This window comes from Phyllobacterium sp. CCNWLW109, from assembly GCF_037203905.1.
Classification (GTDB): Bacteria; Pseudomonadota; Alphaproteobacteria; order Rhizobiales; family Rhizobiaceae; genus Phyllobacterium; species Phyllobacterium ifriqiyense.
In genome coordinates this window covers 1-115343 of the sequence record NZ_JBBCBK010000003.1, presented here as the reverse complement: position 1 = coordinate 115343, position 115343 = coordinate 1, and the positions used below count along the sequence as shown (strand labels likewise).

Here is a 115343-nt window from a genome sequence, read left to right as displayed (position 1 = left end):
CGTGTCGCTCTAGGCACGCAGACAGTGACAATCTGGAAAGACTCGCGTGAACTTGGCAAAGAAGCTGCAGACATCGCGGCGGCATTGGCTGATGGCAAAAAGATGGAAGAAATTCCAAACGTCCAGAAGTTTGCTGGCGGGGCCAACAAGGTTGAGGTCAATGCAGTGTTTCTGACACCAGTTCCGGTTACCAAGGACAATCTGGGTGTTGTCATTGACGCCGGCTGGGTCACGAAAGACGTCGTATGCCAAGGCGTAAAAGCCGATGCAGTGGCAGCTTGCAAATAGTTTGATCAAGATATCCTGAAATTTGACGCCGCTGATCCTCCGGATCGGCGGCGTTCAAACAAGATAACTGGGAGAAATTTCATGAGTGATCCGGCTATTAGCCTTGACCGCGCTCGCGCTTCTGAACTGAGTGTTGTTGCCCGCTTCTTCAAAGCGACGGAACTAGATACGCGGCTCCTCGGTATGATAGGGGCGCTGGTGATCATCTGGGTGGCTTTCCAGTTCCTGTCTGGTGGCCAGTTTCTGACCCCGCGAAATCTCTGGAACCTTTCCGTGCAAACTTCGTCGGTGGCTGTCATGGCAACTGGCATGGTTCTCATCATTGTTACGCGGAATATTGATCTGTCAGTCGGCTCGGTATTGGGGTTTGTCGGCATGATCATGGGCGTTACGCAAGCAGAATTTCTACCCAAACTGCTGGGCTTTGAACACTCAGCAACTTGGCTGATAGTCCTTGCCATTGGTATTTTAACGGGTGCCATTATCGGCGCCGCTCAAGGTTTTATTATTGCATTTATGGGCGTCCCTGCATTCATCGTAACGCTCGGCGGGCTTCTGGTCTGGCGTGGTGCTGCGTGGTGGGTAACCTCTGGCAGAACCGTAGCGCCAATGGACTCCACTTTCCGCCTTATGGGCGGTGGGCCCGAGGGATCAATTGGCGCGATGTGGAGCTGGATTGTCGGCTTGGTCGCCTGTGTCGCTTTGGTCGTCATGATCATTAATAGCCGTCGTCAGCGGAAACGTTTCAATTTCCCGCGTCGCCCTGTGTGGGCGGAGATATTCATGGGCGTTGTCGCTTGTGGTTTGGTGCTGGGCGTTGTCGCAGTCGCAAACGCCTATTACTGGCCCATAGGCATTGTTCGTAAATATGCGGAAGCAAACAGCATTGTGATCCCGGAAGGTGGGCTGTTTATTTCCCATGGCATTGCTGTGCCAGTCCTTATCGCGGTGGCGACAGGCATCATCATGACCTTCGTGACAACACGCACGCGTTTTGGCCGTTACGTTTTTGCAATGGGGGGTAACCCGGAAGCAGCCGACCTTGCGGGTATCAATACGCGTTGGGTCACGATGAAAATCTTTATCATTATGGGAGTTCTCTGCGCGATAGCCGGCGCCATCTCGACGGCACGCCTGAACGCCGCCACCAACGCGCAAGGTACATTGGATGAATTGCTGACGATTGCAGCCGCTGTTATCGGTGGCACCTCATTGGCTGGCGGTGTGGGCACGATTGCCGGGGCAATGATCGGAGCGCTTTTAATGCAATCGCTTAGTTCCGGGATGGTCTTGTTGGGCCTCGACACTCCATTGCAGAATATCGTTGTTGGCCTGGTGCTCGTCATAGCAGTTTGGCTTGATACAATTTATCGCCGTCGGACCGCTTGAGGGAGGAGAAAACTATGACAAACAAACAAACCGCTCTCATCGATATGGAAAATATCTCAATTGCCTTCGGAGGTATCCGTGCAGTTGATGGCGCATCAATCGATCTTTTCCCGGGGGAAGTTGTTGCTCTCCTTGGGCATAATGGTGCCGGAAAATCGACATTGATCAAAATTCTATCCGGCGCTTACAAACGGGATAGCGGTACGATCAAAGTTAGTGGCGAAGAGGCCACGATCAACAATCCGCGCGACGCGAAAGCCTACGGCATTGAGACGATTTACCAGACCCTTGCACTGGCCGACAATGTGGATACGGCGGCCAATCTATATCTCGGGCGAGAACTGATGACGCCATGGGGTACGCTGGATGATGTTGCGATGGAACACAGTGCAAGAGAAGTGATGGGGCGTCTCAACCCGCGCTTTCAACGCTTTAAGGATCCGGTCAAGGCCCTATCAGGTGGTCAGCGTCAGTCTGTAGCAATTGCGAGAGCTATTCTCTTTAACGCGCGCATACTTATCATGGATGAGCCAACAGCAGCACTTGGCCCGCAGGAAACAGCGCAGGTCGGCGAGCTAATCAAGCAGCTAAAGAGCGAAGGGATAGGCATTTTCCTTATCAGCCACGATATTCATGACGTCTTCCATCTCGCGGATCGTGTCGCGGTGATGAAGAATGGTCAGGTCGTCGGAACCGCAAAGGTCGGCGATGTAAATGAGGATGAGGTGCTCGGCATGATCATCCTAGGCAAATGTCCACCCGGAGCAATTCCTGGACCCGGCGCCGTTAACTGATATAAAGAAGAAGCCCGCTTGCGCGGGCTTCGAGCTTTACATCAGATAGCTTCGACCTGTTGAACTTCCGGAACGAAGTGCTTCAGCAGGTTCTGGATACCGTGCTTGAGCGTTGCGGTGGAAGAGGGGCAGCCTGAGCATGCGCCTTTCATGTGGAGAAACACCGTGCCATTTTCGAAGCCGCGAAATGTAATATCGCCACCATCTTGAGCGACAGCGGGGCGAACCCGTGTTTCCAATAATTCCTTGATCGTATCAACGATCTCGGTGTCGGCACTGTCGAAGAACTCGCCTTCAGTTTCACGCTGAGCATTGTCAGCAATATCGGTCACATTCGCCATAACTGGAGCGCCGGACATGAAATGCTCCATGATGGCGCCGAGAATCGCTGGCTTCAAATGCTGCCATTCGGGCGCATCCGTTTTAGTCACAGTTACAAAATCATATCCGAAGAATACACCGGAAACGCCCCGAACTGCAAAGATCTTGGCAGCGAGAGGTGACGCGTCACCTGCGGTAGCTGCATCGCGAAAATCAGCGGTGCCTTCCTCAAGCACCACCTTTCCCGGCAAGAATTTCAATGTTGCTGGATTAGGCGTGGCTTCGGTCTGGATAAACATGGCGTATCTCGCGTCCTTAGTTTAGAACTATTCAAAAGGCATATAGGCCTTTAAACCATTCTCTTCAAGTCAAGATTATATCACGTTTTAAGAATGCCGTCAGGTAATAGCGTCCAGATCTTCGTCAGAGAGGTTATAGGGCACGACGGTCACGGGAATAGAGAAGGTTTCCCGACCTGCTAATGACTGAACGAGTGGCCCCGGGCCGTCCTTGCCGGAACCGGCAGCCAAAACTAGGATGGCAATATCCTGATCTTCTTCGATGAGTTTTTGGATCTCTTCTGAGGTTATCCCCTCTCGTACGGCAAGTTCAGACTCTATGCCAATACTTTCCCGAACGCTGGCGGCAAATTTGCTAAGCGTGGAATTTGCGGTTTCCTCAGCCTCGGCCCGCATGATTTGCTCAACTCCGAGAAACGCTTGAAAGTCCGCTGAGTCGATGACAAACAGGAGCAGCAAAACACCCCCAGTGGTCTTGGCACGGCGGGCTGCATAAGCAACCGCCCGCTCACATTCAGGGGTTTCATCAATAATGGCCAGGAATTTACGGCGATGGCCAGCTTCGCGGCTGAGACGTTTTGATACCATTTGTGCAACCTGCCTTAAGCGTCGATTGTCTGCAAGCCTTGTCTAGTCTTGAAGGAAGCCAACGATATCACGAACCTTATGCATCGTCTTTTCCGCAAGGACACTAGCCCGCTCGCCACCATCCTTGAGAATCTTGTCGACATAACCGGGGTCAGCGGAAATGCGGCGCATTTCATCAGCGATAGGCGAGAGCTTTTCAACAGCTAGCTCAGCTAGCGCTGGCTTGAAAATGGAAAATTGCTGTCCGCCGAAGTTGCGAAGTACGTTTTCCTTGTCGGTATCCGTCAAAGCGGCATAAATGCCGACCAGATTGTCCGCCTCGGGTCGGTCTTTCAAGCCATCGACTTCGGAAGGCAAAGGATCGGAGTCTGTCTTTGCCTTTCGGATCTTCTTGGAAATCGTATCAGCGTCGTCGATAAGATTGATTCGGGAAAGATCCGATGGGTCGGACTTCGACATTTTCTTGGTGCCGTCGCGTAAGCTCATAAGCCGTGCGGCAGGGCCGCCAATGACTGGTTCAGTCAATGGAAAGAAGCTTGATATGGTTTCGTCGCCTGACTGGGTCTCTATTCCAAGGCCAAGTTCAGAGATCCGGTCGGAAAAATCAGTGTTGAATTTTTGCGCGATGTCACGGGTCAGTTCGAGATGTTGCTTTTGATCCTCGCCAACCGGCACATGCGTAGCGCGATAGACGAGAATGTCAGCAGCCATCAGATTGGGGTAGACATATAGGCCAACGGACGCGTTTTCACGATCCTTGCCAGCCTTATCCTTGAATTGTGTCATGCGGTTCAGCCAGCCCATCCGGGCGATGCAGTTAAATATCCAAGCGAGTTCAGAATGCTGGCGAACACGGCTTTGATTGAAGACTATATGTTTCTTCGGATCGACTCCGGCAGCCAAAAAGGCAGCTGTAACCTCACGCGTGTTGCGCAAAAGCTCCGAAGGCCCGCCCCAGACAGAAATCGCCTGCGTTATGGCGTGCTGATCGACCACGCAATAGATGCAATTATTGTTTTCCTGCAAAGCGACCCAACGGCGGATTGCGCCGAGATAGTTGCCAAGGTGCAGATTTCCAGTTGGTTGAACACCGGAAAAAACGAGCGGTTCAAACGTGCTCATAAATCGTCCTTAATTCTTCTTCGGCCAAGGTGGATAGCCATGACGTGCGGTTCTGGCAGAGCAAAGCATGGGATTCAAGCCCTACCATCATTTGAGCTGCAACAGGTCCCATTTATTGCCGTAGAGATCCTCGAAAACAGCTACGCTGCCATAGGCTTCATGTCTTGGTTCTTCGAGAAATTTCACACCTGCACGCAGCATTTTCGCGTGATCGTTTGAAAAGTCATCCGTATAGAGAAACAGGGCAACACGGCCACCTGTCTGATTGCCTATCGCTTGCTGTTGTTGCGGGCCTTGAGCCCGAGCAAGAAGCAGCTTTGCGCCACCTCTTTCCGGTGAGACAACCACCCAGCGCTTTGTTTCCGATTGTTTAGTGTCGCTCTCAACGGAAAAACCCAGCACATTTGTGTACCAGGCAATCGCCTCATCATAGTTATCAACGACGAGTGTGATCAGTCCAATTCCGCGGGCCATTATGATGGATTCTCCGCTGGTGGTTCAGGTGCTTTTGCACGGCGCTTTACGTTGCGGCGGATCATGCCAAGACTTGCGCCGCCACTGCCAAAGGCCAATGCGAAATATATGACCATCGACATGAAGATGAGACCGAAAACGCCAGCTGCCTGAACATGGACAGGTGCTTGCGCGACGAGATAGGGCTCCGCCCATTTGATTGCATAGGACAATGCAAGCGCCATAATGGCAGCGGCAATGATCAATCGGGGTATACGGGTCAAAAGCGGGATGTCACGTCCCCAATGCCCTCGCCAGATAAGAGTAGCAAACAGAAGGATGGCGTTGACCCATCCAGCTGTCACTTCGGCGGTGGCAATGCCTGTCTCTGCCAAAATGGGAAAGAGTGTCAGCGCCATGGCTATATTGATGACCACCGAAACGGCCGCAAAGATCATAGGCGTCTTGGTATCTTCACGTGCGAAAAAGCCGGGTATGAACGCCTTGATCAGTACGAAGGCGGGTAGGCCAAGACCATATATCGCAAGAATATTCGCAACACGGCTTGTTGACTCAGCGGTAAATTCGCCGCGTTCGAGCAAGAGCCGAATAATCGGCTCGGACATGACCAGAAGCGCTGCGGCGGCTGGCAATGTAAGAAACAAGATGAACTCGACCGAGCGATTTTGGAGGTTGCCCGCTTCTTTCAAATTTCCAGAGCGAAGGGCGCGGGCAAGTTCTGGCAAGAGCACAGTTGCGACAGCGATACCTACAACGCCGAGTGGGAGTTGATAGACGCGATCAGCGTTTGCCAGTGACGTAATTGCGCCTTCCTTACCGGAAGCGATATTGGTGTTTATCAGCAGATTTATCTGCGTTATGCCACCTGTAATTGCTGCGGGTAGAGCCAAAACCAAAAGTCGTTTGACGTTTGCAGTCATGCGGGGGCGGCGAAAGCCAATCGATATTCCAGCTTTACGCACGGCAAACCAGACGATAGTCAATTGCACCAGCCCCGCAGCCATTACACCCCAGGAAAGGCCATAGCCAATTGCAATCCCGTCATGGCCGGCATACCAGGCATAGGCGAGCACGCCAATCAGAATGATATTCAGGAAAACCGGCGCTACTGCAGCGGCAAAATAACGGTGAAGGGAGTTCAGCATTCCCCCCATCATGGCTGCCAGCGACATGCATGCCAGATATGGAAACATGATGATCGCCATCGAAACCGTATTGCTGAACTTTTGCGGATCATCGACAAATCCCGGAGCAATCACGGTTCGCACGATGAGAGGCATGGACAGTTCCATGATAATGGTCAGAGCCATCAGAACGCTGAACAGAACGCCAAAGACTTCTTCAGAAAACCGCTTGGCCCCATCCATACCGTTGGCTTCAATTTCCTTTGCAAAAAGAGGCACAAAGGCTGCGTTGAATGCACCCTCCGCAAACAATCGGCGGAAGGTATTGGGAAATCGGAAGGCAGCATTGAACGCATCCGCAACCGGACCCGTTCCAAGAGCTGCGGCCATAAGCATTTCGCGGGTAAGACCGAAGACACGGCTCATCAATGTGCCGGACGCGACGGTCGCAAATTTCTTGACGAGGCTCATACTATTCTGCCGTCATGAGGGCGTTTTGCCGTTGAGGCTGGGCTGTAATAATGTCGCCCTCGCCGAAAAGCGCGAGAAGTTTTTTACGGATGCGGCTTTGTCGGGTCGTATTGGTAATTTGATGGCCAACAAGGTCGGTCACATAGAAAACGTCGATAACCTTTTCGCCGAATGTCGTCACATGTGCCGAGGCAATGTCGAGCGATAAGTCGGAGATTACTCCTGTAATCTCTGACAGAACGCCCGGACGATCCAAACCTTCAACTTCGATTACCGTGAATTTGTTTGATAGAGTATTGTTGATCTCCACCCGGGGCGTAATCTTGAATGCCTTTGCAGCGCGCTTAGGCTTTGTTCTGGAGGCAAGCATCTCAGGCAGATAGGTTTTGCCCGACAATACGTCCTCAATTAAACGTCCAACGCGCGTGGCGCGCCGCCGCTCGTCATCGTCAGTTGCAAATTCACGGCTGATCAGGATTGTGTCGAGCGCCCGCCCATCACTAGTGGTAAAAATCTGTGCGTCGACGATATTCGCGCCTGCAGCCGCGCATGCACCCGCGATGACGGATAGAAGTCGCGGATGATCTGGAGAAAGGACAGTAATTTCCGTCACACCTTCGAAATCGTGAGTTTTCACCATGGTAGCAAGTGTCTTGCCACTGGCGTCAGATTCTCGAACAAAGGTCGCATGGCGCACCTGATCGGCAATGCTCACTGTCAGCAGGTAGTTCTGATAGTGAAGTGCGAGATAAGATTGACGTTCGACCTGCGGCCACGATGACAGAGCATGCTCAAGCTGCGCTCTGGCGTGGTCGGTTCGCTCTTTGCGCGGCACTTCCGAAAAACCGCCTGTAAGCATCAATTCCGTTTCGTAGAACAGATTTCGCAATAACTGCCCCTTCCAGCCGTTCCACACACCGGGGCCGACTGCTTTTATGTCGCAAATCGTCAGGATCAGCAGCAGTTTCATGCGGTCGAGCGTTTGTACAATCTCGGCAAAGTCTTCGATTGTTTTGCGATCATTCAAGTCGCGTGATTGCGCGACCATGCTCATTGTCAGATGCTGCTCGACCAACCAGGCCACGGTCTGGGTATCTGCCTTGGAAAGACCCAAGCGCGGGCATATGCGTTTAGCAATACGTGCACCTGCAATGGAATGATCTTCCGGGCGGCCTTTCGCAATGTCATGTAGCAGAAGCGCAATATATATGAGACTACGGTCCTTTTTCAGGCCGGGCATGATCTGATTGGCTAAGGGATGCTCCTGTTCGAGTTCCCCGCGCTCGATTTCGGACATTACTGCGATGCATCGCAGTAAATGCTCATCAACGGTGTAGTGATGGTACATATTGAACTGCATCATCGCGACGACTTTGCCAAAATCCGGAATGAACTTACCCAATACGCCGGATTCGTTCATGCGGCGTAGGATAAGTTCCGGATTGCGTTCTGAAGTCAGGATTTCCAGGAAGAGTTTGTTGGCCTCCTGATTGTCGCGCAGGTCTGCTTTGATCAGAGAAAGAGAGCGCGTAACCAGTTGCATCGCATCCGGGTGAAATTCCAACCCATGTTTGTCAGCAAGATGGAAAAGACGGATGAGGTTCACAGGGTCCTTGTGAAATACTCCGTCATTGGCAATCGTAATGCGGTGATTGTCGACAACAAAATCCGTGGTTCCCGCCAATTTACGTTTTCGGCGCGAAAAAGTGAGGAAAATCCGGTTGAAACCTGGAACATGCTTCGCCTGCTCCTCTTCCAGCGCAGCACAAATGATACGCGTTAGATCGCCAACTTCTTTCGCCACAAGAAAGTAATGTTTCATAAAGCGCTCGACATCCCGTTGTCCGGGATGCGCGGTATAGCCAAGGCGCCTTGCGATTTCGCTCTGTATATCGAAAGAAAGACGTTCTTCGGACTTTCCTGTAAGAAAGTGCATGTGGCAGCGAACTGCCCATAAAAGGTCTTCAGCCTTGCGGAAAATATTGTGTTCCGCGCGCGAAAGCACGCCCAGTTTGACCAATTCATCGCTTGTCTTGACGCGATAATAATATTTGGCGATCCAGAAGAGTGTATGCAGGTCGCGCTGACCGCCTTTGCCTTCCTTTACGTTCGGTTCGACGAGATAGCGGGTTGCGCCGGATTTCTTGTGGCGCGCATCCCGCTCTGCAAGCTTTGCTTCGATGAAGGCGGGACCGGTGCCCTCAACAACCTCTTTATCAAATCGCTCAATGAGCTTGTCGAACAGCTCCTGATTGCCGCAAATATAGCGTGCCTCCAGAATACTGGTGCGGATGGTCATATCCGAAAGCGATAAGCGGACTGATTCATCCAGATTGCGGGTAGCATGACCAATTTTCAGGCCAATATCCCAAAGCATATATAGAATGTATTCGACCACCTGCTCACCCCAGGGGGTTTGCTTATAGGGTAGGAGAAATAACAGATCGATATCAGAACCTGGAGCCAGACCGCCGCGGCCATAACCACCAACCGCTATGATCGTCATTTTCTCTGAAGTCGAAGGATTGACTGCGGGATAAACATGGCGGGTTGCAAAATTATAGAGCGCCGTAATGATCTGATCCATCAACCATGAGAGACGCACGGAGCATCGCGTGCCGCGGGCATCTTGCATCAGCATCGTTTCAGCGCTTTTGCGGCCAAGTTCCAGCGTTTGCTTGATGAGCTGCAAAACATCGCTGCGCTCGACAGACGGTTTGCCCTGCTTGGCTGCCGCTTTGACGAGATCTTCAAATTGTTGATGAAGCCTGTCCGGGCTGACGATCTGTTCCAGTTTCAGGTCTGTGGCGCTCATGAACACGACTTTACAAATGATGGCCGCACGCTATAGCGCGAATTTGCGCCAAACGAAATGATTACATTTTGAAGCAGGCAGTAATACGTCTTGGCGCTAATGTGCGCTTAGTCCTTTCAGGCGGTAAAGTTCTTCAAGTGCTTCGCGTGGGGTCAACTCGTCGGGGTTAATTGCCGATAGGGCGACAAGGAGCGCACTGTCTTTCCCTTGGACTGGCTTGGGTGCCTGTCGTTTTACCTCTACGGAAAACAGCGGCAAATCATCAATTAGCTTATCCGCTTTGCCGGAGGTTTCGCCAGCTTCCAGCTGATGCAAAACATCGCGGGCCCGATTTACGACAGCTTCAGGCAAACCCGCCAGACGTGCCACCTGCACACCATAGGAACGGTCGGCTGCACCCTTGGCAACCTCATGCAAAAATACAACGTCTCCGTCCCATTCCTTTACCCGCATTGTTACATTGCTTAGGCGCTCAAGCTTTTCGGAAAGCGAAGTCATTTCATGAAAATGCGTTGCAAAGATTGCGCGGCATTGATTTTTCTCATGCAAATATTCAACCGCTGCCCACGCGATGGAAAGACCATCGAAAGTCGCAGTGCCGCGTCCGATCTCATCAAGGATCACAAGGGAACGATCCGTTGCCTGGTTCAAAATCGCAGCCGTTTCGACCATTTCTACCATGAATGTAGAGCGGCCGCGTGCCAAGTCATCGGATGCACCAACGCGGGAGAACAGCCGATCGACCACGCCTATATGCGCTGAACCCGCAGGGACAAAAGAACCCATTTGGGCGAGGATGGCTATAAGCGCGTTCTGGCGCAGAAAAGTTGATTTACCGCCCATATTGGGGCCCGTCAGGAGCCAAATGGCTCCTTTACCGGTGGTGAGCGGCGAGAGATTGCAGTCGTTAGCAACAAAAGGATTTTCTGCCTGCCGTCTAAGGGATTGCTCGACCACAGGATGACGCCCGGCGACAATCTCGAAAGCTAAGCTGTCGTCGACAAGTGGGCGGCAATATCCTTGTTCGCCGGAGAGAGCAGCCAGAGCAACGGATACATCAAGGGTTGATAATGCGAGTGCGCCAGCACGTATGGCGTCAGCATTGAGAATCGTTTCATTTGTCAAAGCGTCGAAGATACCAAGTTCGATCGAAAGAGCCCGTTCTGCTGCATTTGCGATTTTGGTTTCAAGCTCAGCCAGCTCGGTGGTTGTAAACCGCATGGCATTGGCGATTGTTTGACGATGTATGAACTTGCTCTTTGCCTCAACGCTATCCGTCATGACGGAAGCATTGTTCGCAGTTACCTCGATGAAGTAGCCCAGTACATTATTATGCTTGATTTTCAGCGATCGGATGCCTGTGGTTTCCATATAGTCGGCTTGCAAGCCGGCGATGATCCGGCGCGAGTGATCCCGCAGAGCACGCATTTCATCGAGTTCGGCGTGATATTCCGCACGAACAAATCCCCCATCACGTTTTAGCAACGGCAATTCATCAGCCAAAGACCGGTCAAGGTGTGCGGTAAAATCCAGCGGCAATTGGGCGAGACATTCGCGAACGCGGGTAAGTTCCGACGGTAATTCTTCACCCGAAAACAAGTGAAAAATCTCGGAGGCGGCTTCCAGACCAAGCGCGAGAGCTCCAAGGTCACGCGGACCACCGCGGCCAACTGCAAGCCGCGACAACGCGCGAGGCATGTCAGGAACGCCTCTTAGGGCCGATTGCATCAGATCGGCCAGGGGTTGCCTTGCAAGGAAGAACGAAATGGAGTCAAGGCGTTCGGCGATAGCTGCCGGATCAGTTAAGGGCGATGTCAAGCGCTCGGCCAGAAGACGTGCACCACCGCCCGTTGTTGTTCGGTCAATCGCTCGCAGCAGGCTACCTTCACGTTTGCCGGAAAGCGTGCGTAGGAGCTCAAGGTTCCCCCGCGTCGCTGGATCTATGAAAAGCGAAGAACCTTCCGATTCCCGTTCCGGACGCATCAAGGGAGGGCGTTCCGCGAGCTGTGTTTTTTCTACATAGGCGATAGCGCCCGATATGGCGGAGAGTTCAGCGCGTGAAAACTGACCAAACCCATCTAGAGTGCTGACATCAAAATAGCGTTGTATGCGATTTTCTGCTGTGGCGCTGTCAAACAGGCTTGGCGGTTGGGGGCTCACAGCGCGCCCGACAATATCAAAAACTGCACGCAATTCCGGGTCGTGAAAAACTGTGTCCGCCACAATCAGTTCGCGAGGGTCGACGCGGAGTATATCTGCCAGTAAACGCGAAGCGTCCGATTCACTGACGCGGAAAGTTCCGGTTGAGATGTCGATCCAGGCAAGGGCAAATTGGGTCTTATCCGCGCCTTTGACGCGGCCCATAGTCATCAGATAGTTTGCTTCAGAAGGATCAAGGAGTTTCTCTTCAGTGATCGTTCCCGGTGTAACCAATCGAACAACATCGCGCTTTACAACGGATTTTGAACCACGCTTCCTTGCTTCGGCCGGATCTTCCACCTGTTCGCAAACTGCAACCCGAAAGCCTCGTGCTATCAGTTTCTGCAAATAGTCATCAGCGGCATGGACCGGGACGCCGCACATGGGAATATCTTCGCCAAGATGTTTTCCACGCTTTGTCAGGGTAATCCCGAGGGCCCTGGAAGCTTCGACGGCATCGTCGAAAAAAAGCTCGTAAAAATCGCCCATTCGATAAAACAGAAGACTGTCAGGATTAGTCGCTTTAATCTCGATATACTGCTCCATCATCGGCGTTGGACGCGCCGAGATATTCGCTTCATATGGGGATTGTTCAATTACAGAGGATGCCAATTCGGCCAAAACTTGTCTCCTGAGCTAAGCAGGAGCAATCTATTCGGTATCCGCGAATTTACACACCTCTGCAGAGTCAAACTGCGATATTCTCCACAGGTGATAAAACGATGTCTATCCGAAACGTTTCGATTCGGCCGCATAATGGCTGACGTAGCGTTCGGAGATGCGGCTAACGGGCAAAATGATGCAAACATCCGTTGTGCCAAAATCGTGATCGATAACGGCACCATCACCTATCATTGCACCAAGTCGCAAATAACCTTTGATCAAGGGTGGCATCGCAAAGAGTGCCACACGGGCATTGATAGCTTCGTTCGGAACAAGGTCCATGGCTTGATAAAGAGCAGGTAAAGCTTTGACATCCCAGTCGGCCGTTGCCCGGCAATTGTGATGAAGAAAGGAGAGCGGCAAAGCATGGGCGGCCGGAACAGTGCCTTGGAAGGATGCGCATCCAAACATCACGCCAATTGAATGGAACCGGCAATAGGTCCAGATGCCTTGCCAGAGCAATTCGACAGTACGTTTCGAGCGATATTCAGGCAGGACACAGGAACGGCCAAGTTCGAGAAAACGCAAATCCGGCTTGGCGGCGACGAGGCGTTCGATGGAAAATTCGCTTGCAGTATAAAAACCGCCTGTCTCGAACGCTTTTTCGGAACGCAGGAGTCGGTATGTTCCAACGATCTGTTTGTGCTTTGGTCCAGGTATTGCCGTGTCATAAACAAGGAGGTGATCGCAAAAGGGATCAAACCGATCAGCGTCGCGCTGCTCTAATGTTGCAGAACCTTTGGCGCCCAGTTCGTCAAAGAATACTTTGAACCGCAATTGCTGGGAGGAGGCAATTTCGTCCTCGGTTTGCGCAAGGCAAACCTCCATAGTCCCGATTCGGCCAAGCACCGAGACAATCTGTGGAGCCGTAAATGGCGAAGATGTTGAATCAACCTGCGACATGATGCTTTGATCTTTAGAGATTGAAGCGGATTCAAGCAAGGAGATGTCCATATCGATTTGACCCTCGTCGGAGGTTGACCGGTAGTCGTTCTCGCCCTCATTACTACGATTTAATGACGGCAACATGACGTAAAACGAAGGCCAAACCGGCGATGCTTGATCCGCTAGTTTGCCTTATCAGGCGGGTTCTTCCGCTCTTTAGCCCAAACAAAAAACTCTTCAATTACAACCAATGCTGCACCAACAGAAATATAGGCATCGGCGAGATTGAAAACGGCGAATGACCATGATGGCAGATGGAAAAGAATATAGTCGATTACATAGCCATGAACGCTGCGATCAATGAGGTTACCGAGAGCGCCGCCAATAATAAGCGCAAAGCCCGCACGAGAAATCCACCGATCCGGGTTTGTACTCCACCAAAGGTAACTTACGAAGCCTATGACGACGAGTGTAAGCCCTATGAGCGCAATGTCGTGCATTCCGCTCAACATTGAAAAGGCAATGCCTTCATTGTGAACACGAAATAATGCCAGAAAGGGTAAAAGATCGATTTGCTGCTGATAATCCATACCTGTTTCGACGAGATATTTGATTATCTGGTCGGTCAGGACAGCAACCATGATGATTGCAGAAAGGCTAAAAAAACGCGTGCGGCTCATAAATGGCATTTTCTCAAGTGGTCGCGTCAAGCTTCAGGGCGTCACGCCGGATTTCAAACAGCATTACTCCGGTTGCGATGGCAAGATTAAGGGAGTCAGCTCGGCCGGCTTGGGGTATTCGCGCCAGCCGATCACATGCCGAGGACAGCTGATCGGGTAGGCCCTGCTGCTCGTTGCCCATTAACAAGACGACCGGCTTATTGGCGTAAGGGATAGTCCGATAGTCCACTGAACCCTTGAGATGCGTTCCAACGATCAGACCCGTGAAACTCTTTCTCCAGGATAGAAATTCTGCTTCCGTTGCCCTGATGAGGGGAACTGCAAATACCGACCCCATTGTCGCGCGAACCGTTTCAAGCGAGAACGGGTCCGTGGTGTCGCCGATGAGGATAATACCTTTGGCGCCTGCTGCGTCGGCAGTTCGAATGATTGTACCGAGGTTTCCAGGGTCCCGAACCCGATCCAGAGCCACGAAAACGTCGTTGGCTTGTGGACGGATGTTGGAAAGCATTTGGAGGTTTTGCTGGAACACCCCGACTACCATTTGCGGGTTGTCACGCCGGGTTATTGCCGAGATGATCTTTTCATTGACCTCCAGCACATCGCCGCCCTTGGCCACCGTTCTGGCGGCAACTTGCTCGACAAGCGAGTTTCCCTTACCGGCTTTGGAGTAAACCAAGGTCTTGATTGTCCAACCAAGGTCGAGTGCGTCGATGACGAGCTTTAGTCCTTCGGCAAGAAACACACCCTGCTGATCGCGGAATTTTTTCAATGCCAGCGAACGCAGATCCTTGACGATCGGGTTTGTAAGGCTGGTGACTTCCTTGACTTTGCCCGGGCGGACAATGCCGCTGCCGCGATGGTGGTCGTCCTGCTTGCTCATGATGCACCCCAGCGGCTGAAGAGAGATGTGGAAAGGGCGCGCTTTGAGGAGCGCTCGCGAAGAATAAGTTCGCCGGACTGCACTTCGCCGCCAAGGCCCGTAAACGTATCCCGCATCAATTCGTGAATGGCAAAAAATGATGCGCGGATCGAATAGGCAGTTAAGACGACCGCCAAGGGATTTGGGGTAAGAATTGATCGGCATAAATCAATCATGTCTGGCAAATTGTCGAAAAGTTGCCAGACCTCGCCGTTGGGGCCGCGCCCATAGGCAGGTGGATCAAGGAGGATGATGTCGTAACCATTTCCGCGGCGTTCTTCCCGCGCCACGAATTTCATTGCATCTTCGCATATCCAGCGAATAGGCTTGCTCGATAGTCCAGCCATTTCCTGATTTTCGCGTGCCCAGAGAATGGCTTTCTTCGACGCGTCTACATGCGTGACCTCGGCGCCTGCCCGGGCTGCTACGAGTGAAGCAACCCCCGTATAACCAAAGAGGTTTAGCACTTTGACGGGGCGTTTTGCACCGCGGATCAGATCATGCATATACGCCCAATGCGTCCCCTGTTCAGGAAATACGCCAACATGCCGGAATGAGGTGAAACGACCCAAAAACGAAATGCCATCATAAGCGAGCGGCCAGGTTTCACCCAACGGCACATTAGGAAACTGCCAGCGCCCAACGCCCTCTTCATCTGTATTGCCGGTGAAAATTGCATCGGCCTTGTCCCACTCGCTCTTACTCCACGCCGGAAGCCAGATCGCTTGACCTTCCGGGCGGACAATCCGGTAAGGGCCATACTGTTCCAGTTTCAAACCATTGCCGCTATCAAGAAGCGCATAATTTTCAGACGGAAGCGTTTCCAGAATAAGCCCAGTCTTTTCCTGCGGACGTGCACCGGTACGGCGGGTAACCACGCGCTTTGGAGTTTGTTCTGTTCGCGGCGATGCACGCTCCGTTTCTTCATCGGAGGAACGGTGCGCTTTGGCGAATTGCGGGCGGGGCTTCGTTACGCTTTGCCGCTGCACAGCATTTTTTGAAACGTCACCTTGTCGGCCACTGCCGTTTTTCGTTTTTCTAATTTTACCGCCGGGCGATTTCAAACCGTATTTTCCTTGCAACCTTTTCCAAGGTTACTACGCCATTGCCTTTTCATAGACAAGGATACCCGCAGCAAGGTCTTCAAGAGCTGCGCCAACAGATTTGAACAATGTAATCTCGCCCGTCGATTGACGACCTCTCATTGTTCCTCGTGTGAGGTCGAACAAATCGCCAATTATGTGGCCGGAATCGATTACCCCGGCCTTGATCGGCTGGACGATATCACCGCCCTCTTTTAGCGCTCCGTCTCTCGTATCAACAAAAACACGCGCTCGTTTGATGCACTCATCGTCACTTTCTCGCATCTTCGGCGTAAAAGCACCGATAAGATCGACGTGTGCGCCGGCTTTCAGATGTTTTCCAAGGATCAACGGCTCGGTGGATAGCGTACCGGCGGTGATGATATCGGCCTCCGCGATCGCTGCATCCTTGTCTTCAACAGCTCTGGCGTTAAAACCGTCCCGGATCAACTCTACCGCTACTTTCTCGGCTCCGGCAAAATTTCTGTTCCAGATCGAGATGTCGTTAATTGGACGTATGGCGCTATGAGCTCGGGCCAAAAAGCCCGAAAGTGCGCCCGCACCGAGAACCACAAGCTTTGATGCATCTTCCCGGGCGAGATAGCGTGCTGCAAGAGCGGACGCCCCTGCTGTCCGCCATAAGGTCAGGCGTTGACCATCTATAAGAGCTTTTGGTTCACCGGTCTTACCGTCGAGCAACAGATATACACCCATCACGGCAGGTTTCGAGACGGCACCATTATCTGGCGAGACAGTTACAATCTTGACGCCCATATAACCCTTGGACGAGTCGCCCAGCGCATCAAAATCGGACCATGCGGGCATTAGAAGCAGTGTGGAGGCCGCTCCATCCGGGCGCTCAACAGTATGATGGTGGCGCACGGGCTGGATCACGCCTTGGCGGAATGCCAGCTCGATTGCGTTAATCATGTCGGGCCAGTTCAACAGTGCATCGACCTCAACGGGGGAGACGAGTTTCATTAAAGGTCCTTGATAGAAATTAATGCAAGGAGGGAAGATTGGGTGTCGAGGCCGTTTCAGTGGCTGCCTTGCGCGCTTCCTTGCGTAACATTTCTGCTTCGAGCTTGCGTTGACGCGCCAGCTTGCGATGCTTGCCCTGATTGGACCAAGTGACAAGACTGCCGAGAACAAGACCGATGATCAAAGCGGCAAACAACCAGACAAACAAAGGAGCCGAGTAGGAAAGCGCAGGGTTGCCCGGATTGAAGGGATCAATCGTAAACAGGGCATTACCGCGATTGGCAACCGATAAAGCGATCAGAATAATCGCGATCGGTACGAGAATCAGTACGGCGACCACGCGATTAATCATATTGAAGCCTCTTTTTGCTTATTCACTAAGTATGGATTCAGCTGTTTGCATTCAGCCTGTCGCGGAGTTCCTTGCCGGTCTTGAAGAACGGTACCCACTTCTCTTCGACGTCAACGCTTTCACCTGTTCGCGGGTTGCGGCCGCTGCGGGCCGGCCGGTTCTTTACGGAAAATGCACCGAAGCCTCGTAGCTCGACGCGATTGCCCTCAGCCAAAGCATCTGTAATTTCGTCAAAGATGGCGCCGACAATATTCTCCACATCGCGCTGGAATAGATGCGGATTGCGGTTGGCAATTATTTGCACAAGCTCTGATTTGATCACAGCAAAATTCCCTTCTGGTTTTGAGATCAGGATACACAGTCGAACTGGACTATGCCACTGATCTTATATGTAAATAGCTTATTGCGCTCCCACGGGCTTGCCGTCAACGTGCCAAACCGAAACGAGTCCGTCAAGAAACATCCTGTCGCCAGTAATTTCGTGGAGCACTCCAGTGCTTGTCTCGGGCAGACCCAGCAGTTTGGCAGCCATTTTCATCGCCGATTGCGAGAAAAGAGAACCAAAGGTGGATTTTTCAACCGGGTTCCACTCAACGACCTTAAGCTTCGGGTCTACGCCCTTACCTTCAAGCCATTCAAGCGCCTTTTCTTCGCCGCCAAGCGCGTCGATAAGTTTGTTCGATAGAGCCTGACGACCAGTAAATACGGAGCCATCTGCCAGCGCCAACGCCTGTTCGTGGTTAAATTTGCGACGATCCTCAACGAGGCCCACAAACCAATTGTAGGAATCGATTATCATGCGATGGATCATTGCCTTGGCTTCGTCGCTTGCAGGATTGAAAAAATTGGGTTCAGCTTTCAGCGGGCTGGATTTAATAGTTTCGACTTTTACACCGACCTTTGTCAAAAGCTCCGATATATCCGGATACTGAAACAAGACGCCAATGGACCCGACAATGGACGACTGCCTTGCAACAATATGATCCGTAGCGACTGCGATCATATATCCGGCTGATGCAGCCAAAGTCCCAACCTGCGCAACGACGGGTTTTTTCTCTGCAATTTTGCGGACAGATTCGTAAATTGCTTCACCGCCAGCAGTGGTGCCACCGGGTGAATCAATGGACACGATAACACCTTTGACGGCGTCGGACTCCCCAATATCTTTCAAGCGTTTGAGAAGCTCTTCATCTTCAAGAATTGTTCCCTCAACACGCACTTTTGCAATGTGAGGAACGGATTTGCTTGTATAGCCTTCCGAACCGCTGGTGATGAGATAGATCGCAATCAAAGCAAAAGCAGCCACCAGCAAAGCAACAATACGCCAGAAAGTTACCTTTCGCCGTAGCTTGCGCCTATCGATAATTGCATCCGCTGTGTTGGCCATCATTTTTGTCCGTTTCGCCAATGTTTGTGATACTCTTTTGCGATATCGCCCAGTGGAAGTCCAGACAGTGCGCCAATCGATGAGTACAAATATGGGTGCGCGAATGACCTTGTAACTGGCCATCTCACCACATACTTGTTCCTACACGCATCGCATATGCTCTAAATCACGTCTATTTCATCGAAAAATAACCATATTGGCGTTGAACTAGCTAGAAATATTATAAACGGTAACAGCAGCCAAACCCATGTCTATTGAAAAAACCGATATCACTGGTGTGCGAAATGCCGCCGCAGACGCCGAGCATCATGCGACGGTTGCACGGCAATTTGCGGCATCCGACAAGGGATCGACTGTTTTCGAAGCTGCGGAACGTCATTCGCGCCGCGTTCGGTTGTTGAAGTTTTCTTTGCCTGTAATTGCCCTTGTGGGCGCTGCGGTATTTTCGTGGTTTACATTCTTTTCCGCCTCGGGCGTTCCAAACAACATTGCTCTGGATGGTGCTGGAATCGAGGATGGCAAGCTTGTGATGACGAATCCCAAGCTCGACGGCTTTACCAAGGATAAGCTTCCCTACAAAATGAGTGCTGTAAGAGCCTTGCAGCAGGTTGGAAACAGTTCAGTCATATCGCTTGAAGGTATTGACGCGGAAATTCCAATCGGCAAAGACATGCGCGCTGAGGTTAAAGCGAAGTCAGGGGTTTTCGACAATGCCAACAGGCAGTTGAAGCTCGACAGCGAGATAAGTTTGGTGACATCGGATGGCATAACTGCTCAGTTGCAATCTGCCGATATTGATATTGCCGGAAATACCATGTCCACCAATGATCCAGTCAGCGTAAAAAATCGTAATGGCAGTATTGTTGCCGATAGTATGCAGATCACTGAGGGTGGTAAGGTAGTGACGTTTGAAAAGCGTGTAAGGCTTGTCATTCAACCTACAAAGCTGCAAGAAGGTGACAATGAGGTAAAATCGTCCAACTGATCTACAGTCGGGATTGTTACTTTGAAGAAATTTCTCGGATTAGGAGAGAGAGCAATGTCTTTCGGGGCGAAACTGATCAGGATATCATCGGTTGCAGTGAGTTTGTTGGCCTCCGCGTTGGTTGTCCCTGCCATGGCGCAGCAGACTCCAGGTGCAGCGCCCGGCGGTATAAAGCTTTCAGGCGATCAGCCAATTCAGATCGATTCCGACAAGGTCGTGCTGCATAATGATGCAGGTACCGCAACATTCACTGGAAATGTTACGGTTGTTCAGGGCGCAACCTTGCTAAAAGCAGGCTCAATGATCGTCTACTACGTTAAAGGTGGCAATAAAGATGCCGCAAACGCAGATGCTTCGAAAGTTTCGAGCGGCGTGGCTGGTGCCGGAGCCCAGGACATTGATCATCTCGAAGTCAGCGATAAAGTCTATGTGAAGTCTGAAGACCAAGTAGCCACCGGGGATCACGGTACATTTGACATGAAGACCGAAGTGCTCGTCCTGACGGGAAGCAAGGTCGTCCTTTCCCAAGGGGACAATGTTGCTGTTGGATGTAAGCTTACAGCTCAGCTGAAAACCGGTGAAGCTCAGCTGGAAAGCTGCAAGAGTGGCCAGACCGGACGCGTTTCAATCGTCGTTGCGCCTAAAAACGCCCAAAAGAACTAAGCCGCCGGAAGAATTGTAAGTGTCCCTATTTTCACGCCGCTCACCCAGCACAAATGCCGCACGGCCAAACTCCAGTGTTTCACAGGAGATGCGCCCGGCGGATCCCTTGGCCGTGGATCGCATGAAGGGCACACTCGTCGCGCGTGGGATCACGAAAAGCTATAATGGGCGCCAAGTCGTAAATGGCGTTTCATTCGGCGTGCGTTCCGGTGAGGCTGTTGGCATTCTTGGGCCGAATGGCGCTGGCAAGACAACATGTTTTTATATGGTGACCGGGCTCGTGCCAGTCGACAAGGGCACGATAGAAATTGACGGGTTCGATGTCACAACAATGCCCATGTATCGGCGATCGCGCCTTGGCATCGGGTATTTACCGCAAGAGGCCTCAATTTTTCGCGGATTATCAGTAGAAAATAATATCAAGGCCGTGCTCGAGGTTGTCGAAAAGGACAGGCACGCCCGCGCGCAGGAGTTGGATTCACTTCTTGAAGAGTTCCACATTGCCCATTTGCGAAAAGCTCCAGCGATTTCCCTTTCCGGTGGTGAGCGCAGGCGCCTAGAGATCGCGCGTGCTTTGGCCTCGCGTCCAAACTTCATGTTGCTCGACGAGCCGTTTGCTGGTGTTGATCCGATTGCTGTTGCGGATATTCAGCAATTGGTAAGGCATCTGACTGGCCGTGGCATTGGCGTATTGATTACAGACCACAATGTTCGCGAAACGCTCAAGCTCATCGACAGGGCCTATATTATCCATGCCGGTCAGGTTTTGACCCATGGTCGCCCGGACGAAATAATTGCTAATCCGGATGTCCGCCGACTTTATCTTGGTGATGAGTTCAAGCTCTGATTTTGCCGATCAGGCCCTCCGGTGACATAAAAATCTCAACTTTCAAACCCGTACTGGTTGAAAATGACACCAGCACGCGAGTTTTTGGAGCTTTTCAATTGACAAGCAAGGATTGGGCCACTTCTGTACTGCAGTAACTAATACTGTATGGAGTAGCTGCGTATATTATGGCTCTGTCGCCAAAACTCGATCTGAGGCAAACCCAATCTCTGGTGATGACTCCATTGCTGATGCAGTCGATACGGCTGCTGCAGCTGAATCATATCGAGCTTGAGCAGTTCATAGAGCAGGAAATCGAAAAAAACCCATTATTGGAAAGACTGGATGCTTCAGACGACACTATTTTGTTTGGCGGCGTTCATTCCGAACATCGTTCAGACAGCGATCAGGATCTACGAAGCGACGGTAGTGCCGATCGGGTTTTATCTGATGATGCCGATAGTCTTTGGTTGAATAGCGGCGAGACCACCAGCTCAAGTGCAATGTCCGATACGTTTGATAGCTCGCTCGAGAATATTTTTCCTGACGATCCCGGTAGCCGCGATTTTATTGCAAGTGATCTTGCTTCTCAGTGGAAGTCATCTGCAGGCGATGGCTATGTCTCGTCGGGTGGAGAGAACTATAATCTTGAACAGGTGACCGCAGCGCCTCTCAATATGCAGGAGCATATCAGGGAACAGATCATTTTCGCTTTCGAAAAAGCAGAAGATCGAATGATCGCAGCCGAACTCGCTGATCAGGTCGACGAAATTGGTTATTTTCGTGGTGATATTGCCGAACTCGCCATCCGGATTGGTTCTTCCGTTGAACATCTGGAGAAGCTGCTCTTTGTCCTGCAGGGATTTGAGCCCGCAGGCTTGTTTGCACGCGATCTTGCTGAATGCCTGCGGCTTCAATTGCGTGCCAGAAAACGCCTCTCACCAGCGATGGATATCCTGCTTCAAAATCTTGAGCTGCTCGCCAAACGCGATTTTCATAGTTTGAAAAAACTGTGCCGGCTTGGAGACACCGAAATTATCGATATGCTTCGGGAAATACAGTTGCTTGACCCAAAACCAGGCACTGCGTTTTCGTCTGGCATAGCCGATAGTATCATCCCCGATGTTCAGGTTGACCAGGCTCCCGATGGCAGTTGGCGTATCGAGCTTAACTCGGAGACATTGCCCAGGGTGCTGATCAACAACAACTACTATGCAACTATAATGAGGGCGAAAACATCTCCGGACGAAAAGACATTTCTGGGGGAATGCATGCACAATGCGAACTGGTTGATTCGAAGTCTTGACCAGCGCGCTCAGACGATTCTTAAGGTCGCCACGGAGATTGTTCGCCAGCAGGAGCAGTTTCTTTTGCAGGGCGTCGCATATTTGAAACCTCTCAATCTGCGCAATGTTGCCGATGCCATTGGGATGCACGAATCCACGGTTAGCCGGGTCACGACAAATAAGTACATGCTCACCAAGCGCGGCGTTTTCGAACTGCGATACTTTTTCAATGCAGCCATTGCTGCCAGTGAGGGCGCCGAGCAACATTCTTCGCAATCTGTAAGGCATCAAATCAAAATTCTCATTGATGCTGAGTCGCCGGATTCAATCCTTTCGGATGATACAATCGTGGAAATGTTGAAGGAACAAAATATTGATATTGCGCGGCGAACTGTAGCCAAATACCGCGAAGCGATGAACATCGCTTCCTCGGTGCAACGGCGCCGCGAGAAAAAAGCTGAGGCTTCCGCTACCAAGAGCAATGTAAGGTCTGGATTCATTGCTCCGCCACGTGTAGGATTACTGGCAGTGGGCAAATGAACTGGGCCAAAGAAGTCCAGTCAGGGAGAACGAAGCGCTGATAGTTTACGACGATGGAGTTGAAGCGCGCCTAAGGATGGAACATCAGGAAAGTGAAATGTGATTGATCATCCCCGCGATTTTGCGGGATGTCTTTGCTCGATTCGAAACAACAGTGTAGATTGGATCGGGCAATGAAATCACAATGAAGGTGAGGTATCATGAGTCTGCGTGTATCTGGAAAACATATGGACATCGGCGATGCTTTCCGCGTCAAAATCGAAGAGCGGATGGCTGAAATGGTCACCAAATATTTCGGTGGCGGGTATTCTGGCCACGTTACTGTGGAAAAGCAGGGCTCCCGATTTATCGCAGATTGTCTCGTGCGTCTCGATACCGGAACGGTATTGCAGGCCGCTGGTGAAGCTCAAGATCCACAACTGGCATTTGATGCCGCTGGTGAGCGTGTTGACAAGCGGTTGCGCCGCTATAAGCGTCGGCTGAAATCGCATCAGGCTCCTGGCTCAAACGGTGTTTTCGATGATGTTTCTTATCGCGTGATGGCACCCGTACCGGATGAAGATGAGGATATTCCGGAGGATTATGCTCCCACAATCGTCGCTGAAACCTCGATGGCTTTGAGAAGCATGAGCGTTGCATCTGCGGTCGTAGAGCTCGACTTGAAAGATAGTCCTGTGGTTGTGTTCCGCAACGCTGGTAGTACGCAGGTTAATATCGTATATCGCCGCGCAGATGGGAATATTGGTTGGATCGATCCCTCGACGGTGGCCGATCAAGTCGTATCCCGGTAACAAAAAACAAGTTCATGGCGAGTTGAACTACCGTTCGCACTCTTAACAAGGTGCGGACGGTAACTGGAAGGAAGAGAATAATGGATCTGGGTGATCTCATTCAGCCCGACGCTGTCCTGCCCGCATTGAAAGTCAATTCCAAGAAGCAACTCTTGCAGATCATGTCGGAAAAGGCAGCCGCCTTGACCGGTTTGAGCGAGCGCGAGGTTTTCGATACGGTTTTGCAACGCGAGCGTCTAGGATCAACCGGTGTCGGCAATGGCATTGCCATTCCACACGGCAAGATCAACAGCGTAAAGCGTATTGCCGGGGTTTTTGCCCAGTTGGATACGCCTGTCGATTTTGAGGCGTTGGACGATCAGCCCGTCGACATCGTGTTTCTCTTGCTAGCTCCGGAAAATGCTGGCGCTGACCACTTGAAGGCATTGTCCAGGATTGCTCGCATGTTGCGCGATCCAGAGCGGATCGCCAAATTGCGTACCGCCCATGATGCCAGCCTGCTTTATGAGTTGCTGACGTCGCAGCCAGCCTCCAATGCGGCCTGACGGCTTATTGCGTAGTTTTAAAAAAGGCCGCCTTTGGGCGGCTTTTTATTTTTCGGTTTTTCGCGCATAGAGTTCAAGTCGGTGGTGTACAATATCGTACCCGAGCGATTTGGCGATTTCCTCCTGCAGTTTTTCAATTTTGTCCGATTTGAATTCGATGACTGCGCCGGTATCAATATCAATCAGATGGTCATGATGGTCGCCATGCGCCTGTTCAAAACGCGATGGTCCGCCATTGAACGCATGGCGATGTATGGCACCCATATCTTCAAGCAAATTCATCGTTCGATAGACTGTGGAAAGCGAAATGCTGTCGTCAATCTCAATGGCACGATGAAATATTTTCATCGCGTCAGGATGGTCTTCCGTTGAGCTCAAAATATCCAGGATAATGCGCCGGGGCCGCGTAATACGTACGCCCGCTTTGCGCAATTCCTTTTCATATTCAGGTTTCTGATTCAAAGCATGTTTCATAGCTGGAATATGCGTCAGATCGCTCTCAGTTGCAAATTTTCTCAACTGAGGACGCCTTTAAATTTGGTTATAAAGAAATCGCCGCCAATGAATTTCATCGGCGGCGATTACGGCGGTTTCTCTGTAAAAGGTGAACTAGCTCACTCTTGGCACTTCCACGGTGACCTTGTGTTCGCCGGATGTCTCCATGGGAATACCGCCTTCTGGCTTTGTCAGCTTCTTTCCATTGACTGTAATCTTCTTGGTTCCGCTGGCAAGTGGTTTGACCTCAACTGAATATTTGGCATCACCATTGCGCAAGACAAAGCTGAAGCCATCCCATGTGGAGGGCAGGGCCGGATCAACGAACAATCGGTCGGCTTGTCGGGTAATGCCAAGAATTCCTTCCGTCGCAACGCGATATAACCAGCCAGCGGAGCCCGTATACCAAGTCCAGCCACCGCGACCGCGCATGGGATCGACTGAATAAACATCCGCAGCGACGACATAGGGTTCAACACGATACGACTCAGCCTTGTCAGCATTAAGGGAGTGATTGACCGGGTTAAGCATGCTGAACCAGCGATAGGCTTCATCGGCATTGCCGAGTTTGGCCATTGCCAGAACCGCCCAAGTTGCCGCGTGCGTATATTGTCCGCCATTCTCGCGCACACCAACCGGATAGCTCTTGATATAACCCGGATCGTGGCGCGATTTGTTGAACGGAGGCGTAAACAGTTTGACGACCTGTGCTTCTTCGTCAATCAGATGGGTGGCGACCGATCCCATTGCCTGCTTGGCCCGGTCCGGATCGCCATAACCGGAAAGGACGCTCCAAGATTGAGCGATAGAATCGATCTTGCATTCCTCGCTCATCTTTGAGCCCAATGGAGAGCCATCATCGAAATAGCCGCGGCGATACCATTCTCCGTCCCAGGCATTCTTTTCCAATGAAGCCTTCACGCTTTCTATATGTGCTTGCCAGCGCTTTACACGCTCAGCATCATTATAGCGTTCAGCTATAGGCAACATATCGCGCAAGGTGCTGATCAGGAACCAGCCAAGCCACACGCTCTCGCCTTTGCCCTCTTCGCCGACACGGTTCATGCCGTCGTTCCAGTCGCCGGTCAGCATAAGTGGCAATCCATTGCTGCCTGTACGGGCAACAGCAAGATCAAGGGCTCTGGCAGCATGCTCGTAGACGCTGACAATCTCGGTGGAAATTGTCGGCTGATAAAAGGCATCGTGTTCGGCTTCTTCCAGAGCACGTCCTTCGATAAGGGCAACTTGCTCATCAAGAATGCTCATATCGCCTGTCACGGACGTGTAATGCGCGATTGCATAGCCAAGCCAGACCACGTCGTCGGAAATCTTTGTCCGCACACCGGCTCCGGTTGTCGGAAGCCACCAATGCTGGACATCACCTTCCTTGAATTGTCGTGCTGAGACATTCAGGATTTGCTTGCGGGCAAGCGCTGGATCAAGGATCAGCATCGACAATGTGTCTTGCAACTGATCGCGGAACCCGAAAGCGCCACTGGCTTGATAGAATGCCGAGCGCGCCCATATACGGCAAGCCAGACTTTGATAGGGCAGCCACCGGTTGACCATGATGTCGAAAGCGTCGTCAGGCGTGTCAACCTGAAGACCGTCAAGGAAGTCGGCCCAAATCGCCTTGGAAGCCAACAATGTGTCTTCAAACGTACGGGTTGCGTGCTCGGCAAGTATCTTGTGAGCATCTTCAGTGTTTCCCGTGTCGCCCATATAGAACAGCACTTCCTTAGTTTCACCGGGGCCTACCTCAATATCCACCGCAAGCGCGGCACAAGGGTCACCGCCAGCTTCCACCAGATTGGACAGTGGCTTTGCCTCTAGAACAGCCGCGGGACGCTCTACCGAGCCAAGATTGCCTAAAAATTCTGTTCGATCCGCGGTAACGGATTGTGGCTTCACGCTGCTTGCAAAGAAAGCCATCTGATTGCGTCGTTCGACCCCGTAAGGATTTCGGGCAAACAGAACTCCTTTCTCGCTATCGTAAGACGGCACGATGAAGGGGGCGGTCTTTGCGCGAACATTGCCGAGCATCCACTCAACGAAGCCGTAAACGCGAAGCTGTTTGGATGATCGACCGTGATTGGTGATTTTCAGGCTGGAAACCCTGACCGGTAGCACAGGGTCGATCGTATGCGTCAGTTCAAGTCCGATATTGCCATGTTTGGAAATGAAGGTTGAGTAACCTTGTCCGTGGCGTGTTTCATATTGAACCGATGGGTCACGCAAAATCGATGCAGTTGGAGCGAATGCCGTATTTGCATCAAGGTCCACGACATAGATAGCTTCACCGGAGCGATTGATTACCGGATCATTCGACCACTGCGTCAATTGATAGTCACGGCTATTGCCCGACCATGTAAAGCCAGCACCTTCCGCAGAAACATGGAAGCCAAAACTGGAATTGGAAATCACATTGATCCATGGCTGCGGCGTGCAAGCCAGTCCGCTCAAACGCACGACATATTCGCCGGTCCCCAGATCAAATCCGCCAAAACCATTCCAGAACTGAAGATCATCGCCTGATGTTTTAGCTGGGACTTTGCCTATAAGCTGGCTCGGCGCTGGTGCAACGCCACGCAGATCATCTGTTTCGGTCTCGATCAGTGCTTTGCTTTTGATGTCGGATGCCGGGAACGCTTCGGCATTCAGTTCAGTAACACGGTTCAACTGTTCGGAAAGCGAGCCATTTTGAGCGTGCAATACGATACGGGCCGAGGCCAGAAGCGTATTGTAGCTGGCATCACTCATCTGATCCTTGCGAACAGTGAAGATGTGAACCCGGGGCCCATACTGACCGCCGCGTGCGCGGCTATTCTCACAGATCGCCTCCAGTCCACGCTGGAAATCCTGAGCATATGAGAAGGAGCGTTCGTTGATTACAACAACGTCGACCACCAGTCCTTTTGCCCGCCAATATTCGTGCGCTTTGAGAATGTTTCTCAGCGTTTCCATATCAGCTTCGTCGTCGATACGCAGCGCGAGGATCGGAAAATCGCCTGAAATCGACATTGGCCAGAGTTCAGATTGACTGCCCAGACCGCTTGCAATGCTGCTCGAAGGCAACCGCAACGATTTTTCCGGGTAAATCAGATTGGTCGCCACACGCTGGAAGACAGCCGCTTCATCGGGGTTAATGCCGATATGATGTAGACGGACCTGCGAACTTGTCCAGGACAACGAGAATTCGCGAGCGAAGCAATCCGGATGACGGAAGCGGGCGACCACTTCTTTAAGCTCCTGGCGGTTGGGTCTCACAAGCGTCCAGAATACCAAAGAAACTTTCTTGTGCGCCGGAACGCGAACGCGGCATCGCAGGGAGGCAATAGGGTCGAGAACGAACCCATGATTGCCGCTCAAAGTGACGCCTTCGTCGAATACCACTGGATTGCGAAGAGTACGCCCCCGACCTATAAATGCCCGGCGGTCGGTTTCGACCTGCACTTCACGCATAGCGCCCGAGCCATCGCTAACGACGTGGGCAACGTGAATATCGGGGTCATCCGCACCTCGTTTGCGGCGCGTTGCATAAATGGCATCGCCGCGTTCATCGATCTCCGTTTCCACGAACATTTTCGCAAAAGCCGGATGAGCGGTATCTGTGTCGTCATTGGTCAAAACCAATTCGGCATAGGACGTAACTTCGATGATACGATCCTTGGTACCAGTGTTGGTAATAACGATGCGGCGGCCTTCACCATCGGAATCGGAGGCAACGATAGTTTCCACAGTAGAGTGGATCGTACCCGTCTCCTTGATAAATTCAGCCTTGTAATCGGTAAAGATCGTGGTGCTTTTCTCTCCTGCCAAGCGAACTGGGTCGCTGGTGGCGGACCACCATTCTCCGTTTTCCATGTCGCGCAGGAAGAGAAATGTACCATAGCCACTCTCTATAGGATCAGGCTGGAACCGCGTGATGGCCAGACCATTCCAGCGGCTATATCCGCCACCATTTGCCGTGACCATCACAGAATAATGTCCGTTGGACATGATCTGGGTCGCACAAGGTGCGGTCATTGGGTTCGGAATATAACGGATTGAAGCCGGTTCTTCCGAACTTTCGACAGCTTTACGCATGGGATTGTCGGCTTTGGCCTGTAATACCGGTATTTCGCGTGGAGCTTTTTCCTGCAACAAAAGCTCGGCGGCTTCGATAACCGGATCAGCGTGGAAGCGTTCCCGCATACGGCCTTCGAAGACAACATTGTTGACTGCTACAATCGACATGCCGTGATGATGCGCCATGTAGTTGCGTACGATTGCGTATTCCTCGTCTTCGCGAACACGCGATTTGGTGAAATCAACGGCATCATAAAAGCCGTATTTTCCAAGTGCTGCCATCTCACGCAGGCGGTTTAGGTTCTTGACGGCTGCCGCTGGCTGATACTGGCTTGCCATGATGCTTGCATAAGGGGCGACCACATAATTCTTGGACAGGCCGCGTTTCAAGCCGAGGGTCGGCACACCAAAATTGGTGTACTGGTAATTCATTTCCGGATCGCGCGCATTGTAAGCCGCTTCCGAAATGCCCCATGGCAATCCCTTGGAGTCGCCATATTCGATCTGACGTTGCACGATCAGCTTGTTGGTCTGGTCAAGCATCGATCCGAGGGGTTCGATCATGACGAGGGGTGGCATCAGATACTCGAACATCGAGCCGGACCAGGAGATCAGCGCTCCGCGCCAGCCCACTGGGACGAGCAACCGGCCAAGCTTGAACCAATGGTCGACAGGTATATCACCCTTGGCGATAGCAAAAAGGCTGGCCAATCGCGCCTCGGACGCGAGAAGATCATAGCAACTTGCGTCGAGTTCATTGGTTTCAACCCGGAAGCCGATGGAAAGCAAGCGGCGTTCCTTCCGCTCAAGGAAGGTGAAGTCGGTATCGAAGGCCAATTGACGAGCACGTGTTGCGAGAGAAACAAGCCTTTCGCGCAAAACATCGGTGCTTTCATGGCCGCCCATGGCATCGTCAGTATGACCCTGGCAGGTTTTGACCAAAAGCAGCGCCCATTCATTCGCCGTGAGACTTATCGGTGTCTCTAGCTCACCATGCAGCTCTTCGGTCAGGCGTTGAATATCGCCCGCGAACAGAGCAAGATTGATTGTCCGGAGCGATGCGGTCTCAGGCTCTTCCTTGATCGTTGTAATTGCCCGGCGGAAATTGGCCACACGCTCTTCAAGACGGCGGCGGAGAGGCCGCAGAACACGGCGGTCATCCGGAATTTCGGCAACTGTTTCTTCAAGGATATCGCTAACATCAAGAATCCCGTCGAGCTCACTTTGAAGATAGACAGACGGCGCTTCCGCCCATTTTTCCAGAGCGGAAGACAGAGCAACAAGATGACCGGCGAGATTACCGCTATCTACCGCTGATACGTATAGCGGGAGCAGCGGGCGAAGTGTCGTTGTTTCGTACCAGTTATAAAGATGGCCGCGATACTTCTCCATTTTTTCGAGCGTGTCGATTGTATCGCCAATACGCGTCAATGTTTCGTTGAAGCTAATCCAGCCGAAGTCACGGGCGGCAACAGTGGAGAGCAAATACATGCCGATATTGGTTGGCGAGGTACGCGTTGCGATAACGGGAAAGGGATCTTCCTGGAAGTTATCTGGAGGAATGAAGTTTTGTTCCTTGGTTACGAATGTATCGTAATAATGCCAGGTCCGGCGGGCAAAACGGCGCAATTCGCCCTTGTCGGATGATCGCACGATCAGATCGTCCAGAGGCTTGGCAGACCGACTGACCAGCCAGGCAATAACCGGCGAGAAAAACCAGATTGCGGCAAACGGGACCGCAAGCATCCAGGCGCGGCTATGGCCAGCGAGCGGCAGGATAATTGCAACCAGTGCAACGATGACCGCTGGCCACATCAGACGCGTATAATATTGCAACGTGTCAGGCGAGCTTGTCTTGGCTTGGGCGGCAGCGCGCCACTCCAGAAGATTTTTGCGCGAGACAAACAGGCGGTACAAAGTACGCGCAATTGCATCTGCCATGAGACAAGCCATGTTGGCAATGAAGGTAATGCGCAGGGCAATATCCGCAGCACCAGCAAAGATGTCCGTTAAAATGGCTTGGAAATGCCCCTTTAGTGAAAGGTTCATGTCCGTAGGCACAAGATTGGTGAACAGGATCATCGTTGGTACGATGAACATGCTGAAAATCATGAAGAACTGCCACAAGGCAGCGATGCCGGGCGGCAGCAATGTCCAAGCTGCAATGGATGCCAGAATCCAGAAAATCGGCGTCAGCGAACGGCGCAGATTATCCACCATTTTCCATCGGGTAACAGCGGTAATTCCAGGCTTGGTGCTGAACAGGTACGGTAATAATTGCCAGTCACCACGGGTCCAGCGGTGGTGACGCGAAATATCGACATTATAGCCGGTAGGATAGTCTTCGACGACTTCCACATCGCTGACCAATGCCGCACGGGCATAACCACCTTCGAGCAAATCGTGGCTCAGGATTGTGTTTTCACCAATTTTGCCATCAAGGGCGAGCTCGAAGAAATCGATGTCATAAAGGCCTTTGCCGGTGAACGTGCCTTCGCCAACGACATCCTGATAAACGTCAGAAACCGCAAAGACATAAGGGTCAATGCCGCGATTGACGGAGAATACCCGTTGCAGGAAAGAGGCATCGTCACCAGTCGTCAGCGACGGCGTGACGCGTGGTTGCAAAATTGCATAACCACTTACAATGCGACCGGCTTTCTCGCTGTAAATCGGACGGTTGAGGGGATGGATGAGCTTGCCCGCAAGGCGGTTGACTGAATCAGGTGTAAGACGTGTGTCCGAATCCAGTGTCATCACGAACTTGATGTCGGTCGGGATAACTTCATTGGAGGGGAAATAGGTCGTATCTTTATCACCGCGTAGCAGCAGGTTCAGCTCATGCAGTTTACCGCGCTTGCGCTCCCAACCCATCCAGCGATTTTCTTGGGCATTGAAAAGGCGCTTGCGATGAAGGAGGAAAAACCGGGGATTGCTCTGTGTATAATGGTTGTTGAGCGCGGTGATTTTTTCGCGGGCATAATCCAATATGTCCAGATCATCGTCGCTTTGTTCAACTTTGCTGTCCGCCCAATCCGTCAGCAGTGCGAAATAGACTTCGCCTCGCGGATTGGTCAGATAGTGAACTTCGAGATTACGGATGTGTTCATCGACTGAATCCCGCGAGGTGATTAATGTGGGCACGGCTACAAGTGTTTTCGCCTCTGGAGGCAGGCCGTTCTTATACTCAAAACCAATCAACCGCGTGGGCGGCATGAACATTGGAATGATCCAGTTAACAAAGCCGTTTGCAGTTTCCATGGTCGGAAAAACCGCCAGGATTGTAAACAGCAGAACCAGATCGCGGGGCAAGCCAGCACGCGTCAGCCAGTAATGGACCACAAGCAATATGGCGATCGAAAAAATGGAGGCTGGCACCCATAATCCTGCAAGACCAAGATTGCGGTAGAAACGCACCCAACGCAAAATCAGCGTCGGTGTATAATCGCAAACTGCCTCAAGCTCGGGTCGCCCATCGCCGGCAAGGTAATAGCCTACGTCACGTTTGCGCTGTTCGGGAACCCCGCCTTCACCGCCGGTCTGTTCCGCGCTCTTATGCGCAAGCTCAAGTGCGGCCTGCGTAATGTCATTTTCGCTTTTGCCGGAACGACGCGCAATCTTTTCGATGGCAACGCGGTAGGCATTACGCGAATGAAAGTCGAGCGCGTCGAAATTGGAATTTTCGCGCAGAACAGCATCTACACCACTGACTGTTTCAAACCATGTAATCCAGTCAACATCGTCGATAGCCTTCAGGCTGCGGATAAGGTTTCCCATCGTCACGCCGCCAGTGGATTGGCGGGTATGTTCCTGAATAATCGCGTCCTCGGCATCGCTGCCGTTCTTTTCCAGCACCTCTTCCAGCCACGCCACTGCCGCTCCGGAGTGCATGGCGCCACCACGCAGGCGATAAAGCAGGTGCGTCGCAAAGGTGCTGTCCCGCGCCGCCGTCGTATACTGTTCCAGCATCTGGGGCAGTGTGTCTTTTTCCGCGTTCAGCGTAATCTCATCAGCAACGCTATTGGCAAAGGCGCGCATGCGCCGCGCACGCTCAACACGCAAGGAAAGACGTCTTGCATTTTCGATCAGGATGAAGCGGACGGCAGAGGGCAGAGCCCACAATTCGCCGATATGCAGCGGCTCGACAGTTTGAAAACCTTCAACAATTGCGCTGAGGCTGTTCAGCGAGAATTGGCTGTCTGTGTGGGCCACATAGAGCCACGCCAGAGCCATAACGCGCGGTATATCGCTCTGACTTACAAGCGAAGGCAATTGCCGAATGAATTTCTTGGGCAGATCGCGTTCGACCTGCTGGATGTTTTGGTCAACAAGATAGTAGTTGTCGAGCAGCCATTGAGCCGCTGGGGTAATGGTTTCGCCTTTACGGGCCGCGGCATCCGAAGATCGGTAAGAGTGTAAGATCAACCGTGCATTTTCAACGGTTCTTTGCTCAAAAACCATGGGCTCGTAATCAGGCAGGCGAACATCTTCGCCCTTGGCAACCCGTGCGCCAAGATCACGCAAATCGTCAATCGACTTATAATGTGCCCGGATCGGGTTTGGCTGGACAGAAAAAATCTGGCCGACGGTTTTCTTCTGAGATGCGAACGCTGGAAAAAAGCTTAATGAGGGCATTTGCTTCGTTTCTGTTGGAAGAAAAAAATCTTCGAGATTGCAATATAAGGCGGCATTTTACGATCTAATCGGTTCAGGGCAATGACGCTATCACCACTTTGTTGTTATCGATCAGTTTTGATGAAAATGAGTCAGATTGCCATAACGAATTATGTGTGGTCGCCGAGATAGTCGGCAACAATAAATAAAATGACTCTGAAATCGCTAAGACGAAAAATTTATTTGCTGAAATAAAAGCCGGGATTTGAAGATTCCGGCTTTTACCAATCAATTACTAGGCGCTTTTCCCAAATACGCGCCAGTGCTTTGGCAAGAATGCCAGCGGCGAGCCGACTTTTGCGGGATGATCAGCTGGAATTTCGATCTCGACGCGGCTTTCAGTGCCATCGATTTCAAGTTCGACACGGCGTGTTGCGCCTACGCGTCGGCTGGCTATTACGACGCCACTGATACGAGCTTCAGAGCCGCCGAGAAGCTCCACATCATGGGGGCGAAAATAAAGCACGCCTTTTCCGTCGGCTTGTTCACTTTTCAGATCAAGCGCCTTATCGCCGAGATGGATAGTCCCTGATTGGATGCTCACGTCCAGGGAACTCGACTCGCCGATGAAACTATAGACGAAGGGCGAGTTGGGGCGGTCATAGACCTCATCAGGCGTGCCAACCTGTTCGATTTTTCCCTGGCTCATCACGACCACACGGTCGGCAAGTTCAAGTGCTTCATCTTGATCATGCGTAACAAACACAGTGGTGTGCTGGGTCTTGTCATGAATTTCACGCAGCCAGCGACGCAGTTCCTTCCGAACTTTGGCATCAAGCGCGCCAAATGGCTCATCAAGCAGCAGCACGCGCGGTTCGATAGCCATGGCACGGGCCAAGGCGACACGTTGCCGCTGCCCGCCGGAAAGTTGCGCGGGATAACGTTTCTCGAGGCCCGAAAGCTGGACGAAATCAAGAAGTTCGCTCGAACGTCTGCGGATTTCCTCTTTGCTTGGCCGATTGGCGCCGGGCCGCACTTTCAAACCGAAGCCGACATTATCGATGACAGTCATATGGCGGAACAAGGCATAATGCTGGAAAACAAATCCGACATTGCGTTCCTGCACTGATTTTAAGGAAGCATCCTCATCACCAAAGAAAACCTTCCCATCGGTCGGGGTTTCCAACCCTGCGATCAGGCGCAAGAGCGTTGTCTTTCCCGATCCCGAAGGGCCGAGCAATGCAATAAGCTCACCCGAATTTATATCCAATGATACGTCGTGCAGCGCCGGAAACCGGTCAAACTCCTTGCGCACACCACTTACTCGAACTTCCATAAATATTCCCCTTAGTGTCCACCAGCAGCGCGAAGTTCTGCCCCATATCGCAACTCCAGCAGAGTTTTGAGAACGAGCGTCACCAGCGCCAGCAGCGCAAGTAGCGAAGCCACTGCAAAAGCAGCGACAAAATTATATTCATTATAGAGAATTTCGACATGCAGCGGCATCGTATTTGTCAGGCCGCGAATATGCCCGGATACGACCGAAACTGCACCAAACTCTCCCATTGCCCGGGCGTTGCATAAAAGAATGCCGTAGAGCAAGCCCCATTTAATGTTGGGCAAGGTGACATGCCAGAAAGTCTGCCAGCCATTTGCTCCCAGGGACAATGCTGCCTCCTCATCCGTTGTTCCCTGATCCTGCATGAGAGGGATCAATTCGCGAGCCACGAATGGAAAGGTGACGAATACGGTGGCAAGCACGATGCCCGGCACGGCAAAGAGAACTTCTATGCCATGTGATTTCAGCCAGGGACCAAGGAAGCTTTGCGATGAAAAGAGCAGAACGTAAACCAGACCAGAAATGACCGGAGATACCGAAAATGGCAGGTCAATCAGTGTTGTTAAAAAAGCTTTGCCCTTGAATTCGAATTTGGCGATAGCCCAAGCGGCAACGACACCAAAGACAATGTTTAACGGGACTGCAATTGCCGCAACCAGTAAGGTTAACCGTATTGCGGCAAGTGCATCGGGTTCTGCAAAAGCAGCAAGATAGGCTTCTGGACCTTTGCGGAAAGCCTCAACAAAAACAGCAATGAGCGGCAGCAACAGGAAGAGCCCGAGAAATGCCAGTGCAGTGGCTATGAGAACAAAGCGTGCCGTGCGGCTTTCCGTGGTGGCAGGATGCCATGCCTTGGCAGATTCATTCGATATCGGCAGATCATGTGCCATAGCCATACCTCCTGCGGCTCCATGCCTGAATGAGATTGATCACGAGCAGCATCAGGAAGGAGATGGACAGCATGATTGTCGCAATGGCCGTGGCACCCGCATAGTCAAATTCCTCGAGCCGGATGACGATCAGCAAGGGCGCAATTTCCGAAACATAAGGCAAGTTGCCTGCAATGAAGATAACGGACCCATATTCTCCAACTGCCCGGGCGAAGGCCAGTGCAAAGCCTGTCAGAATGGCAGGTTGAAGGCCCGGCAGCAGCACGCGCGTTATGGTTTGGAAACGGGTTGCTCCAAGCGTCGCAGCTGCCTCTTCCACTTCCTTGCGGATTTCTTCCATGACGGGCTGGACTGTGCGAACAACGAAGGGAAGACCAATGAAAATCAAAGCGATGACGATACCCAGCGGTGTGAATGCCACTTTGATACCCAAGGGTTCGAGCCATTTTCCAATCCAGCCATTCTTGGCATAAAGGGCTGTGAGCGCGATGCCAGCAACTGCTGTTGGCAAGGCGAAAGGCAGGTCGACAATAGCATCAATAATGCGGCGGCCGGGAAAGCGGTAACGCACGAGAACCCAAGCAACAATAACGCCAAAGACGACGTTCACCAAGGCGGCGATAAATGATGTACCAAAGCTAATCTTCATCGCGTTGACGGTCCGAGGATCAATCGCAACATTGAAAAAGCCCTCCCAGCCGAGAGCGGCAGAGCGCCACACCAGACCGGCAAGTGGAATAAGGACAATAAGTGCTAGGTAGGCAAGCGTGAAGCCAAGTGTCATTCCAAATCCTGGAATGATACTTGGCCTCTTGAAGCGGAATGGAGTCATTGGGTAACTCCATCGCGGTTTGGCTGCCAACCTGTTTTCACAAGGTTGGGTTTCATGTTTTTACTGTTTCGGCTTGTAAATCTGGTCAAATGTTCCGCCATCTCCAAAGTGATAGGGCTGTGCTTTGGCCCATCCACCGAAGATTGGATCATCGATTGTCACCAGTTTCAACTCGGGTAGTTTCTTGAGGAGATCGGCCGACACGAGTTTTGGCTCGCTGGGACGGTAGAAATGCTTGGCAGCGAGCGTCTGACCCTCTTCAGAATAGAGGTATTGCAGATAGGCTTCCGCCGCTTTTCTTGTCCCTTTGGCATCAACATTCGCGTCTACGATAGCAACGGGCGGCTCAGCCAAAATTGATTGGGGCGGCACAACGATATCGAACTTGTCGGCACCAAACTCCTCTAGCGAAAGATAGGCTTCATTTTCCCAGGCTAGGAGAACGTCACCCAGTTCACGCTGCGCAAAGGTCGTGGTGGAGCCACGAGCGCCGGTATCGAGCACAGGAACGTGCTGGAACAGTGTTGCGATATATTCTTTGATCTTGGCTTCGTCGCCGCCAAACTGGCCATTTGCCCATGCCCAGGCAGCAAGATAATTCCAGCGTGCGCCGCCCGATGTCTTGGGGTTTGGTGTAATAACCTCAACGCCGTCCTTGATAAGGTCACCCCAATCCTTGATGCCCTTTGGATTGCCCTTCCGAACCAGAAAGACAATGGTCGATGTGTAAGGTGCAGAGTTATGGGGATATTTTGTTCGCCAATCAGGATTAATTTTCTTTGTGGCCGAGACAATCGCCGAAATATCGCTTTCAAGCGCGAGTGTTACGACGTCGGCATCCAAGCCGTCTATTACCGCGCGTGCCTGTTTACCTGATCCGCCATGGGACGTCTGTATGGTAACAGTTTCCCCTGTGTCAGCTTTCCACTTGGCTGCGAATGCCGCGTTGAAATCTTTATAGAGCTCGCGCGTTGGGTCGTAAGAAACGTTCAAGAGCGTGGTGTCCGCCAAGGCAGCAGACATTGGTTGTGACGCGACCGTTGCCATAAGCAGAACGGTCGCGAAGGCTATCGATAATCGGGAATTTTTCATGCCTGCCTCCGTGTGATTGCAACTGAAGGGTAGCAGAGCCTCTGAAAATGAGGCGTTAGAAAGAATTCCTTTTATATCACAAAATTAGAAAACTCTACCGGATAGCCATAGTCTATAGGAATAGTCGTCTATATTTTGGCCGTGTTGGTTCTGTCGCAAAAAGAATTGCTGGGTCTTGTCGTGATCCAGCGTCAAAAATAGTGCGGGATTTATTTGCGAACTGTCAGTTTCACGGGCGTCGCATCAGCAATTTTGACGTACCCGGCAAGCTCGGCGCGTGTTGTATCTTCTTTGGGTATTTTGATGGGCATGACAAAGATAGCTGCAGTCAATAGCACTGTCGCTGCTACCGATAATTGTCGTTCCCGGCGCGAACTGATAATCATGATTTCTCCCCTTCCTTAGTGATATTTCGCGCGCATAGGGCGGGAAATAATGTCGTCGATCGCAGATTTTGGAATGGGCAGGAGCACCTGATCCAGTTCTACGAGTGTTTCGGCAAATGCGATTGCAGCGTTTTCGACTTCCTCGTGACGGGAGGGACATGCCATTGCATTGAGGCATGTTCGTGCTGCAACCATGTCGCAATTTTGAAGACCGGCAACGAGTCCCAATATCATGCATTCTTCTCGGCAGACGTGATGGGAGCCAAAGGGAAATGTTTTCAACGGGCACAGGGCGCAATGGCGCAATGTACGCACGAAGTAAGACAGTTCTGACAAGGCATGATTGCCGTTGCGATCACCAAGAATCTCGCTGTAGAGACCATAGGCCATTTCCCAGGCAACAACAGAGCCGGTTTCAAATCCGGCAGTCCAGCGGCGATATCCTTCGAGCACCAGCTTTTCAGGAGCACGATCGAAATAACAGCCGGTATGGTTCCGCGATTCAGATAAGCCAGGAAACATCGCGACCTCCATCCTGCGGAAGATTGCGGGTAGGAGCAAGCAGGCTATTGCGTAATCGCTGCAGAAGCTCATCAGAGCCCAAAGCAAACGACGGACGCTGACGCCTCAGCAAAGAGACCACGCGTTGGCATGGCAAAAAAAGACCAATCATAAGGTCCTCCAATCGAACGGGTTCAAGGCCCAAACATCAAAGGGTGTACTCATTGTACAAATGCATAAAGGCTGCTGAAAAAACGGTTGTCAAATACTAAATGTTTAAAACGTTCAAAAATATCAATAGCTTAGAATAATTCTAGGAAATTATGAGTTTTTTAGTATACAAATGTTCTGATAGCTTCGGTTTCTGCCGGCATCCCCTCCCGATTTTCGGGAGGAGAACGGTTTGATGGAATCAGCCTGCGATGAGCAGCTTTAACTTTTTCAAGGCGACGTCGGCATCTTCTTTATAATCAATCGTGCTTTTCAGGCGTGCATCGCGATCGAGCAACATGATAGATGCTGTGTGATCCATTGTGTAATCACCATCTTCAGTTGGAACCTTCTTGGCGTAGATACGCCAGCTTTTGACCAGCTTTTCGATCTCTTCCGGCTTGCCTGTAATGCCGGTTATCCGGTCGGTAAAGGCCGCAGTATACCCTTTCATCACTTCCGGCGTATCGCGCTCAGGGTCGACGGATATAAAGAAAACGCGCAAATCCTTGCCTTCGTCCCCAAGCGTGTTCAGCAGCCCAGCCATTTCGAACAATGTAGTTGGGCAGACCTCAGGGCAGTGTGTGAAGCCAAAAAACAGAGCTGTCGGATGGCCCTTGAATGCGGCCTCGGTAATAGGAGCGCCGTTTTGATCAATCAGATTAAAAGGCGTGCCCAGTTCAACTGATTTTTGTGTACTGGCCTGCCGACCGCTGACGTAAGTAAGAACCAGAAAGATGGTAAGGGCAGCGATTGCCGCCCATAGACCATAGCGAACCCAGCGCATATTCATCAGTTGTGCTCCATGCTTGCAGCGTTTGCTGCGCCCACCATAAATTGAATTTCGACCTTGCCTGCCTTGGCAAATTCAAGCGTCACGGGGATCATGTCGCCTTCCTTCAACGGCTGGGCTATATTCATAAACATCAGATGAAGTCCCCCCGGAGCAAGCTCTACAGTTCCGCCAGCGGGTATTTCGAGTCCTTCCTTGAGCTGGCGCATTTGCATGACATCGCCTGCCATTTTCATTTCATGCACCTCAACGCGCTCGGCGGCAGGTGTCGTGCCGCCCATTAGCCGGTCGGGCGCGTTGGCCGAATTGGCGATCTTGAGATACCCGCCACCTACTTTTGCACCGGGCAAAGTAGCACGGGTGAAGGCGCTACTAAGCGTCAAATCTCCAGCTTTTACCGGTTCCATTGCATCCTCGGAATGGCTCGCTGGGGCGTCATGCCCCATCTTGGAGTGGTCGTGAGCCTGCGCTGCAAAGGAAAGGGACGTGGCGACAAATGCAAGTGCGGCAATTCGGAATAGTGTCTTCATGGAACGTCTCCAATTCGAATGTTTACGAGAATACGCGTTTCAGGGGAGAGGGGATACGAGTGACCAGCTGATCGATGACCAACATGGCCAGGATGGCAAAGCCGGTAAGCGGAAAAGCTACGCCGAAGCCCAGGATTACCACGGTCAGCATGACAAAGACGCTGGTTTGAGATGGCATGGGCGGCACGCCCAATCGGCCTGATGGGCGGCGTTTCCACCACATGACAATGGCAGTTACCGACATTAGCGTAATGGCGAGGCAGGTCAGGAGCATGAGGATCTGGTTCGCCAGCCCAAAGTACTGACCCATATGAACCCCAACGCCAAATTCTATCGCTTTGCCGCCAATGCCGTAGTCGGAAAACTTGATGTCAATCAATGGCTTACCCGTATACTGGTCATAATGGATCGTTTGTTGCCTTGCTATGTCGTCAGGAAAAATCGCGGCGGTATAAACACCTCCCTTGCCCCTGGGCAGCGAAACCTCATAGCCGGGAAACATACCCGCTTCATTGGTAGCGGTGACGATCTGATCAAGACTGACGTTCTCTCCTTTGGAAGCTGCATTGGATGCCGGTACGGGGGCGTTTTCTACAGTCCAGCCAGCATGATCGACCACATCCTTAGTGGGCACTGTCGAAAGGGGAACATCATCCCAGAGCTTGGTTGGATAACCCATTCCTGCACTGGAAAGCGCTGCATTAACCTGCTCGCCCCAATAGCCCGACCAAGGCATTCCAGAGATCGCCAGAAAAAAGATCAGCGCTCCGGCAGATGCGCCGGTAACGGCATGGAGGTCACGCCAGAACACACGTTTTGAAGGGGTTCCACGGACGCTGACAACGCCGCCGGTTTGTGAGCGCGGCCACCATAAATAAAAACCGGTGACGACCAAAATAAGCGCCATTCCTCCGACAGCTTCGATTATCCTATTGGGAACAAAGCCAAAATATTTCAGGCTGTGAATATTCCGGACCACCTTATTGAATTCATTTTCCGCCGCAACAGTGCCAAGAACGGCCCCGCTATAGGGATTAACGAAGACGAGAACGTTCTCAGTAGATGTGCCGACAGTGACACGAACCGAATGAGATGGATCGGCGGGAACGCGGTATCGGACAATTTTTGAACCAGGTACTGCTGCCCTCGCATTTTCCGAAAGCACTGAGGGAGCCAGGGTTTGGCCTTGCGGTTCCACAATATTGCGATAGGCGAAAACCGTATCGTCAATCTCGTCCTTGAACAGATAGAGCCCGCCCGTGACGGCAAGATTGATCATGAACGGAATGACGAAAAGTCCCGCTAAAAAATGCCAGCGCCACACGGCGCGATAAAGAGATATACTGATATTGTTAGGCTTTTTGCCAGCCTCGGCAAGAACGGCCATAATTATTCCAATCGTCTGACGGCCAAAGGAGATGGACCTGCGCGGGCAGGGCCATATTCAAGCGCCAAAGGGCGCAATGGGTGTCAGACTGATGGCGGTGCTTGCGGCGGAGCGGATGGCGGATAGGCGTGCCGCGCAATGAGAGCAGCTTCCCGCTTGATCGCAAGTGATTGTAACGGTTCAATTTTTGCGCTGGCGACTGTAGCCGGAACGGGCAATACGACCGAAGAAACAAGACGGCATGCCTCGCAACCAGTGCCATGCCAGGCTGTCTTGTGATGATCCTTTTCATTGCCGGTATCGGTCAGGCAAAGCACGGGCAAAGAGCCGTCGGGAAGGGTATAGGCTGAAAGATCATCCAGAGCAGGCGCAGCGGAAACCGGCTGATGGGCAAAGGCAACAAATACGAGCGCCAATGCGCAAAGCATGCGCACCGCCATTCGCCAATTGTTCCAAACTTCGCGCATTATCGCCTCGTTAGCAGTCCAACATTTTCATAGCTGCACTTTTGATGAAAAGCCATGCGGCAAAGAGTAATGCAACCGACGACAACCAAATTGCACGCTAGGATTACTTTTTTTGAGCAAGAATCGACGATTCTTCGGCAAATTTCTCCAATTGTTCTGAAAAATCGTGCCACATGTCGAGCAAACCCGGTCGAAATTGGAAAGCACTGTTCAAGTGTCCGTTTTGCTGCCCCTAATCGCGCGCCAGAGCATCAATCGGATTGAGTCGTGCGGCTTTTCGGGCAGGCAGGAATCCGAATGTCAGTCCGACAATGACGGCGGTGATGCAGGCAACCATGATGGCATTGACCGAGACAATCATCGGGAAGGAGCTGCCAATGGGAGCGAAGACTGCACCTATCGCCAAAGCGAGTCCAACGCCGATAATTGCACCGGTCACAGTTACCGCGGAAGCCTCAATCAGAAATTGCAACATGATATCGATCTGACGTGCGCCGACCGCCATGCGCAGACCGATCTCTTTTGTACGCTCGGTCACCGAAACCAGCATGATGTTCATGACGCCGATACCGCCGACGACGAGGGCGATGGCGGCGATGGATGACATGAGCAGTGAGAGAATCTTCGTCGTGTTTTCGATGGTCTTGCGCATCTGGTCACTGTTGAAGATGAAAAAGTCCTTGGTGCCGTGACGGCGCTCAAGCAGCGCGACGATGGCTTTTTCAGCAGCTTGGGTGTCCACATTGTCCGACACGCGCAAAGTGATTTCGCTCAGGCTTCCTGCACCGCTTATCCGGGTAAAGAGGCTTGTGTAAGGCATGTAGATTTGCAGCCGTTTGTCCTCGCCCATGCCGCCGGTGGTCTTGGCTGCGACGCCGATGACGACGACCGGAACCTGCGCAACCACGATCACCTGTCCGACAGGATTCGCCACATTCTTGAACAATGCCTGTTTGGTATTGTCGTCAATGACGACTTGCTGCAAGCCCATGGCTTGGCTTCGCGCATCGAAGAAACTGCCTTGCACGATTTTACGCTGGACAACGCGGAAATAATTATCTCCTACGCCGTTGATTGTCGCGTCAACCGAAACATTACCAAACTGGGCTTTGCCGGTCGCCGAGACGGAGGGCGTTACGCTGTCTACATAGGGCTGCGAGCCCAAGGCTTCGGCATCGGCAATCACGAGGCTTTTAATCTTGGCGGCGTTTTCATCGCCCCAATCCTTGCCGGGGAAAATGCTGATCGTACTGGCGCCAAGACCATTGATTTCGTTCAGCACCATTCGCTGGCCGCCTTCACCAAGGCCGACAACCGCAACAACGGCTGCAATACCAACGATAATCCCGAGCATGGTCAGCGCTGTGCGAGTGCGATGCGCAATCATGGAACGCAGAGCCATGGGCAGTGCTTCCATAAGTCGGCGCATAAAACCGCTGAGCCATCCGGCAGATGCAGGCTGTTGCGTCAGTTTGGCTGTCGTGGACACGAGTCTGTCCGGTTTGCGCTGGTCGGCAATGATAGCGCCATCCTTGATTTCGATGATCCTGTCCGCATGACCGGCCACATCCATATCATGCGTCACGATAATGATCGTGTGACCGGCAGCATGAAGCTCTTTGAGAATGTCGAGGACATTTTCGCCGCTCTTGCTATCCAGCGCGCCGGTCGGTTCATCGGCAAGAATGATTTCGCCGCCATTCATCAAGGCCCGCGCGATGGAAACGCGCTGTTGCTGCCCGCCAGAAAGCTGGTTCGGCCGATGGTCCATGCGATCACCAAGCCCGAGACGCTGAAGAATGGCGATGGCGCGCGACCGGCGCTGGCCCTTTGGTGCGCCGGAATAGACCGCAGGTATTTCGACATTACCGATGGCGCCAAGATCGGGCATGAGATGATAACGCTGGAAGATGAAGCCGAAATGTTCGCGCCGCAATTCGGCAAGCTCGTCTTTCGTCAGGCCGGAAGTCTCGCGACCGGCCATGATATAGCTGCCCTTGCTCGGCTGATCCAGGCAGCCAAGAATATTCATGAGGGTCGACTTGCCGGAACCGCTGGCCCCGACAATGGCGACGAATTCGCCGGCTTCTATGGTCAGGTCGATATTATCGAGGGCAATGACTTCCTCGCTGCCCGCCGCGAAAATACGCGATAGCTGTTTGACTTCGAGCAGGGCTGAACTCATGACGAAGGTGTCTCGCTGCTTGCAGCCTTGCTGGCGTCAGCCGCGGGAGTGCCCCCCTCAATGACAACCTCGTCGCCAACACGCAAACCTTCGACGACTTCAGCCTTGATCATGTCGGTCAAGCCGATCCTGACAAATCTCTGTTCGGTTTTTCCCTCAGCCAGTTTGACCTTTACCTTGTAACGGCCATCCGGCTCTCTGTTGGAAAGGGCAGACCACGGAATGATTGGCTTGTCCTTGATCGAGCCGATGATGATATGGACTTGCGCGGTCATTTTCGTCCGCAGACGAGAGTCCGGATTCGGTACAGTGAGCAACCCGTCATAATAGATTGCGGTGCCTTTGCTGCTGTCGGTTTCGACGCTGGATTTGGCATCGGTGGTGATTGATGGCGGGGCAAAATCGATGCGCTGAAGTTCGGCTTCATAGCGGGTTTGAGCATCGCCCATAATGGTGAACCACACCTTCTGGCCGGGCTTGGTGCGCCAGACATCGGCTTCAGAAATTTTGACCTTCACATTCATCGTATCGAGCTTGGCGACGATCACCACGGTTGGCGTGGTTTGTGTGGAATTCAGCGTCTGGCCCTGCTTGGTGACAACTGCAATGACAGTGCCATCAATGGGCGAGACGATTCGCGTATAACCAAGATTGGCCGTGGCCGTTTCAACATTGACTTCCGCCTGTTCGATCTGCGCGCCAAGAGAAGCAATCTCCGCCTGCAAGGCAAAATAGTCAGACTCAGCCGTATCGAAGGCCATTTGCGAGGCCGCCCTTTGCTCAAGCAAAGCGGTCTGCCGCTCATAGGCAGCCTGTGCCTTTTTGAGCTGAACCTGTTTGACCCGCTGCAATGCCTGGCTGTTTGCCAGTTCCGCCTTGGCAACTCGCAATGCATTTTCCTGCGGGACAGAGTCAATCTCGGCAATAGGATCACCGGCCTTTACCGGCTGACCGGATTCAACATAAAGCGTTTTCACCTGCCCGGAAACCTGCGCACCGACATTGACCATCTGCACCGGCTCCAAAGTACCCGTTGCAAGCACGGTCTCCTCAATGAAACCAAGTGCGACAGGAGCAGTGAACACGCTCTGCTCTGGTGCTTTGCCGGAGGAAAAAACCTTTGTCATCAACAGCCAGACGACAAGAATTGCGATAATGGCGAAGACGATCAGTTTCAGAGCGCGGCTGCGGAAGCGGGAACGGACTTGAGGCATGATTCTGACCTGACCGAAATGCGGGTGCTTATGGGCGATAGAGGGATTTGGCTAGAACGCCACATTATGGCTTTTTCACATCGAACATATCCCGCGAGCAGAGTTTTCACTTATCGCCGGATAGGGTTGCTCCATGAATATTGCGTGAAAATGACGAACGGATCCACCAACCGGGAACTGAACTGCGATTGTAAAGCGGGATTATTGCCCGCAAAGACAGGCCGCGTACAAATGTCCATTGGCGTTTCTGCTCAACTGCATTATCTGAAGTGTCAGGGTCTGACCCCAAAAATGACAGGGATGGAATTGCAATGGCAGATGTGACGAAGACCGAGGTCCTGGAACAATTGAGGACGGTGACCGGTCCGGATTTCAACAGCAATATTGTCGAGCTTGGTCTGGTGTCAGACATCTTCATCGCCGACAATAAAGTATTCTTTTCGATCACCGTCCCTGCCGAACGTGCTCAAGAGCTGGAGCCGCTTCGCTCTGCCGCCGAACGTGTGGTCAAGGCAATGCCCGATGTAAAAGGCGCAGTGGTTGCATTGACCGCCGAAAAACGCGGCGGCCCGACAAGCGATGACGCGCCGCGTGCTGCGCCTGCACCAAGACCTGCGCAAAGACCGGCACCGGCAGGCGCGGTGCCGCCGCAACGTGTACCGGCTAAAGCTCCGCCAGCCGCTGCCGGCCATGCCGGTCACAGCCATGCGGCAGCGCCGGTCAAATCCGGAGTGCCCGGCGTTGGCGCCATTATCGCAGTCGCATCCGGCAAAGGCGGGGTTGGCAAATCGACGACCGCTGTCAATCTGGCTTTGGCTTTGCAGGCCAATGGTCAGCGCGTCGGTATTTTGGATGCAGATATTTACGGACCTTCCATGCCGCGTCTGCTGCACATTTCCGGCAAGCCGGAAGTGGTTTCCGGCCGGGTGCTGAAGCCGATGGAAGGCTATGGGCTGAAGGTCATGTCGATCGGTTTCCTTGTGGACGAGGAAACGCCGATGATCTGGCGCGGCCCCATGGTCATGTCGGCGCTGACACAAATGCTGCGCGAAGTGCAATGGGGCGATCTCGATGTGCTGGTGGTGGACATGCCGCCCGGTACCGGCGACGCGCAATTGACCATGGCGCAGCAGGTGCCGCTTGCCGGTGCGGTGATCGTTTCGACACCCCAGGATCTGGCGCTGATCGACGCGCGCAAAGGGCTCAACATGTTCAAAAAGGTCGATGTGCCGCTGCTCGGCATTGTTGAGAATATGAGCTATTTCATCGCGCCGGATACGGGGGCGCGCTACGATATTTTCGGCCATGGTGGTGCACGCAAGGAAGCAGAACGTCTTGGCGTTCCATTCCTTGGTGAAGTGCCGCTGGTCATGGAAATCCGCGAAATGTCGGATGCAGGAACACCGGTCGTCATCAGCAATCCGGATGGACCGCAAACCAGGGTCTATCGTGAGATCGCTGCGAAGGTTTGGGAACAGCTGAAACTGGCCAAGGGTGGGCGCACCGCTCCTGCAATCGTTTTTGATTAGAGGATGGCGGCACTTAGGCCGCCATCCAAACCCCCTTTAAAAGATATGGTCCACAGGCTGGCCCAAAGCCATCGCTCCGGCATAATGGGCCTGCGGGCCCTGCTGTAGCGGGTGGTAGCGGGCGCCCTGTATGTCGCGGAAACGCTGTTCAAGACGGTTATCCCGGTAAAATCCGCTGCCGCCCGCCAATTCCATTGCCAATTCTACGGCTTTAATCGCGTGTTCGGCGACAAGAGACCGACCGATCATAGTTTCATTGACGGTTGTCGCAGAGGGCGCGTTGCGGGCAGCTATGTTCACCATCCACTGATGCGCCAGTTGCGCGGCGCGCAAGTTTGTATCCATTCGGCCAGCAAGATTGAAGCTGTGAGCGCTCAAGGGTTTCTTACCGGCGAGGCCAACGGCAATATCACGCGCGCTTTCAGCAACGCCAAGATAAACCGCATAGATCAGCGGAAAGGCGATTGTGGAAATGATCTGGAACAAAGGATGCCATTCGCCAGCCTTGCGTGAGAGGGCGACGCCGCTATCAGGAATAAACAGATTATCGAAAATGACGTCGTTGGAACCAGTGCCGCGCATGCCCATTGCCTTCCAGGTTTCAACGACGCTCACTCCCTCGGCCTTCATGGGAGCAGCAAAATGGATGACGTTATGTGATCCGTCGTCATTTTCAACCATGGCGCCCGTCATCAAAAGATTGCCCGCATTAGCCCCCGAGGTGAATATTTTTCGCGCCGAGATGCGATAACCGCCATCAACTTTAACGGCCTTGCCGGAGCCGCCAATCCAGTCGGAACCGCCGCTGGAAAGCAGGATCAGCTTTTCGGCCGCAACACGTTTCAACAGAGGTTCTACGGCGGCCAGTTTCTGATGCTGCCAACGCCAAGCGGGAATTGCCACCTGATGGGTGTGCATGGAAAAAGCCAGCGCGGTCGAGGGGCATGCATGTGCGATAATCCGCAACATTTCCGCCAGTTCCGTAACATTCGCGCCTCCACCTCCAAGTTCAAGCGGTACGCCGATTTCGATAAGGCCGGCTTCTTGGAGCAACCTGTAATTATCGGCGACAAATGTATCCGTCGCATCGATATGTCCGGCATTATCGGCGAAAGCGGATGACAATGTGCGAGCAATCTCAGCGGCAGGGCTCGCATGAGAATGTGTCTCGGCATTATCAACCGATGATGAATGTGCCATGGTGTTCTCCTCGCTTTTGTTTTTAGTGAAAGTAAAAATCCTCTCATTGACGGGCTTCGTCTAGTTCACGAAATGAACTAGCCCGTTCCCTTGCCCGATCTTTTGGAGTACCTTCAAACAAAATAAAGTCCTGAGGGGGACTCATGGAAACGCATGGCGGATACGGTCAGTTCTGTCCGGTGTCGATGGCCTCTGAAATATTATGCTCTCGATGGACAACGCTGATTTTGCGGGAGCTTTTATGCGGCACGACGCGCTTCAATGATTTGCGCCGGGGCGTGCCGCGCATGTCACCCGCACTCCTTTCAAAACGCCTGAAAGAACTTGAGCGTGCCGGCGTCATCAAAACCATTCCCAATGCCGGAGGGGTTCTCGAATATCATCTTTCGGCGGCCGGTGAGGATTTGCGCCCCGTAATCGTGGGGATCGGATTTTGGGGGCAGCGCTGGGTGGAATCCAAGGTTTCGCTGAAGAATCTCGATCCATCGTTGCTGATGTGGGATATGCGCCGTCATCTCAATCCCAAACCATTGCCGCAGCGCCGGTGTACGATTCAATTTCTGTACCCTGAACTGCCTCAAGCGCGGCAAAATTTCTGGCTGGTCGTTGAGGACGGTTCTGTTGACCTTTGCGGGTTTGATCCGGGATATGACATTGATCTCCTCATCACGAGTTCATTGAAGAGCATGACCGCAATCTGGATGGGCCTCTCAATGGTCCGGCGGGAGGTGGATGCTGGCAACCTTGAATTTGACGGCGATCCTGCAATCGCCGCCTCCATGCAACAGTGGTTGGGCCTCAGCCCATTCGCGCAGGAACCGCGCCGCGTCTCATGACAGGATGTAAGGTGATGAAATCTAGAGTCCGGCAAATTGGTCGGTGGCCCGAATTAACCGATCGAGTATGCCCGGTTCCGTATAGGCGTGACCTGCCCCTTCGATAAGATGAAATTCGGCATCAGGCCAGACCTTGTGAAGCGCATAGGCATATTTTACCGGGCAGGGCATGTCATAGCGCCCCTGAACAATTACACCCGGAATGCCATGGAGCTTATGAGCGTCACGAAGCAACTGCCCCTCCTCCAGCCACGAGCCATTTATAAAATAGTGGTTTTCCAATCTGGCGAAGGCGAGAGCGTAGTGACCATCCCTGAAGCGTGCGGAATATTCGGGATCGGGAAGAAGCGTCACCGTCTCGCCTTCCCAGATCGTCCATGCTTTAGCCGCTTCAAGCTGGGCAATTTTGTCGTCTCCGGTCAAACGTTTATGGTATGCCGCCACCATATTACCGCGCTCTTCCAAGGGAATGGGTGCCTGAAAAAGCTCCCATTTATCTGGAAACATCTCGGAAACGCCGAACTGATAATACCAGTCGATTTCTGCCTTTGTGACAGTATAGATGCCGCGCAGGATCAATTCACTGACATGTTCCGGATGTTTTTGCGAGTAGGCGAGGCCAAGCGAAGATCCCCATGAACCTCCAAAGACCATCCATTTGTCAACGCCGATCAGCTTTCGCAACCGCTCGATATCCTCCACGAGATGCCATGTTGTATTCGCATGAAGATCAGCATGTGGAACAGACTTTCCGCAACCACGCTGATCAAATAACAGGACATCGTAGACATCAGGATTGAATAGGCGCCGGTGGTTCGAAGAAACACCGCTTCCTGGACCGCCATGCAAAAAGACGGCAGGTTTCCCACCCCGTTTACCGGAGCGTTCATAATAGATGGAGTGCCCATCTCCTACGTCGAGCATACCTGTTTCATAAGGTTCTATCGTTGGGTAAAGCGTGCGAAGTTGGGTCATCAATGCCCCTTGATGTTTTGAAAGTTCGATGAGGGTGGAGTTTATGGCAGCATAAATCCAGCGAGTGTGGTCTGACACACATTGCTGGATTATGTCCGTTGGGCTGGTTCAGCAGCCTCTGCCTTCCGACTGCCCTTTACGTGATTACGCTCGGTTCTTTGCGGCCCGTCTGGGCTTTGATGGCGGAAAGCTCTTCGGCAGCAAGGATAAGATCTGCAAGCGCCCCTTGCGTTTCCAGATCATGTCGTGACGGGTCCGGCTCATAGCGTTCAATGTAAACGCGGATCGTAGCGCCGGATGTTCCTGTGCCGGACAGGCGGAAGACAACGCGGGAGCCGCCTTCAAACAGGATGCGAATGCCCTGATGCTCGCTGACGGATTTGTCGACCGGATCATGATAGGCGAAATCATCGGCTGCCGCGATTTTAAGGCCCTGAACAGACGTGCCCGGCAAGCTGGCGAGCTTGGCCCGCAACGCGTCGATAACCTTGTTTGCACTGGCCGTGTCGACGCCTTCATAATCGTGGCGCGAATAATAGTTGCGGCCATACTGGGCCCAATGCTCAAGCGCGATTTCCTGCACGCTCACGCGCCGCACTGCAAGAATATTGAGCCAGAGCAGAACAGCCCAAAGCCCATCCTTCTCGCGCACATGGTTTGAACCTGTGCCGGAGCTTTCCTCGCCGCAGATGGTCGCCATATCCGCATCGAGCAGATTGCCGAAGAATTTCCAGCCCGTCGGGGTTTCATACATGCCGATTTTCAGCTTCTCCGCCACGCGGTCGGCGGCGCCACTTGTCGGCATTGAACGAGCAATGCCCTTAAGCCCGGCCTTATAGCCTGGCGCAAGGTGGGCATTGGCTGCCAGCATGGCAAGCGAGTCTGAAGGGGTGATGAAGATACCCTTGCCAATGATGAGGTTGCGGTCGCCATCGCCATCGGAAGCAGCACCAAAATCAGGACCATCCGCAGACATGAGAAGGTCGTAGAGTTCCTTGGCGTAAACCAGATTAGGATCAGGGTGGTGGCCGCCAAAATCCGTCAGCGGCACGAAGTTGAGGCAGGTGCCTTCCGGTGCGCCGAGGCGCTTTTCGAGAATTTCCTTGCCATAGGGGCCTGTAACCGCATGCATGGAATCGAAACGCAGGGTGAAGCCCGATTTGATCAGGGAGCGGATCGCGTCAAAGTCGAATAGAGTTTCCATCAAGGCCGCATAATCGGCAACCGAATCAACAATCTCCACATCCATATCGCCAAGTTTCTGGGTGCCGATCATGTCGATATCAACATCGGCGCTCTCAGCGATCCTGTATTCCTTGATGGTCTTGGAAATGGCGAAAATAGCTTCGGTAATTTTTTCCGGCGCGGGGCCACCATTGCCGATATTATACTTGATACCGAAATCTTCGGTGGGGCCGCCGGGATTGTGGCTGGCAGACAGAATCAGCCCGCCAAAGGCTCCATATTTGCGAATGAGATGGGACGCCGCCGGAGTGGATAATATGCCGCCTTGCCCTACGAGCACCCGGCCGAAACCATTGGCGGCTGCCATTTTCAAGGCGATCTGGATGACTTCGCGATTGTAGAAGCGGCCATCTCCGCCGATCACCAGTGTTTTGCCTTCATATCCTTCAAGCGCGTCGAATACGGACTGAATGAAGTTCTCCGCATAATTGGGCTGTTGGAAAACAGGAACCTTCTTGCGAAGCCCTGATGTGCCGGGCTTTTGGTCATCGAATGGTGTGGTGGCAACGGTTTTAAACATATTCACTTTCCAGTTTTAGCCTCTATCCGGGTTGGTCCAAGATCGACAGGTGCAATCTATGAGGCGGCAGATGATCAGGTCAACACGGCAAAATCAGGGGAGGGAAATAAAGACGGGTTGAAGCCTTCGCCGTATTCTAGGGTCCGGACCCTACTCATCCAACAAAAAGGCCACTCGAAAGTGGCCTTTTGCTGCAATGTTTTGTGGTTCCGCCTGAGCGGAATTCTTCTAGCGGACGACAACCTTGGCACCAACCTCGGCGCGATTGTAAAGGTCGATAATATCCTGATTCATCAGGCGGATGCATCCTGAAGACATGGCTTTGCCGATGGACCACCACTCCGGCGTGCCATGCAGGCGATAGCCGGTATCGCCGCTCTTGTTGAAGAGATAGAGGGCGCGGGCGCCAAGCGGGTTTTGAAGGCCGGGTCCCATGCCATTGCGGAATTCAGCCAGTTCCGGCTTGCGCTTGATCATTTCTTTTGGCGGGGTCCATGTCGGCCATTCACGCTTGAGCGCAATGCGTGCCGCACCGTTCCACTCAAAGCCTTCCTTGCCGACGCCTATGCCGTAACGCATGGCCTTGCCGCCGCCCAGAACGAAGTAGAGAAATTTTGTCTGTGTATCGACGATGATCGTTCCTGGTGTTTCACCGCCATCATAGCGAACTTCCTGTCGCAGGAATTGCGGCGGGATTTTTGCACGGGGAATGGCGGGGAGAACGTAACCTGCATCCGAAACTGAACTATAGGAGGCTGTTGAGTAATTAAACCCGATCGTGGAACAGCCGGCTAGAGCAGTTGCGCCCATAAGGCCAGCCGCAAGAACGATAGTTTTAAATCGCATGATCACCCCGTTGGTTGTGCGAATCTATATGTTACTTATTGTTGCCTCTTTAGCGCCATTATTGTTAAAGCTTCATTAACCGTAAAGCTTAGTTTTCCATTAACCATGGTTTTCACCTACCTGTGGGTGTATTTTCCACCACATGGTTGCAAAATTGCCGATAGATTCGCCGTCATGCCTATAGTCAGTCTGAGCCAGACCAATCCGCTTATTGATGGCCGCCAATCCGAAAATGCCATGCTGGTGCGGCGCGGCGTGCAGCGGCTTTTCCTCGAAATGGGCTTGGCAGTCATGCCGGAATTGTCGCTTGCTTCCGGCCGTCGCGCCGATCTTGTGGCCTTGTCCCGCAATGGTGAAATCTGGATTGTCGAAATAAAATCATCGATCGAGGACTGGAAGGTTGATCGAAAATGGCCGACCTATCGCGATTATTGCGACCGGCTGTTTTTTGCTACTCATCCGGGTGTTCCAGCCGATATATTCCCCGACGATTGCGGCTTCATTCTATCTGATGGATATGGTGCCGAGATCATCCGTGATGCGCCCGAGCACAAGCTGGCAGGCGCAACACGCAAGGCAATGACATTACGCTTTGCGCGCGTCAGCGCCGCCCGTATGACTCTTGCCGAATTATCCGGCATCGACCTGCCGCAGACGGACATGGAATAGGGTGCGTTAAAAAAAGATATTTGTAATCAGTAAGTTAAATCTAGCCTACGGTTGGAAAACTCCCTCCTGTTATCGCCCATATTGCGATCTTCCAACTAATATTTTCTGCGGAGCAAATGCAAATTTCCATAGGCCTAAAGCCTAATTGACGGCCTCCATATGCAATCTATGGTTATGCAACATTCATTAAATGCAACTGTAAAGCGTATCTGATTTTTGTATTGTGTATCGGAGTTTCTTTATGGCTTATTCTTTGAGCTGGGCCAATTTTGGCGCAAAAACCTATTCCATTGCAGATTTTCGTAATCGTTTGAAATATAGAGTCGTTTCGACGCTCATCCTTTTGGCAACAAGCTATCCAAGCTATGCCGAGAGTGCGGTCAAGGCAGACGCCGGTCCTGATAAAAGCGCGCAGACTGGAGGCGATCCTTTCGCCTTTGATATCGAGGGTCATGAAATCATATCCTTTCCCAGCGACAACAAATCGTTGGAGAGGTTGCGGAAATATCATCCCTATCTCGGCGAACGGGAGCTTCTCGACATTTTGAAAGTAGCCGCTGCTAAAAGCCGGGCCACAGATCGCTCTGCCATGATCGATGTCAACGAGGAAAAGCGCGGCCCCATTCAATTTTTACGGCGTTTCACCGCGAATGTGAGCGGAGACGAGACTGAAATTACCTGGAAAAATAATATATCAAATGCCTTGCTTGAGCAGCGCAAAGCACAAATTGCAGCGGAGCTTGCTGCTTTGAAAACCAAGCAAGCCGAAACCAGTTTTGATCATCCTGATAAAATTATTGCGGAGAAAATCGCTGCGCTCGAGGCCATATATGCCGAGCTTTTAAACCTTGATGCCGGATTGACAAAAACTGGCTCGGGGATGCTGGTACTTGAAGGCGTGAATACCTATTCAGGTGAAACACGCATTATAGAAGGCACGCTGATGGTCTCGGACAACAAGTCCGATCTAGCTGGACAGGAGCTGCTCGGCGATGATGGGGTGGTAATCGTTCCTTCGCTGCAATCTCCCGTTCTGGTCAATAAGGGGGCATCTCTGGCGGTAGACGGAGCTATACAAGAAAAGGGTAGTAATAGATCGCCCGTAAAGCGTCTGGCAATCTAGCGCGGGGCGCGCTTGGCCAAAATACGCTGCAAGGTGCGTCTGTGCATGTTAAGCCGGCGTGCTGTTTCAGAAACATTCCGGTCGCACATTTCATAAACGCGCTGAATATGTTCCCAGCGCACGCGATCGGCCGACATCGGATTTTCAGGCGGCGCCACCTTTTCACCGGAACGGCGGGTCAGGGCTGCGAACACCTCGTCCGCATCAGCCGGTTTTGAAAGATAATCGATTGCGCCGAGCTTTACGGCGTTAACCGCTGTCGCAATATTGCCGTAGCCGGTGAGAATCACCGCGCGCGTATCTTCGCGGCGAGCACGAATGGCTTCGATAATATCGAGACCATTGCCATCGCCAAGGCGCATATCGACAACCGCATAGGCCGGGGCATGGCTTTTGACGCTGGCAAGCCCCGCCTCCACCGAATCGGCAATCGCCACGGTGAAGCCGCGTGTTTCCATGGCGCGCGCCAGACGCTGCAAGAACGGCTTGTCGTCATCAACAAGAAGAAGTGTCGGATCGTTGCCAATGGCGGCAATATCGTCCTGATCCGTATTATCCATCAGGGTTTCCTGCTCATTTTGTAATAGTTAGTGATGTAATGGTTCGCAATGAAGAAAAAGTCAAAGGCTAGAGCAAGTTTTGTTTAACAGGCGAACTAGCCGCTGGTCGTCAATTCGCTGATTGGCCAGATCACGACGACCTCCGCGCCCTGTCCCGGATCATTGCGGTTGCGGAATGTTATTGTGGCACCGGAACGCTCCAGAAGCGTTTTTGCAATAAACAGACCAAGGCCAAGACCGCCACCATGTTCATTCACTTCGCGGTCGCGGCCCGTCGTGTAGGGCTCACCGATACGGTCCAGAATTTCGGGAGCAAAACCCTTGCCATCATCGCTGACGATGATCTCGACGGTTTTGTCGTTCCAGCCCCAACTGACCCTAATCGTATGCTTGGCGAAATCGACGGCATTCTCGACCAGATTACCCAGGCCGTAAATGATGCCGGGGTTGCGGCGGATAAATGGTTCGATGCCTTCGCCGCGCAATTTGGTGACTTCAATGCCGATCCCAAAGTTCCTGTTCGGTTCAATGACTTCCTCGATAAGCGAGGAAATCTTCAACCGGGACATATGCTCTTCGCTGGTGGATGAAAGGCTGGTGAGACGTTTCAGAATCTCGCGGCAACGTTGGGTCTGCGAACGCAAAAGCTCGATATCTTCAGCAAAACGGTCATCCTGCTTCAGGCTGCGCTCCATCTCCTTGGCAACAAGGGCGATGGTGGCAAGCGGTGTACCAAGTTCATGGGCGGCTGCGGCGGCAAGGCCATCCAGCGCGGACAGATGCTGTTCGCGCTGGAGGATCAGTTCTGTTGCTGTCAGCGCATCGGCCAGCAGGCGTGCTTCCTCAGCCACGCGATAGGCATAGACCGCAGTGAAGGCCAGAGCGGAAACGACCGAGCACCACACGCCTGCAATGAGTATGAAAGGCAGGTGCATGCTTTCGCCCGGATACCAGGGAAGCGGCAGGTAAATATAGGCAAGGACAGTGGCGCAGATGGTGACGAGAAGTCCAAGCAGAATGGTCGACCATGAGGGCAAAGACGTTGCCGATATGATGACAGGAACAATCATCAGAACAGCAAAGGGATTTTGCAAGCCGCCGGTCATGTAGAGCAGGCCCGCAACCTGCAAAATATCAAAAGCAAGCACGGGAATGGCCGCGCGTGGCTGTAACCGGTGGTTGATCGGATAGCGGAATGACATGAGCAGATTGAGCCATGCCGAACAGGCGATCAGCGCAAAACATACACTGACCGGGAAGGGGAATTTCAGGTAGAGCGCGACAAACAACACCGCGATGCTTTGACCTGCCACTGCGAGCCAGCGCAGGCGAATGAGCGTAGTCAACCGTAACCGGCGCGACAAATATGAAGAGCGTATGCCAAAATCCTGAACCATGAAGGTGCTTTAGATCAAATGTGGCAAAAATGGAATTGGAGAGTTCGGCGAGGGTAACGGAGGCTGCGTGTTGCGAGAATATAGTGCGTGGTTCGACGGGGCTTGTCTGTCGAGATGCAATTAGCTGGAAACCACCTCACGTTCCCCGTGGTTTGGCGCGGGCCGTCGGTGCTGCATTGGCAGGATCTTCCGGCCAGACATGGCGGGGATAGCGACCTCGCATATCGCTGCGAACATCAGCCCAGGAGCCTTTCCAGAATCCGGGCAAATCGCGGGTTATCTGGATCGGACGGTGCGCCGGCGAAAGAAGTTCCAGCAAGAGCGGTATGGTGCCATTGGCGATGGCCGGGTGGGTTGCCAGTCCGAAGAGTTCCTGCACTCGCACGGCAAGAACCGGCTCGCCCTCATCATAACGGATCGGGATATGCGATCCGGTCGGTACCTCGAAATGGGTTGGCGCGAGAGTTTCAATCTTGCGTTGCAGATCGTAGGGAACGGTAGAACGCAATCCCTCGATCAGTACATGCGCGGGAATTTGGTTAAGCTGCGCGCCACCCTTGAGGAAGGGTTTCAACCAATCGTCAAGCGTGGCAAGCAAGGTGTCATCATCCATGGCGGGCCAAGGCGCCCCCAGACCCTGATGCAGCCAGGCAAGGCGGCGGCGCAATGTCAGCGCCTCCTTTGACCATGGGAGAATATCAAGCCCATGGGTTTTGACAGCAGCAATCACCCCAAGATCAGCTTCCTCACCGGTTGGGGCGGGCATGGTCTTTTCTGACAGGGCTATGGCACCGATCCGCGTTGCATCGCGGGCCTGAAGCGCATTGCGGGAGGCATCATAGGTGACTTGCCGACCGCTGACGATCCGATCCGCCATAGCCTCGCGTATTTCCGCCTCACTTACCTCGGCAGCAGCAAGAATACGCGCGCGTCCGGCTCGTCCGGACAGATCAGCGACGACGAGCCAAGGAGATTTGGCAAGTGCAGAGCTAGGATCAACTTCGCCGCCGCGCCCATTGGCCAGAGTGAACTGGCCATTGCCACGCGATTTGGCAATGCGATCAGGATAGGCGCCGATCAGCAGCCGCCCAACGCTGTCGGCTTCCGCCGCAACGGGACCAGACCCTGCCAGACGCTTTGCTAATCCACGGGCACGGGTGGCGCGATCACCGCGCTCACGCTGGAAGCGGGAAAGCCTTACATCGAGATCTATGTCATTGCCGCCAAGTCCACGCTCGGTAAGGAGGATTGCAAGTTCGGCAGCCCGTAATGCCTGCCCCCGTTCGCGCGCGGTCAGCACCATATGGGCAAGGCGGGCAGGCAGAGCCAGCGCACGCATTTCATTGCCCATTGGCGTGACACGATGGTCCTTGCCGAGTGCGCCGAGATTTTCCAAAAGGCTCTTTGCTTCTTTGATCGCCGGGGCAGGTGGAGCATCGAGAAAGCCAAGGCTGGATGGATCAGAAACGCCCCATGCAGCGCAATCCAGCACAAGACCCGTCAGGTCTGCTTCCAGAATTTCAGGCGGAGCAAAGGCTTCAAGCGCGGCGGTCTGTTCGGCACGCCAAAGGCGTATTGCAATACCCGGCTCCGTGCGTCCTGCACGACCCGCGCGCTGATCCACGGCAGCCCGTGCCGCGCGCACAGTTTCCAGCCGCGTCAAGCCGGTTGCGGGTTCAAATTTTGGCAAGCGGGCAAGGCCGCTATCAATGACGACCCGAACGCCGTCAATAGTGATTGATGTTTCTGCAATAGAGGTGGCGAGAACGACTTTGCGCTTGCCAAATGGTGCCGGCTTGATTGCCGCATCCTGATCGCGTCCTTCAAGCGCGCCATAGAGCGGCACGATCATCGTATCGGCAGGGACACGGCCTTGCAGCGCTTCGGCAGTCCGTTCGATTTCGCGCTGACCGGGAAGAAAAGCAAGAATGCTGCCGGTCTCATCGGCAAGCGTATCACGGATTGCCCGCGACATGGCATCTTCGATACGCTCGTCCGGCCTGCGTTCGCGATAGCGTATGTCGATGGGGAAAGAACGCCCCTTGCTTTCAAGCACCGGCACGTTGCCAAGCAGCTTGGCAACGCGCGCACCATCCAATGTTGCCGACATGACCAGCAGTTTGAGATCGGGACGGAGGGCGGCCTGCACATCAAGGGCCAGCGCAAGGCCGAAATCCGCATCCAGACTGCGTTCGTGAAACTCGTCAAAAAGCACTGCGGCAATGTTTGTCAGATCGGGATCATCGAGGATCATCCGGGCGAAGACGCCTTCGGTCACAACGAGGATGCGGGTTCTGGCAGAAACCTTGTTTTCCAGTCGCATACGATAACCGACAGTTGCGCCGACCTCTTCGCCCAGCAGGCTTGCCATGCGGCTGGCTGCGGCGCGGGCTGCAAGACGGCGGGGTTCAAGCAGGATGATCGTGCGTTCGCCGCGCCATGGCGCATCAAGCAGGTGCAGGGGAATGAGCGTGGTTTTACCAGCACCTGGCGGGGCGACAAGCACCGCAGAATTGCCTGCATCCAGCGCTCTATCAAGAGCGGGAAAGATTTCGGTGACGGGCAGGGTTGGAAGAACTGTCACGGCATATCCGCAAATTGTTATCGTCGCCTTTGACAATTTTTCCCGAGCCAAGTCCATTGATTTCTAATGTTGAAGCGGAAAACAATCATCTGCGACAAAGCGGTTTCATGACGAGAAATGTCGCCGATTTGATTGACGATCCGGGCTGCGATCCTGATAGTGAGCAAATCACTGAAGACGCATTGGGAGACACATTCATGAAATCGCGCGCTGCCGTCGCTTGGGAAGCCAACAAGCCACTGACCATCGAAACAATCGAGATTGGCGGACCCAAGCCCGGCGAAGTTCTCGTCGAGATCATGGCGACCGGTGTCTGCCATACGGATGCCTATACTTTGTCGGGGTTGGACTCCGAGGGCAAGTTCCCGGCAATTCTCGGCCATGAGGGTGCAGGGATCGTGCGCGAAATTGGCGCCGGTGTCACATCACTGAAGGTCGGCGACCACGTGATTCCGCTCTACACGCCGGAATGCCGCCAGTGTAAAACCTGCCTGTCGCAACGGTCAAACCTGTGTACTTCCATCCGCGCCACGCAAGGGCAGGGTGTCATGCCCGACGGCACAAGCCGCTTTTCCTGCGATGGCGGTGAAGTGTTCCACTATATGGGCTGTTCGACCTTCTCGAACTTTACTGTTTTGCCAGAGATTGCCTTGGCAAAAGTGCGCGAGGACGCGCCTTTTGACAAAATCTGCTACATTGGCTGTGGCGTCACTACCGGCATTGGTGCCGTGATCTATACGGGCAAAGTCTGGCCCGGCGCGAATGTCGTTGTATTCGGTCTGGGTGGTATCGGCCTCAATGTCATTCAGGGCGCTCGCATGGTGGGCGCGGACAAGATCATCGGTGTCGATCTCAACCCCGGCAAAGTGGCAATGGCAAAGCAATTCGGCATGACCCATTTCATCAATCCGACAGAGATTGGCAATGATAAGGTGGTTTCCGCCATTCAGGATCTGACCGACGGCGGCGCGGACTTTTCATTCGACGCAACCGGAAATACCAATGTGATGCGGCAGGCACTGGAATGTTGTCATCGCGGCTGGGGCACCAGTATCGTGATCGGCGTTGCAGAAGCAGGTAAGGAAATCTCAACGCGGCCTTTCCAGCTGGTTACGGGTCGTAACTGGCGCGGCACTGCTTTTGGCGGCGCACGCGGACGTACTGATGTTCCGAAAATCGTCGATTGGTATATGGAGGGAAAGATCGATATTGACAGCCTGATTACCCACACCATGCCTTTGCCGGAAATCAATACGGCTTTCGACCTGATGCACGAAGGCAAGTCCATTCGCAGCGTCGTGACCTTCTGATGGAAGCAAATGCCTATAAGGTCGTCCTTTGCGGGCTGGACGAGCTGTCGCCGCGCGATCTTTATGCCATGCTGAAACTGCGCGTCGATGTCTTTGTCGTCGAGCAGAAATGCGCCTATCCGGAACTGGACGGCAAGGACGCCGATGCCTTGCATCTGCGAATATTGAGCGGCAAGAATCTGGTGGCAAGCGCGCGTATCCGCAAACCGGCCAAAACCGATCCGGCGGCCCGGATCGGGCGCGTTGTGGTTTCGCCGGAACATCGCGGACAACGCCTGGGCGACAGGATCATGGTTGAGGCGATTGCGCAATGCGAACGGCTCTATCCGGAAAGTCCGATCAAGCTTTCGGCGCAAAGCCATTTGTCACGCTTTTACGCCTCGTTCGGTTTCGTGTCCGTGTCGGAGGAATATCTGGAGGATAATATCCCCCATATTGATATGCAGCGTCCAGCCGTTGTGACATCCGAGTAGTGGCCATGAACAAGCGGCATAAGCCTTTTTACATTGCCGCCCTCATCGGGCTTGCAGCTTTGGGATTGGGCTTGGCCTTTGTGCCACGCATTGCCTATGTTATCTCTGCCAATGCGTTCTTTCTCGTCTATTTGGGCTTTACAACGATCAGAATCCCAAAATTGACGGCAGATTATCTGCGCCGCAATGCGGCCAAATCCGACGAGCCCGTATGGATCATTTTCACGGTCACATTTGGCGCGGTGGTCGTGGCCGTGGGCTCGCTTTTTGTCCTGATCAATTCAGGCCAGAACCCGCAGCCCCTTGATCTCACATTGGCATTGGCCGCGGTGCCTCTCGGCTGGCTGACTATCCACATGATGACGGCAATTCATTATGCGCATCTTTACTGGCAGCCCGATGAGAGTGCAGAAGGCGCAAAGACAAAGACACGAAAACATGTTGGCGGGCTGGATTTTCCCGGTGGCAAGGAACCTGGCGGGATTGAGTTCCTGTATTTTTCCTATGTCATCGGCATGACGGCGCAAACCTCCGATACGGGTATCACCAGTACCCAAATGCGCAAGATTAACCTGCTACATGCGATTGTATCGTTCTTTTTCAACACGGTGCTTGTTGCCGCTGCGGTCAATGTTGCCGTCTCGCTTGGCCAATAAGAATAGTCATAAGGACAATCATGGAAACCCTTTCAGTCGCAAAAAGCTTTGATGGAACGCAGGGTGTTTATCGCCATCGCAGCGATGCGTGCCTGTGCGATATGACATTTGCAGTGTTCTTGCCGCCGCAGGCAAAAGAAGGGCCTGTGCCCGTCTTGTGGTATCTTTCCGGCCTGACCTGCACGCATCAAAATGTCATGGACAAGGGAGAATATCGCCGCACTGCCGCAGAGCTTGGCGTTGCGATCATCTGTCCCGATACCAGCCCACGCGGGGAGAATGTCCCGGACGAAAAGGACAATTGGCAGTTTGGGAGCGGCGCCGGTTTCTATCTCGACGCAACGCAGTCGCCCTATGCCGAAAACTATCGCATGGCGACTTATATTGCCGAAGAATTGCCTACACTGATCGCCGCAAACTTTCCAATCGATATGCAGCGCCAGAGTATATTCGGCCATTCCATGGGTGGCCATGGCGCGATCACTTTGGCGCTGAAAAACCCCGGCCGCTTCAAATCCGTTTCCGCTTTCGCCCCAATAGCCAGGCCGATGGTTGCTGGCTGGTCGCGCCCGGCATTCGAGAAATATCTCGGCAGTGATGAAACGGCTTGGCGTGCCTACGACACTGTTGCCTTGATCGAAGACGGATATCGCCTACCGGAATTGCTGGTCGATCAGGGCAAAGCCGATGGTTTTCTGGACGATGGTCTGCGGCCCTGGCTGCTTGAGGAAGCTTGTGAGAAGGCAGGTATTCCGCTGACGCTGAACATGCGTGACGGCTACGACCATTCATACTTCTTCATTTCGACCTTCATGGCCGACCACATTGCCTGGCATGCGGAAAGGCTGGGTTAATTGGCGCGTCCGGCCGCGGCCATCCTCGGATCGGCAGCGAATGTTTCCCGGTCAAAGCCTAGACGCAAATCTGGCTGGTCGCAGATTGCCTTGACGCCATAGCTTGAAAAATGCAGCCGCCAAGTTGTCATTTTGGTTGGTCGCGGCAGCGCGAAGCAGGCACATGAAAGCAGTGCTAGATTGGCACCGCCTTCAGGGTCGCGAACCGATTGATAGCGGATCAACTCAATATCTGCCTGTTGCGCCTTATCAGAAAGGTCGAGACAGGCGGAATAGTCGCTGAGGTGAGTCCACTGCGCGGCCTGCTTCAGAAAAGGCGGCGCCATTAGATCGAGCGCTTTGGTGGTGGCATAGCGCGCCTCGAAGGCAGTGAACTCCAGTGCATTGTGCGGCCATGGAGTACCGGGGCTTTCGGCAAAAAACAGCAGTCGATAAAAGGCGGTTTCAGCAACGGCTGTTTCAACAGCCTCGCTGGCATAAAACACGCCGGGCGAATACCCTTCGCGCCGGAACCTTGAATTGCCGGGATATCGACCATAGCGAAAAGGTGTGGCCAGCAGGTAGTCAAGATGCGCACAATTGGCTGGCAGTGGCGGCTTGGTGGCCTCCAGCTCATCCTCAAGCAAAGCCTGCTCATCAAGCGTGTCGACAAGCTTCATTGTAGAAACACGGTGCTGCGCTTCGACCAGACGCCAGCAGGCGCCATGCAGACCGTGGGCTTCAGATCGGAGCGCGTCGGGCGTCCAGATAGGCGAGGACATGGGTGAGACCGTCAATGGTTTTGATACGGTTGAGCGGTTTGCCGCCAAGCATGGTGTTATCGGTTCTTATCCACTGACGCGCCACAGCATCATCGCCGCCGACAATGGCATCCAGTGACCGGTAGAGACGAATGAAGAGCAGGGCAAGCTCGTAACTCTTGCCGGTGAGCGGCGAGCCATCAAGGCTGCGCTTCAAGCGCGAAAGACTGGGTTCCGACAGGCCGACAATATTGGAAAGCTCCTTCGCGGTCAGTCCGAGCAATTCGGCAGAGCGCAGCAATGCCTTGGAAACAACGGTGGTCTTGCTGGGTGTTTCAGTTTTGTGTTGTGCGTTGGTTCGCATTGCATGTCCTTTCACTAGAAATATAAGTACATTAAATTTCTTGTGAAATCAAGCGAATGCATGCATCAAAGTATTGCGTGGTTCGACAGGCTCACCATGAGGAGGGTGGGTGGGCTGAACGCTAATCATCAATATTGCAGATACATCGCAAATACTGGCTCCCTGCAATCATTCACCTTCCTCATGGTGAGCCTGTCGAACCACGCAATACATCAACGCCTTGCAATAACACTCATTGGCAGACCTCCATTTGGCTGCGTTGTCAGCTTTTGCACCGGCCAGGGTTTTACCGAGCTTGCCATATCAAAGCGATAACGATGCAGCAGCACGGCCAATGCAATGATGGCTTCCTGCAGGGCAAAACTGGCACCAATACACACACGCGGACCGGCACCGAAGGGCAGATATTGGAAGCGATCAATCTTACCGCGGTTTTCCGGGTGAAAACGCGACGGTATGAACGCGTCAGGTTGATCCCAATAAAGACGGTGCCGATGCACGGTCCATGGCATGACCAGAACGGCTGACCCTTCAGGCAGTTTCAAGTCCTGGTACTGATCATCTTCAATCGGCTCCCGGTTGATTGATGGTGCGGGTGGGTAGAGCCGCATGGCCTCCTCGAACGCGGCGCGCGTAAAGGGCAATGCATCCAGCCATTCATGCGGCGGCGGCATATCGCGCTGATCCATGAAGGCGTCGATTTCCTGTTCGATCAGTTCGCGCTCCCATGGCGCTCTTGCCAGCAGATAAAGCGTCCAGCCAAGCGCGCGTGCGGTCGTTTCATGGCCAGCACCGATGAAAGTAATGATGTTGTCCTCGATCTCGGCGCGTGACAGGCCATCGGGCCCTTCTGCACGCAGGAGGAGAGTGAGGAAATCATTGGGAACGCTGTCGCCCTCCTTGTCCATGCGTGCTTTGCGCATCTCAATCGTGTTGGCCACGATCTGCCGGAAGAAAGCGAGAGCACGGCGTCCGCGAATTTGGGTAAAGCGCGGCAACCATTCCGGCGCACCCAGAAGATCAAATGGATCAACCCGCCCCATGGTCTCGAAAAGCCGATCGACTTCATGCGAAAACTGGTCAGGATCGCCTGCAATTTCACCTGAAAACAGGGTTTCGGCCAGAATATCATAGGTCAGCATGGTCATGTCCCGCGACACATCCGTAATGCCGCTTTGCCCATTGTAACGGTCGGCGAAGTTCTCCGTTGCCCGCTGCATGCTTGTCGCAAAACCATTAATATGGCGCGGCGTAAACACGGGTGCCATGGCTTTGCGCGAGCGCTTCCACGTATCGCCCTCGGCCGTCAGCAACCCGTCGCGCAGGATCGGACGCAGGATACGCTGGCGTACAGCCGCCATCTTGTAGTTCTTGGCATTGTCGACAAGGACATGACGAATGAGGCCGGGATCATTGGCAATGATCGTATGGGCGAAAGACCAATCAATGGATACCCAAGGTTCGTTATAGGAGGGCTCACCCCACAGCTCCAGCGGATTGCGATAGATGGTCCGTATCAATTGCAGCGTACCGACAGGTCCGGTACGGGGAACGGGTGCCGGGGGTGTGAATGCGGTTTTCAAAATATCCATTGCGCCTCCATAATTGCGATGTGGGTATGATTGCGTCTCATGTCCACAAGTTTCGCCCAGCCAGGACGAAGAGAGGGGAAAATGGAAAGGCCGAAACAGCAGTAATTTTCTTGACCTTAAGCCTCCTTTGAGCTCTAGTGAGATCGGTTTCGGGCAATATTTTATTTTAATTTCGGCATTATACGACCAAAGTATTACGTAATAATATCAATAACTTATTGCATAAATATTTATACTGTGAGGTTTTTAATCATGCATTATCGCTTGTGCGGGCTGACGCTTGCAGTTTTTCTCTCAGCCTGTAGTGGTGGCTCAGATTCAGAGCCTGAAAAAGCGCCATCATCATTTACACCGCAGGTAACCGTTGTTCCCAAGATTGATGCGCCGACACCTGGCTCTGCTGTCTTTTCTTACGGACCTGAGGATGGCATTTCACGCTCGTCCGTTAGCGAGGAGCCGGCAAGCAAGTCGCAAAAAATTACCGTGAAGGGGATACCGGTACAATTTACCGCAAGCGCTGGTCATCTGATTTCGACAGGCTCGATACCTATTGGAACGGGTCTGAACTATAGAGATGCAGATGCCGCTATTTTCTACACGGCCTATACGCGTGATGATCTGCCAAAAGAAAACCGGCCGGTTACATTTGTATTCAATGGCGGCCCGGGTGGCGCATCAGCGGCTCTTGATCTGGGCTTCCTTGGCCCCAAGAGTTACGATGACGATGCCTCGGACAAAGCGAAAACTCTGCTCTGGAAGGATAATCCCAATACGATACTGGACAAAACGGACCTCGTTTTTGTCGATCCGGTAGGCACGGGTTATTCTGAAGCTATCTGGCCAAATAAAAACGAGGATTTTTGGGGTGTCGACAGCGATGCAAAAGTTTTGCGCAGCTTCATCACACGCTACATCAACGCCAATAATCGCCAGAGCTCGCCAAAATATATTTACGGCGTTTCCTATGGCGGATTTCGCGTGCCGATCATCGCGCAGTTGCTGATAGAAAAGGGTGAAAGTGGTTATCTGCCTGATCCCAGCAAAAAACCAGCGAAGGTCTTAAGTGGTCTGATCCTGAATTCGCCAATTCTTGATATCAATAGCGATTGTTCTTCTCGCTACGTTTCCTGTCATGGCGTTCTGCCAACATATGCAATGGTAAAGGCATTTCATGACAAGTCGGTCGAAAAGCCAGACTTTGATCTGCCAGCCTTTCTGGGTGACGCAAGGCTTTTCGCGGTCACGTTCAACAATCTCTACAAAAGTGTGTTTAAAAGCGTTGACCAGAAAATATCCGATCGGTCGCAATGGAACATCTATCTTCAAAAACCAGAATCTGAAGTTTTCCTCAATAGATTGTATAAAATCACAGGGATAGGGAAACTGTACAAGCTGGGCGAAGGCGCGGACAGCAATCCATGGATTGCAAATCCGAATATGGATAGCAGGGAGTTTGTAAAGAGGTTCAGCCCTCAAGAGACATTACAGATGAATGATGGGCGATATTTTCTGGAGAAAGACACGGTCGATCCAGTCGTTGATCGCACTGACGTTAATTACGATCACATCAAATCCTATCTGGCAGGATTTGCCGACTATAAAGCGAAATCAAGATATCTCGGCAGCAATGGCAAAATTATCCTTCATTGGAACTATATGCCGGATCAGCATTTGTCAGTTACAGGCGACAGATTTGCAAGTGCCATTCCCGATCTGACTTTCGACGTAACACTAAATCCAAATCTGAAGGTTCTTATTCAGCACGGCTATTATGATCTCAATACGCCCTTCCATAAGACGGAGGTGGATATAGAGAATGCAAATCTGTCCTCCAGAATCCCGATAAAAACCTACCTTGGCGGGCATGGGATTGGTCCGGGCAGGACGGATGGCTATGAAAAGGTGCTCGCTGAACTCGATGCCTTTTATGACCAGCCAGCAGTGGTGAAGCTTGCCGCGTTCAATGCCGCTCTTCCGGAAGCGAGGAACCCATGAAGCGTGGAATGGTCTTTACCGTGGCGATTATATCTTCGGTTGTTTTGCAGGTTGCCGGATCGGCTGCTGACGATGTTATCACGCTGACAAAGCCCCCGGAATTTGGCGCAACAATGTCGGGGAGAATATACCCTCCAGCCAAGAGCGCGGTCGAAAGAACCGCTATGCCAATCACGCCTGAAACGGTGCTCAATGCGGTCGACGCGCGCATTCGTGCGCTTTTTGACCGCGCGGCGGATCCTTCGACGCATCTGGTGACTATCGAATCTGCCAATAGGGCAGGAGTGGGGTACTTTGTCGATAATTTCGCACTGATTGACCATGATCAGGATGGCAGCCTCCGATATAGCGAGGTCAAAGGTTTCCTTGATGCGCAGTCGCCCATAAAAAGGCCGGCCTCAAAGGAAATACAGATTATCGAATAGTTGGGCGGCCCGGAATGGTTGCGGCCAGACGATGATGCCAAGAGCCGGGGCCAGTTCCCGGCAAGGTTCCAAATGCACAGCGAGCGGTTATTCAAGGCTGCTCGCCAGTGCGCTTGAAACCTTTTTCAAAGCGCTGGTGGTCGTGTTTCCACGACCCGTCCGTTCGGTCCCGCCAGTAGCCAAGCTCAAAATCAACAAAACCAAAGGTAAGTATATATTTCTAGTGGAGTTTACGCATTTGACATTTGCATAGGAGCCTGCGGGCGGATGGAGCATGAATGTCAAAATTACCCCGCTAGGACACAGATTATCCATAGTGCTGGCGCAGATTAACGATCATCCGTGGACAGCCATGCGGCATGAATTGGAAAAACCAACAGAAATCACTATATCTAAGCATAGGTTGGGCATGATTCGCCCAAGATATGCTATAAGGACAGATGCACTGTTCCTGCCTTTAGAAAAGATTGAATTTACATGAGTGAAACACCCGAGATGACAACCGAAACCTCGCCGGAATATGGCGCGGAGTCCATCAAGGTTCTCAAGGGGTTGGATGCAGTTCGCAAGCGCCCCGGAATGTATATCGGTGACACGGACGACGGTTCCGGCCTTCACCACATGGTTTACGAAGTCGTGGACAACGCTATTGACGAGGCGCTTGCCGGTCATGCGACCCGCGTTACAGTGACGCTCAATCCCGATGGTTCCTGCACTGTCACCGACAATGGCCGCGGTATCCCCACCGACATGCACTCGGAAGGCGTTTCCGCTGCCGAAGTCATTATGACCCAGTTGCATGCGGGCGGTAAGTTTGACCAAAACTCCTACAAGGTCTCCGGCGGTTTGCACGGCGTTGGTGTTTCGGTTGTCAATGCGCTGTCTGTCTGGCTGAAGTTGAAGATTCGCCGTCAGGGCAAGATTCATGAGATGAGCTTCACGCATGGTGTGGCGGATAGTCCGCTGGTTGTGACCGGCGATTCTGAAGGCCTCACAGGAACGGAAGTATCGTTCCTGCCTTCGACCGAAACCTTCACCATGGTTGAATTCGATTTCAAGACATTGGAACATCGCCTGCGCGAGTTGGCCTTCCTGAATTCCGGTGTGCGTATTCTTCTATCTGACCGCCGCCATGCCGATCCGGTCGACCTGGAGCTGTTTTACGAGGGCGGACTGACTGCCTATGTGAAATATCTCGACCGCTCCAAGAAGGAGCTGGTCGGCGAGCCGATTTATATTCGCGGCGAGCGGGATGATACGACTGTTGAAGTCGCCATGTGGTGGAATGACAGCTATCACGAGAATGTCCTGTGCTTTACCAACAATATTCCGCAGCGCGATGGCGGAACGCATCTTGCCGGTTTCCGTGGCGCGCTGACGCGTCAGATGACCGGCTATGCGGAAAGCACCGGTCAGGCCAAGAAAGCCAAGGTAACGCTGACGGGCGATGATTGCCGCGAGGGCCTTACAGCCGTGCTTTCGGTAAAAGTGCCGGACCCGAAATTCTCGTCGCAGACCAAGGACAAGCTCGTTTCTTCGGAAGTGCGTGCTGTCGTGGAAAGTCTGGTCAATGAGGCATTGTCGACCTGGCTTGAAGAGCACCCGACTGAAGGCAAGGTGCTGGTCGACAAGGTTATTCAGGCAGCCTCGGCCCGCGAAGCCGCGCGCAAGGCGCGCGACATCACCCGCAAGAACTCGCTCAGCATCAGCTCACTGCCGGGCAAACTTGCCGATTGTCAGGAAAAAGATCCGGCCAAGTCGGAAATCTTCATCGTCGAGGGGGATAGCGCCGGTGGTTCTGCCAAGGGCGGACGCTCGCGTCAAAACCAGGCCATTTTGCCACTTCGTGGTAAAATTTTGAATGTGGAGCGCGTGAAGCTCGACCGGATGCTTTCATCCGACCAGATCGGCACGCTGATCCTGGCGCTGGGCACGAGCATTGGCAAGGATGAGTTTAACCCGGACAAGCTGCGTTACCACAAGATCATCATCATGACCGACGCTGACGTCGATGGTGCTCATATTCGTACATTGCTGTTGACCTTCTTCTTCCGCCAGATGCCGGAATTGATCGAGCGTGGCCATATCTATATTGCACAGCCGCCGCTCTATAAGGTCTCGCGCGGCAAATCCTCGCAATATCTCAAGAACGAAGTCGCCTACGAAGAATTCCTGATTGAATCCGGTTTGGAAGAAGCTTCGATGGAGCTGGACAGCGGCGAAGTTCGCGCTGGTTCCGATCTGCGTGCGGTGATTAATGATGCGATGGCTGTTCGCCATCTGCTGCAGGGCCTGAATACACGCTATGACCGGGCGGTTGTCGAGCAGGCAACAATTGCCGGTGCTCTGAACCCCGAAGCCATTTCCGATACGGCACGCGCTCAAGCGCTGGTGACAGAAGTTGCAGGGCGTCTCGACCTTATTGCCGAAGAAACGGAAAAGGGCTGGAGCGGCCGTCTTGCAGCGCCTGATGATGGTATTGACGGCTATATTTTTGAGCGCTCATTGCGCGGCGTCAAAGAGACCGTAACGTTGGATATGGCGCTGATTGGCTCGGCTGACGCGCGCCAGCTGGATCGTTATTCCGCCCGTCTGCATGAGATTTATTCCAAGCCGCCTGTTCTGCGCCGCAAGGAAAAAACCGATATGATTGCCGGCCCGATCTCATTGCTCGAAGCGGTATTCGCCGCTGGCCGCAAGGGACTTTCGCTGCAACGCTATAAGGGTCTGGGCGAAATGAATGCTGATCAGCTTTGGGAAACCACGCTTGATCCAAACGCACGTTCGCTGCTGCAGGTGAAGGTGAACGATGCGACCGACGCTGACAGCCTGTTCTCACGTCTGATGGGCGATGATGTCGAGCCGCGCCGTGAGTTCATTCAGGACAATGCGCTCAGCGTAGCAAATCTGGACGTTTAACAAACACAGCATCGCTTATCACCCCAAACATTGCGATCAATATCAAGGCGGTAATCAAAAGATTATCGCCTTGTTGCGTCTTGGCTGCGCTCCTAGCCATGTCGGGCAAGTGCACAATGTGTGGGCAAATTGTCCGGCAGCCTTCTATTTATACTTTTGTCTAACAACTCCCTTGAATGTTCATTGCGGGCGTGATCTTTTGGCAGAATTGGTGCTGGGATATTCGACGAAATGATTATCCGCCGGTGCAAGGCTTTTGATAAATCTGAACGGAAATTGAAATGCAGCCAGTCTTCGATGGTCACAACGACGTGCTCTACCGGTTGTGGAAACATTCGAAAAGCGGAACGGATCCGGTTCAGGAATTCATCGAAGGTACAAGTTTAGGCCATATAGACAAGAAGCGTGCACTGAAAGGCGGTCTGGTTGGCGGGCTTTGCGCCATCTACGTTCCGTCCGGTGATTTGGCATTCAAGGCTCCGGATGCCAATGGCCATTATTCGACACCGCTTGCAGCGCCGCTTGAACGCGCTCCATCGCTCGATATTGCGTTGGAAATGGCTTCTATAGCCCTCCGGTTGCAGCAGGCAGGCGGATGGAAACTCTGCCGGAGTACAGCGGAAATCAACGAATGCATCGATCAGGATCAATTTGCGGCAGTTCTTCACATGGAAGGCTGCGAGGCGATTGGTGCTGATCTGACGGCACTTGATGTGTTTTATGCAGCTGGCTTACGTTCGCTGGGTCCGGTCTGGAGCCGGAACAACATATTCGCGCATGGCGTCCCGTTTGCCTATCCGATGGACCCCGATACGGGTCCCGGTCTGACAGGGGCAGGCGAAGAATTGGTCAAGGCATGCAACCGCCTCGGCATTCTGATTGATCTCGCGCATATAACTGAAAAGGGTTTTTGGGACGTGGCACGTCTCAGCGACCAACCCCTGGTTGCCAGCCATTCCAATGTGCACGCACTGACGCCTGTCGCGCGCAATGTTACCGACAAGCAGTTTGATGCAATCCGCGAAAGCAAGGGGCTTGTCGGCTTGAATTACGCCGTGGCCATGTTGCGTCCCGACGCCCGCGAAAATGCCGACACACCGCTGACGGATATGGTTCGTCATATTGACTATATGGTCAATCGCATGGGTATTGATTGTGTGGCACTTGGTTCTGATTTCGATGGTGCTAAAATCCCCGGCGAAATTGCTGATGCAAGCGGCAATCAGAAACTGGTCGAAGCATTGCGCGAGGCTGGCTATGGTGAGGATGATCTTGCAAAAATCTGTCGTAAAAACTGGCTGCGCGTGCTTGGCTCAGCCTGGCATGAACAATAAAAATAAACAAAGGTTCGGAACAAGCTCAAGAGATTCCGGCCAATAGCTCTAAACAGGGAACCAGAACAATGTTGATGACCAAGATGAACCCAAAGTTCCGCATGATGCTCGGTAGCGCGGCCATCTCCGCCGTAATGTTGTCGGGCATGCCGGCCTTCGCCGAAACGCCCGCCGATACGCTGGTCGAGGCATGGGCGATTGATGACGTCATCACGCTTGATCCGGGTGAAGCTTTTGAGCTGACCATGGGCGAGATCAACGGTAACACCTATGACAAGCTGGTACGGCTCGACATCAATGATCCATCCAAGATCGTTGCGGATGTCGCCGAAAGCTGGACGGTTTCCGATGATGGCCTGACCTATACATTCAAACTCAAGCCCAATCTGCAATTTGCTTCCGGCAACCCGCTTACCGCTGAAGATGTTGCCTATTCCTTTGAGCGTGCCGTCAAGCTCGATCTGAGCCCGGCATTCATTCTGACGCAGTTTGGCCTGAACAAGGACAATGTGACCGAAAAGGCAAAAGCGGCTGATCCGTCCACTTTTGTTTTCACTGTCGATCAGCCTTATGCACCAAGCTTCGTCTTGAATTGCCTGACATCGACCGTTGCTTCGGTTGTAGACAAGAAATTGATCTCCGAGCACATCGTCAATGATGATTTCGGCAATGCCTGGATGAAGACGAATTATGCGGGTTCCGGGCCGATGAAAATTCGCGATTGGCGCGCTAACGAGATTATCGTTCTGGAGCGTAATGACAATTACTATGGCACCAAGGCTCCGCTCGCCCGTGTTATTTATCGCCACGTCAAGGAAAGCGCGGCGCAGCGCCTTCTGCTTGAAAAAGGTGATGTTGATGTCGCCCGTAATCTTGAACCAAATGATATGGAGCAGGTTACCAAGAACAAGGACATCACCACGGTCAGTGCGCCGAAGGGAACGATTTATTATATCAGCCTCAACCAGAAAAATGAAAACCTGGCCAAGCCGGAAGTCCGGCAGGCGTTCAAATATCTGGTCGATTATGATGCCATCGGCGAACAGCTGATCAAGGGTGCCGGTGATATCCACCAGACCTTCCTGCCAAAGAACATTCTGGGCGAGCTGGATGAAAAGCCGTTCAAGCTGGATGTGGCTAAGGCCAAGGAACTGCTCGAGAAAGCCGGGCTGAAGGATGGCTTCTCCTTCACCATGGATGTGCGTAACAACCAGCCGGTGACGGGTATTGCTGAATCAGTTCAGCAAACCCTCGCACAGGCAGGTGTAAAAATGGAGATCATCCCGGGCGACGGTAAGCAGACCCTGACCAAATATCGTGCCCGTACGCATGATTCCTATATTGGTCAGTGGGGCGTGGATTATTGGGATCCGAATTCCAACGCCGAGACCTTCACCAGCAATACGGACAATGCCGATACCGGCACCAACAAGACACTCGCATGGCGCAATGCCTGGGATGTGCCGGAGCTGACCAAGGAAACCAAGGCAGCCCTGCTGGAGCGTGATAATGCCAAGCGCGCGGCAATGTATCAGGACCTGCAGAAGAAAGTGCTTGAAACCAGCCCCTTCATCATCATCTTCCAGCAGACGGAAGTGGCAGGACTGCGTGCGAACATCAAGAACTTCAAGCTTGGTCCGTCATTTGATACCAACTACGTTTTCAATGTAACGAAGTAATCCGGAATCCGTACCGGTGAGCACATCTGACATGCAATTGGAGGCCAGGCGCTCAGGCGCCTGGGCTTCAAACTTCGCTTGGGCCGTGGGCAGGTTTCTGCTCATTGGCGCCATCACATTTCTTGGTCTTCTGGCCGTCACGTTTTTCATTGGCCGTGTCATCCCGATCGATCCCGCGCTGGCCATTGTAGGCGATCGCGCGCCTGCCCACGTCGTGGCGCGTGTGCGTGAAGAGCTCGGACTGAATCTGCCGCTCTACCAGCAGTTTTTCCTTTATCTTAAGGGTGTTCTGCAAGGTGAGTTCGGCAATTCCGTTCTGACCAGCAATCCGGTTATGACCGATATTATCCGCGTCTTTCCCGCTACCTTCGAACTGGCAACATTGGGCACGCTTATTGGCGCGTTTATTGGTGTTCCGCTTGGAGTGCTTGCTGCCGTCAAGCGGGGCACGATCCTCGACCAGATTGTCAGAGTTATCGGACTTATCGGCTATTCAGTGCCGGTGTTCTGGCTGGGGCTGCTCGGTCTCGTGCTGTTTTACGCCAAGCTTGGCTGGGTATCGGGACCAGGACGTATTGACGTTGTCTACGAGTACACGTTTACGCCGATTACCGGCCTTTACCTGCTTGACGCGATTTTGCAGAATAATTGGGAAGTCTTCCGCAATATTTTCAGCTTCATCATCCTGCCCGCATCAGTGTTGGGCTACTTTTCGCTGGCCTATATCAGCCGGATGACGCGTTCTTTCATGCTGAACGAGCTTGAGCAGGAATATATTGTTGCGGCGCGCGCCAAGGGCCTCTCAGAAACGCGTATCATCTGGGCCCATGCCCTGCGCAATGCGGCAGTGCCATTGCTGACTGTGATTGTGCTCTCCTTTGCCAATCTGCTTGAGGGGTCAGTGTTGACCGAAACGATCTTTTCCTGGCCAGGCCTTGGCAGCTACATCACCAATTCGCTGCAAAATGCCGACATGAATGCGGTGCTCGGCGGCACGATTATCATTGGTGCCGTGTTCATCGCCATCAACCTTCTTTCCGATCTTCTGTATCGGCTACTTGACCCACGGACACGCGCACGATGAGCGAGATCGCAAAACCAATTTCCCGCCGTGAATGGCTGATGAGCGACCGGCCGCAATCGCGTATGCAGGCCCGGCTTGGCCGCGCCTATCTGATCTGGAGCCGTTTTGCCAGCAACAGGCTCGCCGTGATCGGACTTGGTATCATTTTTGCGCTGGTGCTGGTGGCGCTATTCGCTCCTCTGCTTGCGCCGCATTCACCGGTTGCAGGCGATCTGCGCAATGCACGGCTTTTGCCACCCGGTGGCGATTATTGGCTCGGCACAGACGATCAGGGCCGCGATATTCTTTCGCGCCTTATCTATGGTTCGCGTCTGACGCTCTATGTAGTTGTCCTCGTGGCTATCATCGCCGCGCCGATTGGGCTGCTTGTCGGCACCATCGCCGGTTATGCCGGAGGCTGGGTAGACGCAATTCTTATGCGGCTCACCGATATCTTCCTGGCATTTCCAAAGCTCATTCTGGCTCTCGCTTTGGTGGCGGCGCTGGGACCTGGCATTGAGAATGCCGTCATTGCCATAGCGGTCACCTCGTGGCCACCCTATGCACGCATTGCCAGAGCTGAAACGCTGACCGTGCGCAATTCCGACTATATTGCCGCCGTGCAGCTCATGGGTGCATCACCCATGCGTATCGTCCTGCGCCACATCATGCCGCTTTGCCTTTCATCTCTGATCGTCCGTGTGACACTCGACATGGCCGGAATTATCCTGGTCGCCGCAGGCCTTGGTTTCCTTGGTCTGGGCGCACAGCCGCCATTGCCTGAATGGGGTGCGATGATCGCATCCGGCCGCCGGTTCATCATGGATCAATGGTGGGTGGCAGCCGCACCGGGTTTTGCAATTCTCATCGTCAGTCTGGGCTTTAATCTTCTTGGCGATGGCTTGCGCGATGCGCTCGATCCAAGGGGGAACAACCAATGAGCGCCTTGCTGACAGTCAAGGATCTTCGCGTGCAATTTCCGACCCGCACGGGCGTCGTGGATGCTGTGCGCGGCGTTTCGTTCACGCTTGGTCGCGAAAGGCTCGGCATTGTTGGCGAGTCCGGTTCAGGAAAATCCCAGACCGGGCGCGCAATCATGGGACTGACGCCACATCACGCAAAGATCACCGCCGATACGTTGAATTTTGACGGAATGGATCTTCTGGATATTTCGGCAAAGGAGCGGCGAAGCCTGCGTGGAAACCGCATCGCCATGATCCTCCAGGACCCGAAATATTCGCTCAATCCTGTGATGAGCATCGGCAGGCAGATTGTTGAAACGCTGCGCACCCATGAAAAGGTGAGCAAAGCCGAGGCACGCAAGCGCGCGCTCGACATGCTTGCTGCTGTGCAAATACGTGATCCGGAACGGGTCTTTAATCTGCATCCGCATGAAGTTTCCGGCGGCATGGGACAACGCGCCATGATCGCGATGATGCTGGTGACCGGACCGGAGCTGCTGATCGCGGATGAACCGACTTCCGCGCTTGATGTGACAGTGCAGCTGGATGTGCTGCGAATCCTCGACAATCTGGTGCGGGATCGCGGCATGGGTTTGATTTTCATCTCCCATGATTTGCGGCTGGTCTCCTCCTTTTGCGACCGCGTTATCGTCATGTATGCAGGACGGATCGTCGAAGAAATCGCCGCTGCAGACCTTAAGAACGCAAAACATCCATATACACGCGGGTTGATGAATTGCATGCCGCAGATCGGCACCGACCGGCATCCGCTGCCGGTCCTTGACCGCAAGCCGGAGTGGGCCGCATGAACAATCTGCAAGTGGCGGCTCTCAGCGTCGAAAATCTTGAAGTGAAGTATGATCGTTTTCGCGCATTGCGCGGCGTCAGTCTTGATGTCCAGCAGGGCGAGTCTTTTGGTCTGGTGGGCGAGAGCGGCTCGGGAAAGTCAACCTTGCTGCGAGCCGTCGCGGGACTTGCACCTGTTACCGGCGGCGCGATCACAGTCAATGGCAAGACGCTTGGTTCGTCGCGTACAAAAGCATTTTACCGTGAAGTGCAAATGGTGTTTCAGGACCCCTATGGCTCGCTGCATCCGCGCCAGACCGTGGATCGCCTGTTGCTGGAACCATTGGTCGTGCATGGCTTTGCCGATATCGAAAAACGTATCCTGCGCGCGCTTGATGAAGTGGGCCTTGGTTCAAGCTTTCGCTTTCGCTATTCGCATCAGCTTTCCGGCGGTCAACGCCAGCGTGTCGCCATTGCCCGTGCATTGATCCTGGAGCCTTCAATCCTGCTTCTTGATGAACCGACATCAGCCCTTGATGCTTCGGTACAAGCGGAAGTTCTTAACCTGCTGGAGCAGATAAGGCGGGATAGAAAGCTGACCTTCCTGATGGTCAGCCATGATCTGGCGGTGGTCACCCATATGTGCGACCGGCTGATGGTGATGCAGAATGGCGCAGAGGTGGAGCGCCTGTCGGCGACAGACCTTGCCCGCCACGCAGTCAAGGAAGATTACACGCGCAATCTTCTTTTGGCGAGCGAGGGTTTTGTCCGGCCGGAAGCATCCATATAGAGCTGTAAGGTTCACCGGATTTTTACCATTGCTGAACATTCAGGCGCTCTTTACTGCCTGAATGCAGAATGGTGAAAATCTGAATGAATTTCATAAGCCGTCATTCACATGGCTGAATCAATGGTCTGCCCAGCGACTGGAGTGGGCCATGAAAAAAATAAGAAACTTTCTGAAAGACCGTAGTGGCGCGACAGCCGTCACATTAGCATTGTTGCTCGTACCTATGGTGGGAATGACCGGGCTTGCCGTGGATTATACCCGCGCAAGCGGCGATCGCTCACGATTGCAGGGCATTGCAGATTCCGCGGCATTGGCCGGAGCCTCCGTTTTTACGGGTGAAAACAAGGCTGCTGCCGAAGCAAGTGCACGCGCCTATCTGCGTGCTCATCTTGGCGCCGAGATGGATAAAATGCAGGTCGGCTTTGATACCAGCAACCAACGCGTGATTGTATCGCTCGCGGGCGAAACAAATACGCTTTTCATGAAGGTACTAGCCAAGGAAAAAGTAGCTATAGGTGTGCTTGCGGAAGCATTGGCACCATTGAAACCGTCAAGCGCTACTATAACGATTAATACGGTCACCGGGTGGTATTACAAACGGGTCTCCATCTATGTCACGCGGGGGGGCAAAGATGTCAGAGTGGGCACAATTACCTATACCGCAACAGACCATAGCGGAGCAGGGGGTAAAGGATCGGGCATCACTGACCCGGATACAGGAAAGCCGGTAACATTCGAGCTTGGCGAATATGATGAAGGCAGCCTTCGCATGGTTATGCAGGTCAAGACCGATGGCTGCGATATCGGTTACCGGAACACATCCACGAACAACAAAGTTGTTTGCAAAGCAGATACCGGTTCGAAATATAAAACCTATAATGCGACCTACAGCACCTTGGACTCCAGCACCTATACGAACCTGTTTGTCGACGGTGTTCGATTAACCGCCACCGCGACCAATCCTCTGGCTCTTTTGGATTGCGACCAGAAGGAGCATGATCACTGGTGGGAAGACGGGGGAAGTCCCGCGAGCGTGATCGAGCCGGACTTTCTTTACAAGATCAAGGCCGCATGCAAGGCCGTTGACGGGGAATATGTCCGACTGACTCGTTAAGCCGAACCACCCCGGCGCATTGACTTCCATGATGCGCCGTCTCATCATGATTTCATTCCGAGGGGGGCATCGTACGATGCTGAGATGGCGCTGAGCCAAGACCCTTGAACCTGATCCGGATCATGCCGGCGTAGGAACGGGAATTGAGCAATTATCGCGCTGGTTCGTCTTTCTTCGCACATATCCGGGTCTCCAGTTTTGAAAGTGGAGTCCGTGACGTGACAAAAGTAGATTACCGCCTCAATGCCATTGTCGATTTTGATGCTATTGGCCCTGACAAGGATTTGGGGGCGCTGGCTCTCGCTGCGGCGCGTGGCGGTGCGACGATCATCCAGTATCGTGACAAAAACTCCGCAACGCGTGACATGATTGATCGTGCACGGCAGATACACGCCGCGATCAAGGCGACAGGCGTTCCTTTGCTCGTCAATGACCGGATTGATGTTGCGCTTGCCGCTGGCGTTGAGGGTGTCCATGTGGGGCGCGAAGACATGGCGGTTGCCGATGTCCGACATCTGCTCGGGCCAAATGCGATTATCGGACTGACCGTCAAGAATGAGCCGGACGCGCAAGCAGCAATTGCTGGCGATATTGACTATGCCTGTATTGGCGGCCTGTTTGAAACACCCACCAAGGAAAATCTGCAACCGATCGGCTTTGACGGGTTCAAGCGCCTGGCTGCCATCATACGCAAGGCAAAACCGCATTTGCCCATAGGCGCTATCGCCGGTATTGGGCTGGAGCGCACGCCGCTTGCCATTGAAGCGGGTGCCGATGGAGTAGCGGTCATTTCTGCGATCTTCCGTCAGGACGATCCGCAAGGAGCGGCGCAAGCTTTGCGGTCGGCGGTGGATGAGGCATTGCAGGTAAGAGAGCCAGCATGACCGCAATAGCGCTGACTATTGCCGGGTCTGACAGCGGCGGCGGGGCAGGAATCCAGGCCGATTTGAAAACCTTCTCGGCGCTCGGTGTTTATGGAGCGAGCGTGCTCACCGCGATCACTGCGCAGAACACCCATGGTGTTACGGCCATTGAGAATCTTTCGCCCGATATCATCCGGGCTCAGATGGACGCGGTTCTTTCCGACCTTGAGGTGAATGCAATCAAGATTGGCATGGTCTCGACAGTATCAACCATAGAGACAATTGCGCAGGGGCTTGATCGCTGGCAGCGCAAAGCGGTGTTCGACCCTGTCATGGTTGCAACTGCGGGTGACCCTTTGCTGGAGCCGGCCGCAATCGACGCTCTGCGCCAGCTTCTCTTGCCGCGCGCGCTGCTGCTGACTCCCAATTTGCCGGAGGCGTCCTTGCTAACAAATATGCCGATTGCTGAAGATGAAGCCCAGATGGTGCGGCAGGCGGAAAAGCTGCTCGAACTTGGTCCCTCAGCCGTACTCATAAAGGGCGGACATGCCAAGGGGGATATGAGCACCGATATCCTGCTTGATGGGTCCGGAATGGAGCGATTTTCGACGCCGCGTATCAAGACAGTCAATGATCATGGTACTGGATGCACACTGGCGTCTGCCATTGCCGCTGGCCTGGCAAAAGGAATGGCTCTGCATGGTGCCGTTAGTGAAGCCAAGGACTATCTGACGGCTGCCATGGCGGCTGGCGAAATGCTCAAAGTCGGCAGCGGGCGTGGGCCGGTCCACCACTTCCATCGCTGGTGGGCGGCCTAGCAGCACCGGTGCAGTTTTGATTTCAGAGTGGAGCGGCGGTGCTGGCTGGTGTCGCGTTGCTCAAGCCTGTGGTTGCTCCACTGGTGGCTGCCGAAGCAATGTCAGGCCGTTGCATCGGCAACGGGATCGCTGCCGGAAACGCCACAGCGGGTTCTTCTGAATAAGCGAGTTGCGCCGGCATGGCAGGCGGTGTTTCAGCGGGAGCCATCGCCGTCATCGTCGCGGGTGCAACAGGCGTGCTTGACGGTTTCAGGCCGGTCTCTTCCAGAAGGCCCTTTTTCTTGGCCTGATAATAATAGCCGCGAGCGTAAAGCCGCACGGCCTGATCAGGATTGTTATCGGCAACCTTGTAGGCGCCAGCAAGATACTTCACGCCAAATTTGAGATTTGTTTCTGCATCCAGCAAATCTTGCGCGGAGCCGGTGTGACCCATGCCGCGTGCTGTCGCGGGCAACATCTGCATCAGACCCCAATAGGGACCGTTGCGAGCCTGTGGATTACCGCGGCTTTCCCGATGCACAATGCGGCGAACCAGCGATTCAGGCACTTCGTAGGCAACCGAATATTTTGAAATCAAACTGTCGAGCGGCGTACCGTTATCTTTGAATTCAGGAGCGCTTTTCGTGCTTGTGGCGACCGTGACGGTGCTCTTGCTGTCCGTGGCCGCATCGGAATTAGCGGGCGCTTCGGCCGCAGCAACACGCGGAGATTGTTCAGGAATTGGCAGTGATGCAGCCTCGGGCAGCTTGGGATCAGTCGTGGTGCAAGCGCCCAAAACCAAGGCGAAACTCAAGCAGGCAAATGTCCGAAGTGATCGTGTATCAGGCAGCATTTATCACCGGTTCGACGAAGCATCTCTTTTAACGATTGGTTTCTCATAGCGCGTTCGTTCGCTTTAGAGGCAATCACTTTCTGATACAAAATGTAACAATGCTCATGAGCGCCCCGCCAAGGCGAGACAAGTTGCGAAAACCTGCCCTGTTAAAACCGATCCGAACCAGCGGTTGACTCGCTCATATATATCAATGTATCAGTTATATATTGGTAAGGCCAGTTTACCAGTTGCCGGAAATGGGAAGCCGGGTGGGGAGGTTTAAATGTTCGCAGCCATTCAGTCACGCCGGCTTTACCGGCAGGTGGCAGACCAGATACGAAGCCAGATCGAACATGGTCAGCTTGGTGTCGGAGAGCGTTTGCCCGGTGAGCGTGAACTGGCGGAGGAACTTGGCGTTTCCCGTCCCACCATTCGTGAGGCTTTGATTGCCCTCGAGGTCGAGGGGCTCATCCATATTCGCATGGGATCAGGTGTTTACGTGGCGCGGTCGCCACGGGAGAAACACCTGCGGATTCAGCCTGACGAGCTTGAAGGGCCGTTCGAGCTATTGCGGGCACGCGCGCTGATCGAGTGTGCTATTGCCGAAGAAGCCGCCCGCACAGTGACAACGAAACATATAGAAGCGATGGACGATGTGCTGACGCAAATGGCGCGCACATTCAACAACCCGCAAGTGTCGATTGCGCTCGATCGCACCTTCCACACGACCATTGCCGGCATCATGGAAAATTCCGCGCTCGACCGCGTTGTCGGAGAGTTATTCGACCAGCGCATGACGCCTTATTTCACCAGGCTGGCCAGTTATTTCGAGAGTGCGGCTTCATGGCGGGAGGCTTTTGAGGAGCACCGTGCAGTACGCGATGCCATAGCAGGTGGTGATCCCGCTCGTGCAAAATCTGCGATGCAATATCATCTGCATCAATCGCAGCTGAGATTTTCCAGAAGTTTCGACGAGGAGCTGGAAACGGAAAGAGACCAATCTGCAAAGATGTCTCGACAGAAATAACGCGAACTAAATTCAATAAGGGAGGAAATAACAATGAAATTCAAACTGGCTACACTTCTTGGCGCCGCTGCGGCGCTTGCCATTTCGGCAGTGGTTGCACAGGCGCAGACCACGCTGAAATGGGCTCATGTGTATGAGACGTCCGAACCATTCCATACGGAGTCTGTATGGGCGGCGGAAGAAATCGCCAAGCGCACCAATGGCCGTTACAAGATCGACGTGTTCCCTGCATCTCAGCTTGGTAAGGAAGCTGACATCAACCAGGGATTGAAGCTCGGTACAGTCGATATCATCATTTCGGGTTCAAGCTTTGCTGCCCGTGATTCCAAGCCGATCGGCGTTACCTATTTCCCCTATATCTTCCGCGATTCCGACCATCTGATCGCCTATACCAAAAGCGATGTCTTCAAGCGGCTTGCTGCTGGCTATGAGGAAAAGACCGGCAATCATATTGCATCGGTCAGCTATTATGGCACGCGTCACACTACCGCCAACAGGCCCATCGCCAAGTGTTCCGATATGGCCGGGTTGAAAATCCGTGTCCCGGACGTTCCAGCCTATCTGGCAATGCCGCGTGCCTGCGGCGCCAACACAACGCCAATCGCTTTTGCCGAAGTCTATCTGGCATTGCAGAACGGCACTGTCGAAGCGCAGGAAAATCCGCTGACGACGATTGAGGCCAAGAAGTTCTTCGAAGTTCAGAAGAACATCATTTTGACCGGCCATATTGTCGATCACCTGAATACCGTCATTTCCAAGCAGCTTTGGGCCAGCCTTAGTGACGAAGACAAGAAAATCTTCGGCGATGTGATGCAGGAAGCCGCCGAAAAGACCACCAAGACGATTGCCGCCAGGGAAAAGGAACTTGTTGCGAGTTTCAAGGAACGTGGCCTTTCCGTTACCGATGTGGACAAGGCAGACTTCGAAAAAACCGTTCTGGAAAAGGTGAAGTTCGAAGACTTCGGTTACGAAAAGTCCGACTGGGAAGCCATTCGCGCCATCAAGTAACCTATCAGTCTGGCCGGGCAGCCTTGGCTCCCGGCCTCTTTTTCTGCCCTGAGGACGGAGACTGCCATGTCCAAGGAAGTTCATACACAGATCACAGCGGAAGAAATTGCCCATTCATTCGAGGATGCGGCGCCGGTTATTAACCTGCGCGAATACGCCGTAGAGGATTGGCTGACGCTCGTCGTCTTCTGGCTGATGACCGGCTGCGTTTTCTTGCAGTTTTTCACACGCTATGTCCTCAATGACAGCTATGCCTGGACTGAGGAAATCGCGATCAACTGCCTGATCGGCGTCGTATTTCTCGGATCCGTCATGTGTGTTCGCGTCTCCCGCCACATTCAGGTCGATGTGCTTTATCACTATGTGCCAGCGCCCGTTGCGCGTGTCCTTGCGACCTTTGTCGATCTCGTGCGCATCGGCTTCTTCGTTTACGCTGTATGGTTGATGTGGCGCTATGTCGAGATTGTTGCCGACGAAATGATGGTGACAATCGATCTGCCGCGCAACATCGTTTTTTACGGGGTTCTCTTATCTTTCGTCCTGATGCTGCTTCGTTCCATTCAGGTTTTTATTGCCAATATCCGCCGTGGCTATTCCGTTCTGGAACGTCCCGAAGAATTCCAGAGCGTCGAGGGCTGATCAATGTTGCTGCTTGTTGGTTCATTTCTACTATTGATGATTGTCGGTGTGCCGGTCGCCATTTCGATGGCCGTGGCGTCTGTGCTCTATCTTGTGTTTTTCGGCGTTGCACCCGACATTATTGTCGCCCAGCGCATGATTGCCGGGGTTGAGAGCTTCCCGCTGCTTGCGGTTCCGTTTTTCATTCTCGCCGGCAATCTCATGAATTCGGCCGGTGTGACAGGCCGCATCTATTCCTTTGCGGTTTCGCTTGTGGGATGGATGAAAGGCGGACTGGCGCAAGTCAATATTATTGGCTCGGTAATCTTCTCCGGCATGTCGGGAACGGCACTGGCCGATGCCGCCGGTATCGGCACAATCGAAATCAAGGCGATGAAGGATCATGGCTATCCGGTGGAAGCAGCGGTTGGCGTTACGGCAGCTTCGGCAACGCTTGGCCCTATTTTCCCGCCATCCCTGCCTTTCGTTATCTATGGCATGATGGCCAATGTTTCCATTGGCGCGCTGTTTATGGCCGGTATTGTGCCCGGCATCGTCATGACCGTCTTGATGATGATTACGGTTGCTATCTTCGCTTATGTGAAGCGCTGGGGTTCCGACACGCCATTCGAACTCAAGAATCTGCTTGAAGCGTCGCTGGAAATCGTCGTCGTCGCCTGCGTGCCAGTCCTCATCTATCTGCTCACGCTTACCGGCTTGTCTATAAATGCTTCGGTCGGCCTTGCACTTGTGGTTCTGCTGGCTGCCGACTGGTATTTCGACTTTTCCGCCGTCATGGCACTGATGACACCTGTGATCCTTATTGGCGGCATGACCATGGGTTGGTTTACACCGACAGAGGCAGCCGTTGCCGCAGTTCTCTGGTCACTGTTTCTTGGGTTGGTACGCTATCGTACCATGACAATGGCTAGTCTCGCCAAAGCGAGCTTTGATACAATCGAGACCACCGCTTCCGTGCTGTTTATTGTCACTGCCGCTTCGGTTTTCGCCTGGCTCTTGACTGTCAGTCAGGCGGCGCAGCTTCTTTCTGCAGCCATCCTCTCGATTACCGACAGCAAATGGGTGTTCCTGATACTGGTCAATATCTTGATGCTGTTTGTCGGTTGCTTCCTCGATACAATTGCAGCGATCACAATTCTTGTGCCGATCCTTTTGCCGCTGGTCTTGGGTTTCGACATTGATCCGGTTCATTTCGGGCTGATCATGACGCTTAATCTCATGATCGGTCTGTTGCATCCGCCGCTGGGAATGGTGCTCTTCGTGCTGTCCCGCGTCGCTAAACTTTCTGTCGAGCGAACCACCATGGCAATTCTGCCTTGGCTGGTGCCGCTCTTCATCGCACTGATCGCCATCACCTTCATTCCGGCGATTACACTTTGGCTCCCAACCCAACTAGGCCTGATAAAATGAGTAATAAAGGTATCGCTGCCACGCTTTTTGCAGCGGAAGATCTCCGTGTCGTTGACATTGAACTTGGAGAACTCGCGCCCAATATGGCACGGGTCAAGTTCGGTGCCGGCGGGATATGTGGCTCTGACATGCACTATTTCCGGCATGCAAAGACCGGCGATTTCGTGGTCACGTCGCCGCTCATTCTTGGCCATGAGGTTGCGGGTGAGATCATCGAAATCGGCCGCGACGTTACTGGTATTGCCGTTGGCGACAGGGTTGCCGTAAACCCGTCCCGTTGGTGCGGAACCTGTGCCTATTGCCATGAGGGACGCCCGAACCTTTGCGAAAATATCTATTTCATGGGTTCTGCATCCAAGACGCCTCACATGCAGGGCGGTTTCGCCAGTGTGTTTGACGCGGTTGCCGCGCAATGCGTCAAAGTCCCGAACGATCTGCCATTCCAAGCTGCGGCATTGGCTGAACCCCTTGCGGTCTGCCTGCATGCCGTTCGGCGCGCAGGGCATGTAAAAGGGACTTCAACGATCATTTTCGGCTCCGGACCAATCGGACTGTTGACATTGCTGGCACTGAAACATGCGGGGGCGGAATCCGTGACAATGGTCGATATCGCGGCTGCACCGTTGAAGTTTGCCGAAGAGCTGGGCGCAGACCAGATCGTCGATGTCTCCGGCGGAGAGGAAAGATTGGCCGAAGTTGCTGCGGCGACACCATTCGACATTGCTTTTGAAATCTCCGGCACGCCGGCAGGTCTGGCCTCGGCCATTCGCACAGTTCGGCGCGGTGGCACAGTTGTTCAGGTCGGCAATCTTGCCGGTGGATCAATTCCCGTGCCTGCCAATGCGGTCATGTCCAAGGAACTCGATCTGATCGGCACATTCCGCTTTGGCGATGAATTCTTCGAGGCTGTGGAATTGATTGTTGAAAACAAGATTGATGTCCTCAAGCTGGTAACAGGCGAATACAAACTCGCCGACGCGCCTGAGGCCTTCCGTACGGCGCTGGACAGGTCGCGCAGCGTCAAGGTTGTTCTGACAGCCTGATGCTCATGCGACCGCTTGGCGTTGCCGCTGAAATCAGCTAACAAGGCGCATCTGGTCCAACCACAATATGCCGCGAGTATCCATGTTTTTGCATCCTGTCGTGAAATTCGTAGCTGTGTTGGGTCTGACCTTAAGCGTTGCAAGTGGATGCACGACGGCAACGTCGCTCGATTCCGTTGGGGCAATTACGCCAGCCCCAACGACTGAAAAATCCGCTGCCATCGTGGTTGATGGCAGCACGGGTGCCGTGCTTTATCAAGCGGGTGCCGATCTGCCGCGCATACCGGCATCGCTTACCAAAATGATGACGCTTTATCTGACATTCGAGGCGTTGCAATCGGGGCGGATCAGCAAGGATACGCAGATACCGATTTCGGCTCGTGCGGCCTCGCAGGCACCAAGCAAGCTTGGTCTTAAACCCGGCAGAACGATTGATGTGGATACAGCAATCAAGGCGCTGGTGGTTAAATCCGCTAATGATGTTGCCGTGGCTTTAGCCGAGTATCTGGGCGGAACTGAAGAGCAATTTGCGGCCCAGATGACCGCAAAAGGCCGACAGCTTGGTATGCGCGGCACGATTTTTCACAACGCTTCCGGGTTGCCCGACGCGCAGCAGATTACCACTGCGCGAGATATGGCTTTGCTGGGCTTGTCTTTGCGTAAGCATTATCCGCAGCAATATCATTACTTCGGAGCACAGGATTTCATGTTCGACGGCAAAATCATCCGTGGACATAACCGTGTTCTGGCCCAGTTGAACGGCGCAGATGGCATCAAGACAGGCTATGTTCGCGCCTCCGGTTTCAATATCGTCACATCGATCAGTGATAATGGCCGCCAGCTCGTCGCTGTCGTGATGGGCGGCGAAACTGCCAGACAGCGCGATGCGCAAGTTGTAAGTCTTGTTAATGCCTATCTGCCGCAAGTCGCACACAAGTAGCCTTATCGGGACGGTTTCTCCGCAGGGTTGAAAAACACCCCCTTGCTGTTGCATGGTCTGTCCAGCGCGACTCATTTTCTGGGTTACGGAACGGTTGTGGAGAGACGCAGATAGATGTGGTCCCATTTCGTCACGTTTCGCAGCAAGGCTACGGCCTGGCTGACAGCAGGGCTTGGTTCATTCGCGGCGTTGGGGCTCGCCTTTGTATTGGGAGCATTTGAAGCGGCTGAAAAGCCGCAGCTTCCGCAAATTACAGCCGGTCAATCCATGGAGGCGGGAAAGTGGCTTATCAAGCCTCTTTCAATTCGGGTAACTGACCAGAAAGTTTACAGCACGACACCGAAGGACGGGCAAAAGGCGATCATCCTTGAAGTGGAATTGATGAACCGCACGATCGAGTCCGATAGCGGCTATTACAAAATCTTTCAATGGCCTGCCAATATTGCAGAAAAGACCGAACAACCGATGGTCTATCTTACGCGCGATGAATCCATGTCGCCAAATCTGCAACCCGGAATGCCGGAGAAAATGGTTTATGTCTGGCTGATGCCCAGCGATGTGGTGGCGGGCAATGATGTTGAACTGGCAATTGAGGCTTGGGGATTCAAGCATCGCAACAAATTGACCGGAACGCCGGGGTGGTGGAGCAAAAGCATTGTGGGTTCGGTGCGCTTGCCGCTGCAAAGGGAGCAGGGCTGATGCGCCGCTTGGCGAATATTACCGTCATCCTTGTGGCGGTGGCCTTGCTGTACGGCATGTGGGTGACGAAACCGCGTTATGGCGAACTCACAGGGCCGATTGCTGCCTATGGCAAGATGCATGATCGAGTGCACACACGGGAATTTGACGTAACGCTCAATCAGGTGATTTTTGCGCGCGAATTGACTTATACACAGTTCGGAAAAGAAAAGGTGCTTACGACCTCCGGTCTTTGGGCGGTCGCCTTGGTAGAGCTTGCTGCAACAACCAAAAGTACGGGTGTTTCAACGGCCATCTGGCGAGGACCTACCGGCCTCAGATTTGCACAAAGCAATCGCGTTGGCTGGTTGCCCGGACAACCGCCTTACATGCTCGAGCCCGGATTGCCGAAACAGGTGCAACTGGCGTTTGAGATATTGCCCGATCAGGTCAATGGCGCGACGCTGCTTCTATCGGCGCAGATGAAACCCTCATTGGATTCCGAAGCGCGGATCAAAATCGACGACTTCAAAAAATTTAATGATGGCATGCCGTTGATCGTCGATCGTTTCGACATATCACGTCCACAACCGGCTGCGGGAAGCTGACGCGATGGCTGTGACGGATTATGATACCCAACCTTCCGAGCGCCGCTGGCGCCGCCGCAGCCTGTGGGCCCTGCTGGTGATTGTCCCGGTCTCATTGTTCACCATCAGTTATGGCGACTATGTGGAAATGAGCCGTTACACCGATCTTTACCCCACTGAAGTGGCTGCGGGTGAGGTCAAGCATTATGGTGGCAGCGACTGGCAGTTTTACGGGACGCGGAAGGTGGAAGAGGGCATTCGCCCCGGCTCGCTGCCCGCAGGTTCCGTGCCTGTGATTGCAAGATTTCTCGTGGAGATCGGCGATACCAATTTGCAGGAGCGATGGCTCATGTGTGCAATCCGACTGACAGACAAGGCTGGTCGCTCTTGGTCTCCAACGTCCATTCCCGGAATGCGCCCTGCAAAAGAGGGCATCCAGACATGCACGTCGGCCATATTTTCAGGAGCGGAAAAAGGCACAAGAATGGTGATCGAAGAGCGGTTCCTCGTGCCGGTAGCGGTCGCGGATGAACTGCGCCCGACATTGGGGATGTATAGCGAGCGGCCCAACTATCTGAAATTTGCTCGCACGGAATAGGCCGCTTTTACCGCGCCCCTTCAAGTGAGGTTGAAGCAAGTGCAGGGTTTCTTCTCATCGAGAAGGCTGTTTCCAAAATCGCGGCGAGGAAACAAATGCGCAAGGGCTCCACGAGCAGACCGGTGGACGAATCCTGCATCGGGCTGCCCAACAAAAAGACAATCGCATTGCCAGCAAATTCCCAAACCCTGCCGGGTTGCGGGCCGATTATATGGGCTGCGCCCAGCCACGCCCAAGCGGCCACCCACTCGATAAAGCGATAGCCAAGAATCAGCGTGATGATAAGCAGCAGCCCGGAATTCAGTGTCAGCCGCACGCCATTGGCGATTGGAAGATAACGTGAGCGATAGCCGCTGACGAAGTGATTGATAAAGTCTCGGATAAATTTAGGCACTGCCTGGTAGCGTTCGCCAAAACGCTCGACCCGGTGATGCACCCGCATGAGTTCTGTCTGGTCACGAACATCATAGCCATAGACCAGCGCAATCATGACCAGCCAGATCACGGGTAAAAGCGCGTGGAAAAACAGGTTGGTGGCAATTGTGCCAAAGCTTTCGGGAATCTGTTCTACCGGGATCATTGTCGCCGCATAGGCAACCGAAACAGGTTGCGCGATCCCGGCAAGCAATTGCTCAAACCATGACCATAGTTTGCCATTGACCAGTGCCTGCATCCAGTCATCTTTCCAGCGGCTGATAATGTAGAGACCGATGAAAATCCAGTTGGTTTCGCAAACCACAATCACGATTTCCCAGAAAGATCGCTTTGTGCGTTCTTTCATGGTCTTGGCAAACCAGCGAACGAGCCAGGAAAGGGCAACGGACAGTAAAATCCATTTGGAATCGAGGACATCCAGAACATTACCGCCACCGCCAAAAGGCATCATGGACAGGGCAAGGCGGGAATATTGGCGAACCGTATCACCCAGAAAACCCCATGCTGCATAGTAAGCAAAGAATGGGATAAGGGCGACGGCGATAATCGTCGTCAAACGGGAAAATCCGGAGCCGCTGCCCGCCGCTGCCTTGTCGGATTGTGCTTGGGCAGCGCTGACAGAAGGCAGTCCCGGGCGCACAATCTGGATCATGGAAACAGTTGTTACCAGCTGCGTAAGCGCAACGAGGGTCAACACGCCAAGCCCGGCATAATGGTTCATATAGGCAGTTTTGACGGCCAGATGCATCAATATATGGGAAGCAGTAAGCCCCAGAAGCACCACGGCCACCAATTGGGGCCAGAAGCGCAACCAGAGCTTGAACGTCAGCTTGATGGGCAGTGCCACTTCGGCCAGCATGAAACACCTCTTGCGAATCTCATGCTGACCTTACCGATTTTTACAAGGCTGCCAAGTTTTGAGCCTGTCAGGCGTGGGCGAGGACCCGGGCAGACTCGCGTCGGTCGAGCATCTGGCTCCAAAGGGTAAGGCCAAGCGCACCGATAACAAGCAGCGAGCCAACCCAGGGTGTGGCACCAAGGCCAAGCGGCGAAGCAACGATAATGCCGCCAAGGAAGGCACCACCGGCAATGCCAAGGTTGAAGGCAGCGATGTTCAGCGCCGAAGCCACGTCAACCGTTTCAGGTGTATGGATCTTGGCGAGTTGCACCACATAGAGCTGGAGGCCGGGCACATTGGAGAAGGACAATGCCCCTAAAGCGGCCAGAGTTACCAGCGCCCAGACCGGCGATGTGGCGGTGAAGGTGAACGCCGCCAGAACGATGGCCTGCAATAGGAACATGACTGCAAGCGCTCTGACTGGATTGCCATCGGCGACGCGTCCGCCGACCATATTTCCAACGGCGATGGACAGGCCATAAAGTACAAGGATCAGGCTGACTGTGGAATTGGCGTAGCCAGTGATCTGTTCGAGAACAGGCGCAAGGAATGTGAACATCACAAAGGTGCCGCCATAGCCAAGCGCGGTCATGGCAAAGGCAAGCAGAAGACGGCCACTGCCCAGAACACGAATCTGATCAATGATGCGGGCAGGGGCGGCTTTTGCGATCTTGGATGGCAAAAGGAATGCAATGGCAAGGAATGCGATGATGCCAAGCACGGTTACGGCCCAGAAGGTTGCACGCCAGCCAAGTTGCTGGCCGATAAATGTGCCGAGTGGAACCCCAGTGACGATAGCAACAGTCAGGCCAAGAAACATCATGGCGATTGCTGAGGCACGGCGATTGGGCGCAACCAGATCAGCGGCGATTGTTGCGCCGACCGAGAAAAACACGCCATGTGCAAATGCGCTGATGACGCGGGCGACGAGCAATAGCTCATAGGTAGGCGAGAGTGCTGCCGCCGTGTTGCCGACGACGAACAGGGCCATGAGACCGAGCAGCAATGGCTTGCGCTCGATTCTGCCTGTGAGGGCGGTCAGTATGGGTGCGCCGAAGGTGACGCCAAGCGCATAAACGCTGACGATAAGCCCGGCGAGCGGCAACGTAATGTTGAGATCTGTGGCAACTGTGGGCAAGAGGCCCACAATGACGAACTCTGTCGTTCCGATGGCATAGGCGCTGATCGTCAGCGCCAGAAGTGCGAGAGGCATGATCCTATCCTTTGATTGGATGCTGCGTTAAGCCAGCCCTCAAATAGAAATTACTGATGGCCGGTTGGTTGCCCCCAATATGAGCCATCGCAATTCCATTGATAATGACCAGATCATGCTCAATGGTTATGAATTCAATTCACAGATAGGTCTAAACGCGACTGCGGCACCTCCTCGGTTGAGGAGATGCCGCGTTCCAATAGCAAAGTTGGGGAAAGTTAATCCCACTTTGGAGCAAGATGGCCCGGATTGACAATCCGTCCATCTGGCTTGGCAAGTGCATGCAGGGCCTGCATTTCTTCATTGGTCAGTTCGAAATCAAAGATCTCGAAATTGCTCTTGGCGCGTTCTTCGCTGACAGTTTTGGAAAGCGTGATGACGCCTTCTTGCTGAATGAGCCAACGCAGAACAACCTGCGCTTCGCTCTTGCCATGGGCTGCGGCGATTGCCTTGATGACCGGATCGCCAATGATTTTGCCATCGGCCATGGCATAATAGGCGGTGATGCTTATGCCGCTATCCCGCGCGGCCTTCAACACAGTGCTTTGATCGAGATAGGGGTGATATTCCACCTGATTTGTCACGATCGGAGCTTTGCTCAACTTGACTGATTCAGCCATGAGGGCTGAACTGAAATTGCTGACGCCGATATTACGGACCTTGCCCGCATCGCGGACTTCGTTGAGCGCTCCAATGCGTTCGGCCAGAGGCACATCGCTCTTTGGCCAATGCAGCAACAGAAGGTCAACATAGTCTGTCTTTAGTTTCGACAGGCTGTCATCGACCGATTTGATGAAATCATCATGCTTGTATTTATCGACCCAAACCTTGGTGGTCAGGAATATATCGCCGCGCGAGACGCCGGAGTTCTTGATTGCTTCACCCACCTCAGCTTCATTGCCGTAGATCTGTGCGGTATCAATATGGCGATAGCCGAGCTTCAGAGCAGCAGGAACCATGCGAAGCACATCCGCGCCAGGCATACGGAACGTGCCAAACCCGATTGCCGGAATTTTTGCTCCATGAGCGCTTACATTGAACATTCTTTATTCCTCTCATTTGCGGCAGCTACAAAATCTGATGATCCAAAGCCTCATATGGGCTTAAACAGCCAGTCTGATAATTCCTTGTTATCGACCAGCTGTTGTGAAATTAATTCATAAGCGGTAGCGGGGTCTGATATGGATAATAGAGCCGGAGAAATGGACGTCTTCGTGACGGCGGTTGAATTGGACAGTTTTTCTGCGGCAGGCAGAAAGCTTGGCCTTTCGCCATCGGCGGTCAGTAAAATGATCCGCCGTATCGAGGATCGGCTCGGTACACGCTTGCTCGTACGCTCAACACGCTCATTGCAATTGACGCCTGAAGGCGAGATTTACCGCCAGCGTGCGCTACGGATCATTTCTGAAATAGAAGAAACCGAGCGTGTCGTCGCCTCTGGCGCATCGGTCGCGCCGCATGGATTGTTGCGGGTCAATTCGTCGGTTGCGGTCGGTCAATTTCTCATCCTTCCGCTTATGCCGAAATTTCTGGAATTATACCCCGAGGTAGAACTTGATTTCACCCTGAGCGAGCGCGTGGTCGATCTTATCGGCGAGCGAGCAGATATCGCAATTCGCGTTGGCCCGATGCGCGACTCGAACCTGAAAGCACGCAAACTGTGTGAAAGCCGCAAGGTTGTAGTTGCATCTCCGGACTACATTGCAAGGCGAGGCAGGCCCAAGCAGCCAGCCGATCTAGAGAAGCACAATTGCCTGAATTTCAATTTCCGCCGCGCTCTTGAGGAGTGGCCCTTCAAAAATCGCGATACCGGTGAAATCGAGCGGATGGGTATTTCCGGCAATTTTCTGGCGAGCAGCGGCGCAATCGTGCGGCAGATGTGTCTGGCTGGGTTGGGCATAGCGCGCCTCGGATATTTTCATCTGGCCGATGACATAGAAGCTGGTCGGCTGGAGGTCATTCTGGAGGATTACAATGCTGGCGATATGGAGCAGATCAATGCTGTATTTGTCGGGCATGATTACCTGGCTACTCGCGTGCGCACATTTATTGATTTTCTGGCGGAGAATATGCCGAAAGCATAGGAACCAAATTCGCGGCGGCGCATTACCGGAGACGCAAATTTTCCAAACAAGGAGATGACAATGGCCGATGTGATTGAAACAACAGCCTCCGCGATCACTGCCGGGGTCAATCTTGTAAAAACAATCAAGGAAAAATTCGGTTATACGGTCGAAGATCTCGCAATTGCCAGCGGCCTGACCGTGGAAGAGCTCAATGGTATCGAGACGGGCGCTGAGGCCGAGCCAAGCAAGTTACATCGGATAGCGCATTCGGTTGGGCTGCCCGACGTGACACCCCAGATTCAGCATTAATTAGCAATATGGGCTGTCTTTCGTGCCGGATGCAGGCGAATATGCAGCCATGACAGAAGATGGAAAGATACAAAACACTGGGGTCGCGCGGCTCAAGCAGCATGCCGATCTGGTTCAGCAGCTTGTAAAGCAGGTTCCAGCGGCACTTTCAAAGCCCAGCCTTACGCTGGAACAGGTTTCCAGGCTGCACCGGGTAATTCAAAAAGGTGTCGATGATTTCAAGGAGGTTCAGGAACTGGTCAACAGGCCGGGGCTTGACGAAACCTATAGCCGCGCCGCTGGCAGCCTTGCAAAAATCTGGTCGCATCTGTCCTCTGCTGCGGAAGCGCGAATGCAGGATCTGGCCAAGAATGATGCCGATGCATCAGACATGCAGAAGCCCGACGAATAGACCTCTCTAGGACTTGCGATTCTTGAGGTTGAGCAAATTGCCCGAAAGGATCAGCGCCGCGCCGATGGCAGTATAGACATCGATATGTTCGGAATAGACCAGCCAGCCGACGATTGCGGTGAGGGGCACGCGAAGAAAATCCATGGGAATGACCACAGTGGCATCGGCATAGAGCAAAGCTTTCGCCATGCAGAAATGCGAGAATGTGCCGGTGAAGGCAATAATGATAACCCATGGCATGACGTGTGGGCTCGGCCATTGCCAGCTATGCAGGGCAGGTAAAAGACCGATGCCCGACTGAATGACCAGCATCCAGAAAATGATTTTGACCACGCTTTCCGTGCGCGTCAGAGATTTGACCATAGTGAAAGAAATCCCGAAGGTAAAAGCGGCGCCAAGCACGATCAATTGACCGATTTCAATGGTGCCGATACCGGGGCGAACGATGATGATCACGCCGATAATTCCAAGCGCTATTGTAAGCATGCGCCAGATATTGAGCCGCTCGCCCAAAAACGCCACGGCCATGATGGCGGTCCAGGCTGGCGTGGTGAATTCGATTGCAATGAGCTGCGCCAAGGGGATCATTGACAACGCCATCAACCATGCAAACTGACCGGCATAATGTGCGGTATTACGGCCCAAATGCTGCCAGATGCGGCTGGTTCGCATCGCTCTTATACCGCCCGATGAGCGGATAAGCGGATAAAGCATGGCGAGGCCGATCAACGACCGCATCTCCATGATCTGAAAGACATTCAGCTCTTTGGAAGCTTCGCGGCCGGAGACCGCCATCAGAATGATGGCTGCCAGCGATCCGGTCATCCAGAACGCAGCCTTGATATTGGACGGCGGCACTTCCATGAATTTTAAGCTACTTGGCGTAGATGCTGGCGAAGTCGGCAAAGCCTTTGACTTCGATGGGATTGCCTGACGGATCGCGGAAGAACATTGTCCATTGTTCGCCCGGCTCGCCCTTAAAGCGTACAACCGGCGGCATGACAAATTCCACGTTTGCAGCCTTCAGCCGATCTGCCAGCCTGTTCCAATCCTCAAGCGCAAGTATGATGCCGAAATGCGGCATGGGCACCATGTGATCGCCCACCTTACCGGTATTGGTTGTCTCGAATGGCTTGCCCAAATGCAGCGAAATCTGATGACCAAAGAAATCGAAATCAACCCATGTTTCCGTGCTGCGACCTTCCTCGCAGCCAAGAATCTCGCCATAGAAGCGACGAGCTTCATCGAGATCGGTTACATGATAGGCAAAATGAAACAAGGAGCGCATGGGTATTTCCTGAAAGCATGGCGGTTGCCGCAAACTATCAGTGCAGCCCGGAGCAAACAATGCAGGACGAGCACAATGCACTCTTTACGTGCATTGCATGGAACAAAAGCCGGCTCACGAGAGTTTCTAAGGGCTACACTCGTATTGATCCCGAAAACAGGAAATAAATAATGTCGATTTTGATCAGTCTTTTGATCACCGTTCTGGTGATTTTTCTCGTGCTCTATCTCATCCAGATGCTGCCACTGGATGGCCGTGCCAAGCAGATTATTCAGGTCATCGTGGTGGTGATCGGTATTATCTCGCTGCTGCGCTATCTCGCAGTATTTTAAAGATCGGAGCGGGCGGGATTAAACCCGCCCTTTTCAATTGCCATTGCTGCCGATTTGCTCCAGCATCCAGTCGCGAAAAGCGCGGATCTTTGGGACATTTCTGCGTGCTTCAGGATAGACCAGCCAATAAAAATGATCCGCATCGGCACCAACCATATCGAATGGTTGGATAAGCTGACCTTGTTGAATTTCGGATTGATAAAAGGCGGGAGTGAGAATTCCAACGCCCATGCCAGCCAAAACAGCTTTGCCCTCCAGATGCTGATCGCCAAAGCGGTTGCGAGGGTCGCCTTTCAGATCCGGATTATCAATGCCTACCGACCTGAACCATAATTTCCACCAATAATCTCCCGTGTCGACAATTGGTAATTTGAGAAGATCCCTTGGAGTTTCTATCCCTCCGACCGAGGCAGCCAATGCCGGTGTCAACATCGGAGAAAATTCCGCAGCAAAAAGCTTATGGCTCGTCAGGCCAGGCCATTTTCCATTTCCCGACCTGATGGCAACATCCACCTGATGGCGGTTAAAGTCGATCAATTCCCGACTCGCCTGCAATCGTACCGCCAATTGCGGGTGTGATAGCTGGAAAGACCCCAATCGCGGCACCAACCAGTTTGAAGCAAAAGTCGGTATTGTATTGACGGTCAAAACGCCGTCAGCATTTTCACGTGTGGCGGCGATGGCAGCGCGCATGAGCTCAAACGCTTCGCTGATCGCTGGAGAAAGCCGGACGCCCACTTCAGTAAGCACAACCTGACGCGGTTTGCGTAAAAACAGCAGCGCCCCAATACGCTCTTCCAGCAGCTTGATCTGATAGCTCACAGCCGCTTGGGTCATGCCCAGCTCTTCGGCGGCCTTGGTAAAATTGCCGTGGCGTGCAGCGGCTTCAAAAACCCGGATGGCAGATAAGGGAGGGAGTTGCATCAAGTTTCTCGCATAAGCTGTCCTTATGCATACTACTTGCCGTTTTGTTGGAAAACAACTGGGGTATGGCGCATCTTCGCTTCAACAAAGGGCCAACAGCCTTTACTCGGAGTTAGAGAAATGAACATGTCAAAAGCGCATACACCACCCAAACCAGTATTCTCCGCATGGATAAATTGGATCAAGGGATTGAGAACCGGGCACGGCAAAAACGCGCCTGTCAGTCATGTCCGTCTGGATGAGTTCTCAGACCATATGATGCGCGATATTGGAGCCCTGGATGGCAGGAGCTCAACGGGCTACAGGCGCAGGCACTCTGTCGACGGACGGCTCGACGATAATTTCAATGGGCCGCTATAATGGCGGTTATGAATCGAAATCAGTCTCGAGCTTGCGTTCAAGCGCTACAAGGTCATCGGGCAAGGGCATGCCCATGGCCCTGAGCTCATTCAAATGTTCGCGCAGGGTTTCATGGATTTCATGAGCATCCGCTGGCCGCTTGACCATCTCTTCAACCAAAAGTGCGATTCTGGCTTTGACGTCTTCGAATGCCATGATTATTCCCTTTCATGCGAACATACATTTCCAACCCGAACAGGTAACAGAAATGTAGCAGACTAATCGTGGCCGGAATATTGCGTATCTGAAACCTTTTCCATCCATTCCACCGCTTTGCCGTCGAGCGCTTCCTGCATGGCAATATGGGTCATGAAAGTAGTGGGGCTGGCGCCGTGCCAATGCTTTTCGCCCGGTGGGATCCAGATTGTATCCCCAGCCTTGATCTCCCTTATTGCTTCGCCCCAAACCTGAGCAAGCCCGGAGCCGGATGTCACGTGCAAAGTCTGGCCGAGTGGATGGGTGTGCCAGGCCGTACGAGCACCTGGCTCGAAACGGACAGTTACAGCGCGCAATCGCGCAGGTTCTTCCGCTTCAATGATTGGATCCTGCCAGACAGTTCCGGTAAACCAATCGGAAGGAGGGCGGCGCGAGGGGACAGAGCCGTTTGGCGTTATTCTCATGATGGCAATCCTGATTGTTTCGGAAATTCAGTGGAGGAGGGAGCAACGCCAGGTGAGAGCTGCGTTGCTGATGCCAGAATTGAATCCAGAAAACCGGGAAACCGCTTTTCCAAATCCGTGCGCCGCAAGGACAGCAAGCGTTTTGTCCCTTCAGGGCGAACGTAAATAATGCCCGCCTCACGAAGCTTGCCAATATGATAACTCAACGCGGTTTTTGATCCGAGGCTTAGAAAATAGCTGCAGGTCATATTGCGCTCGTCTTCGCCAAATCTCGCAAGCATGGAGATGATTGTCAGGCGGGTTTCATCGCCCAGTGCCGCAAGAACAGCTGGCAGAGCGATTTCTTCCGGAGCAGGATGATACAGAGCGTTCGTCATACCTATGTAATAGCAATTGGCAGGAGAGATTTCAATGTTCAATAATTATTGAACTTATCGCTTGACTTTGATTTGGAGGAGGCGAATAGTTCAATGATCGTTGAACATCTAGGTATTAGCCATGGACATTCGTCTTGTAGGACTGGCGCTGGGCACATTTGCAATCGGCATTGAAGGCTTTGTCGTGGCAAGCCTTCTGCCCGAGATCGCTGGAGACACGGGGGTAAGTCTTGTTCAGGCAGGCTATCTGGTTGTGACCTATGCTTTCGCCTATGCAATTGGAGCGCCCATCGTCGCTGCCCTCACAGGTGCGCTGGATAGGCGTATCGTGCTGGCTGGAAGCGCATTGGTCTTTGTTCTCGGTGCTATTCTTGCTTCAATATCCCCGACATATATTCTCTTACTGATAGCACGCCTCCTGATTGCAGTGGTTGCCGGGCTTTATGCCGCGACAGCGCAGGCGACAGCCGTTGCAATATCGCAGCCGCATCATCGCGCCAGAGCGATCTCCGTGATCGTCGGGGGAACAACTCTGGCCGTGGCGTTTGGCGCGCCATTGGGGGCATTTATAAGCAGCTTTGCGGGCTGGCGCGGCACATATCTATTCATTGCCCTGATCGGTGTTCTGGCCACGTTGATTGTTTGGCTCTTGCTACCACGCGGCCTTTACGCAGATAAAATGACCTTGGCCAAGCGCCTGAGCGTCATCCGTCATCCGGGCCTGCTGCCTGCACTCTTGACCATGCTTCTCTATATGACCGGAGGCTTTGCCGTATATACCTATATCGCGGCTGTTGCAGTGGAGGGGACAGGTCTTTCCCGTGAATACTTGCCGATTATCCTTCTGGCTTTTGGAGTTGGCGCGGCATTCGGCAATTTTCTTGGCGGGCAGTTGGCCGATCGCTTCGGTGCAACGAAAACGGTGATTGCTGCATCCATTCTCAATACAGTTGCCCTGATCCTGGTCAGTTGGATCATGACCTTGCCACATGAGTTTGCCGGTATTGTCTTGATCGCGCACATGGTGGTCTGGGGTGTTATCGCCTGGATGTTTCCACCGGCACAGGCAAGCCGCATATTGGCGATAGCGCCGGAAAGTGCGCCGCTCGCTTTATCGCTCAATTATTCCGCGCTCTACCTTGGGGTTGCCATAGGATCAATGATCGGAGGGCTGGTCATCACCAATCTGGGGCTGAACTATCTGGGCACTGTTGGCAGTATATTCTCAATCCTGGGTCTTGCGGTAATAAGACTGGCCCGCACCGCGAGGCCCAAAGAGCATCTGTCGATTGCGTGATCGCGCGAGGGCCGGGCGCTGATATCAGACCTGCGCCCTTGCTTCCCTGAAAGAAATCAGTCTTTTGCGGTTTTCATCCCACAATACAAGCTTCACGCAGCGCAGGCTTTCCATGATTGTAATACGGCCAATATCGGCAAGCTCCGGATAGTCCTTCAGAACTTGCGGAAGCCGGTAGCAGGGAACCTTGCTGGAAAGGTGATGAACATGGTGAATGCCAATATTGCCCGTGATCCATTGGAGAAAACCCGGCAATATGTAATGCGAAGAACCATGCAGGGCGGCTTCGTGGAACTGCCATTCCGGTGCCGATGACCAATGCGTCTCTTCGAATTGATGCTGAACGTAAAACAGCCAAATACCCGCCGCTCCCGCAAGCGTAACGATGGGCAGGTGTATCAGCAGAAATGGACCGACGCCGACAAGCCACATCAGAAATATGGCGCAGACAGCGATGCCAAGATTGGTTGCCATGGTTGAAATCCACGGCGCAGCACCAGACCGCATCATGCCGAAGGGCAAACGCTGCTTGAAGAAGAACAGCCAAACAGGCCCCACACCAAACATAACCGCCGGGTGGCGATAGAAGCGATAGCCAATCCGGCCCCAACGCGACAGCGCGCGATATTCGGCAACCGTCAGCGTAGTAATGTCACCAATGCCGCGTTCATCCAGATTTCCCGCCGAGGCGTGGTGAATAGCGTGGCTGCGTCGCCAATAATCATAAGGTGTCAATGTCAGCACGCCAATGACCCGGCCAGTCCAGTCATCCGTGTGGCGGTGAGCAAAGAATGATCCGTGGCCGCAATCATGCTGGATCATGAACAATCGCAACAGGAAGCCTGCAGCTGGAATAATGAGAACCAAACCCCACCAATAGCCATAATGGACAGCGGCCCAGCACAAAGCCCAGAAAATAGCGAAAGGAACAAGCGTCACCGCAAGTTCAAAGGCGCTCCGACCTCTATGCGGTTTGCGATATTGGCTTAGAATTTTAAGCCAAGGACGAGCATCAGAGCTTGCTGCAGGGCTATTTTTTTGTGGAGGAGTTATCATCCGCTATTATATGGCCGCCGAATAAGATCACGCAAGGTGCGCTTTGAAATAAAACGTTACCAAAAGCAGTAACATAGTGCCGCTATTGGAACCGCTGTTAGTGCTTGGCGTTTAGTATCGAATAGGGCACCTATGGCCCCATGTGTTTACTGATGTTTTCTGGATCGAAGGCCTGCCTTTGAATTCTTGGGTCAGTATTAAGATTATCGTTTGACGTAAGGCTAGTGTAATGGACCCAGTGCAATTGATTGTTGTCATAGCGTTCGACCAAGGGGATGCTGGCGAGCTTTTCCCGGTTGGAGAACCGCAGCAATTCGAAACAAAAGATCGCGCCATCCGCACGGCCAAGGATTTGGCTTCAAAACATGCTGGTGTTATCGCTTGGGCCCGGGAAGCGAAGCCGGATGTTGGCGAGTATGGCCCGCCGGAAATTATCTATACAGCGGGAGAGGTGCTGGAGCTCGAATAGAGCAGTTTCCGCACATTGAATCATTGATCTGCGACTGGGGTGAGTTGGCTCTGGTCCCAGATATCGCGGTACTTAAGACGGATAACTCACATCGTAATTCTGGTGCTGTGGATGAGGATCAATGTCCACCGCCCGTCAGTTCGTGACCAGACCCGGCTATAAGCGAGCTTTTCGGAAAAGCTTTCCCCGTAATATGTTCCGGCGATTTTTCCGAACCATGAGACTGTCGCGGCATTTTCCATGAGTCGCACCGAGCAATCCAACATGTCAATCTGATCAAGTTTAAGGATATTGGCACGATGGAAATCGAGGTTTTCCTGCTTGTTCAGCCTGCGTCCAAAAGGATCTATCGCGATGAGATTGTCGTCGAGACATTCATCCAACGCGGCAGTATCGCTGGAAAGCATCGCCTTGCGCAGGCTGTCTTCAAGCTGCTCAATATCAGTGATGGAGAAGTTCAAGTCGGATTCCAGTGTCATAATGAGCTCTGTCGTTGACCAGTCACGTTAGCCGTCCAGCAATAATCGAATGCCGATTAAGGTCTGATGAACGGCCATGTTGGGTGCCGATGAAGGCAAGTCAACGCATGCCGTCTTGCCGTACACATTGCAACAGTATTTTTGACGTTTTGTTCCATTCCATCTCGTTGAGGCAGGGGCCGGACCCCCAGAAGCATTGCGAGAATGAGCCGCCATGGTTTTCCGGCAATTCTATACTTTTGATAATTGGTGATTGTTGTTAGAGATGTATATCAACTTTAAGCTGCATTGAAGGGCATCCGCATGATCGGCAATCCCATGCATCGGCAGGTATTTTTGCTAGCGAGCGCGCAAGCGCTCTTTCAAACGGTCACGGTGCTTGTCGTGACTGTCGGCGCTCTGGCCGGCGGTCAGGTCGCCTCGCGTCCGGGGCTGGCAACTATGCCGATCGCTGCGATGTTTCTGGGCACGGCGGCAGCGACATTTCCTGCATCAATGTGGATGGCACGGGTCGGCCGCCGGACGGGCTTTGTCGCCGGGGCGCTGCTTGGTGTTGTTGGCGGGCTCTGCGCGGCGCTGGGCATCTGGCTGGAATCGCTACTTCTTTTGTCATTCGGCACGTTTCTGGTCGGAGGTTATCAATCTTTTGCACAATTCTACCGCTTCGCTGCGAGCGAGGTCGCTGACGAGACCTTCCGCTCCCGGGCGATCTCGCTCGTGCTGGGTGGCGGTGTCGTCGCGGCTGTGGCGGGTCCCATGCTTGCACGCCTCGGTGGTCCGCTGCTGCAGCCCGAATATGTCGGTTCATTTCTGCTTTTGGCACTGGTCTCTCTGGTTGCCGCCGGAGCGCTGCTCTGGCTTCGCGTTCCCACCCCGCAGGCCATTCATAGTGATGCGGATAAGGGGCGGTCTTGGGGCCAGATCATTACTCAGCCAGTCTATCTCGTTGCGCTTTTCGGGGCCGTGACCGGCTACGGAATCATGATTCTTGCCATGACCGCAACGCCGCTTGCCATGGCGCATCATCATCACGACCTCCCAGCCACTGCGACAGTCATTCAACTCCATGTGCTTGGGATGTTTTTGCCGTCCTTCTTTACAGGCTCGTTGATCGCGCGCTTCGGCGTGCTGCCTATCATGTTGACGGGCCTGGTTCTCTTGGCCGGTCATGTGACCATGTCATTGACGGGAACTGGTTTCGGTTCGTTTGCAGGCGCGCTTGTCCTGCTCGGAATCGGTTGGAACTTCCTCTATATTGGCGGTACAACATTGCTGACCAGCACCTATACGCCAGCAGAAAAAGGGCGTGCGCAAGCGACCAATGACATGACGATCTTTGCCTGTGGGCTTATGTCTTCGGTGAGCGCAGCAGCGCTGCTGGAATTCCTTGGATGGCAAATGCTCAACCTGTTACTGCTGCCCTGGATGGGTGCTGCCGCGCTCGCCCTGATCTGGCTTGGCTGGAAACAGCGCAAAGTTTTGCCATCGACCACTATTGTCAGGTGACTGTCTCAAACGGTCCCGAGCAGGGCCCGCCAAGCGAGAATTCCCAACCGGTCGAAACGTGTTTGTCACGGAAAAGGGAAATCCGTTTGCTACATTCGGTGGCGTGGTCGAGGAAGTCACCAAGTCCGGCAAGGTTATAGCGCTCATCGAGCTATTCGGGCGCATGACGGCAGTCCAATTTGATGGTAAGCAATTAACGCCAGCATAATAACAAAGGAAATCAGATGAAGATCGAGTTGCAGGACGATATCGCGACTATCGCGGCCATCAAAAAAACCGTTCTGGAACAAGGGGCTATCAATGATCCTGACACGTATATTGCCAACGCAATGAATGATGAGCGCTTGCGCTGTGCGGCAATTGTCCTGAGATCGTTCAACAACGCTAATCCTCAATTGCGTGAGGTATTGGACATCATATTTCGGAGCATTACCGGAAAAACTGTTGGCGAGTTAAGTCTCGCTGAAAAATCGGCTTTGACGCCGGGATTTAGCTTTCGCGAAAGTTATAGGTAATAATCCCCACAAAAATGAAATTAATCCTTTCGATAGGATGAAAATCAGTATATACGCGCATAAGTGATTTGCGTTGACGCCGGACCTTTGGACAGGGAACACTCGCCGGGCGCATGGGAAAGAGCTTCACGGCTTCCCGCTAGGGAGGTTTATGGCCTCTGGATTATTCCAGCACCAATGCTTAATACTCCTGCAAAACGGGAGGTAGATTTGGGCGACTTTAATATCATTGACGTTCCAGCAATGCTGAACACACGCGTCACAAACTACGATAAAGATGGCAATGAGGTGCCGTACGATGGCGAATGGCATCGGAGTGTTGCTGAGACCATGTATGTCTTTGCAGAATTTCTCAGTCAAAATGCACTTCTGACGACTTCTCGACAGATCGCCCGAAATCCCCGCGCTGTATGATCACTAGAGCAACAAACGGTTATCTGCGTCAGAAGTCACTGCAAACCATTCTTGATAGAAACGAAGCCTTGAGCATTCCATTCACAGTCTTGCTTTTAGGAGAGTATGTTATCGAGATTCATAAAGATATCTTGGCGGCGCATTCTGGTTTCGATCTCGAACGATACAAAGAGTTTGTTCGTCAGAATCGCCCCTTGATGCGTAGGACCCGGGCGAGAGCGAATAGCTACTGGAACGCTTATTATCGACGTGATTATCCCGATCGTAGAAACTATCCAGCTATTGTGATGCTCAATCAGCTAGATGAGTGGGCAAGTTAGCATTTGCTGCCAGTCGTGAATGCCTGCGCGTTTGCCTGCATGACTAAACACTGGCGGCTTTGAGCAATTCGACAACCACGGACTTGTTATCTCTCCGTTTATCGAAGGGTTCGACAGGAGATTAATGGTGTCTTGAGTCCAATCGGTTGCTTCGTCAAACGCGATATCTTCGCGGACTTCGATGGCATCAGCCCATCCTCAACGTCATGCGCGTTCAGTTCATCATTAAGAAAGCGCCTTAGCACTGAAATGACGTGATCCTCGGCTATCACGTATGGCTGGCCAACATAGTCCCAATCGAAACTGGACAGCTGTTCAAGAGACGTGGCAATGGGCTGGCTGAAGCGAATTAATCGCTCGACAATAGCCAATCGCATTTCATTTGTTTCTTGCGGCATAAGGGCATCCAAGTGATAGGCGAGTGAATTTGACCGCGAATATTATCACCTCCTGATTGAGGATGATGGAAATCTGGTTCGAGGAATTCGCTCGATTGCCGATAACGTCAACATCGCAGAGGGTAAATATGCCGTACAGGTTGGATCGGTCGACATACTGCATGTTGCCGACGGTATAACTCCAGTGTTATTCGACGAGCCAAAGGTAGCTACCGCTCAATATTGACCTTTCCCAATTGATAACAGCTGAAGACAAGACCGGAGTGCTGGTTCCAAACCGCGTCACGCGCCGTCAGTTTCGCTTGCACCCATTGATGCAGGCCTACTTGAACAGTTGGAAGCATCGGTTACAATTCAAGATGTACGCATACACGCCGCTTATGCTGACAGCAGCACGCTCTTGCGCACGGATGAGATGTTGCAACAGGGATTTTCTGGGCTTGGTTTCACAGAAGAGCAGGTTGATGCATTCTTTGTGGGTGCTGCGGCAATAAATTACTCCAGCAAAAGATCGCGATAGCCAGCCATTTTCGCGGCTCTCTTACCAACAATCCATGATCCCATCATACTTAGGTGTCCGCCGTCAAAATAAAGCGGTACTTCTTCGCTGTATGGCGAGCATATACCGAGCGGGCAGATCGCATCGTTAAAATCGATGTATTTTACATTGTCGATTTCGTCTGCCAATTGCTTCAATTTACCATTGACTGGCGATGCTGCCACGGCAGCACGAGAAAAACGATCCGCGCAATTAACCGCTATCTTAAGTGCCTTGCCTGCGCACTTTCTATCGTATGTTTGAAATGCAACGACCTGACCAATCAATAAAATTTTCTTGTTCTTGCCTGTGAGTGTAACGAGAGTTCCTCGCAGTTTATCTTGGAACTCGGGTGAGAAGTTATGATATGCTCCCCATGCTGCTGCTATAATAATTGTGTCGTATTGATCGATTATCGCCTCAACAATTGGAACGGATTCTTTGCACGCTTTACGATATATTCCGCTGCTGAACTGCCACGATTCAACCAGTAGCGGCGCACAGGAAGAGTGTTCGATATTCCTAAAAGAGAACCCTTGTTGTTGTCCTAACTCTCCAAGAACTCCAATGTAGTGGGCCGCATTGCTGTCGCCCCAGAGCAGCACAGTTGGTTCTATTATTGAATTGATTATGCAACTTGGACGCACCACATCCGAAGCTGTTAATTGGGTTTTTTGGCAGACGTAGTCATACTGGTACGCTGGCTTCGTTTGATCCGCTAGCTTACCGAGTTGAGACGCGTATCCCACCGGGGTGAACGCTGGAACGATGCCACCCCATCCTATGACAGCAAGGCACGCAACTGATAGGGCGGATGCGGGCAGTAGAAACATTCGCGAAAGAACTGTTCGAAATGGCTGTTTTGTGTGACGAAACGGATTCTCTATTAGCCAATATGAAGCAGCTGACAAAACCGCCATTGCTACAAAGGCCAAGACACCATTGACGAGATTAATGTCAATGTAGGAATACCGCATGAACGCGAGAACCGGCCAATGCCAGAGATAAAGCGAGTAGGATATATCCCCGAAGAATTGCGCTGGTCTAGCTGATAGGGCTTTATACAGGACAGTCTCACGCACGCCGGACAAAATGATTAAAGCGACGCCAAATGTTACAGGAACAGCATTAAAACCTGGAAATGCGGTCGGATTGGTCAACCAGGCACTCCCGACGACAAGGGACATTCCAAATAAACCAAGTACCAGCGCGGCTCTTTCGGAAATGCTTTTCGCAATCTCGGTTCCAATGAGGAAAACCATCAAGCCACCCGTAGCGAGTTGGAAAATACGTGATGGGAGCATGTAATAGGCGAAAGAGAACTGGTCTTTATCAAGTAGTACTTGGCCCACCAGTACACTTGCGACGATCAATGCAGCAATGGCAGGGATGAGGAAGCGTTGCCATTTCAGGAGTATCAAAAGCAGCGCGGGCCAAACGATATAGAATTGCTCTTCGACACCAAGTGACCAGAGATGCAATAAAGGCGTGAGACGGCTGTCCGCCGCAAAGTAGCTGGTGTCTAGGAAATACGTGAAGTAGATGTTTGACGAGGAGAATGCTGCAAAAATCGCTGACCACGACAGTGCAATATAGTCTTCGGGAAGCAGAACAAAAGCACCAGTTATCAGTGTGATGGCTGTAACAAAGAACATCACCGGGAATATTCGTCTGAACCGCCTTCGGTAGAATTCAGAATAGCTGAACGTTCCGCTAGCGTAATCTTTCGCTATTCCGCGCGTTATCACATAGCCGGATATCACAAAGAAAATGTCAACGCCGACAAATCCGCCCGGGATCATAGGCTCGTGGATGTGGAACAACACTACAAGCAGAACAGCTACGGCTCTTAGACCGTGAATGTCAGTACGAAAGGCCTGCATTGTTTTCCCCAAGTTGAGGCTTGCGCCGGGTCGCATTAGTCGCCGTCGTCTGCGCAGAGGGACGGCATACACTGGCGCGAGTCTCTCGAACGGACACTTCAGTCATGTCGGAAGCGTTGCTTACTTGACCTGAAACTTAATAGTCAACCGTTAACCCACCAGCATAGATTGGGGAAGGCGAGTGCCAAGGCATGATCCAGATTTCCCCGTGGTTAGGAACAGAAAGTTCCATGTCTATGTACGGAAATCTGATTGGAGGGTTTACATATCGAAACCAGAATGATCCCGACGTTGACCAATTCATTCCGGGCATGACTTCTGTTTCAGGCACACCTTTAACCGCAATTAGCGATCGGTTGGATTGTCGCGATACGTTTGCAATTATTCCGGAAAATTTGATGGGAATACCTACGGAACGAGCAACAAAGATGCCGGATTTAGGAACCTCAGTTACGCCAAGACGCTCGAGTACAGGAGCGACTAAACGTACGTCTGCGGCATCGACCGTGTCAATCACCGCTCCAACGGCCAGTGCGTTTTGTTGCTGTTCGGTTATCGACGATAGTGAATTTGAATCCTTCTTAAGTCGGAAATCTAGCAAAGCTCGAAGATCAGCGGAAATTGCACGATAAAGAATGGCATTTATGGAAGTGGCATGATCCACAAGTTTGCTGTGGATAAATAGGTGATCGTTGCGCAGCGAAAACTGGTGTCTGTACCCAAATGATATCAACATGTCGCGGACAACGTCAAAGCGGTGATCGTTGTAAACTTCAATTTGTATGAAACAAAAGTTATTTCTTAAAGTGTTCTGTGCACCTTGAAGAGTATCAACCTCATGCCCTTCGACGTCAATTTTCACTCCAATGACACAATCTTTAAACGTGCAAATAGAATCAATTGGTGCGGCTGACACATTAATCGTCTCGGTGTCTGCGACTGGCGATGACACGATGGCATTCGCGCCGGACATCGGGCCGTGGAGTTTAAACTGGACATTCCCACATTCCGAAGATGCTGCAACTTGATGGGAGCGGAATTTATTTGAATGAGTCTGCATTCGGAAATTTTGTTGCATTAGTTCGAAAGCGGCAGGCGCGGGTTCGAACGCGTGAATACTTTCCAGCTTGGGAAGGTCAGCACAATAGACCGAATACACGCCGATGTTTGCGCCTATATCAAGCATGTGAGAGGCGTTGATCTCTTGTAGAATTGTTTTGAACGAGTGGATGGCGGAGTTCTCATATGCAACCGTAAGGTCGATGCGCTCCTTCGAGCCTGGAGCAAACGAACCGAATTCGGTTTTTACAGAGCTTTCCAATTTGAGCTTCCCCTCATATCTTCAACAATTGACTGGAACATGGACGCCAATCTGGACATTTCGGGAGCATGCATACCGATTTGCAAGACAGAGCCATCGTCTAACTTGAACAGTAAAATCGCGCCGTCACTAGTAGGATCGACCCGATATTGTACCGGCCATTTAATCTCGTTTGGGGTATCTACCATCCGTTTTGAATACGATCTTTAATCAAGCTAGGCAAGTGGTGAGACTACTTGCATGTCAAGCACTAAATCCGACAAATGCTGTGTTGAGGAAGTCTTTGCGCTGACTCAATTTCCGGGTGAAGAAAATCTTCAGTAGATCGGCTAACTCTTCAAGTATGGTACAATTGCCCCTTGATGTTGGCATCAATGAGATGATCAACGGCAGTGAATATCTCCCGTTCGGCCCAACCAACTTCAGTTGCTTCGCTGAAGATCAATTCAATCGATGTACTCTCCCATAGTTCAACAAAGCGAGGCTTGAGCGCTGTGTAGCATTCTGCTGTGCGTACTGGATCATCGATCGGTCGGCTCGGAGGTTTTATTGTGGTTGTTCTTGATGAAAAAGGCATGTTTCTCCGACGACTTAGTAGATCGTATAATATCAACCCGGTGGCTTTGCCCTAATTGTAAACGAAAATTATTTCAAGTTTGTAATCAAGTGATTGTTTCCGTTCGAAACAACTACGCTATTAGTCCGTATCAACCCGGCTTCGGAAATCATTATAAAACTGACAGCAAAAATGCTGCGTCGGATTCATTCGTTATGCGCCGCTTCAAACGATGGCGTGCGCGAGCATCGCTTGAGTTCACGATACGGTTAATCCTCCTGGGCTTCGTGCGGCGCTAATCAATCGAGCGTTTTTGAAAAGTCAGCAATATGACAAGACCAAAGAACGACGCCGCAACAAAGCATACAAACGCAACCAACATTCCCATATTTCCCCCTAGGCTCTCGCACTTCTTGAGAATTTGCATCCTCGCTCTCGAAGAGTCGAGTGCCGAAAACTACGATGCGCCATCTCGACTTTAAGTCCCGAACACAAATGATGCAGCGTAAAGCAACGCTGTAACGGCCGCAGTCATAAGAAAAATCACGATCAATCCGTTTGTCATTTGAGCCTCCCGACTTCGTGACCGATTGCGCTGACCCGATATCCCGGTTCGTGCTTAACCGAGCAAAAACGACCCAGAGTAATGGACGCGACGCATAATAATGCGACTGCCAGCAAATATGGCCAAACGCGAGTGAGATAAGCTCTGTCTTCCGGGTCCAATGTTCTTTGTTCCCTGGCTGACCAGTCTGCATCAGAGCGTCTGTTCCAGCAATAATCAAATAGTTCTAGATTCAACCTTAGGAAAATCATCATGAATGCGAAGTTTCCCGCTGCGCTAGCGGCTGTGCTCGTCCATGAGGGCGGCTATTCAAACCAACCTTCTGATCCGGGTGGCGCTACCATGTGGGGCGTCACACAGCGGGTCTATGTCAATTACCGCAAGTCTCAGGGCAAAAAGCCTCAGCCGGTGAAGCAGATAAATTCTGCCGAGCGAGATGCGATCTATCGCAATCTCTACTGGTCGCCGATCAAAGGCGACAAACTCCCGGCCGGGATTGATTACGTTGTCTTTGACGGGGCTGTGAACAGTGGCACATCGCAACCAGTCAAATGGGTGCAGCGAGCTCTTGGCAATGCCTACAACGGAGTTGTTGACGGTGTCATGGGTGACTTGACCCTTAAGGCAATTCAGGCGGTCAATGATCATGATGCTTTCATCGCCAAGATACTCGACCGCCGGTTGGCTTTCCTTAAGGCACTTAAGACGTGGAGGACGTTCGGCAAGGGCTGGGGCAATCGTGTCGCCCAGGTAAAGAAGATAGGGCAGGCGTGGGCGTCAGGCTCAGTCGGACCGGTCCCAGTATTCGTCGCTGATATGGATGCAGAAGCATATCTTGCGGACGCCAAGACAGCGCCGGGCAAAGGCCCAGCAGATGCCGCTCAGGGTGGTGGTGTCGTTTCTACAGTGCTGGCTCAGGCCACAGAACAGCTTACGCCGCTGACGAACATCGATTTCGTTGCAAAGGCCGTCGCTGCGCTAACAATTGCCGGTGTCGTCATCTTCCTTGGTGGCTTTGCCTATCGCTACTGGTCAAAGAAGAAAGAAGCCGAGCTTCGTGATGCGCTAGACCTGCCAAGCAGTGCGGCGCCAGCATGACCGCGCTTCTTGCCCTGATACCCGGACCAATCAAAACAGCTCTGATCTGGGCACTTGCAGCGTTTGTGATCGTGTCCGGCTCATATCTCTATGGAAAGCGTGTCGGCACTCAGCAAGCCGCTGTTTCAGCCCTTGAAACCTCAGTCAAAGTTCTCCGCAAAAGGAATGAAATCGATGAAACGGTATCTACTACCGCTGCTTCTGCTTTGTGCTCTGAATACGGACTGTCAGTCGACGACCAAGCAGAATGTGTGCGACGGCTTCGGGAAACTAACCCCGAACCTTGAAACCACTGTCACCATCCTCAAGAGCGACCGGCAATTCGGGTTGCTTCACATAACAGCTTCGGGAAGTCCCAAGGCTGCTGGCAATAGCATCGCAGAACGGGCGGGACAGGAAACACGCAATGGTGGATGATATGAACAATGGCAATGCATCAAGGCACTACCAAGATGCGATGCAGGCTCAGATCGGTGAGCGAGTTACAAATCTTGGTAGGCGCCAGACTGATCTTGAATCGGAAATGCGCTCCGGCTTCAAACAAATGGAAACAGCCCTTAGTGGGCTGGCCAATGAAACGCGCAGTTCGTTGTCGGCATTGTCCACGACCATTGTAGAGCGCAACAAGCCACAATGGCAAGCGCTTGGTGTGGCGCTGACATTCTGCACGCTGCTAGGAGGATTGGCATACTGGCCTATCAATACAGCGACGACCGATCTGAAGGCTGCTGTACTCACAATTTCAGAGCGTATGGTTTCCCGACAGGAAATGGACTGGCGCCAAGCGAGGGGCACTGAGGATCGTGCTCGTATGGAAGCATCCATTAACGCGCTCGAGGCTGATCAAGTACCACGCAAAGAGCACGAGCGGGTGTGGCAGTCTTACGACGCCCAAATGATGTCTGACCGTGAGGCCAGAATGGCAGCTAATCAAAATCTTCAACGCCAAATCGATGAGATTAAGCAGACGCAATCCGGCTTCTTCGGTCAGCGTGATCTGAATATGCAGGTGTTAGATCGGTTGGAGCGTATAGAGCGCGACCGGCGGCAGGCAGCCAATCCTTAACACAACGAACTAACCGAGCGGGATGCGCGGGAAGTACAGGCATGCCAACCAAGTTGCGGCGATAGACCCGAATATGAGGACGAAATCCAGCATACCGATAAGTTGACGCATCAATTGCCCAATATCAAGTCACAATAATGTTTGAAACAATTGGCGATTTGATCAAGCCCCGGCGTCCTTGCAGATGCCGGGGCTTTTCGTATTTGGAACTGATTCGTTTTTTCGCTATTGTGCTTTCTTTGTAGGAGTGAGTGCCATGAGTATCGCATCCCCTCGATATAACTACGAAGATGAACAGCAGCGCGAAGCCGAATGCCGCGAGGCAATGAAAGATCGGTTCCTCGACAAGGTTTCTTCGAAGGATATGTACGCTATTCACCAAAAGGCCATCAAAGCGGGTTGGGGCTTGCCAGAAGTGCAGCGAGCTATTGATGCGCTTGTGCTGGAAAAGGCAAAGGAGTTGGGCGAAAACTTGCCCTGTTGAGCCCTACAACTTCTCTGGCTTTCCGGCTAGTAACGGGAGGGTCCCTATTGGGTGTTAATTATCCGTCATTCTTTGCCCGAAAATGAGCTACTAATGCGTTGGCGTGGCCGTGCCCCATATTGTACTGCGTTTTAAGCAGTGCAACCATTTCCATATGCTTTTGATCTTTCAAACTTGCCAAAACAGACATCCAATAATCAATTGGCTGAGCATACTTTTTCTCGATGGATGGAAAGTACGAGGCAGGGCCTTTTACTGTTGCGACTGTAGACATCTTATGTTCCCCCTGGTTGCTATAAACGTAGGACGAACGGCGTAATAGGATTCCTACGCGCTCTCAATCTTTTTTGTTTCAGCGGCGGCGCTCTGTCCTTCGGGACGGGGCAGCGCTTCTCCCCTGCCTCGTGATGCCGGGGCGTTTCTGGCTTCGGTAGCTACACGAACTTCAAGGTATGGGTTTATTTTGAATGTCTTGAAGGTATTTTTCAAACTTCGACCAGAACTGGTGGTCGAATACAGATGCCTTATCCAGTTTTAACTGTAGGGCGATCGTCATACATTCATTGGTGTTTAGTTTTAAGGTCTTTCCCGAACTGATAAGCTCCAAAAACAGACCTTCGAAAGCCATTTCGTACTCTCGATTGTCGAGATAAAGCACAATTGCCTTAATGGATTCAGCATCGAGGTTCGCCTGCGACACGGTGCTTCTTACAAACCGATCGATCAACTGGAAGTTGGCGCTGCTTGATATCGCAATGTTATGCTCAACCCAGCGAGCATGTTTCGACAAACTCACGTCAGCAAACGCTGATGAGGCTGCAGCAAGCAAGACTGCGACAAGAATGCTCGTCCCATGCACTTTACTCCGTCTGATCCATTGCATTGGTGCAGGTCCATCTCACTCCCCTTTAGACAAGCGACTATTGCAACAAATCATGAAGCTGTCTCCCTCAATTTCGCTCGGGATCGCTGCTTTATGCCCTCTGCCGCATCTTTCCCTTGCGCCACTTTTCCAGTTTGTCGTTTGATGGCGGGCGACCAACTGCCTCGACGTAAATCCAGCAGCGCATGTTTGGCGATATCAAGCCTTTCGGTATCCGTGCCCGGCCATTCATTCACAATGAACTCTGCCGCCTGCATAATGGAGGTGATTACCTTCATCTTGCCGAGCTGGCGGGTCATTAAGGTTATTTCTTTGAATGGTTTATCTTCCATGAGTCGGTGAACGACTCTTGCAGGGAATCAGTCCCTAGCTAATCCGATCAATCTTCCCATCATGCATTGAAAATACGCCGTCTTGGCCACCCTGCTGATCGAAGTCGCGCTCAAGATCTGCCCATCTTCCGATGAACTGATTGCAGGTACTGCAGAATATCGGAGTGTTACCCGTGACATTATCCGGAACGGTGAGGTAAATTGTACCGCAATCCTTGCAGTCTAATTTATGGTTGAGTCTTTCCATTCCCCTGTTGCCCCGTTGAAGTGAAACCCATCGTCTTCTGCTTTGATATCATAGTTGCCGGCGGGCGTCCCACGCGTACGCTCAATGTCTACCAAACTCATTTCACGGCTCATAGCCAGCGAACTCAACGTACTGGGACAATGCACGCCTCTGTCAAAGAACGTCATGACGCAACGCGCCAGCCGGTCTTTTCGCACCAGGGGATTGGTCCCAATTTGCTGGAAAGCTAATTCAAAGGCTATCGCCATGATATCCCAATCAAGGGATGAATACTTGTTGACGTAGATTTGACTACGAAAAGGCATAATCGTGCTCTCCCACTAGGCGAAGAGCACATCGTATCTCTCAAACATCGATCGCCGGTCCAATACATACTATCGATGTTGAATTCAGAATACGCCGATGTCGGCCAGAGTCCATAAAATATTTTATAGCAATAAATCTGTGTCGCGGAACTTATTCGGTGACTAATAGGTTGACGGGTATGGTGCTTGAAAGGCTCTGTCGTGAGTGAAAACAATCCAACAACGAATCGAAGCGATGTGAACAAGTTTCGCGATCAAATGCGTACTCCTGGCTTTAGAGAAGCCTTGCGTTCGGCAAAGGCTCCAATACCAACAAACAAGAGATTTGAAGTTCTTCTTGTCCGGTTGGAAGAAGCTGAAAAAAAGCAGAAATAACATTATTCAACTTGCGGTTGGCTTTGCTTCGGTACGGATGCCTTCCTTCGTTCTTGCTGCTCGAGTCGCTTCGCCACCCGCATATCCTTCTGTTCCCGGATTTCCAATGCCTTCTCGCGATTGATAGCCAAGGTGCTGAGAACCCCTGGGTCCGATATTCCGCGGCGGTACAGATCGACGATTGAACGTGCGAGGCGCTGACTGTGTTCGTGGTCTTTTGGATGGCGCTGAAGGCACGCGGATGCAAGCTTTTGCGCTTTTGAAATTACTTGCCAGTCTATGTTGGTATAGCTCAGTCCCGGAGACTTTGAAAAAGGCAATGCCGTTTCCTTGTGCAAGAAGATTAATGGCTTGGCATCCGTCATCTTCGCGCGACGGTGAGGGTGCACTAAGCCAGTTGCCAAGAACTACTCGAACTACACAATCCGCCGGAGAGCATTAGGTTCCGGAATTATTTCTGCGTTCACCTTCACCCTTATGCTCGCCGCAGTACCAGACAATCCCGTATCGTCTCGAGAAACCAAAGCTGCCCCACGCCTTGCAGTCTCCGGGCTTGGGCGGTGCTTCAGACATCGGCTAATCAGTCAGCCAATGTAATGATGAAACTGACATTATTCGTACCTCAGAGCTTCAACGGGATCGAGTTTGGCTGCACGCCAAGCGGGAAAAAGCGTCGCCAGAAATGACAGGACAAGCGCCATCGATATGACCAATAAGGTTTCGTTGAGCTCCATCCTCGCTGGCAGTGTGCTTAGGAAATATAGCTTCGGATCGAATAGAGTCGTGCCGGACAGCCACGAAAAGAATTGCCGGATGCGCTCGACATTCAGGCAAACAACGATACCTAAGACAACACCTGCAATGGTGCCAGCAACTCCGATAGCAGCCCCAGTCATCAGGAATATGCGCAGGATGGAATTTCGCGTTGCACCCATGGTTCGAAGGATGGCGATATCGCGGCCCTTGTCTTTCACGAGCATGATGAGTCCTGATATGATGTTCAGCGCCGCGACGAGCACGATAAGCGTCAGGATCATGAACATGACGTTACGCTGCACTTGCAGGGCGGAAAAGAATGTCTGGTTGCGCTGTCGCCAATCGGTCAACATGACCGAGCGCTGCGCCGCTTCTTCAATCGGCTTTTTCAGTGCGTCAACATCATCCGGTCTGTCGGCAAATATTTCGATCGATTGAACCTTGTTGTCCTGATTGAAATAGAGCTGCGATTCTTCGAGCGGCATGAGCACGATTGAGGCGTCATATTCTGACATGCCGATCTCAAAAATGGCAGTCACCGGGTAGGATTTGACCCGTGGCGCCATCCCAAGCGGCGTCACATCGCCATCAGGAGAAATCAGCGTCAGTCGGTCACCGAGGCCCAAGCCCATATTCTCGGCCATGCGCGTACCTATTGCTACGCCGCCTGCGGTGTTAAAACCCTGAAATGTGCCCTGCCGCACGTTCTTTGCCACAAGTTGCAGCTTGGCGATATCGTCTTCGCGCAAACCGCGGACAAGCGCGCCTGATCCGGCCCCCACATTGCC

Annotated in this window: 113 protein-coding genes, 1 pseudogene and 1 riboswitch (1 of these 115 running past the window's edge); of the genes and pseudogenes, 55 read left to right on the top strand and 59 right to left on the bottom strand. The window is 52.8% G+C overall.

The features are described from left to right. The 3 genes from xylF to V9K92_RS11125 form a co-directional block, all read left to right on the top strand. Positions 1–288 carry the 3' end of a D-xylose ABC transporter substrate-binding protein gene (gene xylF / locus V9K92_RS11135; protein WP_115051549.1) on the top strand. It extends 756 nt beyond the left edge of the window, so the window shows 288 of its 1044 coding nt (coding positions 757–1044); the start codon falls outside the window, past its left edge; the stop codon is at positions 286–288. 81 nt (positions 289–369) lie between these two features. Further along, positions 370–1677, top strand: coding sequence for a sugar ABC transporter permease (locus tag V9K92_RS11130; RefSeq protein WP_336442303.1), 1308 nt, complete (start codon positions 370–372; stop codon positions 1675–1677). Positions 1678–1691: 14 nt separating this feature from the next. Then, positions 1692–2471: an ATP-binding cassette domain-containing protein gene (locus V9K92_RS11125; protein ID WP_115051547.1), complete on the top strand. Its 780-nt coding sequence runs from the start codon at positions 1692–1694 to the stop codon at positions 2469–2471. A gap of 41 nt (positions 2472–2512) precedes the next feature. On the opposite strand, the gene V9K92_RS11120 is transcribed toward V9K92_RS11125, so the two are convergent. The 15 genes from V9K92_RS11120 to sppA form a co-directional block, all read right to left on the bottom strand. Further along, complete coding sequence (locus V9K92_RS11120; protein WP_115051546.1) at positions 2513–3091, bottom strand: NifU family protein; 579 nt, start codon at positions 3089–3091, stop codon at positions 2513–2515. A 99-nt stretch (positions 3092–3190) separates the two neighbouring features. After that, positions 3191–3679, bottom strand: a complete 489-nt coding sequence (locus V9K92_RS11115; protein ID WP_008127009.1) for a universal stress protein — start codon at positions 3677–3679, stop codon at positions 3191–3193. 42 nt (positions 3680–3721) lie between these two features. Continuing rightward, positions 3722–4801 carry a tryptophan--tRNA ligase gene (gene trpS, locus V9K92_RS11110; protein ID WP_337354004.1) on the bottom strand — a complete coding sequence of 360 codons (1080 nt, stop codon included), beginning with the start codon at positions 4799–4801 and terminating at the stop codon, positions 3722–3724. Positions 4802–4888: 87 nt separating this feature from the next. Further along, a complete protein-coding gene (locus V9K92_RS11105) occupies positions 4889–5275 on the bottom strand; it encodes a VOC family protein (protein WP_337354003.1) in 387 nt (128 codons plus the stop codon). Then, positions 5275–6870: a murein biosynthesis integral membrane protein MurJ gene (gene murJ / locus V9K92_RS11100; protein ID WP_337354002.1), complete on the bottom strand. Its 1596-nt coding sequence runs from the start codon at positions 6868–6870 to the stop codon at positions 5275–5277. The genes V9K92_RS11105 and murJ overlap by 1 nt, the downstream gene beginning before the upstream one ends. Before the next feature lies 1 nt (position 6871). Continuing rightward, entirely contained in the window at positions 6872–9685 is a 2814-nt protein-coding gene (locus V9K92_RS11095; protein ID WP_115051542.1) for a [protein-PII] uridylyltransferase, read from the bottom strand. A 96-nt stretch (positions 9686–9781) separates the two neighbouring features. After that, entirely contained in the window at positions 9782–12505 is a 2724-nt protein-coding gene (gene mutS / locus V9K92_RS11090) for a DNA mismatch repair protein MutS (RefSeq protein ID WP_443094458.1), read from the bottom strand. 105 nt (positions 12506–12610) lie between these two features. Next, entirely contained in the window at positions 12611–13501 is an 891-nt protein-coding gene (locus V9K92_RS11085) for a GNAT family N-acetyltransferase (protein ID WP_370878770.1), read from the bottom strand. A gap of 113 nt (positions 13502–13614) precedes the next feature. Further along, complete coding sequence (gene lspA / locus V9K92_RS11080; protein ID WP_115051541.1) at positions 13615–14112, bottom strand: signal peptidase II; 498 nt, start codon at positions 14110–14112, stop codon at positions 13615–13617. A 13-nt stretch (positions 14113–14125) separates the two neighbouring features. Beyond that, positions 14126–14995, bottom strand: coding sequence for a TrmH family RNA methyltransferase (locus tag V9K92_RS11075; RefSeq protein ID WP_115051540.1), 870 nt, complete (start codon positions 14993–14995; stop codon positions 14126–14128). Continuing rightward, complete coding sequence (locus V9K92_RS11070) at positions 14992–16098, bottom strand: class I SAM-dependent rRNA methyltransferase (protein WP_307282181.1); 1107 nt, start codon at positions 16096–16098, stop codon at positions 14992–14994. Before V9K92_RS11070 ends, V9K92_RS11075 begins: the two co-directional genes overlap by 4 nt. 33 nt (positions 16099–16131) lie before the next feature. Further along, complete coding sequence (locus V9K92_RS11065) at positions 16132–17097, bottom strand: ornithine cyclodeaminase family protein (protein WP_337354001.1); 966 nt, start codon at positions 17095–17097, stop codon at positions 16132–16134. A 19-nt stretch (positions 17098–17116) separates the two neighbouring features. Beyond that, a complete protein-coding gene (locus V9K92_RS11060) occupies positions 17117–17449 on the bottom strand; it encodes a LapA family protein (protein ID WP_115051537.1) in 333 nt (110 codons plus the stop codon). Positions 17450–17486: 37 nt separating this feature from the next. Further along, the gene (locus V9K92_RS11055; RefSeq protein ID WP_115051536.1) at positions 17487–17771 is read right to left on the bottom strand and encodes an integration host factor subunit beta; all 285 of its coding nucleotides are present in this window, start codon (positions 17769–17771) and stop codon (positions 17487–17489) included. Between the two features lie 78 nt (positions 17772–17849). After that, positions 17850–18836 (bottom strand): signal peptide peptidase SppA, encoded by a 987-nt coding sequence (gene sppA, locus V9K92_RS11050; protein ID WP_337354366.1) that lies wholly within the window; start codon positions 18834–18836, stop codon positions 17850–17852. Between the two features lie 247 nt (positions 18837–19083). Between sppA and lptC the strand changes: the two genes are divergently transcribed. The 6 genes and pseudogenes from lptC (at position 19084) to ptsN (ending at position 24472) form a co-directional block, all read left to right on the top strand. After that, complete coding sequence (lptC, locus tag V9K92_RS11045; protein ID WP_115051535.1) at positions 19084–19821, top strand: LPS export ABC transporter periplasmic protein LptC; 738 nt, start codon at positions 19084–19086, stop codon at positions 19819–19821. Between the two features lie 54 nt (positions 19822–19875). Then, a complete protein-coding gene (locus tag V9K92_RS11040; RefSeq protein ID WP_115051534.1) occupies positions 19876–20484 on the top strand; it encodes an LptA/OstA family protein in 609 nt (202 codons plus the stop codon). 118 nt (positions 20485–20602) lie between these two features. Further along, positions 20603–21331 (top strand): annotated as a pseudogene (gene lptB, locus V9K92_RS11035) (LPS export ABC transporter ATP-binding protein); the annotation flags it as partial. Positions 21332–21498: 167 nt separating this feature from the next. Continuing rightward, on the top strand, positions 21499–23136 hold the full coding sequence (gene rpoN / locus V9K92_RS11030) for an RNA polymerase factor sigma-54 (RefSeq protein WP_115051532.1): 1638 nt from the start codon (positions 21499–21501) through the stop codon (positions 23134–23136). 200 nt (positions 23137–23336) lie between these two features. Further along, a complete protein-coding gene (gene hpf / locus V9K92_RS11025) occupies positions 23337–23927 on the top strand; it encodes a ribosome hibernation-promoting factor, HPF/YfiA family (RefSeq protein ID WP_115051531.1) in 591 nt (196 codons plus the stop codon). A gap of 80 nt (positions 23928–24007) precedes the next feature. Further along, positions 24008–24472: a PTS IIA-like nitrogen regulatory protein PtsN gene (ptsN, locus tag V9K92_RS11020; RefSeq protein WP_008127044.1), complete on the top strand. Its 465-nt coding sequence runs from the start codon at positions 24008–24010 to the stop codon at positions 24470–24472. A gap of 45 nt (positions 24473–24517) precedes the next feature. Here the strand turns inward: ptsN and V9K92_RS11015 are convergent, their stop codons facing one another. The 14 genes from V9K92_RS11015 to V9K92_RS10950 form a co-directional block, all read right to left on the bottom strand. Further along, positions 24518–24946 (bottom strand): Fur family transcriptional regulator, encoded by a 429-nt coding sequence (locus V9K92_RS11015; protein ID WP_115051630.1) that lies wholly within the window; start codon positions 24944–24946, stop codon positions 24518–24520. 135 nt (positions 24947–25081) lie between these two features. Next, positions 25082–33670, bottom strand: a complete 8589-nt coding sequence (locus V9K92_RS11010) for a GH36-type glycosyl hydrolase domain-containing protein (protein ID WP_337354000.1) — start codon at positions 33668–33670, stop codon at positions 25082–25084. Positions 33671–33944: 274 nt separating this feature from the next. Beyond that, positions 33945–34985, bottom strand: coding sequence for a sulfate/molybdate ABC transporter ATP-binding protein (locus V9K92_RS11005; RefSeq protein WP_115051529.1), 1041 nt, complete (start codon positions 34983–34985; stop codon positions 33945–33947). Between the two features lie 11 nt (positions 34986–34996). Further along, on the bottom strand, positions 34997–35884 hold the full coding sequence (cysW, locus tag V9K92_RS11000) for a sulfate ABC transporter permease subunit CysW (protein ID WP_443094457.1): 888 nt from the start codon (positions 35882–35884) through the stop codon (positions 34997–34999). After that, positions 35868–36710 carry a sulfate ABC transporter permease subunit CysT gene (gene cysT, locus V9K92_RS10995; protein WP_115051527.1) on the bottom strand — a complete coding sequence of 281 codons (843 nt, stop codon included), beginning with the start codon at positions 36708–36710 and terminating at the stop codon, positions 35868–35870. Before cysT ends, cysW begins: the two co-directional genes overlap by 17 nt. Before the next feature lie 60 nt (positions 36711–36770). Beyond that, positions 36771–37757: a sulfate ABC transporter substrate-binding protein gene (locus tag V9K92_RS10990; protein ID WP_370878850.1), complete on the bottom strand. Its 987-nt coding sequence runs from the start codon at positions 37755–37757 to the stop codon at positions 36771–36773. 254 nt (positions 37758–38011) lie between these two features. Beyond that, on the bottom strand, positions 38012–38188 hold the full coding sequence (locus V9K92_RS10985; protein WP_337353999.1) for a hypothetical protein: 177 nt from the start codon (positions 38186–38188) through the stop codon (positions 38012–38014). 15 nt (positions 38189–38203) lie between these two features. Further along, positions 38204–38710 (bottom strand): hypothetical protein, encoded by a 507-nt coding sequence (locus V9K92_RS10980; RefSeq protein ID WP_307282198.1) that lies wholly within the window; start codon positions 38708–38710, stop codon positions 38204–38206. Positions 38711–39101: 391 nt separating this feature from the next. Continuing rightward, positions 39102–39692, bottom strand: coding sequence for an SCO family protein (locus V9K92_RS10975; protein ID WP_115051524.1), 591 nt, complete (start codon positions 39690–39692; stop codon positions 39102–39104). Further along, positions 39692–40222: a copper chaperone PCu(A)C gene (locus tag V9K92_RS10970; protein WP_337353998.1), complete on the bottom strand. Its 531-nt coding sequence runs from the start codon at positions 40220–40222 to the stop codon at positions 39692–39694. The genes V9K92_RS10975 and V9K92_RS10970 overlap by 1 nt, the downstream gene beginning before the upstream one ends. A 22-nt stretch (positions 40223–40244) precedes the next feature. Beyond that, positions 40245–41609, bottom strand: coding sequence for a PepSY-associated TM helix domain-containing protein (locus tag V9K92_RS10965; protein ID WP_337353997.1), 1365 nt, complete (start codon positions 41607–41609; stop codon positions 40245–40247). 83 nt (positions 41610–41692) lie between these two features. Next, entirely contained in the window at positions 41693–42076 is a 384-nt protein-coding gene (locus V9K92_RS10960) for a hypothetical protein (RefSeq protein ID WP_337353996.1), read from the bottom strand. A gap of 232 nt (positions 42077–42308) precedes the next feature. After that, complete coding sequence (locus V9K92_RS10955; protein ID WP_337353995.1) at positions 42309–44261, bottom strand: MacB family efflux pump subunit; 1953 nt, start codon at positions 44259–44261, stop codon at positions 42309–42311. Further along, positions 44258–45475, bottom strand: coding sequence for an efflux RND transporter periplasmic adaptor subunit (locus tag V9K92_RS10950; RefSeq protein ID WP_115051519.1), 1218 nt, complete (start codon positions 45473–45475; stop codon positions 44258–44260). The genes V9K92_RS10955 and V9K92_RS10950 overlap by 4 nt, the downstream gene beginning before the upstream one ends. A 311-nt stretch (positions 45476–45786) precedes the next feature. On the opposite strand from V9K92_RS10950, the gene V9K92_RS10945 reads away from it, so the two are divergent. Beyond that, entirely contained in the window at positions 45787–47004 is a 1218-nt protein-coding gene (locus V9K92_RS10945; RefSeq protein ID WP_307282212.1) for an Mrp/NBP35 family ATP-binding protein, read from the top strand. Between the two features lie 36 nt (positions 47005–47040). Here the strand turns inward: V9K92_RS10945 and V9K92_RS10940 are convergent, their stop codons facing one another. Further along, entirely contained in the window at positions 47041–48204 is a 1164-nt protein-coding gene (locus tag V9K92_RS10940) for an acyl-CoA dehydrogenase family protein (protein ID WP_337353994.1), read from the bottom strand. A gap of 143 nt (positions 48205–48347) precedes the next feature. Here V9K92_RS10940 and V9K92_RS10935 point away from each other — a divergent pair, with 143 nt between their 5' ends. After that, positions 48348–49040, top strand: a complete 693-nt coding sequence (locus V9K92_RS10935; RefSeq protein WP_337353993.1) for a winged helix-turn-helix transcriptional regulator — start codon at positions 48348–48350, stop codon at positions 49038–49040. A 21-nt stretch (positions 49041–49061) separates the two neighbouring features. Here the strand turns inward: V9K92_RS10935 and pip are convergent, their stop codons facing one another. The 3 genes from pip to V9K92_RS10920 form a co-directional block, all read right to left on the bottom strand. Further along, the gene (gene pip / locus V9K92_RS10930) at positions 49062–50015 is read right to left on the bottom strand and encodes a prolyl aminopeptidase (RefSeq protein ID WP_435530084.1); all 954 of its coding nucleotides are present in this window, start codon (positions 50013–50015) and stop codon (positions 49062–49064) included. A 136-nt stretch (positions 50016–50151) separates the two neighbouring features. Beyond that, positions 50152–51780, bottom strand: coding sequence for an alpha-D-glucose phosphate-specific phosphoglucomutase (locus tag V9K92_RS10925; RefSeq protein ID WP_337353992.1), 1629 nt, complete (start codon positions 51778–51780; stop codon positions 50152–50154). 228 nt (positions 51781–52008) lie between these two features. Further along, a complete protein-coding gene (locus tag V9K92_RS10920) occupies positions 52009–52626 on the bottom strand; it encodes a L,D-transpeptidase (protein ID WP_337353991.1) in 618 nt (205 codons plus the stop codon). Between the two features lie 174 nt (positions 52627–52800). Between V9K92_RS10920 and V9K92_RS10915 the strand changes: the two genes are divergently transcribed. Both V9K92_RS10915 and V9K92_RS10910 read left to right on the top strand, forming a co-directional pair. Then, the gene (locus tag V9K92_RS10915) at positions 52801–53295 is read left to right on the top strand and encodes an MmcB family DNA repair protein (protein WP_115051512.1); all 495 of its coding nucleotides are present in this window, start codon (positions 52801–52803) and stop codon (positions 53293–53295) included. Between the two features lie 241 nt (positions 53296–53536). Further along, on the top strand, positions 53537–54418 hold the full coding sequence (locus tag V9K92_RS10910; protein ID WP_337353990.1) for an autotransporter-associated beta strand repeat-containing protein: 882 nt from the start codon (positions 53537–53539) through the stop codon (positions 54416–54418). On the opposite strand, the gene V9K92_RS10905 is transcribed toward V9K92_RS10910, so the two are convergent. The 3 genes from V9K92_RS10905 to hrpB all read right to left on the bottom strand — a co-directional run bounded on the left by V9K92_RS10905 (position 54415) and on the right by hrpB (position 58959). Further along, positions 54415–54978: an ActR/PrrA/RegA family redox response regulator transcription factor gene (locus V9K92_RS10905; protein WP_115051510.1), complete on the bottom strand. Its 564-nt coding sequence runs from the start codon at positions 54976–54978 to the stop codon at positions 54415–54417. The genes V9K92_RS10910 and V9K92_RS10905 overlap by 4 nt on opposite strands. 95 nt (positions 54979–55073) lie before the next feature. Continuing rightward, positions 55074–56375 carry an ActS/PrrB/RegB family redox-sensitive histidine kinase gene (locus V9K92_RS10900; RefSeq protein ID WP_115051509.1) on the bottom strand — a complete coding sequence of 434 codons (1302 nt, stop codon included), beginning with the start codon at positions 56373–56375 and terminating at the stop codon, positions 55074–55076. A 136-nt stretch (positions 56376–56511) separates the two neighbouring features. Next, positions 56512–58959: an ATP-dependent helicase HrpB gene (gene hrpB / locus V9K92_RS10895; RefSeq protein WP_337353989.1), complete on the bottom strand. Its 2448-nt coding sequence runs from the start codon at positions 58957–58959 to the stop codon at positions 56512–56514. Positions 58960–59156: 197 nt separating this feature from the next. Here hrpB and V9K92_RS10890 point away from each other — a divergent pair, with 197 nt between their 5' ends. From V9K92_RS10890 to fghA, 4 genes are read left to right on the top strand one after another with little or no spacing between them, the layout of a single operon-like run. Continuing rightward, on the top strand, positions 59157–60269 hold the full coding sequence (locus V9K92_RS10890; RefSeq protein WP_115051628.1) for an S-(hydroxymethyl)glutathione dehydrogenase/class III alcohol dehydrogenase: 1113 nt from the start codon (positions 59157–59159) through the stop codon (positions 60267–60269). Next, positions 60269–60742, top strand: coding sequence for a GNAT family N-acetyltransferase (locus V9K92_RS10885; protein WP_115051508.1), 474 nt, complete (start codon positions 60269–60271; stop codon positions 60740–60742). Before V9K92_RS10890 ends, V9K92_RS10885 begins: the two co-directional genes overlap by 1 nt. Further along, a complete protein-coding gene (locus tag V9K92_RS10880; RefSeq protein WP_336440729.1) occupies positions 60742–61398 on the top strand; it encodes a DUF1345 domain-containing protein in 657 nt (218 codons plus the stop codon). Before V9K92_RS10885 ends, V9K92_RS10880 begins: the two co-directional genes overlap by 1 nt. Before the next feature lie 20 nt (positions 61399–61418). Next, entirely contained in the window at positions 61419–62252 is an 834-nt protein-coding gene (gene fghA / locus V9K92_RS10875; protein WP_307282224.1) for an S-formylglutathione hydrolase, read from the top strand. Here fghA and V9K92_RS10870 read toward each other — a convergent pair. From V9K92_RS10870 to V9K92_RS10860, 3 genes are all read right to left on the bottom strand, one after another. After that, positions 62249–63013, bottom strand: coding sequence for an RES family NAD+ phosphorylase (locus V9K92_RS10870; protein ID WP_337353988.1), 765 nt, complete (start codon positions 63011–63013; stop codon positions 62249–62251). The two genes, fghA and V9K92_RS10870, sit on opposite strands and share 4 nt — an antisense overlap. After that, positions 62973–63356: an MbcA/ParS/Xre antitoxin family protein gene (locus tag V9K92_RS10865; RefSeq protein WP_115051504.1), complete on the bottom strand. Its 384-nt coding sequence runs from the start codon at positions 63354–63356 to the stop codon at positions 62973–62975. The genes V9K92_RS10870 and V9K92_RS10865 overlap by 41 nt, the downstream gene beginning before the upstream one ends. Before the next feature lie 212 nt (positions 63357–63568). Then, on the bottom strand, positions 63569–64948 hold the full coding sequence (locus tag V9K92_RS10860; RefSeq protein WP_337353987.1) for a cytochrome P450: 1380 nt from the start codon (positions 64946–64948) through the stop codon (positions 63569–63571). Between the two features lie 252 nt (positions 64949–65200). Here V9K92_RS10860 and V9K92_RS10855 point away from each other — a divergent pair, with 252 nt between their 5' ends. The 13 genes from V9K92_RS10855 to thiD all read left to right on the top strand — a co-directional run bounded on the left by V9K92_RS10855 (position 65201) and on the right by thiD (position 79696). Further along, entirely contained in the window at positions 65201–66943 is a 1743-nt protein-coding gene (locus V9K92_RS10855) for a S10 family serine carboxypeptidase-like protein (RefSeq protein WP_337353986.1), read from the top strand. Then, a complete protein-coding gene (locus tag V9K92_RS10850) occupies positions 66940–67368 on the top strand; it encodes a hypothetical protein (protein ID WP_337353985.1) in 429 nt (142 codons plus the stop codon). Before V9K92_RS10855 ends, V9K92_RS10850 begins: the two co-directional genes overlap by 4 nt. Before the next feature lie 274 nt (positions 67369–67642). Further along, on the top strand, positions 67643–67849 hold the full coding sequence (locus tag V9K92_RS10845) for a hypothetical protein (protein WP_336440725.1): 207 nt from the start codon (positions 67643–67645) through the stop codon (positions 67847–67849). After that, positions 67846–70287, top strand: a complete 2442-nt coding sequence (gene gyrB, locus V9K92_RS10840; RefSeq protein ID WP_337353984.1) for a DNA topoisomerase (ATP-hydrolyzing) subunit B — start codon at positions 67846–67848, stop codon at positions 70285–70287. The genes V9K92_RS10845 and gyrB overlap by 4 nt, the downstream gene beginning before the upstream one ends. A gap of 281 nt (positions 70288–70568) precedes the next feature. Continuing rightward, complete coding sequence (locus tag V9K92_RS10835) at positions 70569–71621, top strand: dipeptidase (RefSeq protein WP_307282232.1); 1053 nt, start codon at positions 70569–70571, stop codon at positions 71619–71621. Positions 71622–71692: 71 nt separating this feature from the next. Further along, a complete protein-coding gene (locus tag V9K92_RS10830; RefSeq protein ID WP_115051627.1) occupies positions 71693–73300 on the top strand; it encodes an ABC transporter substrate-binding protein in 1608 nt (535 codons plus the stop codon). Between the two features lie 31 nt (positions 73301–73331). Beyond that, positions 73332–74384, top strand: a complete 1053-nt coding sequence (locus V9K92_RS10825; RefSeq protein ID WP_115051497.1) for an ABC transporter permease — start codon at positions 73332–73334, stop codon at positions 74382–74384. Continuing rightward, positions 74381–75304, top strand: coding sequence for a nickel transporter permease (gene nikC / locus V9K92_RS10820; RefSeq protein ID WP_115051496.1), 924 nt, complete (start codon positions 74381–74383; stop codon positions 75302–75304). The genes V9K92_RS10825 and nikC overlap by 4 nt, the downstream gene beginning before the upstream one ends. Further along, complete coding sequence (locus tag V9K92_RS10815) at positions 75301–76134, top strand: ABC transporter ATP-binding protein (protein WP_307282236.1); 834 nt, start codon at positions 75301–75303, stop codon at positions 76132–76134. The genes nikC and V9K92_RS10815 overlap by 4 nt, the downstream gene beginning before the upstream one ends. Next, complete coding sequence (locus tag V9K92_RS10810; protein ID WP_307282238.1) at positions 76131–76901, top strand: ABC transporter ATP-binding protein; 771 nt, start codon at positions 76131–76133, stop codon at positions 76899–76901. Before V9K92_RS10815 ends, V9K92_RS10810 begins: the two co-directional genes overlap by 4 nt. Before the next feature lie 148 nt (positions 76902–77049). After that, entirely contained in the window at positions 77050–78015 is a 966-nt protein-coding gene (locus V9K92_RS10805) for a TadE/TadG family type IV pilus assembly protein (protein WP_337353983.1), read from the top strand. A 50-nt stretch (positions 78016–78065) separates the two neighbouring features. Next, positions 78066–78169: riboswitch (TPP riboswitch) on the top strand. Positions 78170–78233: 64 nt separating this feature from the next. After that, entirely contained in the window at positions 78234–78899 is a 666-nt protein-coding gene (gene thiE, locus V9K92_RS10800) for a thiamine phosphate synthase (RefSeq protein ID WP_337353982.1), read from the top strand. Then, positions 78896–79696, top strand: a complete 801-nt coding sequence (thiD, locus tag V9K92_RS10795; protein ID WP_337353981.1) for a bifunctional hydroxymethylpyrimidine kinase/phosphomethylpyrimidine kinase — start codon at positions 78896–78898, stop codon at positions 79694–79696. Before thiE ends, thiD begins: the two co-directional genes overlap by 4 nt. A gap of 22 nt (positions 79697–79718) precedes the next feature. On the opposite strand, the gene V9K92_RS22855 is transcribed toward thiD, so the two are convergent. Further along, on the bottom strand, positions 79719–80528 hold the full coding sequence (locus tag V9K92_RS22855) for a transglycosylase SLT domain-containing protein (protein ID WP_443094456.1): 810 nt from the start codon (positions 80526–80528) through the stop codon (positions 79719–79721). A 265-nt stretch (positions 80529–80793) separates the two neighbouring features. On the opposite strand from V9K92_RS22855, the gene V9K92_RS10785 reads away from it, so the two are divergent. The 9 genes from V9K92_RS10785 (at position 80794) to V9K92_RS10745 (ending at position 88440) form a co-directional block, all read left to right on the top strand. Continuing rightward, a complete protein-coding gene (locus V9K92_RS10785) occupies positions 80794–81537 on the top strand; it encodes a FadR/GntR family transcriptional regulator (RefSeq protein ID WP_336440720.1) in 744 nt (247 codons plus the stop codon). A 33-nt stretch (positions 81538–81570) separates the two neighbouring features. Further along, entirely contained in the window at positions 81571–82545 is a 975-nt protein-coding gene (locus V9K92_RS10780; RefSeq protein WP_115051489.1) for a sialic acid TRAP transporter substrate-binding protein SiaP, read from the top strand. A 66-nt stretch (positions 82546–82611) separates the two neighbouring features. Then, positions 82612–83184 carry a TRAP transporter small permease gene (locus V9K92_RS10775; protein WP_337353980.1) on the top strand — a complete coding sequence of 191 codons (573 nt, stop codon included), beginning with the start codon at positions 82612–82614 and terminating at the stop codon, positions 83182–83184. Positions 83185–83187: 3 nt separating this feature from the next. Continuing rightward, positions 83188–84594 (top strand): TRAP transporter large permease, encoded by a 1407-nt coding sequence (locus tag V9K92_RS10770; protein WP_337353979.1) that lies wholly within the window; start codon positions 83188–83190, stop codon positions 84592–84594. Then, on the top strand, positions 84591–85637 hold the full coding sequence (locus V9K92_RS10765; protein WP_336440717.1) for an L-idonate 5-dehydrogenase: 1047 nt from the start codon (positions 84591–84593) through the stop codon (positions 85635–85637). Before V9K92_RS10770 ends, V9K92_RS10765 begins: the two co-directional genes overlap by 4 nt. Positions 85638–85719: 82 nt before the next feature. Beyond that, a complete protein-coding gene (locus tag V9K92_RS10760) occupies positions 85720–86577 on the top strand; it encodes a D-alanyl-D-alanine carboxypeptidase family protein (protein WP_336440716.1) in 858 nt (285 codons plus the stop codon). 114 nt (positions 86578–86691) lie between these two features. Next, positions 86692–87276, top strand: coding sequence for a hypothetical protein (locus V9K92_RS10755; protein ID WP_337353978.1), 585 nt, complete (start codon positions 86692–86694; stop codon positions 87274–87276). Further along, entirely contained in the window at positions 87276–87863 is a 588-nt protein-coding gene (locus tag V9K92_RS10750; protein ID WP_337353977.1) for a hypothetical protein, read from the top strand. Before V9K92_RS10755 ends, V9K92_RS10750 begins: the two co-directional genes overlap by 1 nt. Before the next feature lie 4 nt (positions 87864–87867). Further along, positions 87868–88440, top strand: a complete 573-nt coding sequence (locus tag V9K92_RS10745; RefSeq protein ID WP_337353976.1) for a hypothetical protein — start codon at positions 87868–87870, stop codon at positions 88438–88440. A gap of 7 nt (positions 88441–88447) precedes the next feature. On the opposite strand, the gene V9K92_RS10740 is transcribed toward V9K92_RS10745, so the two are convergent. The 3 genes from V9K92_RS10740 to V9K92_RS10730 all read right to left on the bottom strand — a co-directional run bounded on the left by V9K92_RS10740 (position 88448) and on the right by V9K92_RS10730 (position 92029). Continuing rightward, complete coding sequence (locus tag V9K92_RS10740) at positions 88448–89734, bottom strand: hypothetical protein (RefSeq protein ID WP_337353975.1); 1287 nt, start codon at positions 89732–89734, stop codon at positions 88448–88450. A gap of 67 nt (positions 89735–89801) precedes the next feature. Continuing rightward, a complete protein-coding gene (locus V9K92_RS10735) occupies positions 89802–90986 on the bottom strand; it encodes an MFS transporter (RefSeq protein WP_337353974.1) in 1185 nt (394 codons plus the stop codon). A 218-nt stretch (positions 90987–91204) separates the two neighbouring features. After that, positions 91205–92029, bottom strand: coding sequence for an aldo/keto reductase (locus V9K92_RS10730; protein WP_337353973.1), 825 nt, complete (start codon positions 92027–92029; stop codon positions 91205–91207). 138 nt (positions 92030–92167) lie between these two features. Here V9K92_RS10730 and V9K92_RS10725 point away from each other — a divergent pair, with 138 nt between their 5' ends. From V9K92_RS10725 to V9K92_RS10715, 3 genes are read left to right on the top strand one after another with little or no spacing between them, the layout of a single operon-like run. Further along, positions 92168–93070: a LysR family transcriptional regulator gene (locus tag V9K92_RS10725; protein WP_115051478.1), complete on the top strand. Its 903-nt coding sequence runs from the start codon at positions 92168–92170 to the stop codon at positions 93068–93070. Between the two features lie 60 nt (positions 93071–93130). Beyond that, on the top strand, positions 93131–93361 hold the full coding sequence (locus V9K92_RS10720; RefSeq protein WP_115051477.1) for an XRE family transcriptional regulator: 231 nt from the start codon (positions 93131–93133) through the stop codon (positions 93359–93361). Between the two features lie 49 nt (positions 93362–93410). Continuing rightward, complete coding sequence (locus V9K92_RS10715; protein WP_337353972.1) at positions 93411–93752, top strand: hypothetical protein; 342 nt, start codon at positions 93411–93413, stop codon at positions 93750–93752. A 6-nt stretch (positions 93753–93758) separates the two neighbouring features. Here V9K92_RS10715 and V9K92_RS10710 read toward each other — a convergent pair whose 3' ends face one another. Both V9K92_RS10710 and V9K92_RS10705 read right to left on the bottom strand, forming a co-directional pair. Further along, positions 93759–94616, bottom strand: coding sequence for a DMT family transporter (locus tag V9K92_RS10710; RefSeq protein ID WP_336440707.1), 858 nt, complete (start codon positions 94614–94616; stop codon positions 93759–93761). A 10-nt stretch (positions 94617–94626) separates the two neighbouring features. Continuing rightward, positions 94627–95040: a VOC family protein gene (locus tag V9K92_RS10705; RefSeq protein ID WP_115051474.1), complete on the bottom strand. Its 414-nt coding sequence runs from the start codon at positions 95038–95040 to the stop codon at positions 94627–94629. Between the two features lie 170 nt (positions 95041–95210). On the opposite strand from V9K92_RS10705, the gene V9K92_RS10700 reads away from it, so the two are divergent. Then, positions 95211–95372 carry a Thivi_2564 family membrane protein gene (locus tag V9K92_RS10700; RefSeq protein WP_115051473.1) on the top strand — a complete coding sequence of 54 codons (162 nt, stop codon included), beginning with the start codon at positions 95211–95213 and terminating at the stop codon, positions 95370–95372. A 33-nt stretch (positions 95373–95405) separates the two neighbouring features. On the opposite strand, the gene gcvA is transcribed toward V9K92_RS10700, so the two are convergent. Then, positions 95406–96296, bottom strand: coding sequence for a transcriptional regulator GcvA (gene gcvA / locus V9K92_RS10695; RefSeq protein ID WP_115051472.1), 891 nt, complete (start codon positions 96294–96296; stop codon positions 95406–95408). Positions 96297–96416: 120 nt separating this feature from the next. On the opposite strand from gcvA, the gene V9K92_RS10690 reads away from it, so the two are divergent. Next, a complete protein-coding gene (locus V9K92_RS10690; RefSeq protein WP_337353971.1) occupies positions 96417–96656 on the top strand; it encodes a hypothetical protein in 240 nt (79 codons plus the stop codon). A gap of 6 nt (positions 96657–96662) precedes the next feature. Here V9K92_RS10690 and V9K92_RS10685 read toward each other — a convergent pair whose 3' ends face one another. The 3 genes from V9K92_RS10685 to V9K92_RS10675 all read right to left on the bottom strand — a co-directional run bounded on the left by V9K92_RS10685 (position 96663) and on the right by V9K92_RS10675 (position 97692). Next, positions 96663–96851 carry a hypothetical protein gene (locus V9K92_RS10685; protein WP_115051470.1) on the bottom strand — a complete coding sequence of 63 codons (189 nt, stop codon included), beginning with the start codon at positions 96849–96851 and terminating at the stop codon, positions 96663–96665. A 62-nt stretch (positions 96852–96913) separates the two neighbouring features. Next, entirely contained in the window at positions 96914–97315 is a 402-nt protein-coding gene (locus tag V9K92_RS10680) for a (R)-mandelonitrile lyase (protein WP_115051469.1), read from the bottom strand. Then, positions 97312–97692 carry an ArsR/SmtB family transcription factor gene (locus tag V9K92_RS10675; RefSeq protein WP_336440705.1) on the bottom strand — a complete coding sequence of 127 codons (381 nt, stop codon included), beginning with the start codon at positions 97690–97692 and terminating at the stop codon, positions 97312–97314. Before V9K92_RS10675 ends, V9K92_RS10680 begins: the two co-directional genes overlap by 4 nt. A gap of 121 nt (positions 97693–97813) precedes the next feature. Between V9K92_RS10675 and V9K92_RS10670 the strand changes: the two genes are divergently transcribed. Continuing rightward, positions 97814–98989 (top strand): MFS transporter, encoded by a 1176-nt coding sequence (locus tag V9K92_RS10670; RefSeq protein ID WP_337353970.1) that lies wholly within the window; start codon positions 97814–97816, stop codon positions 98987–98989. A 24-nt stretch (positions 98990–99013) separates the two neighbouring features. Here V9K92_RS10670 and V9K92_RS10665 read toward each other — a convergent pair whose 3' ends face one another. Further along, positions 99014–100045, bottom strand: a complete 1032-nt coding sequence (locus V9K92_RS10665) for a fatty acid desaturase (protein ID WP_115051466.1) — start codon at positions 100043–100045, stop codon at positions 99014–99016. A 229-nt stretch (positions 100046–100274) separates the two neighbouring features. Between V9K92_RS10665 and V9K92_RS10660 the strand changes: the two genes are divergently transcribed. After that, positions 100275–100514 carry a hypothetical protein gene (locus tag V9K92_RS10660; RefSeq protein ID WP_115051465.1) on the top strand — a complete coding sequence of 80 codons (240 nt, stop codon included), beginning with the start codon at positions 100275–100277 and terminating at the stop codon, positions 100512–100514. 86 nt (positions 100515–100600) lie between these two features. On the opposite strand, the gene V9K92_RS10655 is transcribed toward V9K92_RS10660, so the two are convergent. Further along, positions 100601–100993: a nuclear transport factor 2 family protein gene (locus V9K92_RS10655; protein WP_115051464.1), complete on the bottom strand. Its 393-nt coding sequence runs from the start codon at positions 100991–100993 to the stop codon at positions 100601–100603. A gap of 303 nt (positions 100994–101296) precedes the next feature. Here V9K92_RS10655 and V9K92_RS10650 point away from each other — a divergent pair, with 303 nt between their 5' ends. The 4 genes from V9K92_RS10650 (at position 101297) to V9K92_RS10635 (ending at position 103428) form a co-directional block, all read left to right on the top strand. Beyond that, a complete protein-coding gene (locus V9K92_RS10650) occupies positions 101297–102499 on the top strand; it encodes an MFS transporter (protein ID WP_337353969.1) in 1203 nt (400 codons plus the stop codon). Positions 102500–102557: 58 nt separating this feature from the next. After that, a complete protein-coding gene (locus V9K92_RS10645; RefSeq protein WP_337353968.1) occupies positions 102558–102707 on the top strand; it encodes a hypothetical protein in 150 nt (49 codons plus the stop codon). A 16-nt stretch (positions 102708–102723) separates the two neighbouring features. Further along, positions 102724–103014, top strand: coding sequence for a hypothetical protein (locus V9K92_RS10640; RefSeq protein ID WP_337353967.1), 291 nt, complete (start codon positions 102724–102726; stop codon positions 103012–103014). Positions 103015–103224: 210 nt separating this feature from the next. Continuing rightward, a complete protein-coding gene (locus tag V9K92_RS10635; RefSeq protein WP_337353966.1) occupies positions 103225–103428 on the top strand; it encodes a hypothetical protein in 204 nt (67 codons plus the stop codon). A gap of 1213 nt (positions 103429–104641) precedes the next feature. Here V9K92_RS10635 and V9K92_RS10630 read toward each other — a convergent pair. Then, the gene (locus V9K92_RS10630) at positions 104642–106567 is read right to left on the bottom strand and encodes an acyltransferase family protein (RefSeq protein WP_337353965.1); all 1926 of its coding nucleotides are present in this window, start codon (positions 106565–106567) and stop codon (positions 104642–104644) included. Positions 106568–106703: 136 nt separating this feature from the next. Further along, positions 106704–107888, bottom strand: a complete 1185-nt coding sequence (locus V9K92_RS10625; RefSeq protein ID WP_337353964.1) for an FkbM family methyltransferase — start codon at positions 107886–107888, stop codon at positions 106704–106706. Between the two features lie 1373 nt (positions 107889–109261). Here V9K92_RS10625 and V9K92_RS10620 point away from each other — a divergent pair. The 4 genes from V9K92_RS10620 to V9K92_RS10605 all read left to right on the top strand — a co-directional run bounded on the left by V9K92_RS10620 (position 109262) and on the right by V9K92_RS10605 (position 111657). Then, positions 109262–110107, top strand: coding sequence for a glycoside hydrolase family 108 protein (locus V9K92_RS10620; protein WP_337353963.1), 846 nt, complete (start codon positions 109262–109264; stop codon positions 110105–110107). Between the two features lie 174 nt (positions 110108–110281). Further along, a complete protein-coding gene (locus V9K92_RS10615) occupies positions 110282–110524 on the top strand; it encodes a hypothetical protein (RefSeq protein ID WP_337353962.1) in 243 nt (80 codons plus the stop codon). Further along, on the top strand, positions 110514–111173 hold the full coding sequence (locus V9K92_RS10610) for a hypothetical protein (protein WP_337353961.1): 660 nt from the start codon (positions 110514–110516) through the stop codon (positions 111171–111173). The genes V9K92_RS10615 and V9K92_RS10610 overlap by 11 nt, the downstream gene beginning before the upstream one ends. 256 nt (positions 111174–111429) lie before the next feature. Further along, complete coding sequence (locus V9K92_RS10605) at positions 111430–111657, top strand: hypothetical protein (protein WP_337353960.1); 228 nt, start codon at positions 111430–111432, stop codon at positions 111655–111657. Between the two features lie 58 nt (positions 111658–111715). On the opposite strand, the gene V9K92_RS10600 is transcribed toward V9K92_RS10605, so the two are convergent. From V9K92_RS10600 to V9K92_RS10585, 4 genes are all read right to left on the bottom strand, one after another. Further along, positions 111716–111931, bottom strand: a complete 216-nt coding sequence (locus V9K92_RS10600) for a DUF4287 domain-containing protein (protein WP_337352894.1) — start codon at positions 111929–111931, stop codon at positions 111716–111718. 171 nt (positions 111932–112102) lie between these two features. After that, complete coding sequence (locus V9K92_RS10595) at positions 112103–112540, bottom strand: hypothetical protein (RefSeq protein ID WP_337353959.1); 438 nt, start codon at positions 112538–112540, stop codon at positions 112103–112105. A gap of 50 nt (positions 112541–112590) precedes the next feature. Next, positions 112591–112872, bottom strand: coding sequence for a DUF982 domain-containing protein (locus V9K92_RS10590; RefSeq protein ID WP_337353958.1), 282 nt, complete (start codon positions 112870–112872; stop codon positions 112591–112593). A 222-nt stretch (positions 112873–113094) separates the two neighbouring features. Next, positions 113095–113424 carry a hypothetical protein gene (locus V9K92_RS10585; protein ID WP_307280530.1) on the bottom strand — a complete coding sequence of 110 codons (330 nt, stop codon included), beginning with the start codon at positions 113422–113424 and terminating at the stop codon, positions 113095–113097. Between the two features lie 201 nt (positions 113425–113625). Between V9K92_RS10585 and V9K92_RS10580 the strand changes: the two genes are divergently transcribed. Then, a complete protein-coding gene (locus V9K92_RS10580) occupies positions 113626–113799 on the top strand; it encodes a hypothetical protein (RefSeq protein ID WP_337353957.1) in 174 nt (57 codons plus the stop codon). 2 nt (positions 113800–113801) lie between these two features. Here V9K92_RS10580 and V9K92_RS10575 read toward each other — a convergent pair whose 3' ends face one another. Continuing rightward, on the bottom strand, positions 113802–114203 hold the full coding sequence (locus tag V9K92_RS10575; protein ID WP_337353956.1) for a hypothetical protein: 402 nt from the start codon (positions 114201–114203) through the stop codon (positions 113802–113804). Between the two features lie 207 nt (positions 114204–114410). After that, positions 114411–115343 (bottom strand): lipoprotein-releasing ABC transporter permease subunit (locus V9K92_RS10570; protein WP_337353955.1); only part of this gene is annotated, 933 nt, incomplete at its 5' end.

Excerpts from the sequence above, each read along its gene's own strand:
- V9K92_RS10655 (WP_115051464.1), bottom strand. The coding sequence starts at position 100,993 with ATGACACTGGAATCCGACTTGAACTTCTCCATCACTGATATTGAGCAG.
- V9K92_RS10710 (WP_336440707.1), bottom strand. The coding sequence starts at position 94,616 with ATGGAAGTGCCGCCGTCCAATATCAAGGCTGCGTTCTGGATGACCGGA.
- V9K92_RS10620 (WP_337353963.1), top strand. The coding sequence starts at position 109,262 with ATGAATGCGAAGTTTCCCGCTGCGCTAGCGGCTGTGCTCGTCCATGAG.
- V9K92_RS10750 (WP_337353977.1), top strand. The coding sequence starts at position 87,276 with ATGCGCCGCTTGGCGAATATTACCGTCATCCTTGTGGCGGTGGCCTTG.
- V9K92_RS11120 (WP_115051546.1), bottom strand. The coding sequence starts at position 3,091 with ATGTTTATCCAGACCGAAGCCACGCCTAATCCAGCAACATTGAAATTC.
- V9K92_RS10680 (WP_115051469.1), bottom strand. The coding sequence starts at position 97,315 with ATGAGAATAACGCCAAACGGCTCTGTCCCCTCGCGCCGCCCTCCTTCC.
- V9K92_RS10950 (WP_115051519.1), bottom strand. The coding sequence starts at position 45,475 with ATGCCTCAAGTCCGTTCCCGCTTCCGCAGCCGCGCTCTGAAACTGATC.
- V9K92_RS10700 (WP_115051473.1), top strand. The coding sequence starts at position 95,211 with ATGTCGATTTTGATCAGTCTTTTGATCACCGTTCTGGTGATTTTTCTC.
- cysW (WP_443094457.1), bottom strand. The coding sequence starts at position 35,884 with ATGGCTATGGCACATGATCTGCCGATATCGAATGAATCTGCCAAGGCA.
- V9K92_RS10615 (WP_337353962.1), top strand. The coding sequence starts at position 110,282 with ATGAAACGGTATCTACTACCGCTGCTTCTGCTTTGTGCTCTGAATACG.
- V9K92_RS11075 (WP_115051540.1), bottom strand. The coding sequence starts at position 14,995 with ATGAGCAAGCAGGACGACCACCATCGCGGCAGCGGCATTGTCCGCCCG.
- V9K92_RS11040 (WP_115051534.1), top strand. The coding sequence starts at position 19,876 with ATGTCTTTCGGGGCGAAACTGATCAGGATATCATCGGTTGCAGTGAGT.
- V9K92_RS10600 (WP_337352894.1), bottom strand. The coding sequence starts at position 111,931 with ATGTCTACAGTCGCAACAGTAAAAGGCCCTGCCTCGTACTTTCCATCC.
- cysT (WP_115051527.1), bottom strand. The coding sequence starts at position 36,710 with ATGACTCCATTCCGCTTCAAGAGGCCAAGTATCATTCCAGGATTTGGA.
- V9K92_RS10980 (WP_307282198.1), bottom strand. The coding sequence starts at position 38,710 with ATGTTTCCTGGCTTATCTGAATCGCGGAACCATACCGGCTGTTATTTC.
- V9K92_RS10705 (WP_115051474.1), bottom strand. The coding sequence starts at position 95,040 with ATGCGCTCCTTGTTTCATTTTGCCTATCATGTAACCGATCTCGATGAA.
- V9K92_RS10890 (WP_115051628.1), top strand. The coding sequence starts at position 59,157 with ATGAAATCGCGCGCTGCCGTCGCTTGGGAAGCCAACAAGCCACTGACC.
- V9K92_RS10650 (WP_337353969.1), top strand. The coding sequence starts at position 101,297 with ATGATCGGCAATCCCATGCATCGGCAGGTATTTTTGCTAGCGAGCGCG.
- gyrB (WP_337353984.1), top strand. The coding sequence starts at position 67,846 with ATGAGTGAAACACCCGAGATGACAACCGAAACCTCGCCGGAATATGGC.
- V9K92_RS22855 (WP_443094456.1), bottom strand. The coding sequence starts at position 80,528 with ATGCTGCCTGATACACGATCACTTCGGACATTTGCCTGCTTGAGTTTC.
- V9K92_RS10855 (WP_337353986.1), top strand. The coding sequence starts at position 65,201 with ATGCATTATCGCTTGTGCGGGCTGACGCTTGCAGTTTTTCTCTCAGCC.
- trpS (WP_337354004.1), bottom strand. The coding sequence starts at position 4,801 with ATGAGCACGTTTGAACCGCTCGTTTTTTCCGGTGTTCAACCAACTGGA.
- V9K92_RS10810 (WP_307282238.1), top strand. The coding sequence starts at position 76,131 with ATGAACAATCTGCAAGTGGCGGCTCTCAGCGTCGAAAATCTTGAAGTG.
- V9K92_RS11065 (WP_337354001.1), bottom strand. The coding sequence starts at position 17,097 with ATGAAACTCGTCTCCCCCGTTGAGGTCGATGCACTGTTGAACTGGCCC.
- V9K92_RS10730 (WP_337353973.1), bottom strand. The coding sequence starts at position 92,029 with ATGTTCAATGTAAGCGCTCATGGAGCAAAAATTCCGGCAATCGGGTTT.
- V9K92_RS10850 (WP_337353985.1), top strand. The coding sequence starts at position 66,940 with ATGAAGCGTGGAATGGTCTTTACCGTGGCGATTATATCTTCGGTTGTT.
- nikC (WP_115051496.1), top strand. The coding sequence starts at position 74,381 with ATGAGCGAGATCGCAAAACCAATTTCCCGCCGTGAATGGCTGATGAGC.
- V9K92_RS10690 (WP_337353971.1), top strand. The coding sequence starts at position 96,417 with ATGAACATGTCAAAAGCGCATACACCACCCAAACCAGTATTCTCCGCA.
- V9K92_RS10835 (WP_307282232.1), top strand. The coding sequence starts at position 70,569 with ATGCAGCCAGTCTTCGATGGTCACAACGACGTGCTCTACCGGTTGTGG.
- V9K92_RS10670 (WP_337353970.1), top strand. The coding sequence starts at position 97,814 with ATGGACATTCGTCTTGTAGGACTGGCGCTGGGCACATTTGCAATCGGC.
- V9K92_RS11015 (WP_115051630.1), bottom strand. The coding sequence starts at position 24,946 with ATGAAACATGCTTTGAATCAGAAACCTGAATATGAAAAGGAATTGCGC.
- V9K92_RS10900 (WP_115051509.1), bottom strand. The coding sequence starts at position 56,375 with ATGGTTCAGGATTTTGGCATACGCTCTTCATATTTGTCGCGCCGGTTA.
- V9K92_RS10660 (WP_115051465.1), top strand. The coding sequence starts at position 100,275 with ATGGACCCAGTGCAATTGATTGTTGTCATAGCGTTCGACCAAGGGGAT.
- V9K92_RS10780 (WP_115051489.1), top strand. The coding sequence starts at position 81,571 with ATGAAATTCAAACTGGCTACACTTCTTGGCGCCGCTGCGGCGCTTGCC.
- V9K92_RS10905 (WP_115051510.1), bottom strand. The coding sequence starts at position 54,978 with ATGGATAATACGGATCAGGACGATATTGCCGCCATTGGCAACGATCCG.
- hpf (WP_115051531.1), top strand. The coding sequence starts at position 23,337 with ATGAGTCTGCGTGTATCTGGAAAACATATGGACATCGGCGATGCTTTC.
- V9K92_RS10805 (WP_337353983.1), top strand. The coding sequence starts at position 77,050 with ATGAAAAAAATAAGAAACTTTCTGAAAGACCGTAGTGGCGCGACAGCC.
- lspA (WP_115051541.1), bottom strand. The coding sequence starts at position 14,112 with ATGAGCCGCACGCGTTTTTTTAGCCTTTCTGCAATCATCATGGTTGCT.
- V9K92_RS10755 (WP_337353978.1), top strand. The coding sequence starts at position 86,692 with ATGTGGTCCCATTTCGTCACGTTTCGCAGCAAGGCTACGGCCTGGCTG.
- V9K92_RS10630 (WP_337353965.1), bottom strand. The coding sequence starts at position 106,567 with ATGCAGGCCTTTCGTACTGACATTCACGGTCTAAGAGCCGTAGCTGTT.
- V9K92_RS11105 (WP_337354003.1), bottom strand. The coding sequence starts at position 5,275 with ATGGCCCGCGGAATTGGACTGATCACACTCGTCGTTGATAACTATGAT.
- V9K92_RS10735 (WP_337353974.1), bottom strand. The coding sequence starts at position 90,986 with ATGCCTCTCGCACTTCTGGCGCTGACGATCAGCGCCTATGCCATCGGA.
- V9K92_RS10610 (WP_337353961.1), top strand. The coding sequence starts at position 110,514 with ATGGTGGATGATATGAACAATGGCAATGCATCAAGGCACTACCAAGAT.
- V9K92_RS10955 (WP_337353995.1), bottom strand. The coding sequence starts at position 44,261 with ATGAGTTCAGCCCTGCTCGAAGTCAAACAGCTATCGCGTATTTTCGCG.
- V9K92_RS10985 (WP_337353999.1), bottom strand. The coding sequence starts at position 38,188 with ATGATTATCAGTTCGCGCCGGGAACGACAATTATCGGTAGCAGCGACA.
- V9K92_RS10910 (WP_337353990.1), top strand. The coding sequence starts at position 53,537 with ATGGCTTATTCTTTGAGCTGGGCCAATTTTGGCGCAAAAACCTATTCC.
- V9K92_RS10915 (WP_115051512.1), top strand. The coding sequence starts at position 52,801 with ATGCCTATAGTCAGTCTGAGCCAGACCAATCCGCTTATTGATGGCCGC.
- V9K92_RS10760 (WP_336440716.1), top strand. The coding sequence starts at position 85,720 with ATGTTTTTGCATCCTGTCGTGAAATTCGTAGCTGTGTTGGGTCTGACC.
- V9K92_RS10605 (WP_337353960.1), top strand. The coding sequence starts at position 111,430 with ATGAGTATCGCATCCCCTCGATATAACTACGAAGATGAACAGCAGCGC.
- V9K92_RS10990 (WP_370878850.1), bottom strand. The coding sequence starts at position 37,757 with ATGGCAACGGTCGCGTCACAACCAATGTCTGCTGCCTTGGCGGACACC.
- V9K92_RS10860 (WP_337353987.1), bottom strand. The coding sequence starts at position 64,948 with ATGGATATTTTGAAAACCGCATTCACACCCCCGGCACCCGTTCCCCGT.
- V9K92_RS10870 (WP_337353988.1), bottom strand. The coding sequence starts at position 63,013 with ATGTCCTCGCCTATCTGGACGCCCGACGCGCTCCGATCTGAAGCCCAC.
- lptC (WP_115051535.1), top strand. The coding sequence starts at position 19,084 with ATGTCTATTGAAAAAACCGATATCACTGGTGTGCGAAATGCCGCCGCA.
- V9K92_RS10725 (WP_115051478.1), top strand. The coding sequence starts at position 92,168 with ATGGATAATAGAGCCGGAGAAATGGACGTCTTCGTGACGGCGGTTGAA.
- rpoN (WP_115051532.1), top strand. The coding sequence starts at position 21,499 with ATGGCTCTGTCGCCAAAACTCGATCTGAGGCAAACCCAATCTCTGGTG.
- V9K92_RS10865 (WP_115051504.1), bottom strand. The coding sequence starts at position 63,356 with ATGCGAACCAACGCACAACACAAAACTGAAACACCCAGCAAGACCACC.
- V9K92_RS11085 (WP_370878770.1), bottom strand. The coding sequence starts at position 13,501 with ATGGACATCTCCTTGCTTGAATCCGCTTCAATCTCTAAAGATCAAAGC.
- V9K92_RS10715 (WP_337353972.1), top strand. The coding sequence starts at position 93,411 with ATGACAGAAGATGGAAAGATACAAAACACTGGGGTCGCGCGGCTCAAG.
- V9K92_RS10785 (WP_336440720.1), top strand. The coding sequence starts at position 80,794 with ATGTTCGCAGCCATTCAGTCACGCCGGCTTTACCGGCAGGTGGCAGAC.
- V9K92_RS10590 (WP_337353958.1), bottom strand. The coding sequence starts at position 112,872 with ATGGAAGATAAACCATTCAAAGAAATAACCTTAATGACCCGCCAGCTC.
- V9K92_RS10960 (WP_337353996.1), bottom strand. The coding sequence starts at position 42,076 with ATGCGCGAAGTTTGGAACAATTGGCGAATGGCGGTGCGCATGCTTTGC.
- V9K92_RS10770 (WP_337353979.1), top strand. The coding sequence starts at position 83,188 with ATGTTGCTGCTTGTTGGTTCATTTCTACTATTGATGATTGTCGGTGTG.
- V9K92_RS10675 (WP_336440705.1), bottom strand. The coding sequence starts at position 97,692 with ATGACGAACGCTCTGTATCATCCTGCTCCGGAAGAAATCGCTCTGCCA.
- ptsN (WP_008127044.1), top strand. The coding sequence starts at position 24,008 with ATGGATCTGGGTGATCTCATTCAGCCCGACGCTGTCCTGCCCGCATTG.
- V9K92_RS10975 (WP_115051524.1), bottom strand. The coding sequence starts at position 39,692 with ATGAATATGCGCTGGGTTCGCTATGGTCTATGGGCGGCAATCGCTGCC.
- murJ (WP_337354002.1), bottom strand. The coding sequence starts at position 6,870 with ATGAGCCTCGTCAAGAAATTTGCGACCGTCGCGTCCGGCACATTGATG.
- thiD (WP_337353981.1), top strand. The coding sequence starts at position 78,896 with ATGACCGCAATAGCGCTGACTATTGCCGGGTCTGACAGCGGCGGCGGG.
- V9K92_RS10685 (WP_115051470.1), bottom strand. The coding sequence starts at position 96,851 with ATGGCATTCGAAGACGTCAAAGCCAGAATCGCACTTTTGGTTGAAGAG.
- V9K92_RS11010 (WP_337354000.1), bottom strand. The coding sequence starts at position 33,670 with ATGCCCTCATTAAGCTTTTTTCCAGCGTTCGCATCTCAGAAGAAAACC.
- fghA (WP_307282224.1), top strand. The coding sequence starts at position 61,419 with ATGGAAACCCTTTCAGTCGCAAAAAGCTTTGATGGAACGCAGGGTGTT.
- gcvA (WP_115051472.1), bottom strand. The coding sequence starts at position 96,296 with ATGCAACTCCCTCCCTTATCTGCCATCCGGGTTTTTGAAGCCGCTGCA.
- V9K92_RS11125 (WP_115051547.1), top strand. The coding sequence starts at position 1,692 with ATGACAAACAAACAAACCGCTCTCATCGATATGGAAAATATCTCAATT.
- V9K92_RS10965 (WP_337353997.1), bottom strand. The coding sequence starts at position 41,609 with ATGGCCGTTCTTGCCGAGGCTGGCAAAAAGCCTAACAATATCAGTATA.
- V9K92_RS10885 (WP_115051508.1), top strand. The coding sequence starts at position 60,269 with ATGGAAGCAAATGCCTATAAGGTCGTCCTTTGCGGGCTGGACGAGCTG.
- sppA (WP_337354366.1), bottom strand. The coding sequence starts at position 18,836 with ATGGCCAACACAGCGGATGCAATTATCGATAGGCGCAAGCTACGGCGA.
- pip (WP_435530084.1), bottom strand. The coding sequence starts at position 50,015 with ATGACCCAACTTCGCACGCTTTACCCAACGATAGAACCTTATGAAACA.
- V9K92_RS10745 (WP_337353976.1), top strand. The coding sequence starts at position 87,868 with ATGGCTGTGACGGATTATGATACCCAACCTTCCGAGCGCCGCTGGCGC.
- V9K92_RS10585 (WP_307280530.1), bottom strand. The coding sequence starts at position 113,424 with ATGCCTTTTCGTAGTCAAATCTACGTCAACAAGTATTCATCCCTTGAT.
- V9K92_RS10825 (WP_115051497.1), top strand. The coding sequence starts at position 73,332 with ATGCAATTGGAGGCCAGGCGCTCAGGCGCCTGGGCTTCAAACTTCGCT.
- V9K92_RS11060 (WP_115051537.1), bottom strand. The coding sequence starts at position 17,449 with ATGATTAATCGCGTGGTCGCCGTACTGATTCTCGTACCGATCGCGATT.
- V9K92_RS10920 (WP_337353991.1), bottom strand. The coding sequence starts at position 52,626 with ATGCGATTTAAAACTATCGTTCTTGCGGCTGGCCTTATGGGCGCAACT.
- V9K92_RS10935 (WP_337353993.1), top strand. The coding sequence starts at position 48,348 with ATGGAAACGCATGGCGGATACGGTCAGTTCTGTCCGGTGTCGATGGCC.
- V9K92_RS10945 (WP_307282212.1), top strand. The coding sequence starts at position 45,787 with ATGGCAGATGTGACGAAGACCGAGGTCCTGGAACAATTGAGGACGGTG.
- V9K92_RS11095 (WP_115051542.1), bottom strand. The coding sequence starts at position 9,685 with ATGAGCGCCACAGACCTGAAACTGGAACAGATCGTCAGCCCGGACAGG.
- V9K92_RS10640 (WP_337353967.1), top strand. The coding sequence starts at position 102,724 with ATGAAGATCGAGTTGCAGGACGATATCGCGACTATCGCGGCCATCAAA.
- V9K92_RS10765 (WP_336440717.1), top strand. The coding sequence starts at position 84,591 with ATGAGTAATAAAGGTATCGCTGCCACGCTTTTTGCAGCGGAAGATCTC.
- V9K92_RS10815 (WP_307282236.1), top strand. The coding sequence starts at position 75,301 with ATGAGCGCCTTGCTGACAGTCAAGGATCTTCGCGTGCAATTTCCGACC.
- V9K92_RS10925 (WP_337353992.1), bottom strand. The coding sequence starts at position 51,780 with ATGTTTAAAACCGTTGCCACCACACCATTCGATGACCAAAAGCCCGGC.
- V9K92_RS10720 (WP_115051477.1), top strand. The coding sequence starts at position 93,131 with ATGGCCGATGTGATTGAAACAACAGCCTCCGCGATCACTGCCGGGGTC.
- V9K92_RS10970 (WP_337353998.1), bottom strand. The coding sequence starts at position 40,222 with ATGAAGACACTATTCCGAATTGCCGCACTTGCATTTGTCGCCACGTCC.
- V9K92_RS10775 (WP_337353980.1), top strand. The coding sequence starts at position 82,612 with ATGTCCAAGGAAGTTCATACACAGATCACAGCGGAAGAAATTGCCCAT.
- V9K92_RS10595 (WP_337353959.1), bottom strand. The coding sequence starts at position 112,540 with ATGCAATGGATCAGACGGAGTAAAGTGCATGGGACGAGCATTCTTGTC.
- V9K92_RS11115 (WP_008127009.1), bottom strand. The coding sequence starts at position 3,679 with ATGGTATCAAAACGTCTCAGCCGCGAAGCTGGCCATCGCCGTAAATTC.
- V9K92_RS11130 (WP_336442303.1), top strand. The coding sequence starts at position 370 with ATGAGTGATCCGGCTATTAGCCTTGACCGCGCTCGCGCTTCTGAACTG.
- V9K92_RS11005 (WP_115051529.1), bottom strand. The coding sequence starts at position 34,985 with ATGGAAGTTCGAGTAAGTGGTGTGCGCAAGGAGTTTGACCGGTTTCCG.
- V9K92_RS10940 (WP_337353994.1), bottom strand. The coding sequence starts at position 48,204 with ATGGCACATTCATCATCGGTTGATAATGCCGAGACACATTCTCATGCG.
- V9K92_RS10665 (WP_115051466.1), bottom strand. The coding sequence starts at position 100,045 with ATGATAACTCCTCCACAAAAAAATAGCCCTGCAGCAAGCTCTGATGCT.
- V9K92_RS10845 (WP_336440725.1), top strand. The coding sequence starts at position 67,643 with ATGAATGTCAAAATTACCCCGCTAGGACACAGATTATCCATAGTGCTG.
- V9K92_RS10740 (WP_337353975.1), bottom strand. The coding sequence starts at position 89,734 with ATGCTGGCCGAAGTGGCACTGCCCATCAAGCTGACGTTCAAGCTCTGG.